Source organism: Mycolicibacterium tusciae (genome assembly GCF_002086795.1).
Taxonomy (GTDB): Bacteria; Actinomycetota; Actinomycetes; order Mycobacteriales; family Mycobacteriaceae; genus Mycobacterium; species Mycobacterium tusciae.
Genome location: NZ_MVIM01000009.1, coordinates 1 through 115343, shown reverse-complemented (window position 1 = coordinate 115343; position 115343 = coordinate 1). Strand labels below are relative to the sequence as shown.

General features: G+C 64.5%; 105 protein-coding genes and 2 pseudogenes (1 of these 107 running past the window's edge). 52 read left to right on the top strand and 55 right to left on the bottom strand.

The window, feature by feature from the left end; translation table 11 throughout:
- The 6 genes in view from BST47_RS18075 to BST47_RS18050 are tightly spaced (at most 52 nt apart) and all read left to right on the top strand, a layout consistent with a single transcriptional unit that may run on beyond the window.
- Nucleotides 1-38 carry the 3' portion of a CDP-alcohol phosphatidyltransferase family protein gene (locus BST47_RS18075; protein WP_083126959.1) on the top strand. Its footprint begins 688 nt before the window's first position, so 38 of the gene's 726 nt are visible here — the last part of the coding sequence; its start codon lies off the left edge, out of view; its stop codon occupies nucleotides 36-38.
- 1 nt (nucleotide 39) lies between these two features.
- A complete protein-coding gene (locus BST47_RS18070) occupies nucleotides 40-960 on the top strand; it encodes a phosphatidate cytidylyltransferase (RefSeq protein WP_083126957.1) in 921 nt (306 codons plus the stop codon).
- 8 nt (nucleotides 961-968) lie between these two features.
- Nucleotides 969-3251, top strand: coding sequence for an ATP-binding cassette domain-containing protein (locus BST47_RS18065; protein ID WP_083127097.1), 2283 nt, complete (start codon nucleotides 969-971; stop codon nucleotides 3249-3251).
- Entirely contained in the window at nucleotides 3248-3910 is a 663-nt protein-coding gene (locus BST47_RS18060; protein ID WP_234809761.1) for a VOC family protein, read from the top strand. Before BST47_RS18065 ends, BST47_RS18060 begins: the two co-directional genes overlap by 4 nt.
- A gap of 2 nt (nucleotides 3911-3912) precedes the next feature.
- Entirely contained in the window at nucleotides 3913-4848 is a 936-nt protein-coding gene (locus BST47_RS18055; protein ID WP_083126955.1) for an acyl-CoA thioesterase, read from the top strand.
- 52 nt (nucleotides 4849-4900) lie between these two features.
- Nucleotides 4901-5746: a mycofactocin-coupled SDR family oxidoreductase gene (locus tag BST47_RS18050; RefSeq protein WP_083127095.1), complete on the top strand. Its 846-nt coding sequence runs from the start codon at nucleotides 4901-4903 to the stop codon at nucleotides 5744-5746.
- A gap of 3 nt (nucleotides 5747-5749) precedes the next feature.
- Here the strand turns inward: BST47_RS18050 and BST47_RS18045 are convergent, their stop codons facing one another.
- Nucleotides 5750-7510 (bottom strand): N-acyl-D-amino-acid deacylase family protein, encoded by a 1761-nt coding sequence (locus BST47_RS18045; protein ID WP_083126954.1) that lies wholly within the window; start codon nucleotides 7508-7510, stop codon nucleotides 5750-5752.
- An 87-nt stretch (nucleotides 7511-7597) separates the two neighbouring features.
- Between BST47_RS18045 and BST47_RS18040 the strand changes: the two genes are divergently transcribed.
- Genes BST47_RS18040 through BST47_RS18025 form a run of 4 tightly spaced genes read left to right on the top strand, consistent with a single transcriptional unit; the run spans nucleotide 7598 to nucleotide 11297 of the window.
- Nucleotides 7598-8959, top strand: a complete 1362-nt coding sequence (locus BST47_RS18040) for an aromatic ring-hydroxylating oxygenase subunit alpha (RefSeq protein ID WP_083126952.1) — start codon at nucleotides 7598-7600, stop codon at nucleotides 8957-8959.
- A complete protein-coding gene (locus tag BST47_RS18035) occupies nucleotides 8931-9587 on the top strand; it encodes a TetR/AcrR family transcriptional regulator (protein WP_234809760.1) in 657 nt (218 codons plus the stop codon). Before BST47_RS18040 ends, BST47_RS18035 begins: the two co-directional genes overlap by 29 nt.
- Nucleotides 9580-10746 (top strand): sulfotransferase family protein, encoded by a 1167-nt coding sequence (locus tag BST47_RS18030; protein ID WP_083126948.1) that lies wholly within the window; start codon nucleotides 9580-9582, stop codon nucleotides 10744-10746. Before BST47_RS18035 ends, BST47_RS18030 begins: the two co-directional genes overlap by 8 nt.
- A 5-nt stretch (nucleotides 10747-10751) precedes the next feature.
- Nucleotides 10752-11297, top strand: coding sequence for a nuclear transport factor 2 family protein (locus BST47_RS18025; protein WP_083127094.1), 546 nt, complete (start codon nucleotides 10752-10754; stop codon nucleotides 11295-11297).
- Nucleotides 11298-11378: 81 nt separating this feature from the next.
- Here BST47_RS18025 and BST47_RS18020 read toward each other — a convergent pair whose 3' ends face one another.
- From BST47_RS18020 to BST47_RS18010, 3 genes are all read right to left on the bottom strand, one after another.
- Entirely contained in the window at nucleotides 11379-14288 is a 2910-nt protein-coding gene (locus BST47_RS18020) for an MMPL/RND family transporter (RefSeq protein WP_083126946.1), read from the bottom strand.
- Nucleotides 14285-14716 carry an MmpS family transport accessory protein gene (locus tag BST47_RS18015; RefSeq protein ID WP_207568637.1) on the bottom strand — a complete coding sequence of 144 codons (432 nt, stop codon included), beginning with the start codon at nucleotides 14714-14716 and terminating at the stop codon, nucleotides 14285-14287. The genes BST47_RS18020 and BST47_RS18015 overlap by 4 nt, the downstream gene beginning before the upstream one ends.
- 149 nt (nucleotides 14717-14865) lie before the next feature.
- A complete protein-coding gene (locus BST47_RS18010) occupies nucleotides 14866-15462 on the bottom strand; it encodes a TetR/AcrR family transcriptional regulator (RefSeq protein ID WP_083126942.1) in 597 nt (198 codons plus the stop codon).
- An 81-nt stretch (nucleotides 15463-15543) separates the two neighbouring features.
- Here BST47_RS18010 and BST47_RS18005 point away from each other — a divergent pair, with 81 nt between their 5' ends.
- Nucleotides 15544-17232: a SulP family inorganic anion transporter gene (locus BST47_RS18005; RefSeq protein WP_083126940.1), complete on the top strand. Its 1689-nt coding sequence runs from the start codon at nucleotides 15544-15546 to the stop codon at nucleotides 17230-17232.
- A 10-nt stretch (nucleotides 17233-17242) separates the two neighbouring features.
- Here the strand turns inward: BST47_RS18005 and BST47_RS18000 are convergent, their stop codons facing one another.
- The 3 genes from BST47_RS18000 to BST47_RS17990 all read right to left on the bottom strand — a co-directional run bounded on the left by BST47_RS18000 (nucleotide 17243) and on the right by BST47_RS17990 (nucleotide 20743).
- Complete coding sequence (locus BST47_RS18000) at nucleotides 17243-18865, bottom strand: GAF domain-containing sensor histidine kinase (protein WP_083127093.1); 1623 nt, start codon at nucleotides 18863-18865, stop codon at nucleotides 17243-17245.
- A gap of 150 nt (nucleotides 18866-19015) precedes the next feature.
- Nucleotides 19016-19726 carry a hypothetical protein gene (locus BST47_RS17995; protein WP_083126939.1) on the bottom strand — a complete coding sequence of 237 codons (711 nt, stop codon included), beginning with the start codon at nucleotides 19724-19726 and terminating at the stop codon, nucleotides 19016-19018.
- Nucleotides 19727-19867: 141 nt separating this feature from the next.
- Nucleotides 19868-20743: a potassium channel family protein gene (locus tag BST47_RS17990; RefSeq protein WP_234809759.1), complete on the bottom strand. Its 876-nt coding sequence runs from the start codon at nucleotides 20741-20743 to the stop codon at nucleotides 19868-19870.
- Nucleotides 20744-20880: 137 nt separating this feature from the next.
- Between BST47_RS17990 and BST47_RS17985 the strand changes: the two genes are divergently transcribed.
- The 3 genes from BST47_RS17985 to BST47_RS17975 all read left to right on the top strand — a co-directional run bounded on the left by BST47_RS17985 (nucleotide 20881) and on the right by BST47_RS17975 (nucleotide 23921).
- Nucleotides 20881-21987: a 3-oxoacyl-ACP synthase III family protein gene (locus BST47_RS17985; protein WP_083126937.1), complete on the top strand. Its 1107-nt coding sequence runs from the start codon at nucleotides 20881-20883 to the stop codon at nucleotides 21985-21987.
- Complete coding sequence (locus tag BST47_RS17980; protein WP_083126935.1) at nucleotides 21971-22840, top strand: 3-oxoacyl-[acyl-carrier-protein] synthase III C-terminal domain-containing protein; 870 nt, start codon at nucleotides 21971-21973, stop codon at nucleotides 22838-22840. The genes BST47_RS17985 and BST47_RS17980 overlap by 17 nt, the downstream gene beginning before the upstream one ends.
- A 91-nt stretch (nucleotides 22841-22931) precedes the next feature.
- Complete coding sequence (locus BST47_RS17975; RefSeq protein WP_083126933.1) at nucleotides 22932-23921, top strand: Acg family FMN-binding oxidoreductase; 990 nt, start codon at nucleotides 22932-22934, stop codon at nucleotides 23919-23921.
- Between the two features lie 32 nt (nucleotides 23922-23953).
- On the opposite strand, the gene BST47_RS17970 is transcribed toward BST47_RS17975, so the two are convergent.
- Together BST47_RS17970 and BST47_RS17965 are read right to left on the bottom strand one after the other, a co-directional pair.
- Nucleotides 23954-25999: an erythromycin esterase family protein gene (locus BST47_RS17970; RefSeq protein ID WP_083126931.1), complete on the bottom strand. Its 2046-nt coding sequence runs from the start codon at nucleotides 25997-25999 to the stop codon at nucleotides 23954-23956.
- Nucleotides 26000-26024: 25 nt separating this feature from the next.
- Nucleotides 26025-26309 (bottom strand): DUF1876 domain-containing protein, encoded by a 285-nt coding sequence (locus tag BST47_RS17965; protein ID WP_083127091.1) that lies wholly within the window; start codon nucleotides 26307-26309, stop codon nucleotides 26025-26027.
- Between the two features lie 244 nt (nucleotides 26310-26553).
- Between BST47_RS17965 and BST47_RS17960 the strand changes: the two genes are divergently transcribed.
- A complete protein-coding gene (locus BST47_RS17960; protein ID WP_083126929.1) occupies nucleotides 26554-27240 on the top strand; it encodes a hypothetical protein in 687 nt (228 codons plus the stop codon).
- 20 nt (nucleotides 27241-27260) lie between these two features.
- On the opposite strand, the gene BST47_RS17955 is transcribed toward BST47_RS17960, so the two are convergent.
- The 6 genes from BST47_RS17955 to gap form a co-directional block, all read right to left on the bottom strand.
- Complete coding sequence (locus BST47_RS17955) at nucleotides 27261-27695, bottom strand: pyridoxamine 5'-phosphate oxidase family protein (protein ID WP_083126927.1); 435 nt, start codon at nucleotides 27693-27695, stop codon at nucleotides 27261-27263.
- A gap of 145 nt (nucleotides 27696-27840) precedes the next feature.
- The gene (locus BST47_RS17950; RefSeq protein ID WP_083126925.1) at nucleotides 27841-28650 is read right to left on the bottom strand and encodes a lysophospholipid acyltransferase family protein; all 810 of its coding nucleotides are present in this window, start codon (nucleotides 28648-28650) and stop codon (nucleotides 27841-27843) included.
- On the bottom strand, nucleotides 28629-29090 hold the full coding sequence (locus BST47_RS17945) for a hypothetical protein (protein WP_083126923.1): 462 nt from the start codon (nucleotides 29088-29090) through the stop codon (nucleotides 28629-28631). Before BST47_RS17945 ends, BST47_RS17950 begins: the two co-directional genes overlap by 22 nt.
- Complete coding sequence (locus BST47_RS17940; protein WP_083126921.1) at nucleotides 29083-30456, bottom strand: wax ester/triacylglycerol synthase domain-containing protein; 1374 nt, start codon at nucleotides 30454-30456, stop codon at nucleotides 29083-29085. The genes BST47_RS17945 and BST47_RS17940 overlap by 8 nt, the downstream gene beginning before the upstream one ends.
- Nucleotides 30453-31850 (bottom strand): WS/DGAT/MGAT family O-acyltransferase, encoded by a 1398-nt coding sequence (locus tag BST47_RS17935; protein WP_083126919.1) that lies wholly within the window; start codon nucleotides 31848-31850, stop codon nucleotides 30453-30455. Before BST47_RS17935 ends, BST47_RS17940 begins: the two co-directional genes overlap by 4 nt.
- A gap of 97 nt (nucleotides 31851-31947) precedes the next feature.
- Nucleotides 31948-32964 (bottom strand): type I glyceraldehyde-3-phosphate dehydrogenase, encoded by a 1017-nt coding sequence (gap, locus tag BST47_RS17930; protein WP_083127090.1) that lies wholly within the window; start codon nucleotides 32962-32964, stop codon nucleotides 31948-31950.
- Nucleotides 32965-33270: 306 nt separating this feature from the next.
- Here gap and ppsA point away from each other — a divergent pair, with 306 nt between their 5' ends.
- Genes ppsA through BST47_RS17905 form a run of 5 tightly spaced genes read left to right on the top strand, consistent with a single transcriptional unit; the run spans nucleotide 33271 to nucleotide 45563 of the window.
- Nucleotides 33271-35667 carry a phosphoenolpyruvate synthase gene (gene ppsA / locus BST47_RS17925; RefSeq protein ID WP_083126918.1) on the top strand — a complete coding sequence of 799 codons (2397 nt, stop codon included), beginning with the start codon at nucleotides 33271-33273 and terminating at the stop codon, nucleotides 35665-35667.
- Nucleotides 35664-39341 (top strand): trehalose-phosphatase, encoded by a 3678-nt coding sequence (gene otsB, locus BST47_RS17920; protein WP_083126917.1) that lies wholly within the window; start codon nucleotides 35664-35666, stop codon nucleotides 39339-39341. Before ppsA ends, otsB begins: the two co-directional genes overlap by 4 nt.
- A complete protein-coding gene (locus tag BST47_RS17915) occupies nucleotides 39341-40972 on the top strand; it encodes an NAD(P)-binding protein (protein WP_083126915.1) in 1632 nt (543 codons plus the stop codon). The genes otsB and BST47_RS17915 overlap by 1 nt, the downstream gene beginning before the upstream one ends.
- Nucleotides 40969-44553 (top strand): pyruvate:ferredoxin (flavodoxin) oxidoreductase, encoded by a 3585-nt coding sequence (gene nifJ / locus BST47_RS17910; protein WP_083126913.1) that lies wholly within the window; start codon nucleotides 40969-40971, stop codon nucleotides 44551-44553. Before BST47_RS17915 ends, nifJ begins: the two co-directional genes overlap by 4 nt.
- Entirely contained in the window at nucleotides 44553-45563 is a 1011-nt protein-coding gene (locus BST47_RS17905; protein WP_083126912.1) for a dihydroorotate dehydrogenase-like protein, read from the top strand. Before nifJ ends, BST47_RS17905 begins: the two co-directional genes overlap by 1 nt.
- A gap of 4 nt (nucleotides 45564-45567) precedes the next feature.
- Here BST47_RS17905 and BST47_RS17900 read toward each other — a convergent pair whose 3' ends face one another.
- From BST47_RS17900 to BST47_RS17875, 6 genes are all read right to left on the bottom strand, one after another.
- On the bottom strand, nucleotides 45568-46029 hold the full coding sequence (locus BST47_RS17900; protein ID WP_083126910.1) for a hydrogenase maturation protease: 462 nt from the start codon (nucleotides 46027-46029) through the stop codon (nucleotides 45568-45570).
- Nucleotides 46026-47507, bottom strand: coding sequence for a Ni/Fe hydrogenase subunit alpha (locus tag BST47_RS17895; RefSeq protein ID WP_083126908.1), 1482 nt, complete (start codon nucleotides 47505-47507; stop codon nucleotides 46026-46028). The genes BST47_RS17900 and BST47_RS17895 overlap by 4 nt, the downstream gene beginning before the upstream one ends.
- A 14-nt stretch (nucleotides 47508-47521) precedes the next feature.
- Nucleotides 47522-48139 carry an NADH-quinone oxidoreductase subunit B family protein gene (locus BST47_RS17890; protein WP_083126907.1) on the bottom strand — a complete coding sequence of 206 codons (618 nt, stop codon included), beginning with the start codon at nucleotides 48137-48139 and terminating at the stop codon, nucleotides 47522-47524.
- The gene (locus BST47_RS17885; RefSeq protein WP_083126905.1) at nucleotides 48136-48852 is read right to left on the bottom strand and encodes a 2Fe-2S iron-sulfur cluster-binding protein; all 717 of its coding nucleotides are present in this window, start codon (nucleotides 48850-48852) and stop codon (nucleotides 48136-48138) included. The genes BST47_RS17890 and BST47_RS17885 overlap by 4 nt, the downstream gene beginning before the upstream one ends.
- Nucleotides 48849-50660: an NAD(P)H-dependent oxidoreductase subunit E gene (locus BST47_RS17880; protein ID WP_083126904.1), complete on the bottom strand. Its 1812-nt coding sequence runs from the start codon at nucleotides 50658-50660 to the stop codon at nucleotides 48849-48851. The genes BST47_RS17885 and BST47_RS17880 overlap by 4 nt, the downstream gene beginning before the upstream one ends.
- Before the next feature lie 235 nt (nucleotides 50661-50895).
- Nucleotides 50896-51186 (bottom strand): hypothetical protein, encoded by a 291-nt coding sequence (locus tag BST47_RS17875; RefSeq protein WP_083126902.1) that lies wholly within the window; start codon nucleotides 51184-51186, stop codon nucleotides 50896-50898.
- 210 nt (nucleotides 51187-51396) lie between these two features.
- Here BST47_RS17875 and BST47_RS17870 point away from each other — a divergent pair, with 210 nt between their 5' ends.
- From BST47_RS17870 to arcC, 5 genes are read left to right on the top strand one after another with little or no spacing between them, the layout of a single operon-like run.
- Entirely contained in the window at nucleotides 51397-52068 is a 672-nt protein-coding gene (locus BST47_RS17870) for a hypothetical protein (RefSeq protein WP_133056225.1), read from the top strand.
- A 55-nt stretch (nucleotides 52069-52123) separates the two neighbouring features.
- Nucleotides 52124-53602: an arginine-ornithine antiporter gene (gene arcD, locus BST47_RS17865; RefSeq protein WP_083126898.1), complete on the top strand. Its 1479-nt coding sequence runs from the start codon at nucleotides 52124-52126 to the stop codon at nucleotides 53600-53602.
- Nucleotides 53599-54858 (top strand): arginine deiminase, encoded by a 1260-nt coding sequence (gene arcA / locus BST47_RS17860; protein WP_083126896.1) that lies wholly within the window; start codon nucleotides 53599-53601, stop codon nucleotides 54856-54858. The genes arcD and arcA overlap by 4 nt, the downstream gene beginning before the upstream one ends.
- 21 nt (nucleotides 54859-54879) lie before the next feature.
- The gene (locus BST47_RS17855) at nucleotides 54880-55884 is read left to right on the top strand and encodes an ornithine carbamoyltransferase (protein WP_083126894.1); all 1005 of its coding nucleotides are present in this window, start codon (nucleotides 54880-54882) and stop codon (nucleotides 55882-55884) included.
- Nucleotides 55885-55901: 17 nt separating this feature from the next.
- Complete coding sequence (gene arcC, locus BST47_RS17850) at nucleotides 55902-56807, top strand: carbamate kinase (protein WP_083126892.1); 906 nt, start codon at nucleotides 55902-55904, stop codon at nucleotides 56805-56807.
- Between the two features lie 262 nt (nucleotides 56808-57069).
- On the opposite strand, the gene BST47_RS17845 is transcribed toward arcC, so the two are convergent.
- Nucleotides 57070-57300 (bottom strand): Rv2628 protein family, encoded by a 231-nt coding sequence (locus tag BST47_RS17845; protein WP_234809758.1) that lies wholly within the window; start codon nucleotides 57298-57300, stop codon nucleotides 57070-57072.
- 187 nt (nucleotides 57301-57487) lie between these two features.
- Here BST47_RS17845 and BST47_RS17840 point away from each other — a divergent pair, with 187 nt between their 5' ends.
- Nucleotides 57488-58369, top strand: coding sequence for a universal stress protein (locus BST47_RS17840; RefSeq protein WP_083126888.1), 882 nt, complete (start codon nucleotides 57488-57490; stop codon nucleotides 58367-58369).
- Between the two features lie 29 nt (nucleotides 58370-58398).
- Here BST47_RS17840 and BST47_RS17835 read toward each other — a convergent pair whose 3' ends face one another.
- Nucleotides 58399-59352, bottom strand: a complete 954-nt coding sequence (locus BST47_RS17835; protein WP_107529011.1) for a 1-phosphofructokinase family hexose kinase — start codon at nucleotides 59350-59352, stop codon at nucleotides 58399-58401.
- Between the two features lie 130 nt (nucleotides 59353-59482).
- A complete protein-coding gene (locus BST47_RS17830; RefSeq protein WP_083126884.1) occupies nucleotides 59483-60466 on the bottom strand; it encodes a magnesium transporter in 984 nt (327 codons plus the stop codon).
- A gap of 149 nt (nucleotides 60467-60615) precedes the next feature.
- Here BST47_RS17830 and BST47_RS17825 point away from each other — a divergent pair, with 149 nt between their 5' ends.
- Nucleotides 60616-61416: a universal stress protein gene (locus BST47_RS17825; protein ID WP_083126882.1), complete on the top strand. Its 801-nt coding sequence runs from the start codon at nucleotides 60616-60618 to the stop codon at nucleotides 61414-61416.
- 12 nt (nucleotides 61417-61428) lie between these two features.
- On the opposite strand, the gene BST47_RS17820 is transcribed toward BST47_RS17825, so the two are convergent.
- Both BST47_RS17820 and BST47_RS17815 read right to left on the bottom strand, forming a co-directional pair.
- A complete protein-coding gene (locus BST47_RS17820; RefSeq protein WP_133056224.1) occupies nucleotides 61429-62031 on the bottom strand; it encodes a zinc ribbon domain-containing protein in 603 nt (200 codons plus the stop codon).
- A 4-nt stretch (nucleotides 62032-62035) separates the two neighbouring features.
- Complete coding sequence (locus BST47_RS17815) at nucleotides 62036-62440, bottom strand: nitroreductase/quinone reductase family protein (protein WP_083127089.1); 405 nt, start codon at nucleotides 62438-62440, stop codon at nucleotides 62036-62038.
- Between the two features lie 206 nt (nucleotides 62441-62646).
- On the opposite strand from BST47_RS17815, the gene BST47_RS17810 reads away from it, so the two are divergent.
- From BST47_RS17810 to BST47_RS17775, 8 genes are all read left to right on the top strand, one after another.
- Nucleotides 62647-62913, top strand: a complete 267-nt coding sequence (locus BST47_RS17810; protein WP_083127088.1) for a hypothetical protein — start codon at nucleotides 62647-62649, stop codon at nucleotides 62911-62913.
- Complete coding sequence (gene acsA, locus BST47_RS17805) at nucleotides 62910-64691, top strand: acetate--CoA ligase (RefSeq protein WP_083126879.1); 1782 nt, start codon at nucleotides 62910-62912, stop codon at nucleotides 64689-64691. Before BST47_RS17810 ends, acsA begins: the two co-directional genes overlap by 4 nt.
- Nucleotides 64688-65668, top strand: coding sequence for a pyruvate dehydrogenase (acetyl-transferring) E1 component subunit alpha (gene pdhA, locus BST47_RS17800; protein WP_083126877.1), 981 nt, complete (start codon nucleotides 64688-64690; stop codon nucleotides 65666-65668). The genes acsA and pdhA overlap by 4 nt, the downstream gene beginning before the upstream one ends.
- Nucleotides 65665-66645 carry an alpha-ketoacid dehydrogenase subunit beta gene (locus BST47_RS17795; protein ID WP_083126876.1) on the top strand — a complete coding sequence of 327 codons (981 nt, stop codon included), beginning with the start codon at nucleotides 65665-65667 and terminating at the stop codon, nucleotides 66643-66645. Before pdhA ends, BST47_RS17795 begins: the two co-directional genes overlap by 4 nt.
- A complete protein-coding gene (locus BST47_RS17790) occupies nucleotides 66642-67898 on the top strand; it encodes a dihydrolipoamide acetyltransferase family protein (protein WP_083126874.1) in 1257 nt (418 codons plus the stop codon). Before BST47_RS17795 ends, BST47_RS17790 begins: the two co-directional genes overlap by 4 nt.
- Before the next feature lie 6 nt (nucleotides 67899-67904).
- Nucleotides 67905-68162, top strand: coding sequence for an acyl carrier protein (locus BST47_RS17785; RefSeq protein WP_083126872.1), 258 nt, complete (start codon nucleotides 67905-67907; stop codon nucleotides 68160-68162).
- Between the two features lie 227 nt (nucleotides 68163-68389).
- Nucleotides 68390-69274: a universal stress protein gene (locus BST47_RS17780; RefSeq protein ID WP_083126870.1), complete on the top strand. Its 885-nt coding sequence runs from the start codon at nucleotides 68390-68392 to the stop codon at nucleotides 69272-69274.
- A gap of 8 nt (nucleotides 69275-69282) precedes the next feature.
- Nucleotides 69283-70176 carry a universal stress protein gene (locus tag BST47_RS17775; protein WP_083127087.1) on the top strand — a complete coding sequence of 298 codons (894 nt, stop codon included), beginning with the start codon at nucleotides 69283-69285 and terminating at the stop codon, nucleotides 70174-70176.
- 66 nt (nucleotides 70177-70242) lie between these two features.
- On the opposite strand, the gene BST47_RS17770 is transcribed toward BST47_RS17775, so the two are convergent.
- The 8 genes from BST47_RS17770 to BST47_RS17735 form a co-directional block, all read right to left on the bottom strand.
- Nucleotides 70243-71142, bottom strand: a complete 900-nt coding sequence (locus tag BST47_RS17770) for a universal stress protein (RefSeq protein ID WP_083126868.1) — start codon at nucleotides 71140-71142, stop codon at nucleotides 70243-70245.
- Between the two features lie 127 nt (nucleotides 71143-71269).
- Nucleotides 71270-72070 carry a ribosome hibernation promotion factor gene (locus BST47_RS17765; protein WP_083127086.1) on the bottom strand — a complete coding sequence of 267 codons (801 nt, stop codon included), beginning with the start codon at nucleotides 72068-72070 and terminating at the stop codon, nucleotides 71270-71272.
- A 106-nt stretch (nucleotides 72071-72176) separates the two neighbouring features.
- Nucleotides 72177-73115, bottom strand: coding sequence for an alpha/beta hydrolase (locus BST47_RS17760; RefSeq protein ID WP_083126867.1), 939 nt, complete (start codon nucleotides 73113-73115; stop codon nucleotides 72177-72179).
- Between the two features lie 76 nt (nucleotides 73116-73191).
- Entirely contained in the window at nucleotides 73192-74046 is an 855-nt protein-coding gene (locus BST47_RS17755) for a universal stress protein (RefSeq protein ID WP_083126865.1), read from the bottom strand.
- On the bottom strand, nucleotides 74046-74315 hold the full coding sequence (locus BST47_RS17750) for a DUF1918 domain-containing protein (RefSeq protein ID WP_083126863.1): 270 nt from the start codon (nucleotides 74313-74315) through the stop codon (nucleotides 74046-74048). The genes BST47_RS17755 and BST47_RS17750 overlap by 1 nt, the downstream gene beginning before the upstream one ends.
- Nucleotides 74316-74447: 132 nt before the next feature.
- A complete protein-coding gene (locus BST47_RS17745; protein ID WP_083126862.1) occupies nucleotides 74448-75269 on the bottom strand; it encodes a universal stress protein in 822 nt (273 codons plus the stop codon).
- Nucleotides 75266-76201 (bottom strand): universal stress protein, encoded by a 936-nt coding sequence (locus BST47_RS17740; RefSeq protein ID WP_083126860.1) that lies wholly within the window; start codon nucleotides 76199-76201, stop codon nucleotides 75266-75268. Before BST47_RS17740 ends, BST47_RS17745 begins: the two co-directional genes overlap by 4 nt.
- 30 nt (nucleotides 76202-76231) lie before the next feature.
- Nucleotides 76232-77734: a bifunctional aminoglycoside phosphotransferase/ATP-binding protein gene (locus BST47_RS17735; protein ID WP_107529016.1), complete on the bottom strand. Its 1503-nt coding sequence runs from the start codon at nucleotides 77732-77734 to the stop codon at nucleotides 76232-76234.
- A 106-nt stretch (nucleotides 77735-77840) separates the two neighbouring features.
- Between BST47_RS17735 and BST47_RS17730 the strand changes: the two genes are divergently transcribed.
- The 3 genes from BST47_RS17730 to dosR are packed head-to-tail and all read left to right on the top strand — an operon-like array spanning nucleotide 77841 to nucleotide 80451.
- Nucleotides 77841-78833: an Acg family FMN-binding oxidoreductase gene (locus BST47_RS17730; RefSeq protein WP_083127084.1), complete on the top strand. Its 993-nt coding sequence runs from the start codon at nucleotides 77841-77843 to the stop codon at nucleotides 78831-78833.
- 58 nt (nucleotides 78834-78891) lie between these two features.
- Nucleotides 78892-79761, top strand: a complete 870-nt coding sequence (locus BST47_RS17725) for a universal stress protein (protein WP_083126858.1) — start codon at nucleotides 78892-78894, stop codon at nucleotides 79759-79761.
- 39 nt (nucleotides 79762-79800) lie between these two features.
- Complete coding sequence (gene dosR, locus BST47_RS17720) at nucleotides 79801-80451, top strand: hypoxia response regulator transcription factor DosR/DevR (RefSeq protein ID WP_083126856.1); 651 nt, start codon at nucleotides 79801-79803, stop codon at nucleotides 80449-80451.
- 18 nt (nucleotides 80452-80469) lie between these two features.
- Here dosR and BST47_RS17715 read toward each other — a convergent pair whose 3' ends face one another.
- From BST47_RS17715 to BST47_RS17690, 6 genes are all read right to left on the bottom strand, one after another.
- Entirely contained in the window at nucleotides 80470-81360 is an 891-nt protein-coding gene (locus BST47_RS17715) for a universal stress protein (RefSeq protein ID WP_083126854.1), read from the bottom strand.
- Between the two features lie 125 nt (nucleotides 81361-81485).
- Nucleotides 81486-82067, bottom strand: coding sequence for an Rv1733c family protein (locus BST47_RS17710; RefSeq protein WP_083126853.1), 582 nt, complete (start codon nucleotides 82065-82067; stop codon nucleotides 81486-81488).
- 32 nt (nucleotides 82068-82099) lie between these two features.
- Nucleotides 82100-83092, bottom strand: a complete 993-nt coding sequence (locus BST47_RS17705) for an Acg family FMN-binding oxidoreductase (protein WP_083126851.1) — start codon at nucleotides 83090-83092, stop codon at nucleotides 82100-82102.
- Between the two features lie 120 nt (nucleotides 83093-83212).
- On the bottom strand, nucleotides 83213-84115 hold the full coding sequence (locus tag BST47_RS17700; RefSeq protein ID WP_083126850.1) for a universal stress protein: 903 nt from the start codon (nucleotides 84113-84115) through the stop codon (nucleotides 83213-83215).
- Nucleotides 84112-84411 carry a three-helix bundle dimerization domain-containing protein gene (locus BST47_RS31655; protein WP_420094043.1) on the bottom strand — a complete coding sequence of 100 codons (300 nt, stop codon included), beginning with the start codon at nucleotides 84409-84411 and terminating at the stop codon, nucleotides 84112-84114. The genes BST47_RS17700 and BST47_RS31655 overlap by 4 nt, the downstream gene beginning before the upstream one ends.
- A 136-nt stretch (nucleotides 84412-84547) precedes the next feature.
- Nucleotides 84548-85009 carry a hypothetical protein gene (locus tag BST47_RS17690; RefSeq protein ID WP_083127083.1) on the bottom strand — a complete coding sequence of 154 codons (462 nt, stop codon included), beginning with the start codon at nucleotides 85007-85009 and terminating at the stop codon, nucleotides 84548-84550.
- Nucleotides 85010-85343: 334 nt separating this feature from the next.
- On the opposite strand from BST47_RS17690, the gene BST47_RS17685 reads away from it, so the two are divergent.
- Nucleotides 85344-86048 carry a response regulator transcription factor gene (locus tag BST47_RS17685; protein ID WP_083126849.1) on the top strand — a complete coding sequence of 235 codons (705 nt, stop codon included), beginning with the start codon at nucleotides 85344-85346 and terminating at the stop codon, nucleotides 86046-86048.
- A complete protein-coding gene (locus tag BST47_RS17680) occupies nucleotides 86045-87556 on the top strand; it encodes a sensor histidine kinase (RefSeq protein WP_083126848.1) in 1512 nt (503 codons plus the stop codon). The genes BST47_RS17685 and BST47_RS17680 overlap by 4 nt, the downstream gene beginning before the upstream one ends.
- On the opposite strand, the gene BST47_RS17675 is transcribed toward BST47_RS17680, so the two are convergent.
- Nucleotides 87535-87831, bottom strand: coding sequence for a hypothetical protein (locus tag BST47_RS17675; RefSeq protein WP_083126847.1), 297 nt, complete (start codon nucleotides 87829-87831; stop codon nucleotides 87535-87537). The two genes, BST47_RS17680 and BST47_RS17675, sit on opposite strands and share 22 nt — an antisense overlap.
- A 219-nt stretch (nucleotides 87832-88050) precedes the next feature.
- Here BST47_RS17675 and BST47_RS17670 point away from each other — a divergent pair, with 219 nt between their 5' ends.
- The gene (locus tag BST47_RS17670; RefSeq protein WP_083126846.1) at nucleotides 88051-88287 is read left to right on the top strand and encodes a DoxX family membrane protein; all 237 of its coding nucleotides are present in this window, start codon (nucleotides 88051-88053) and stop codon (nucleotides 88285-88287) included.
- Nucleotides 88288-88675: 388 nt separating this feature from the next.
- Here the strand turns inward: BST47_RS17670 and BST47_RS17665 are convergent.
- Nucleotides 88676-89699: pseudogene (locus BST47_RS17665) on the bottom strand (alcohol dehydrogenase catalytic domain-containing protein).
- 37 nt (nucleotides 89700-89736) lie between these two features.
- Entirely contained in the window at nucleotides 89737-91098 is a 1362-nt protein-coding gene (locus BST47_RS17660) for a serine hydrolase domain-containing protein (RefSeq protein WP_234809757.1), read from the bottom strand.
- Nucleotides 91099-91298: 200 nt separating this feature from the next.
- On the opposite strand from BST47_RS17660, the gene BST47_RS17655 reads away from it, so the two are divergent.
- On the top strand, nucleotides 91299-92108 hold the full coding sequence (locus BST47_RS17655) for a DUF1906 domain-containing protein (RefSeq protein WP_083126844.1): 810 nt from the start codon (nucleotides 91299-91301) through the stop codon (nucleotides 92106-92108).
- Nucleotides 92109-92224: 116 nt separating this feature from the next.
- On the opposite strand, the gene BST47_RS17650 is transcribed toward BST47_RS17655, so the two are convergent.
- On the bottom strand, nucleotides 92225-92554 hold the full coding sequence (locus BST47_RS17650) for a hemophore-related protein (protein WP_083126843.1): 330 nt from the start codon (nucleotides 92552-92554) through the stop codon (nucleotides 92225-92227).
- A 107-nt stretch (nucleotides 92555-92661) separates the two neighbouring features.
- Here BST47_RS17650 and BST47_RS30465 point away from each other — a divergent pair.
- From BST47_RS30465 to BST47_RS17635, 3 genes and pseudogenes are all read left to right on the top strand, one after another.
- A pseudogene (locus tag BST47_RS30465) lies at nucleotides 92662-92935 on the top strand (sulfatase-like hydrolase/transferase); the annotation flags it as partial.
- Between the two features lie 165 nt (nucleotides 92936-93100).
- On the top strand, nucleotides 93101-95350 hold the full coding sequence (locus tag BST47_RS17640; protein ID WP_272937641.1) for a molybdopterin-dependent oxidoreductase: 2250 nt from the start codon (nucleotides 93101-93103) through the stop codon (nucleotides 95348-95350).
- 9 nt (nucleotides 95351-95359) lie between these two features.
- On the top strand, nucleotides 95360-96601 hold the full coding sequence (locus BST47_RS17635; RefSeq protein WP_083126842.1) for a cytochrome P450: 1242 nt from the start codon (nucleotides 95360-95362) through the stop codon (nucleotides 96599-96601).
- Here BST47_RS17635 and fadD1 read toward each other — a convergent pair.
- The 7 genes from fadD1 to BST47_RS17600 are packed head-to-tail and all read right to left on the bottom strand — an operon-like array spanning nucleotide 96598 to nucleotide 102876.
- Nucleotides 96598-98196, bottom strand: coding sequence for a fatty-acid--CoA ligase FadD1 (gene fadD1 / locus BST47_RS17630; protein WP_083126841.1), 1599 nt, complete (start codon nucleotides 98194-98196; stop codon nucleotides 96598-96600). The genes BST47_RS17635 and fadD1 overlap by 4 nt on opposite strands.
- Nucleotides 98189-98590: a Zn-ribbon domain-containing OB-fold protein gene (locus tag BST47_RS17625; protein WP_083126840.1), complete on the bottom strand. Its 402-nt coding sequence runs from the start codon at nucleotides 98588-98590 to the stop codon at nucleotides 98189-98191. The genes fadD1 and BST47_RS17625 overlap by 8 nt, the downstream gene beginning before the upstream one ends.
- A 1-nt stretch (nucleotide 98591) precedes the next feature.
- Nucleotides 98592-99794 carry a thiolase family protein gene (locus tag BST47_RS17620; RefSeq protein WP_083126839.1) on the bottom strand — a complete coding sequence of 401 codons (1203 nt, stop codon included), beginning with the start codon at nucleotides 99792-99794 and terminating at the stop codon, nucleotides 98592-98594.
- Nucleotides 99791-100213 (bottom strand): MaoC family dehydratase, encoded by a 423-nt coding sequence (locus BST47_RS17615; RefSeq protein ID WP_083126838.1) that lies wholly within the window; start codon nucleotides 100211-100213, stop codon nucleotides 99791-99793. Before BST47_RS17615 ends, BST47_RS17620 begins: the two co-directional genes overlap by 4 nt.
- Complete coding sequence (locus BST47_RS17610) at nucleotides 100210-100704, bottom strand: MaoC family dehydratase (RefSeq protein ID WP_107529008.1); 495 nt, start codon at nucleotides 100702-100704, stop codon at nucleotides 100210-100212. Before BST47_RS17610 ends, BST47_RS17615 begins: the two co-directional genes overlap by 4 nt.
- Nucleotides 100701-101720, bottom strand: a complete 1020-nt coding sequence (locus BST47_RS17605) for an acyl-CoA dehydrogenase family protein (protein WP_083126836.1) — start codon at nucleotides 101718-101720, stop codon at nucleotides 100701-100703. The genes BST47_RS17610 and BST47_RS17605 overlap by 4 nt, the downstream gene beginning before the upstream one ends.
- 4 nt (nucleotides 101721-101724) lie before the next feature.
- Nucleotides 101725-102876, bottom strand: coding sequence for an acyl-CoA dehydrogenase family protein (locus tag BST47_RS17600; RefSeq protein ID WP_083126835.1), 1152 nt, complete (start codon nucleotides 102874-102876; stop codon nucleotides 101725-101727).
- Between the two features lie 131 nt (nucleotides 102877-103007).
- On the opposite strand from BST47_RS17600, the gene BST47_RS17595 reads away from it, so the two are divergent.
- Both BST47_RS17595 and BST47_RS17590 read left to right on the top strand, forming a co-directional pair.
- The gene (locus tag BST47_RS17595) at nucleotides 103008-104774 is read left to right on the top strand and encodes a serine/threonine-protein kinase (RefSeq protein WP_083126834.1); all 1767 of its coding nucleotides are present in this window, start codon (nucleotides 103008-103010) and stop codon (nucleotides 104772-104774) included.
- An 8-nt stretch (nucleotides 104775-104782) separates the two neighbouring features.
- Nucleotides 104783-105535 carry an acyl-[acyl-carrier-protein] thioesterase gene (locus tag BST47_RS17590; protein WP_083126833.1) on the top strand — a complete coding sequence of 251 codons (753 nt, stop codon included), beginning with the start codon at nucleotides 104783-104785 and terminating at the stop codon, nucleotides 105533-105535.
- 5 nt (nucleotides 105536-105540) lie between these two features.
- Here BST47_RS17590 and BST47_RS17585 read toward each other — a convergent pair whose 3' ends face one another.
- Nucleotides 105541-106230, bottom strand: coding sequence for a TetR/AcrR family transcriptional regulator (locus tag BST47_RS17585; protein WP_083126832.1), 690 nt, complete (start codon nucleotides 106228-106230; stop codon nucleotides 105541-105543).
- A gap of 102 nt (nucleotides 106231-106332) precedes the next feature.
- Here BST47_RS17585 and BST47_RS17580 point away from each other — a divergent pair, with 102 nt between their 5' ends.
- From BST47_RS17580 to BST47_RS17565, 4 genes are read left to right on the top strand one after another with little or no spacing between them, the layout of a single operon-like run.
- On the top strand, nucleotides 106333-107034 hold the full coding sequence (locus BST47_RS17580; RefSeq protein WP_083127081.1) for a carboxymuconolactone decarboxylase family protein: 702 nt from the start codon (nucleotides 106333-106335) through the stop codon (nucleotides 107032-107034).
- 3 nt (nucleotides 107035-107037) lie between these two features.
- The gene (locus tag BST47_RS17575; RefSeq protein WP_083126831.1) at nucleotides 107038-107871 is read left to right on the top strand and encodes a mycofactocin-coupled SDR family oxidoreductase; all 834 of its coding nucleotides are present in this window, start codon (nucleotides 107038-107040) and stop codon (nucleotides 107869-107871) included.
- Between the two features lie 2 nt (nucleotides 107872-107873).
- Nucleotides 107874-108692 carry a mycofactocin-coupled SDR family oxidoreductase gene (locus tag BST47_RS17570; RefSeq protein ID WP_083126830.1) on the top strand — a complete coding sequence of 273 codons (819 nt, stop codon included), beginning with the start codon at nucleotides 107874-107876 and terminating at the stop codon, nucleotides 108690-108692.
- Nucleotides 108693-108716: 24 nt separating this feature from the next.
- Nucleotides 108717-110189: an aldehyde dehydrogenase family protein gene (locus BST47_RS17565; protein ID WP_083127080.1), complete on the top strand. Its 1473-nt coding sequence runs from the start codon at nucleotides 108717-108719 to the stop codon at nucleotides 110187-110189.
- Nucleotides 110190-110204: 15 nt separating this feature from the next.
- Here the strand turns inward: BST47_RS17565 and BST47_RS17560 are convergent, their stop codons facing one another.
- On the bottom strand, nucleotides 110205-111623 hold the full coding sequence (locus tag BST47_RS17560) for an SDR family NAD(P)-dependent oxidoreductase (protein ID WP_083126829.1): 1419 nt from the start codon (nucleotides 111621-111623) through the stop codon (nucleotides 110205-110207).
- 373 nt (nucleotides 111624-111996) lie between these two features.
- On the opposite strand from BST47_RS17560, the gene BST47_RS17555 reads away from it, so the two are divergent.
- Nucleotides 111997-112926: a manganese catalase family protein gene (locus BST47_RS17555; protein ID WP_083126828.1), complete on the top strand. Its 930-nt coding sequence runs from the start codon at nucleotides 111997-111999 to the stop codon at nucleotides 112924-112926.
- Nucleotides 112927-112974: 48 nt separating this feature from the next.
- Here BST47_RS17555 and BST47_RS17550 read toward each other — a convergent pair whose 3' ends face one another.
- Together BST47_RS17550 and BST47_RS17545 are read right to left on the bottom strand one after the other, a co-directional pair.
- The gene (locus BST47_RS17550; protein WP_083126827.1) at nucleotides 112975-114456 is read right to left on the bottom strand and encodes an FGGY-family carbohydrate kinase; all 1482 of its coding nucleotides are present in this window, start codon (nucleotides 114454-114456) and stop codon (nucleotides 112975-112977) included.
- A gap of 53 nt (nucleotides 114457-114509) precedes the next feature.
- Entirely contained in the window at nucleotides 114510-115199 is a 690-nt protein-coding gene (locus BST47_RS17545) for a mycothiol-dependent nitroreductase Rv2466c family protein (protein WP_420094042.1), read from the bottom strand.
- Between the last annotated feature and the right edge of the window lie 144 nt (nucleotides 115200-115343).

Genomic DNA, 115343 nt, shown 5'->3' with positions numbered 1-115343 from the left:
TACCGTTCGCTCGCTTGACGCGCGCCGAGGCGGCCTGACATGGCAATCGTCGAGTCGCTCATCGACCGGTACTTGTGGTTCGTTCACCTCGATCGGCGGATGCCGCTCAATTTCGACCTCGGCCCGCTGCACATCCATCTCTATTCCCGCGCCGTGTTTTTCATGTGGGTCACGGCCGCGCTCCTGGCGCTGGCCGGGATCGCGGTGATCATCTCGCGCAAGCCCGAGCTGGTCCAGAAATGGCGCACCTGGGTGCTGATCGCCCCCATCGTCGGCTTTCCCATGTGGATCGGCGAAGGCACCACCGCCGCGCTGGCCGCCGTACTGGCCGTCGTCGCCGTGGTCGAATATTCGCGACTGACGCAACTGGCGAAAGCAGACACCTGCGTCCTGGTGGCACTGGCCGTGATGTATCCGCTGGCGGCCTGGCTGCGCCCATCGCTGCTGCACCTCGCGCCTGTCGTTCTGTTGCTGTGCGCGCTGCCGTCGGTGCTCGGTGGCGACGTCGAGAACGGCGCCAAGCGCAGCGCTTTCACCGCTTTCGGTTCGGTATGGATCTGCTGGTCGTTGTCTCATCTGGTGATGGTCTGGCCCGATTCGTTCCTGCTGTGCTTCGCCGTCGCGGCCACGGACGTCGCCGCGTGGTGCGGCGGAAAGGGCTTGCGCCGCATGGCCTGGGCGCGCCGCCCACTGTCCCCGTTGAGCCCCAACAAGACGATCGGCGGTTTGGTCGGCGCCATCATCGGGGCGTTCATCATCCTCACGCTGCTGGGGACCATCTCAGTCGGCTTGCTGATCGCGGTGTCCGTCGGCGGCGTCTTCGGCGACCTTCTCGAGTCCATGTTGAAGCGGCAGGCGAAGGTCAAGGATGCCGGCGACTGGCTGCCGGGCTTCGGCGGTCTGCTCGATCGAATCGATTCGCTCTTGCTCGTCCTCCCGTTGGCGTACTTCCTAGGATGAGCGTTCAGATGATGTCTCCCCCAGCGCCCGCGATCACCATCCGCTCCGGCGGTTGGCAACGCACGTTCGCCGCGGATCACGACGTGGTCGTCGGGCGGGATATTCACGCGGACGTTCGCATCCCGCTCCCGGCGATCTCCCGCTCGCATGTGATCCTGCGCTACCTCGACGGTCGCTGGGTCGCGTTCGACGACAACAGCTTCAACGGAATGTTCGTCGCGGAGCAACGCGTGCAGTCCGTCGAGATCGACGATCAGCGGACCATCCATCTCGGAGCCCCCGACGGCCCGCCCCTGACGTTCGAGCTCGGCACCGCGCCATCGGCGGACGACAGCCCCACGCAGTCAAGGGATTCCATCACCATCGGACGCTCCGCCGACAACGACATCGTCGTACCGGATGTGCTGGCGTCCCTTCACCACGCCAAGTTGGTCACCACAGGCGTTGCCGTGCAGTTGCAGAACACCGATGGCAGCGGCACATTCGTCAACGGCGAGAACGTCACCGACGCCACACTCGGCGACGACGACGTCGTCACGATCGGCAACGTCGACTTCGTCTACACGGATGGTTCCCTGGTGCGTCGCACCCAGCCGGCGGCAACAACAGGCGGACTCGAGGTCCGCGAGGTGAGCCTCGCCGTCGGGCCCGATGCCCCTCTGCTGGACCGGATTTCGCTGGACGCCCGCCCGGGCACGTTGACGGCGGTGATCGGTCCCTCGGGTTCGGGTAAGTCCACGCTGTCCCGGGTGCTCGTCGGTGCCGCCCGCCCGACCGGCGGCGCGGTCTCATTCGACGGACGCGACCTGCACGACGGATACGCGTCACTGCGCAGTCGGATCGGCATGGTGCCCCAGGACGACGTCGTGCACGGGCGGCTCACCGTCGCACAGGCGTTGGGATTCGCCGCGGAACTGCGGATGCCCGCCGACACGACCGAGGCCGATCGGCGGCGGGTGATCGACCAGATTCTCGAGGAACTCGAGTTGAGTGCCCACGCCGCTACCCGCATCGACAAACTGTCCGGCGGGCAACGCAAACGGGTGTCGGTCGCCTTGGAGCTGTTGACCGGCCCGTCGCTCCTGGTGCTCGACGAGCCCACGACGGGTCTGGATCCGGCACTGGACCGGGCCGTGATGACGATGCTGCGCCGGCTCGCCGATGCGGGACGCGTGGTCGTGGTGGTGACGCATTCGCTGACGTTCCTCGAGGACTGTGACCAGATGCTGCTGCTGGCGCCCGGCGGTAAGACCGCTTTCTGCGGTCCCCCCGCCGAGCTCGCATCGGCCATGGGAACCATCGATTGGGCTGACATCTTCACGATGGTGAGCGCGGATCCCGACGACGCTCAGCGACGGTTCATCGAACGCTCCCGGCCGACGGTCGAGGAGGCACCGCCGGCGACGAGCGACGACGTTTCGCAAGTCGAGGCAGGCGCTGCGGCGCAGGCACCGCAACCGGCGCCTACCAGCGCGTGGCGCCAGTTCGCGACGATCGCCCGCCGCCAGGTGCGGCTCCTGATCGCCGACCGCGGCTACCTCGCGTTCCTCGCGGTGTTGCCGTTCGTCATCGGTCTGCTTCCGCTGACCGTTGTCGGTCACGCGGGTTTCGGACATCCGCCATCAGACGGCTCCGCGCCCTTCGAGCCCAAACACGTCATCGCATTGATCAGCTTCGCCGCCATCTTGATGGGAACGACGCTGACCGTACGAGACCTCGTCGGCGAGCGCGCCATCTTCCGGCGTGAACAGTCGGCCGGGTTGTCGGCCTCGGCGTATCTGCTCGCCAAGATCGCGGTGTTCGGTTCGGTCGCAGTGATCCAGTCCGCCATCCTGGTTTTGGTCGTCACAGCCCCCGGGTTCGGCAAGCCTGGACCGTCGGGGGCGGCCGCACTGGGTATCCCGGCGCTGGAATTGTTCGTCGATGTCGCGGCGACCGCCGTGGCGGCGTCGGTGCTGGGACTTGCGTTGTCGTCGCTGGCGCGAACCAACGATCAGGTCATCGTGCTGCTGGCGGTGGCACTGGTGACACAACTGGTGTTCGCGGGCGGATTCATTCCGGTGACGGGGCGACCGCTGTTGGAGACCATCGCGTGGATCATGCCGGGGCGATGGGGTTTCGCGGCCACTGCCTCGACAGCGGATCTGAGCAACCTCGTGGTCGGGATCGCGCAGGACTCACACTGGCAGCACTCGGCGACGACGTGGCTTTTCGACATCGTCATGCTGGGTGTGCTGGCAGCCGTGTGCGCCGGTGTCGCGCGGTGGAGGCTGCGCCTCCCGACCGGATGACGACTGATATACAGAACGGCGTACCCAACGCCGAGGAGCGCCGCCAGAGCATGAACGCCGATGCAGGGACGCCACCGGCTCACCGATTGTTCGAACAGCCGTGGCCCGACGGCGACTTCCGGTTCTTTCAACTCGGACATGTCGTCGACGATGTACTCGCTGCAGCGTCCAGATGGGCAAGCACGTTCGGTATCGGCCCCTTCCACGTGCTGCCGGTGCTGGAGCAGCAAGCCACCTACGGGGACGAAATGCGCTCGCTCCAAATTCAAGTCGCGGTTGCACAAGCCGGACCCCTACAGATCGAACTGATCCAGCAGCACTGCAGCACGCCGAGCATTTTCCGGGAATGGAGCAACAACGGCACCTCAGCCTTCCACCAGATTGCCACCGTCACAGATCATTACGATGAAAAGAAGGCGCACTTCGAGACGCTCGGCTACCACGTCGTCGCCGAAAGCGACGCGGGCGAGTTCCGTGTCGCGTACGTGGACACGTCGGTGGACTTCGGATTCTACACGGAGGTAGTCGAAAACCATCTCGGATTCCTGACGCGCTTGCAGGCCATCTCCGACACCTGCGCCAGCTGGAACGGCATCGACCCGGTCCGGATCATGACGCGTGACGGCTACCGCGTACCCGACGGGCCGAAGGTCCGGTGACGATGGTCGACACTGACTTGACAGGACCGCTGCGCGGCACCGGCACCCCGATGGAGAAAGCGATCCTCGGAGCTCTCGACAATCTCGAACGCGCTCTGCACCTGGAACCTCTGGGCGACACCCGGTTTCGCGTCGGCAACGAGCCCGGTCGGTTCGGTCGGGTCTTCGGCGGCCAGCTGCTCGCACAGGCCGTGCTGGGCGCCGCCGAGACCGTCAGCGACCACGTACCGCAGTCGCTGCACGCGTACTTCGTCCGATCAGGCGTTTCGGATGCCCCACTGGACATTGCGGTCGACCGGGTGCGCGACGGGCGGTCCATGGCGACCCGGCGGGTCGACGTGCTGCAGGACGGACGCAATGTCCTCACCGCGATCGCTTCGTTCCACACCAATGCCGTCGAACCCGAACTCCCCCAGCCGCCCCTCGACTCACCGCCGCCCGAAGGTCTACCGCTGCTGCAACACTGGGCTCAATACACGCCGCCGGAGATGCGCGAGAACGCATCGACGTGGATCGACGTGCCACCGCCACTGGAGATACGGATCGCGGAACCACCGACCTTTCTGGGTGGCGCCCAGACAGCCGGCCCACGATCGCATTGGATGCGGCTCCCGCGCGACATCGGCGACAGCCCCGCCGTTCATCACGCGATGCTGGCCTACGCGAGCGATTACCTGCTCGTCGACATGGCATTTCGCAACCATCCGCAGCGTGTGGGCTACGGATCTCTTGCGGCGCTGAGTCTGGACCATGCCATCTGGTTTCACCGTCCCGTGCGGTTCGACGAATGGCACCTGCACACGCAGGAGACGGTGTCGCTGACCGGGCATCGGGCGATGGTCCGCGGAACCATTCGCGATGCGGCAGGACGGATGGTCGCCAGCACGGCACAGGAAGTGCTCGTGCGGCCCCATGCCGGGCCGGCCGGCGCCCGTTGACTTCGCGCGTAAGGCAGCGGAATGTGTAGGGGCCGATAAACGAGAGGTGACAATGTCGAAAGCAGTGGGCCGGGTGGCCGGCAAGGTCGCGTTCATCACGGGCGCGGCGCGCGGTCAGGGCCGCGAGCACGCGATCCGACTGGCCGAGGAAGGCGCCGACATCATTGCCGTCGACGCCTGTACCGACATCGACGGCGCCCCTTACCCCTTGGCCACCGAAGCCGACCTGGACGAAACAGCCGCGCTGGTCGAGAAGTTGGACCGCCGCATCGTCACCGCGAAGGCCGATGTCAGGGACGTGGAGGCGCTGGGAACCGCGCTGCAGCAAGGGATCGACGAGCTCGGCCGGCCGGACATCGTCATCGCCAACGCGGGGATCAGCGGCAGCCCCGCACCCGCCGCGATGATCGAGGAAGCCGCCTGGCAGACGATGCTCGACATCAACATCACCGGGGTCTGGCACACGGTCAAGGTGGCGGTCCCGCACATGTCCGACGGTCGCGGCGGATCGATCATCCTGGTGAGTTCGATGCTGGGACTTCGCGGCGGCGGCTACATGGCTCACTACGCGTCGGCCAAGCACGCAGTCGTCGGCTTGATGAATTCGCTCGCCAATGAACTTGCCCCGCAATGGATTCGGGTGAACTCCATCCATCCGGGAAACGTCCGGACACCGATGATCGACAACGAGCAGTTCCATCGCACACTGCGGCCTGACCTCGCCGAGCCGACCATGGCCGACGCGGGCGAGATCATCGGAACTTTCCACATGCTGCCGGTGCCGTACTTCGAGGCACGTGCGGTCAGCAATGCGGTGCTGTTCCTGGCATCGGATGAGGCCAAGTACATCACCGGGGCGGCGCTCCCGATCGACGCGGGAGCGACCGCGAAGTTCTGAGGCTCAGCGCGCCCCGCGCACCAGCCGGCCCGGGCGTGCGCCGGTGTCCACGCTGTCGCGACGGGTGACGACGCCATTGACGATCGTGGCGCTGTATCCGCTGGCGCCCTGAACCAGTCGCTGGCCGCCGGCGGGCAAGTCGTACACCATCTTCGCCGGGTGCAACGCCAGCGCGTTCATGTCGATGACGTTGATGTCGGCCTTCTTGCCCTTCTGGATGACGCCGCGATCGGTCAGTCCGAACAGCTGAGCGGTGTCGTGAGATTGCTTGCGCACCAGATACTCCAGTGGCAGTTTGTCGCCACGATGTCGGTCTCGCGCCCAATGCGTCAGCAGGAACGTGGGATACGACGCGTCGCAGATCATGCCGCAATGCGCGCCGCCGTCGGACAGGCCCATCACCCCCGCCGGGTGGGTCATCATTTCGCGAATCGCATCGCAGTTGCCGTAGGAGTAGTTGAACATCGGCAGCATCAGCATCGACGTCGCATCGGACTCGAGCATCAGGTCGTACAGAGTGGCGAGCGGATCCTCGCCCCTTTCGGCGGCGATCTTCTCCACCGTGCGATCGTCGGTCGGCTCGTAGTCGGGCGGGTCGCCGATGTGATAGATACGACCGAGCGAGTGTTGCACGAGGGCGAACATGGCGTCGAACAGCTTCGTCGGGTCCGGCGCCAAGTCGTCTTCCGCCAGGATGGCCGCCTTCACCGCGGGATCAGCGAGCCGTTGAGCCATCTCTGCGCGGCCGCATTCGGCTTTGAGCTGACGGAACGTCGGACGATGGGTGAATGCGTGATGCCCGGGGAAGCCGAACAGCATGCCGAATGGCCGAGCGGCGACCTGTGGGAACAGTCGACTGCCCGATTGGTAAGCCTCCGCGGAGATGTCCATCAGTTCACGCCACAGGTCTGGAGCGGCATCGACCTGGATCATGGCGAACGACACCGGCCGGTCGATCTCGGCGCTGAGCCGTTTCATCCATTCGAGCTCTTTCTTGGGGGCGACGATGTCCTCGCCCGCCGCACCTTGGGGCGCGAGCTCGAAGACCGCCTGGCCGCCCGCTGCCATCGCACGACCGAGACCGAACAGTTCGTCTTCCGCGGCGAACGTCCCTGGGACCGGCTCACCGTCCATCGCGCGGTGACCCAGCGTCCTCGAGGTCGAAAGGCCAAGTGCGCCGGCCTCGATCGCCTCTTGCACCAGCCGGGCCATCGCGTCGATGTCCTCAGGCGTAGCGGGCTCGTTTTTGGCGCCGCGCTCGCCCATCGCGTAGGCGCGTACCGCGCCATGGGCGACCTGACTTCCGACGTCGATCGCGAGTTCGTGTTTGTCGACCGTGTCGAGGTATTCGGGGTAGCTCTCCCAGCCCCAGGTCAGCCCCTCGGTAAGGGCGGTACCCGGAATGTCCTCGACGCCTTCCATCAGCTCGATCAGCCATTCTTCGGAGCCCGGGCGTACGGGGGCGAAGCCGACGCCGCAGTTCCCCATGACGACGGTCGTCACGCCGTGCCCGCTCGAGGGCTCGAGCGAGCTGTCCCAACTCACCTGGCCGTCGTAATGCGTGTGGATGTCGACGAATCCCGGAGCGACGACCTTGCCCGTCGCGTCGATCGTCTCGGTCGCGTTGCCGTCCAGTGGCGCATCACCGGGACCACGGCGATGAATCTCGATGATCCGACCGTCCTTGATGCCCACATCGGCCTGGAATCGGTCTCCGCCCGTGCCGTCTACCACGGTTCCGCCAGTGATCTTCAGGTCGAACACGATTTACTCCCTCAACGTCCGGGCCGCCGTTATGGTGGCCAATGTAACACCGTTACAGACGGCGGCAGCCGGAATCGGAGGGGAATCATGACGCGAACGGCACCGGCCGGCCGCACCGTCGGCAACCCGGCCTCAACTCGGCGCGAAGATGCCATCGGCACGCCACCGCAGCGCCCCACGCTCGTGCCCGCCGATCGCTATTACTCGGCCGATTTCGCCCGTCTCGAGGTGGAGCGGATGTGGCCCAAGGTGTGGCAGCTCGCCTGCACCGTCGACCACGTCGCCGAACCGGGTGACTATTTCGAGTATCGCTGCGGCCTCAACTCCGTCCTGATCGTGCACGGCGACGACGGCGAACTACGCGCCTTTCAGAACGTATGCCGGCATCGAGGCAATTCGTTGTGCGCCGGATCCGGCTCCGACTTGCGTGAACTGCGATGCGGCTATCACGGGTGGACCTGGGATCTGACCGGCGAACTGCGGCGCGTCCCCAACCGGAAGGGCTTCGGCGCACTCCGTCTGTCCGACTTTCCCCTGCTGCCAGTCCGCATCGACACGTGGGAGCGGCTCGTCTTCGTCAACCTGGACTCCGATGCGAACCCGTTGCGTGACTACCTCGAGGCGATGCCCGAAGACATCGGTTGGAACCGGCTCGGCGACTTCCGGTGCTACGCCACCATGACCATCGAGGTCGAGGCGAACTGGAAGACGATCGCAGACGGGTTCAGCGAGACCTACCACATTCAGACCCTGCATCCGGAACTCCACAGGTGCATGGACGACGTGTATGCGCCACAAGTCATCTGGGGTCACACCGGTAAGTCCGAACAGCTCTACGGTGTACCAAGTCCGGCCATCAAGGAGTCGGTGACCGACGCCGAGGTATGGGACGCCTACGTCACCACGCAGGGCGCGCTCATGGGTGTCGAGGACGGCACCCCCTTCCCCTCCGATCAGCAAGGCCAGTCGGCGGCCGACGTAATCGCGGCGCGAACAAGGGCTTTCGCGGACGGGCGCGGGGTCGACCTGAGTTGGGCGAGCACCGATCACGTGATGCGGCTGCACCAGTACAACGTGTTCCCGAACATGTCGTTGCTGACCAACGCCGATCACCTGACCGTGTTGGTGGCACGCCCCGGACCCGATCCCGATCGCGGTGAACTGGTCATGATCGTGTGGATGCGGATGCCGCCGGACGCGCCACGAATCAAGCCGACCGATGTCCGGATGACGGCAGCCGACGCGCACCCCGGTTTGGTGCTCACACAGGACATCGAGGTGTTGGCGGGCCTGCAGCGCGGCCTTCACCAGCCAGGACTGACCCACGTCGTGCTGTCCAACGAGGAACGCCGCGTGATCAACATGCACCGCAACCTCGAACGCTATCTAGACCTGCCCGAAGCAGATCGCATCACCGGAGGTGAGACGGTTGACGCAGCCAGGCGGTAAGGGCAGCGACCCCGTCACAGCCGACCAGATACTCCAGACCGCGGCGGAGTTGATCGACGTCGACGGTGTGGACGCATTCAGCATGCGTCGGCTAGCAGATCAGCTGGGTGTCGCGGTCACCTCCATTTACTGGCACATCGGCGGCCGGGACAAACTCTTCGACGCTTTGGTCGAACGCCTGCTCGCCCAAATGGCCGATCTGCCGAGCGACGGCGACAATCCGGTCGATCACATTGCCTCCCTTGCGCGTTCGCAACGCAAGATGCTCATCGACAAGCAGCACCTGCTGGCGATCGCCCATGAACGCGACCGTACGCCGCAGCTGTTCCTGCCGATCCAGCAGCGACTGGCGGCGCAGCTCTCCGAACTGGGCATCACCGGAAGCGATGCCGCGCTGGTGTTGCGAGCGGTGCAGGTACACGTGATTTCGTCTGCTGTGATGCAATTCTCGGCGGTACGGGGGGCCAAGCATGACGAAGAGGATCCGACCCTGTGGGCGGACGCCTGGCCCGACCGGGCCCTCGTCGAAGCGCTGCAATCCCCCACCGACTACGACGCCGTCTTCGAGTACGGACTGAACGCGCTGCTGGCACCACTGCGCGACAGCGTGACCGAGTTCCGTGGGTGATATTTCGCCTGCGGCGGTCATCGCCGCGGCGCAGGAAAGCACCGGGCTCTCCGACTTCGGGGGTGACGATTGGCGTATGGCCCTCGACACGCTGACCGACGCATTGGCCGCCGAGGCTGGCCTGACGGAGTTCGGAAACGTCGTCGCACAGGGCGACCTCGTCGGATCCCTCACGAGGCGACTGCAGGTCGTCGATTACCGGCGGGCGCACCCCGAGGTTGCCGAAATGCGGATCGAGCGGCCCATTTTCATCGTCGGTCAAGTGCGCACGGGGACCACGATCCTGTACGAACTATTGGCGCAGGATCCCGACGCCCGCGCACCGTTGACGTGGGAAGTCGACGCGCCCTGTCCGCCACCGGAGGCGGCCACGTACGACATCGATCCGCGCATCGAGGACAGTCGTCAGATTCAGGAGATGATGACGTCGATCATCCCCGACCTCAAGGCAATGCATCCGATCGGACCACTGCTGGCCCAGGAGTGCGTCCGCATCACGGGGATGGATTACAAGAGCTTCATCTTTCCCACGATGTACCGCGTCCCGTCCTACGCGCAGTGGCTGCTGCGCGCCGACATGGCGTCGGCATACCAATGGCACCGTCGCTTCCTGCAACATCTGCAGTCGCGAATCCCGGTGAATCGCTGGGTGGTCAAGTCCCCCGGACATATCTGGGCCCTGGACGCGATGATGAAGGAGTACCCCGACGCCCGGGTGATACAGACACACCGGGATCCGCTGCGGACCATCGCGTCAGTGTCGTCGCTGGCGTGCACGCTGCGCACGTTCGCTGCCGAACCGACGGCCATCGAGGAGGTCGCCCGCGAGTGGGCCGACTACGTCATCGACGGCCTCGACAGATCCATCGACGCGCGGGAGTCCGGAATCATCCCGGCCTCCCAGGTGGTCGACGTGCAGTACCAATCGTTCGCGGCTGACCCGATCGGTGCGGTGGCGGCGGCTTATGACCGACTCGGACTGCCTTTCACCGCCGAAGCCGATACCAGGATGCGCGAGTTCTTGGCTGCCCAACCTGCCCACGAACACGGCGGACATCACTACACGTTCGCTCAAACGGGGTTGGACGAGAACGAGCTTCGCGAGCGGACGGCGCGCTACCAGGAATACTTCGGTGTCCCCGACGAACAACTAGGGTGACCGCGATGGACCCGATAATGCAGGAAATGCTCGACGAGTTCGCGTTGCGCAAGCTCGTCCATGCGTACTGCCGCGCGGTGGACCGAGGTGATATCGACGCGCTTCGGGACCTCTATCATCACGACGCCGTCGATGATCACGGTGCGTTTTCAACTGGGTCGGTCGAGGAGTTCTTCGAGCAGCTCGTCGCCTCCCGTCCCTACCTACGGGCAATGCAGCACCACATCACCACGGCGAACTTCGCCATCCGCGGAGACGAGGCTGAGGGCGAGAGCTACAACATCGCGGTCCACACCTTGGCCGGCAAGGGCCGAGACGTCGATCTCGTGATTGGCGGGCGCTACCTCGACAAGTACGAGAAGCGCGATGGCATTTGGAAGCTACTCGAGCGGACCATCGTCACGGACTGGGCGCGCGTGACGGATCCGTCCTCGATGGACATGAGTCACCCGATCACGGCGGACACCCTCAAGGGCGCCCTCGACGAGACGGACCCCTCGTATCAGTTCTTCTCGCTGCTGGCCGGCCCCCAATCAAAGTCGGACGGCTAGTGTGCACACAGATCGCAAATCGAGCCGATTTCACGGGATTTCGCGATCTGAACGCACACTAGACGGCCGCGCTCGCCGCTTTCAGCTGCGTTTGGGCGAAGCGACCGGGTCGTCGTCGTCCCACAGCAGAAGCTGACGCACCGCTGGGCGGGAACCATAGGGCTGCAGCATGGTGCTGGCCGGCCGCGGACGGACTCGTAGCGGCCACCAGAACCACCGTCCGAGAAGCACGGCGATGGAGGGCGTCATGAACGACCGCACGATCAAGGTGTCGAACAACAGCCCGAGGGCGATGGTTGTGCCGAGCTGCCCCAGCACAAGTAGATCGCTATACACGAAGGACGCCATCGTGAATGCGAACACCAGCCCGGCGGCGGTGACCACACCACCGGTACCCGCCATGGCCCGGATGATGCCGGTGTTCAATCCGGCCCCGATCTCTTCTTTGAAGCGAGAAATCAACAGCAAGTTGTAGTCCGAACCCACGGCGAGCAGCAGGATGACCGCGAGCGGAATGATGACCCAGTACAACTGCAGGCCCAGGATGTGCTGCCATACCAAGATCGACAGCCCCAGCGAGGCCCCGAGTGATAGCGCGACGGTGCCCACGATGACGATCGCGGCCACCAGGCTTCGGGTGATGAACATCATGATGAGCAGAATGAGGCAGAGCGAGGCGATGATGACGATCATCAGGTCGTACTTGGCGCCTTCCTGGATGTCCTTGTATGTCGCTGCCGTGCCGCCGATATAGATATGAGAGCCCGCCAACGGCGTGCCCTTGACGGCCTCCTCCGCTGAGTGCCTGATCGCATCGATATGCGAAATTCCCTGCGGTGTCGCGGGATCGACGTCGTGGGTGATGATCATCCGTGCAGCTTTGCCGTTGGGAGAGAGAAAAAGTTTAAGACCGCGCTGGAACTCGGCATTCTGGAACACCTCCGGCGGCACGTAAAACGAGTCGTCGGTTTTCGATGCGTCGAACGCAGCTCCCATAGCTGTCGAGTTCTCGAGGGCCGCCGCATTCTGGTCGTAGATTCCCGACAGGGTGGCGTAGTTGGTCATGACCAGGTCACGATTGATCTGCTGACTGGCCAGCTGGGGCGGGATGAGCTCGAGCAGCTTTGGCTGGATCGAATCCAGCTTGTCCAGACTCGCGGTGACATTCGCCAGCTGGTCGGTGAGCGCGTTTATGCCGTCGAGCGCATCGAAGAGCGACCGAATCGCAAAACAGATCGGGATGTTGTAACAGTGTGGCTCCCAATAAAAATAGTTGCGCAACGGGCGGAACATGTCGTCGAAGTTCGCGATCTTGTCCCGCAGGTCCTTCGCCACCTCGACGGTTTCGTGGAATGCCGCAACTTGTTCGTGCGTGGCATCGTTGGCCTGCTGCTGCAGCGTGGCCTGTTGTCGCAGGATGCCGATCGTCTTGTCGATTTCATCCACCTGCTTGAGCAGGTCCTTGGCCCGGTCCTGCTGATAGCCGAGGTTCTGTATCTGGCCGGCGCTCTGCGCACTGATCTGGAAAGGAATCGAGGTGTGGTCCAGCGGCGTGCCCAGTGGTCGCGTAATCGATTGCACCTGAGCGATACCCGTCGTGTGGAACACGGCCTTGGCCACGCGCTCCAAAAGAATCATGTCGGTGGGATTGCGCAGGTCGTGATCGGCCTCGATCATCAGGAGTTCGGGGTTGAGCCGAGCCTTCGAGAAATGACGCTCGGCAGCGGCATACCCGATATTGGAGGGTGCGCGGTCGGGCAGGTAGACGCCGGTGTCGTAGCTCGTCTTGTAACCGGGCAGCGCCAGCAGGCCTACGGCGGCCACCGCCATCGTCGCGACCAGGATCGGTCCGGGCCATCGAACGATCGCTGTGCCGATCCGACGCCATCCTCTGGTACGCGCTTTCCGTTTTGGATCCAGCAGCCCGAAGCGGGCGCCGATGACCATCACAGCGGGCGCAAGCGTGAGCGCCGCCGCCAAGGCCACGAAGACACCGAGCGCGGCGGGTACGCCAAGACTCTCGAAATACGGCAGTCGGGTGAAGGTCAGGCATAGAACTGCGCCTGCGACGGTCAGACCTGACCCCAAAATGACATGCGCCGTGCCCCGATACATGTTGTAGTAAGCGGTTTCTCGGTCAATTCCGTTGCTGCGATCCTCGTGGTAGCGGCCCAACAGGAAGATTGCGTAATCCGTGCCGGCCGCGATGACCAGCAGCGTGAGGAGATTGGTCGAGTATGTCGACAGTCCGATGATTCCGGAGTTGCCGAGGAAGGCCACGATGCCACGGGCTGCAGACATTTCGATGAGGACGGTGATCAGCACCAACAGCATGGTGACAATCGACCGATAGACCAACAGCAGCATCACCGCGATCACCAGCACCGTCAGCACGGTGACCTTCGTGGTGCCTTCGTTGCCCACTTCGAACTGGTCGGTGACTTGAGGCGCCGGGCCGGCGACATAGGCCTTGATGCCGGGCGGCGCGGGCGTGCTGTTCACGATGTCGCGGATCGCGTCAACGGACTCGATGGACTCAGGTTCGCCGAGGTTGCCGGTGAGGAACACCTGGACATAGGCAGCCTTGCCGTCGGAGCTCTGAGATCCCGCCGCCGTCAACGGGTCTCCCCAGAAGTCCTGAACGTGCTGAACGTGCTTGCGATCCTGCTCAAAGCGGTCGATCAGGGCGTCGTAGTACCGATGCGCTTCGGCTCCGAGCGGCTCGTCGCCTTCCAGCACAACCATGGCCGCACCGTCGGAATCGAATTCTTGAAAAACGGCGCCGATCTTCTTGAAGGCCTGCTGCGATGGTGAATCGGGTGAGCTCATTGCGACGTTGTGTGCTTCGCCGACAACCTCCAGTTGCGGGACGAGGGCGTTGGTGAGCCCGGCGACAACCAACCAGAACAGCACGATGGGGACCGATAGGACGCGAATCGACTTCGCGATGCGGTCCGTCAGCGGAGTGCGCGATTCCTGATGGGTGGTCATCCCGACTTGTCCAGGCAGAAGGTGTAGGCGTTCATGGTGTCGACCTGTCTCTCGTCCTTGACCACGTCGTCGATGACGATGCGGCAGCCGAGGGAGTCGCTGTTGCCCTGCGCCATGACATTGACAAGCACTGCCGTCTGTGTCGTCGTGATGTCGTACCTCCACGGCAAAGACACATCTTCGGCGCGCTGGGGTTGGGCGTTGACGTCCAGATAATTGATCGTTGCCACGGTGCCCGGCGGCCCGAAGACCTCGAGGACCACATGCTTGGGATTGAACGGGATGATCTCATCTGAGAGGGCTTCGGCTGTCCCGGTGTCGTGGTCTGAGCCGAAGATGCCATGTAGGCGGAATACGGCGTAGCCGGCCACAGCCACAACCACGATGGCGACGATGAACATCCAGCCGCGACCCAGAAGGCGACTCATCGAAAACCCCTGCACCCGCCAGCCTTTCGATCCCGCGACACGAGGCGTGACTGAACCCTATCGCAGTCCGGCGACATATCAACCTCGTTGACAGTACGGTACGGTACCGGACATCACAAGCCGTACGGCTGCGTCGACAACGCAGGCACTTACCTGTTCAGGCGCGTCAGACTTGGAAGCATCACGTCATCGACGAGGGATTGCACCGTGCGGCGACTCGGCGGCCGCAACGAAAAAATGGATCGGAAGATGAGGTAGCCGGGCATCACGTCCCAGAGGTCCTCGGTGATGGCGGCCGGATCGATTTCACCGCGATCAGCGGCCTGCCCCAGTATCTGCTTGAACAAAGCCTTCCGTTGGTCGAGGAACTGGTGCTGCATGACATCGTTGAGCGCGGGATTACGCGATACCTCGACCAACACCGCACGCATCGTGCCGGCGTGCGTCCGTGCCTGATCGCAGATCACCTCGCCCAACTGCACCAGGTCGCCGCGCAAGCTGCCGGTCTCGGGTGCGACGGCGACCTGCCGCACGCCCTCGATGAACGCAGCCAGCACCAACTCCGCCTTGGTCGGCCACCGCCGGTAGACGGTCGCCTTGCTGGCGCGCGCAGTGGCGGCGACCGCGTCCACGGTCAACCCGTCATAACCCTCTTCCTGCAGGAGCTGCAACGTCACGGCAAGGAGTTCGGCCTCCCGCGGCGACCACGGCGAGGACTCTGCAGCGTGAGCGGCACTCCGGGTCATGGCCCCACCATAGATCGGCCACGCATGCGGACCGCCTCGGTATGACGCGTTTCGGCCGTAACAGAGGTCGGGCCATGCAGAATTCTTGCCACGATGACATTGGCCAAATGGGTACCGGGCGTCGCGCAGTTTCGGGGATATCGGCGGGGCTGGTTGCGCGGGGACCTCCTGGCGGGCCTGACTGTTGCGGCCTATTTGGTACCGCAGGTGATGGCCTATGCGACTGTCGCCGGCCTTCCGCCGGTGGCCGGGCTGTGGGCGGCGATCGCGCCACTTGCCCTCTACGCACTACTCGGCTCGTCGCGGCAACTCTCCGTCGGACCTGAATCCACAACCGCTTTGATGACTGCCGTCGTTCTCGCCCCGATCGTCATCGGCGATCCAGCACGCTACGCAGCTCTCGCCGCGGTCCTCGCGTTGCTCGTCGGGGCGATCTGCCTCGTGGGCGGCATCGCACGGCTGGGCTTCCTCGCCAACCTGCTGTCGCGGCCGGTACTCGTCGGATACATGACGGGCATTGCCATCGTCATGATCGCCAGCCAACTGGGCAAGACCACCGGCGTTGCGGTCCAGGGAGACGAGTTCATCGACCAGATAAGGACTTTCGCTGCCGGAATCGGACAGGTGCACTGGCCGACGGTGGCGCTGGCCGCTTTGGTGCTGCTGCTTCTGCTATCTCTCGCGCACTGGCTGCCCCGCGCGCCAGGGCCAGTGATCGCTGTCCTGGTGGCCACGGCATCCGTCGGCGCCCTGTCCTTGGATACGCGCGGAATCGCCGTCGTGGGCGATGTTCCTTCCGGCCTACCGACGCCGGGAGTACCGCCGGTCTCGTTGAGCGATCTGGCAACGCTGGCCGTTCCGGCAATCGGCATCGCGATCGTCGCGTTCTCCGACAACGTGTTGTCCGCGCGCGCGTTCGCCACCCGTAGAAGCGAAGAGATCGACGCGAACGCGGAACTGCGCGCCGTCGGGATGTGCAACCTCGCCGCCGGGGTGACACACGGTTTTCCGGTCAGCTCGAGCGGGAGCCGCACGGCCGTCGGCGACATCGTCGGCAGCCGCACGCAGCTCTACTCACTGATCGCGCTCGGATGTGTCATCGTCGTGCTCCTCTTCGCAGGCGGGGTGCTGGCGATGTTCCCGACTGCGGCGCTTGGGGCGCTGGTGGTATTTGCCGCACTGCACTTGATCGACATCGCGGAGTTTCGTCGCCTGGCGCGGTTTCGCCGCAGCGAACTGGTCCTCGCATTGGCCACGACAGCCGCTGTGTTGGCCTTCGGCGTGCTCTACGGCGTTGTCGTCGCCGTTGTTCTGTCGATTCTGGAATTGCTACGGCGACTGGCACACGCACACGACAGCGTCCTCGGCTTCGTCCCGGGCATCGCCGGCATGCACGATATCGATGATTACCCAGGGGCTACCCGAGTGCCCGGCCTGGTGGTGTACCGCTACGACGCACCGCTGTGCTTCGCCAACGCGGAGGATTTCCGGACGCGCGCACTGGCCGCGGTGGACGACAATCCGGAACCCGTCGAATGGTTTTTGCTCAACGCGGAATCCAACGTGGAGGTCGACTTGACGGCGCTCGATGCCCTGGAGCAACTGCGCGCCGAATTAGCGCGCCGTGGAATCGTTTTCGCGATGGCCCGGGTCAAGCAGGACTTGCGCGAGTCGTTGCACGCTGCCGGGATTCTGGACGAGATCGGCGAAGATCGCGTGTTCATGACGTTGCCCACCGCTGTGGACGAATTCAAGCGCCGCAGGTCCTGATCAACCACTTTCACGGTAAGGGCGCGGACCATCTCAATTTGGTGCCCCCCGCTGGCACCGCCTCGATGGCGAACGACCCGCCGGCCTCGTCGGCGCGCTTGCGCAGATTGGTCAATCCGCTGCCGGTGATGTCACCTTCGATACCGCAGCCGTTGTCGACGACCTCGATGGTCAGCTCGTCCTCGACCACGACGCTGATCGCAAGCGAGGCCGCTTGCGCGTGACGCACGGCGTTGCTCACCGCTTCTCGGACAACAGCTTCGGCGTGGTCGGCGAGCGTCGCATCGACGACCGAGAGCGGTCCCACGTATTGCACGCTGGTGCGCAGATTCGCGTTGGCGAATTGAGCCACGGCCTCGTCGAGGCGCTGGCGTAGCCGGGTCACACCCGAGGACGAACCGTGCAGGTCGAAAATCGCGGTCCGGATCTCCTGAATCACTTGTTGAAGATCGTCGACACAATCGGTCAGCCGTTGTTGCACTTCGGGTACTCGTGCCCTCGGTATCGTTCCCTGCAGGGCAAGACCAACGGCAAACAGCCGCTGGATGACGTGATCATGCAGGTCACGGGCTATGCGATCGCGGTCGGTGAGGATGCTGAGCTCGCGCATCCGCCGCTGCGTGCTGGCCAGCTGCCACGCCAGCCCGGCCTGGTCGGCGAAGGCGGTCATCATGTCCAACTGCTCGGAACTGAACTGCGACGCGCCAACGGGCCGCAATGCGACCAGCACACCGGCGACTTCGTCGCTGGCCCGCAGCGGCAGCACCAGCGCAGGACCAGTTGCCGTCGAGTCCAGTTCGATTTGGGGGAACCGCCCGGGTGTGCGCTCGACGAACGCCTCTCCGATCAGCGTTCCCTCGACCGGGATGCTTCGAAGCGAAGTGACTGGACCGTCACCGGCGGTGGCCGCGACGACGAGATCGGTCGTTTCGCCCACCGGTAGGTCCGCGTCGGGCGGCACGGCCACCAGCGTCAGCTCGGCGCCGCTGAGATGCCGCGACTGGTCGGCGACGAGCCGGAACACCGTGGCGGGATCAGTCCCGGCCAACAGTTCGGTTCCGATATCGCGGGTCGCCTCGATCCACGACTGCCGGGTCCTGGACTGCTCGTACAACCGGGCGTTGTCGATCGCGATACCGGCAGCCGCCGCCAGGGCCTGGACCAGCACCTCGTCGTCCTCGCTGAATCGCTGTCCGCCCGCTTTCTCCGTCAGATACAGATTGCCGAAGACCTCGTCGCGGATGCGCACCGGCACTCCGAGAAACGTCTTCATCGGAGGGTGGTTCGGCGGAAAGCCGACTGATGCTACGTGGTGGGAGATGTTATCCAAGCGAATCGGTTTGGGATCGTCGATCAAGACCCCGAGCACACCGCGTCCCTCCGGGAGATGCCCGATTTTCTCACGCATCTCCTCGTCGATGCCCTCGTAGATGAACTCGACCAGTTCGTGATCGTGGCCACGCACGCCGAGCGCCCCGTAGCCCGCGTCGACCAGTTCGATGGCCGTGTGGACGATCGTCTTGAGCGTCTCATCGAGTTCCAGGCCCGAGGTGACCACCAGCATGGCCTCGACCAGACCGTCGAGACGGTCGCGACCCTCGACGATCTGCTCGACTCGGTCCTGCACTTCCATGAGCAATTCCCGCAGACGCAGCCCCGAAAGGGTCGCGCGCACGTGTGGTGGACCACCGTTCGACCTGTCGGTCACCGCCTTATCGTCTCACCGAGCCCCCCGAATAGTGAAGATTCCGGGACTTAACCGACGAGGCGGACGGTTTCCATGTCAGGCCGAGGGTCGGCTGCCGGCCGCGATTCTGCCTCGGTCGCATCGGTGATGCGTCATATGGTCCACGACGTCGTCTCGACGTTGGCGCTCCGCACGGTCACGTAGTCCGCGCATCATCTTCTGCTCCATGACGAAATGCACGACATCGAAGGCCGCGTGTCCAATGGCTCCCCCAGTGCCCCGAACCAGCAGACGGGTCCATGCATTTTGGCGCCGAAGGCAGAACGCCCAGGCGCCCGAGGCCTTTTCGCCGCGCTGCACGCGCTCGAAGTCGACGGGTGACACCAGTACCAGGTGTGACTCCGACTCGACGGCGGCCACGACTTGGCGGGCGCGTTCGCCGTATCGACGGGCGAGCCAAACGGTGTCGCCGACGTGCAGGTCCTGCCACTCGGGGTGGACGGTATTCGCGTTGTGAATCTGTGCGCCGACCATCCGTTCGAGCAGCGAGTAGCTGTAAAAGCCGCCGCGGCTCTCGCCAATCTGCACAAGCCATGGCCATACAAAGCGAACCGGGGCATCGATGGTCAGTGCGCGGGTCGTCCGCGCCGTTCCGGCCGCAACCAATTCGTCTCCCGGCAGTGTTGCCGTGATTTCACCGTCGTCGGCACCCCAGGCATACATCCAGGGTCGCAGTTCGCGTCGGTACAGTGCGATGACGCCGACGGCGGCCATCGGTCCGGCTAGCCATGGTCGTCGTTTGCCCATGCGCCCAACGCTAAAAACAGCGTCGGCGCACGCTAAGGGCCGAAGGTCCTGAGCATCGATGCCAAAAGCGCTCTACTGGCCACACCAACTCGGAGGCCGAGACAACCCGCGATGCCTGATCAGTCGCCAGGTGGCTGCTGGTCAGCTGTTATGTCGGTGGTCCTCGGCGTAGGCCTTGATGACAGCGTCGGTATCCCCACCGAGCCTCAGGAATTCCTCGTCGAGTAGCCCGGCGAGGCTGTCGACGGAGGCTGAGATCATGGCGCCGGTTAGCCGTGTCTGTGGCTGTTCGCTGGTGGCGGCTTCGTTAGCGAGCTGGGTGGCGTATTCGAGTGAAACCGCCAGCGAAGCGTCCGCTTCCAGGTCGCGGAAGTAGTACGTCGCACCGTACTGCGTGAAGTCGTTTCGCGCCTCGACGACCGCGCCGGCGATTCCAGCGAGAACGTCGGTAGGAATGTCGTCGATGCCCACCTCCGGGTTGGCGCGGCGTGCGTCCCGCAGGGTCGAGAGTTGCAGCGCCAGAACGCGTCTGCGGTGAAGAGCCGGATAAATCTGGAGAACCCAGGAAACGGCTGCAGTGAGCAACATGAATCCGAACAGCGCTTCGAGTGGGACTATCAGACGAAGAGCCGGAGACGTGGGCACAATGTCGCCGAATCCGAGGGTGCCGATCGTCACCAGCGATAGATAGAGCGAATCGAACACTTCGTTGCGGGCGGCGGGATTCAGCTCGGAACTATAGGCGAAGCCGGTTGGCATTTGAGCGAAGTACAGCATCGCCCATCCGAGGATCGCAATCGCTCCCCAGGTCAGGACGACCAATGCGATCCCCAGAGGCCCGGTCAATGATGCGATCCGACGATCGGACAGGAACAACCGAAGTAGCCACCACACGAACTTCATCACTTGCGGGGCAATGCTGCCGTGGCCGATCGGATGGAACAGTGTGTGGAACACGTCGCGAACCACCACTGCGACGAGTAGGGCCCCGACTACCGCGATCACCCAGTCCGTCACGCGTCTCCTCGCTAGCAGGCATCCAGAGCTCGGCTCATGAAATCGGACCACCAGCTTATGGCTTAGGGTCGAAGGTCCTCGGCCACGATGCCCAAAGCGCCCTACCCTCTCATCGTCTGGCGTCACATGATCGATTGATGACACACACGGACTGGCTGGTCAAAGAGCCCTCAGCGGGGACTCCTGACGCGCCGTTCCGAGCACGGTTGGCGGGCGCCGGGCGGCACCTGCCGACGACGCACCTGGGCACCGATGAGCTGATGTCGACGACACGGCATCGCACGCACATCGACCTGGAACGACTGACCGGCATCAGGGAACGCCGCGTCTCGGTAGGAGATGAGGACTCCTACAGCCTCGCCACGGCGGCGGCAATGGACTGCCTGGACAAGGCGCAGGTCGACCCGGCATCAGTCGACGTGGTGATCAGCTGCAGCATCACGAAGTTCCGGGATGGCCTCACGCAGTGGCTCGAGCCGACAATGAGTGCTGGAGTCGCACACGCCATCGGGGCGCCCAATGCCATGACGTTCGATCTATCCAACGCATGCGCAGGAATGCTGAGCGGCGTCACGGTCGCCAACAACTGGATTCGGCAGGGCTCGGTCGAACGGGTGCTGGTGGTCAGCGGCGAATACATTTCGCAGTTGAGCCAGAATGCCGCCAGACACATCCGCACCATCATGAGCAAGGAGCTCGCCTCCTTGACCCTCGGCGACGCAGGTGCCGCGCTTCTACTCGAAAGGGCCGCACCTGGATCCGCGGGGATCGAGCTTGCGGGCTTCACCACCGTCGCCCAATACAGCCGACTCTGTCTGGCGTATCCCAAGGGCGGTGAACCTGCTGCGCGAATGTTCACCGATGCACGCGGAATCCACCAGGCCGCGATGTCGAACACTCCGGTGCTACTGCACGAAGTTCTTGATGCGGTGGGCATCTCGATACACGACATCGATCACGTGATCACCCACCAGACCTCTGCACGCGCTATTCGCAAAGGGATGGCGCGGGTTTCCGCTGCCTTCGGCGACAGTCCTCGACACGATGCGGTGATCACTGTCGACCGCTACGGCAACACCGCATCGACCACCCACACGGTCGCCCTTGTCGAGGAACTCGAGGCGGGAAACATCCGGCCCGGTGAAACGGTCGCATTGATCGCGCTGGCGTCCGGCCTGGAGATCGGAGTCGTCCTCTTGACGCTGGACGAGAAAATGGTGGATCGCTATGGGCACTGTGATTGACGCCGTCGGCTCCGCCGATGGACGCTGGCGCACACGACACAGCGCCCTTCATCTCGCGGTCGAGTCGGCCGAGGATTGCCTGCGTCATGCCGGACGCGCCGCACGGGAGATCGATCTGTTGATCAATGCCGGGATCTATCGCGACCGCAATCTGGCCGAACCGGCGCTGGCCGCACTGATACAGCAGGATGTCGGCGCGAACCCCGAAGAACCACACGAAAACGGCCATGGCACATTCTCGTTCGACGTCGCGAACGGATCTTGCGGTCTCCTCACGGCGCTACAAATCGCCGACGGCTTCCTGAAGTCACGCGTGATCAGGTGTGCCATGGTGGTGACCAGCGATGCCGACCCAGGACACGGAATGAGCGAAAGATTCCCATTCGCGGCGGCCGGCGCATCACTCTTGTGCACGTGGTCGGACGACGACCGCGGTCTCGGACGAACGTACTGGCAGAATCTCCTTGACCAAGGAGAATCCCTCTCCGCCACAGTCGGGCTAGTGGATCACCGAAATGTACTGCGGTTTCACGAATCATCCTCAGTTGACCAGAAATTCGCTGACGCTGCATCACAAGCCGTTGACCGGTGCCTTCGCGATGCATCGCTGACGATCGACGACGTCGACGCAATCGTGGCAACTCCGCCCCGACCCCAGTACCGCGCCGCACTCGCGGTCCACCTCGGTGTGTCACCGGAACGAATCACGATGGCTGAGGACGAAAGGATGCACACCGCCTCCTTGGCCTCTGCATTCCACCGGGCGGCCGCCGCCGTTGGGGCGCCCGGCTTGATTCTCATCGTCGCAGCCGGCGCTGGAGTGACAGCCGGCGCCGCACTGTACCGGTTGTGAGTGTGGTGACCACAGACCAAAGTCCCTCAACGCGAAGCAGTTTGAACGAAATTTGTCAATGTCGGACATCTAGACTGTAGGGGTAGTGTCGATGACACAAGCGATACCGAGTTTCGTGGTGATCCAAGACGCCGTACGGTTAGCCTGCCGTGCGCCGTCGCTGCACAATAGCCAGCCATGGCGCTGGGTGGCTGAAACTTCGACACTCCATCTTTTTGCCGATTTCACGCGAGTGATGAACGCCGCTGACCCCGAAGGCCGCGAGATCTACCTCAGTTGTGGCGCCGCACTCGATCATCTGACGGTCGCGATGGCCGCCTTCGGATGGGAAGCGGCCGTGCAACGTTTTCCCGATCCTGACGATCCTCTTCACGTGGCGGCGATCACCTTCGATTCGGCGCCGCCGGGAATGGCCGCAGACAGTCGAGCGCACGCGCTGGCGATTGGCCGGCGCTACACCGACCGGCGACCCTATGAGGCTCCTGCTGATTGGGCGAGATTCGAAGTGCTGCTTCGTCAGACCGTGATCCCACACCACGTGATGTTTGACACCGTGCTCGACAACGCGCGGTCCACCTTGGCGACCGTCTCCCGACTCACCGCGACGATCCGGACGAATGACCCTTCTTATAAAGCGGAACTGAACTGGTGGACCTCACCTTTCGCATCCGGGGATGGTGTGCCGCAATCGGCGTTGTTGTCAGTCGAAGCAGCTGGACATATCGATGTCGGTCGACGTTTTCCCAGCCCGTACGCCGCTCCCCGCGCTGAAGACGTCGAAGTTGACCGGTCCAAAATCGTGGTCCTGTCCACTCACCACGAAGACGCCCGGCTGGACGTATTGCGTTGCGGAGAGGCGCTATCGGCGGTACTGCTCCGATGCACGGCGAGCGGGCTGGCCACGTGCACTCTCACCCATATGACCGAACTGGCTCAGAGCCGGGAGATTGTCCGTGAATTGACTGGTCAACGCGGGATGCCTCAGTTGCTGATCAGGATCGGATATCCCCGGCATGCGGATGCGGCATTGGCCGCTACACCGCGCAGGCCGCTGGCCGATGTGCTTGAACGACCTGGTTAACCGCAGGGTGCCGAGCACAAGCCCGTTCGGCACTACAACCCCGTAGGATATGTCTCAGGCGTTTCGCCCGCGGTCCACAGACTTGTGACCTCAAGCGGCTCGAGTGCTCGCGTGCTGTCGATGTGGATGATCGCATCGAACTGCTCGCCGGGGCGAACATGGTAATAGTGACTCTGTCGTTCCGTCGCGGGCTGATAGATGACGCCGATAGCACGCCCCAGTCGCACGACATCCAGAGGATCGGCCGCGGCGCGGCTGATGGACGGCGAAACCAAGAATTCAAAACGCTCCGTCTCATGGAACAGTTCCTCGACACTACCGTTCAGGGCAGGTCTGACGAACTTGCGTTCGGCGATGCCACCCCATTCGCTGGCGGCAGTGACGGTGCCCGAATATGTTGTGAACCCGATCAAGCGGGAGTCCTGCCCATATCGCTCACGCACAAGCTGTCCGAGCGTGAGCTGCCCGTCGCTGCCCGCTTCGGTGGCTCTGGCATCGCCGACATGCGAATTATGCGCCCACACGACGATTCGAGTGGGCTGGTGGTCGTGATGGCGGTCCAGATGAGCCACCAGAGCGTTCAGGGTATGGGCCATATGCCGATCCCGAAGATTCCAGGACGTGACTCTGCCGCTGAACATCGCTCGGTAGTAGACCTCTGCGTCCCTCACGGTACGCGCGTTCTGCTGGGCGTAGAACGCCTCATCCTCGGCTACCAGTCCGTCACGTTGTGCATATTCCAACGCGGTCCGCTGCATCTCGACCAGTTGCTCGACCGCTTCGCGCTCACACGACAGACCGGCGCCGAACGCCGCCGCGAATCCATACGCCTGACCGTCATCCGCCGATGTGTGGTCGAAGCAGGCGTACCTGGCCCTCGCTCGCGCCGCTGCCTGCGGGTCAACAGTGTCGAGATAGGCGATCACTTCCTGCATAGACCGATGCAGGCTGTAGAGGTCGAGGCCGTAGAAACCCGCCTCCGGTCCACGGAGAGTCCGAGCTCTCTGGTTGTGGTCGTGCAGCCAATCGACGAAGTCACGCACCACGACATTTCGCCACATCCACGCAGGGAATCGTTCAAACCCGCGCAACGCGTCGTCGGCGGTTCGGTCTTCGCCCGATCCACGTACGTAACGGTTGACTCTGTACGCGTCCGGCCAGTCCGCCTCCGCCGCAACGGCACTGAAGCCCTTCTCTTCGATCAACCACTTGGTGATCTCTGCACGCGCCCGGTAGAACTCGTGTGTGCCGTGCGAGCTTTCACCGATCAGTACGATCCGGGCGTCTCCGATGATTTCGTCGAGCACTTCGAACGGCGGAACGCCGCCGGGCGCGTCAATCGCAACGCGGTCGATCACTTCCGCGGCGGTCTCCTCGATGCGTATACCGACAGTAGCGAAACCCGTTGTCGGAGTGGCGAGCAGGTCACGCACCTCTTGGTCGCTCACCTGCCGGAAATCCCAGAACGACTCCCCGACTGCAAGAAATGGTGTCGGCATCGACGCACAGACAACATCGTCGACGATCGCTGAAAACTCGCGGCAGGTCGATTCGGGGGCCGCCGGAACCGCGATCACGATTTCGGCAGGTTCCATCTCCCGCAGGGCCTGCACGGCGGCTAACATACTGGCGCCGGTCGCAAGACCATCGTCGACGAGAATCACGGTCTTGTTCGCCAGATCCAACGGCGGCCGACCGCCACGGTAGGCGGTCTCACGCCGGATGAGCTCTCGGCCCTCGCGTTCGGCGACGTCCCGCAGCTGTTGCGGCGTGACTCGTAGCGCCCGCAGTACGTCGTCATTGACGACGACACGCCCGCCGCTGGCCAAGGCGCCGACGGCGAACTCCTCATGACCGGGCGCACCGAGCTTCCGCACGACGAAGGCATCAAGGGGCGCAGCCAAAGCGGCCGCCACTTCCCACGCGACGGGAATGCCGCCGCGAGGCAAGCCGAGCACCACGACACCTTCGCGTCCACGGTATGCGCCGAGCATGCCGGCCAGCACACGACCAGCTTCGCGACGATCGCGAAAGACGCGCCTGGCTTTGCTCTTCAACACCCCTGAGGCACGAGTCATTTCGGCCCTCCGTCTTCAATGATTGTCAGTACTGCAATTTCGCCGGTCGATGGGTGACGGACTCGATGTCGTGTGCAGACACCGCCATCAACCGTCTCCCCAGATCCGACAAGGCACGACCGACGGCGAGTTCGTCACCGATCTCCGCGATATCCCGATCATCGGGATTGAGCCTCGCCGTGCCGATACCCACCTCTTCTTTTTCGCGCCAACGCAGCCGCGCCTTGGCTCTGGTGAGTCCCATGTGCTCGTCGATCGACACGTCAACTGTCCAGTTCTTCTCCACGACATCCGATCGTTCGCCAGTCATCGCAGTCATCTCCTTCACGTCGTCACTCCCAACATGCATCCGACCACCCACAGCGGCCGCCCGGTAGGGCCCGAAGACCCCGCCCCGTCGGGCCGTTCGGAGGCCGGTCGGCGGAGTGACCTGCGTGTCTCGACGGCCGGCGCCGTGGTCGCCGCCATGCGAGAAGGCCACGGCGGCGAAACGTCGATCAGATCAGGGACTAGGGACCCTAGCCAGGTGTACCCGGCCAGCGCACTGTTGGTTCATGATCAAGAACGGACTCCGGCTCGCCGGGGCAACGGCGTTCCTGTACGCAGCGCGGCGGTACTACCGCAACTGGGGCACCACAAAGGAAGAGTGCCAGATGTTCCTCGACGGCGATGAGCTCATCGCCGGGCCCGTCGTACGAAGCACCGAAGCGGTGTCAATCGATGGCCCACCCGGCGCGGTCTGGCCATGGCTGATTCAGATGGGCCAAGATCGCGGCGGGCTGTACACCTTTGAGAAGTTGGAGAACTTTGCCGGGTTGCGGTACGTCAACGCGGACCGCATTCATCCCGAATGGCAACACCTCGCGCCGGGTGACACCATCAGGCTTGTTCCCAAGGGCTGGATGGGATTACGTGACGGATTCGTGCTCGAGGTGGAGGAAGTCGTCGATCAGCAATCCATCGTGCTGAGCGCTTCGGTTCGCAAGGAATGGAACCGAGAATGGAACGTAGTGTGGTCGTTCCACGTCATTCCTCACTGGGATGATCGCTGCCGGCTTCTCGTTCGCATTCGGACACCGTTGCGCCGTCCAGGCCAGGCGCTGGTCACCGAGCTCGCGGGACCGGCAACGGCGTTTGTGACGCGGGGGATCTTGCTCGGCATCAAACGCAGGGTGCAACAACAGGTCCAGGCCGAGGCGGCGGCTGCCAAAGCGAGCGACAACCTCCACCGCGTCATCTAGGTAGGCGTCGACGCGCCGACTCACGCGATCGTGAAGTCGCGGTCCGGCTCGGATCCGAAGGTGAAGCGCCGGCCGCTGACGCTCAGCGGGCGGATACGCACGTAGTGCTGCTTGACCGTGGCGGTCCACGGCAGCAGCTGCGCCCGCTCGGCCTCGTCGATCTCGGCATCGGTACGCATCGACCGTGCTATCCCCTTGACGATGACGCTCCAGCCCTCGACCGCATTGTGGTCGTCGACTTCGAACAGCACGTTGTTGTTGATGGCCGAGCTGACCAATTTGGTGCCCTCCGCTGTGCGAAACAACACCGTCTTGTGCTGCACGACGAAGTTGACGGGAAAAATGTCCGGCTGACCGTCGACGCTCGTGACAAGCCGTCCCAGCGAGGCACTAGACATGAGGCTCCAGCATTCCGTCTCCGGCAGGATGGAGATCGGTTGAGTCGGTGTGGTCATGGCCGCAACGCTACCGAACGCCTGTGCCCGAGAATGCGGCCAAAAGTCCCACAAATTCAGGACCCGAAGGACGTGGACATTCTGCCAGCGCCGGAGGGCGGCCGATCCCTCGAGCGTGTGGCAGCTGCGGCAGCAAGGTCTCGAGTCACCCGATGACGGGCAGCCGACGCTTGCGCGCCAATCCGACCAGGGCGTGCTGCATCACCGCGCGCACGTGGGCGTCGACCCTCCGCACATCGGGGTCGTCGCCGAACTCTGCGGCGATGTCGATCGCCGGCAACACTTGCGTGACGATCTTCGTAGGCAGCGGCATGTTGATCGGCAACACCACACTGACGCCGAACGGGAAGCCGATGGTTATCGGAAGGATGTTGGTCCGAAAGAGATTGCGCTCGAGGGCAGTCAGACCCAGCGCCCGCGCCAGCCACGTGCCTCTGGTCAGGTAAAACTGGTTTTCCTGGCCGCCGATCGACACCGCGGGAACGATGGGCACGCCGGCCTCGATCGCCGTCGTCACGTACCCGGTACGCCCGCCGAAATCAATGACGTTCTCCCGCCGGGTGGGCCGGTAGACGTCGTAATCCCCGCCAGGGAAGACGAGCACCAGGCCACCCGTCGCTAGGGCCTCGGCGGCGTGCTCGGGGGTGGCTCGGATGACACCCGTGCGCTCGAGAAACCCGGCCACCGGTCCGCGAAACATGTTGTCGTGGGCCAGCGCGTAGAGCGGCCGCTCGTATCCGAAGGTCTTGTAGTAGTCGACGGCCAGTACCGACATGTCGACGGTGATGAGCCCACCCGAGTGATTTGCCACCATCAGCGCCGGACCATGCGGAATGTTCTCCAAGCCCAGTACCTGAGAACGGAAGTAGCTCTTCACAATCGGGCGGTGCAGGTCCACGACCCGTCGCGTGAGACCCCGATCCCATTTCGCGACTACCGAAGGTTGGTCGGCCATTCGTCCCACTCCGCCGACGGCGCTGATTTCTGTACCGCGTCCGACGGCTCGCCTGGCGCGGACCGCTCTGCAACAACGCGCAACGCCAGCACGCCGAGGCCGAGCACCGACACAGCAGGAGTGAGGAACAGCAGTATCGCCCAGGCGAGCCCGACGCCCGCCCCGCTCAGCGCCCTCACCAACGTGAATACCGCGACGAGCCAGCTGATGCCGCCTGCAAGGACCGAGACGACGGCCGCGACGGCCACCGCGCGTCCAAGCCCATAGTGCCGGAATCCCGTAGCGGCCAACAGCGCCGCCGTGGGAGCGAGAATGACCAAAGCACCCAACCACGGCGCGTCCGCACCGAGGCGCAACCCCGGCACGAGCACGAGCGTCGCGAGGCCGGCCGCGCCGACGATGCCGACGACCGCGATGCCTCGACCATTCGTCCTAGACATGGCCCAAGCCAAGCGCCAACACCTCGTCGAAACCGGCGACGAGGCTGTCCATGAATACGTCGTGGTCGGGAATCGCGCCGGTGTCCACGTCGATGCCGAGCGTGCACACGTCCACGTATGTCAGCAGCGTGACGTTGACCGCCGAGCCGATTGTCGGGCCGAATCCGTACTGCGTCAACACCTTGGCGCCGCCAAGGAACACGGGCACCGGTATTCCCGGCACGTCGCTGCACAGGAAGTCGACATTGCGCAGGATCGAGCCGATGTACCAGCGCGGCATCATGTTCAGAGCGCCGGCGATCCACTGCGTGTACGGCAGCGACTTCTCGTGACGCACCTTGGCGGTCCTGTCGTGGATCTGGCGGATTCGCTCCTCGGGATCGGCGGTGCCGACCGGCACGTCGAACCGCATTATGGTGATGCGGTTGCCGCCCATGTCGTCGCCCTCTTCGCGCAGGCTCATCGGCATCGTCAGGTGAAGGTCGCCGACCGCGACGCCGTGCTTTTCGTGGTAGAGGCGCAGCCCTCCGGCGACGCCGGCGACGAACGCGTCGTTCAACGCACCGCCGCCCTGGTGCGCGGCGGCCCTCAGCTGTCCGAACGGGACTTCGAGCACGCCGAGCCTGCGGACAAGGCTGCGCTTGTTCATCAGCGACGAACCGGTCCGGCTGACCGGGCGCATGGTGCGGTAGACCGAGGCGGCCAACTCGGCTGCCGACGAAGCGGTTTCCACCGGGTTCAGAATGCCGTTGGCAATCAGCTTCGGAACCGTCCTCAGAGCGCCCGTCACCGCGTCCGTCACCAAGCCGGCGCCGTATCGCGCGGTGTCGCGGTAGCCGCGTAGCCAGGGCGGCGGGGGCTCCTCGGGCAGTGCCGCCACCGAACCGTGCTTATCGGGGACCTCGGACAGATCGAAGAGGATCATCCCGATCTGGATGCCTCCGACTCCGTCGGTCAGCGCATGGTGGAATTTGAGAAGCATTGCTGCGCCGTCGTTTTCGAGTCCGTCGATCAGCGTGGCCTCCCACAGGGGGCGGGCCCGGTCGAAGTCCTCCATGGCCGCGACCCGCGCCATCTCCAGCACCGTGTCGATGGTGCCGGGCGAGGGTGCCGTCACTCGGCGCATGTGGAAGTCGAGGTCGAAGTCTGGGGCGTGCTCCCACCTCGGCGGTGCGGGCGGCGGCGAAGGAACGACACGCTGGCGCACCATCGGCACCATGCGCGAAATGACGTCGAAGCGATCGCGCACTTCGTTCCAGTCCGGCGATCGGTCGAGCATGATCACCGTGACCACCGTGGATCGCAACCGAGGATCGCTTTCCATAGCCCAGGTGAAAGCATCACTGCTTCGCATGAATTCGGTCATCTGTGGTCACCTGCCGCTCGTGTCTGTCGTCGCGAGCCGCCGAGGGTCGCCAGGTGTTGTACGGCGTCCTCGATCCCACGGGCGAGCGCGTCGACGTCGGGTGCGTTGTCAAAATCTGCGGTGATGCCGAAGAAGAAGCGGTCGGCGTAGCTGAGCATCGCGATACCGGTGCGCAGGTGAAGGGCGATCGGCGGCACCGGCAGGATCTCCAACACGTCCCGACCCATCAGCCGCTGCCGGGTGCGGGGCCCCGGCACATTCGTCGCCAACGCGGATACCGACTTCTGCGGCAGGCGGGTCAGCAGTCGAATCGCCCACGCCGAGAATGCAAATGGAATGCTGCCTGTCACGGCGAGAACGGCGCTGCCGCCTTCCCGTTGACCGCTTCCCTTGGCCTCGGCCAGTCGCTGGTGGACGATCTCCAACTGCTTGACGGGATCGGGTTCATCGACCGGCAAGAGCGGCAACATCGCCGACACCCGGTTGTCAGTCACATCGAAGTCGTCCACCGAACGCATCGAGACGGGGACCAGCGTGCGCAGTGCATGGGGTCCCGGCGTTTCGCCGCGGTCGAGCAAGATCATCCGGTAACCGCTGGTGATTGCCGCCAACGCCACGTCGTTGAGCGTGACGTCGAAATCCCGGCACACCTGCTTCATCACGGCCAGGTCGACGCGCGCGGCGCTGTAGCGACGCATCTTGGTGATGGGTCCGTTCAGTGAAGACTCCTGCGCGGTGGTGAGCACACGAGCCGTCAGTTCGGCGGCCCCGACCACGGCGTGTTCGGCGGCGCTGGTCGCAGCGAGCGTCGCCTGCCAAATGCCGCCCATCCAGTTCAGCGGGTTCAGCCTGGGCCGCAGCAGATCGAGGATAGATTCGCCGGACTCCCGCGCAGCGCGGATACTGGTCGCGAAAGTCTCCTGAGCGCCGCCGTCGCTGAGCTTTGCCAGCATCTGCGTGGTGGCGATGCCGTCGGCTATGCAGTGGTGGATTTTCATCAACAGCGCCCACCTATCGTCGGTGAGTCCCTCGATGATCCAGCACTCCCACAGCGGGCGATCGCGGTCCAGCCGTTGTTCCATGATGCCGGCGATCGCCCCGAACAGCGCGGAGTCGTCTCCCGGATGAGGCAACGCGATGCGGTGGAGGTGGTGCGCAACATCGAAGTTGGGGTCGTGCACCCATTCCGGTGCGCCGAGGTCGAACGGGTGCGTGCGCAGCACCTGGGTGCAGCGCGGGATGGCCTGCGCTCGGTCGGCGAACGCCGACACCAGATCGCCGTAATCGGGCGTCGGTCCTGCCACGATCGACACGCCGCCGACCGCCAGGCTCACGTGGGAATCGGAATCCTCGGCCTGCAGGAAGCTCGCATCGAGCGTCGTGAGGTGCTCCATGCAATGACCTTGCGCGGTGCGACGGTTGTCGCGGCAGGGTCGCAAGTCCTCAACCCGTGGGGACAACGTCGTTCCGACTCGCGGTCCTCAAAGATCCTCAGAGAGTTGAGGCGACCAGGTCGGTCAGATCGACGAGGCGGTTCGAGTAGCCCCACTCGTTGTCATACCAGCCGACAATCTTCACCAGGTCACCGCTGACCTTCGTGAGCCCGGAGTCGAAGATGCACGACGACGGGTCGGTCACGATGTCGGAGGAGACGATGGGGTCATCGGTGTAGGTGAGGTAGCGCCCGAGTTCGCCTGCGGCCGCGGCCGCGAAGGCGGCGTTGACGGTTTCAACCGTCGCCGGTTCGCGGACCGTTACGGTGAGGTCGGTCGCCGAGCCGGTGGGCACCGGCACACGAAGTGCGTAACCGTCGAGGCGGCCCTCGAGTTGCGGCAGCACCACGCTGATCGCCCGAGCGGCACCAGTGGACGTCGGCACCACGTTGAGAGCCGCGGCCCTGGCGCGGCGCAGGTCCCGGTGCGGGGCGTCCTGCAGGTTCTGATCCGGGGTGTAGGCGTGAATGGTGGTCATCAGTCCGCGTTCGATGCCGAACACCTCGTCGAGCACCTTCGCCATCGGCGCCAGGCAATTGGTGGTGCAGGACGCGTTCGACACCACGGTCTGGGTACCGTCGTAGTCGCGGTGGTTGACGCCCATCACGACCGTGAGGTCGGCACCCTTCGAGGTGGCGGACACCACCACCTTCTTCGCACCTCCGTGGAGGTGACCCCTGGCCTGCTCGGCGGCGGTGTACCGGCCGGTCGACTCGATGACGACGTCGACACCAAGGTCTCCCCACGGCACTGCCGCAGGCCCGTCGGCGACCGACCAAACCTTGATCCGTCGACTTCCCACTAGCAGGTCATCGCCATCCGCCGACACCTCGTGCGGTAGCCGTCCCAGGACGGAGTCGTACTTGAGGAGATGCGCCAGCGTCGTGATGTCGGTGAGGTCGTTGACCGCCACGATCTCGATGTCGGTGCTGCCGACGGCCCTTTGCACGTCGACCGCACGGAAGAAGTTCCGGCCCACTCGGCCGAAGCCGTTGACGCCAACCCTGATTGCCATGATTGAGTCTCCCTTTTGCATCAGTCGTCCCGGTGCCGCATCAGGCGCCGTGCCGAGTCTGACGACACCCGCCGCCGCGCAATAGAGCACGAGGTCACCGGTTCGTGGATCACGCGATACCGGTCGCAACGCGCTCTGTGACAATCGGACTCGATCCAGACCGCTGATCGGCGGTCGGACCTTTGGGGGTCGCGTGACGTCGTAGCGTCACCCATTCGAGTGACCTTCGGCCCTGTGTACCCACCTACCGAAGTGGGAGGTTGGGCACGTGGGCGGCAGTGGTGCCGTGCGACGAGAGGACACGTCATGGGTACACCTGAATACGTTCGCTTCTTCGAAGACATGGCCATCGATGATGTGCCGCTCGTTGGCGGTAAGAACGCCTCACTCGGCGAGATGTTCCAGAAGCTCTCCGCGCAGGGCGTGCGCGTTCCGCACGGATTCGCCATCACCGCTGCCGCCTATCGCCACATGCTGGACGAGGCCGGGGCGTGGGGCCGCCTGCACGCCGAACTAGACGACATCGACCCTGCCGACGTCGCCGCGCTGGCGCGTAAAGCCAAGCGCGCCCGCGAGATCGTCTACGGCGCCGGACTACCCGACGATCTGGCCGCCGCGATTCTTGACGGATACCGCGCTCTGCAGCGGGAATACGGCGAAGAGGTCAGCCTTGCGGTGCGCAGTTCGGCGACTGCCGAGGACCTGCCGACCGCCAGCTTCGCTGGACAGCAGGATTCGTATCTCAACATCAAGGGCGAACAAAGTCTCCTTGACACCTGCCGACGGTGCTTCGCCAGCCTGTTCACCGACCGGGCGATTCACTACCGAATCGACCAGGGCTTTGACCATTTCAAGGTTTCGCTGTCGATCGGCGTGATGAAGATGGTGCGCTCCGACATCGCGTCATCCGGTGTGATGTTCTCGCTGGACACCGAATCGGGCTTCCGCGACACCGTCTTCATCACCGGCGCCTACGGCCTCGGCGAGAACGTGGTTCAGGGCGCCGTCGACCCGGACGAGTTCTACGTTCACAAGCCGACGTATCTCGCCGGCTGCCGCACCGTCCTCCGGCGCCTGCGCGGCGATAAGGCCGTGAAGATGATCCTCGTCGATGGCGAGACCAAGAACACCACGAGGAACATCCCGACCCCGAAGGCCGACCGCACCCGGTTCTGCCTCACCGATACCGACGTGTTGGAGCTGGCCGGCTATGCCTGCTCGATCGAGGCGCACTACGGCAGGCCGATGGACATCGAGTGGGCCAAGGACGGTCTCGACGGAAAGCTCTACATCGTCCAGGCCCGACCTGAGACGGTGGCCTCCCAGCACAGCGTGACCGCACTGGAAACCTATGTGCTCGAGGGCAAGGGCGAGATCATCACCGAGGGCCGCTCGGTGGGTGAAAGGATCGCCTCGGGTGCGGCAAGAAGGGTCGAGAACCTAACGCAGCTAGCGGCGTTCAAGCCCGGCGAGGTGCTGATTGCCGACACCACCACACCCGATTGGGAGCCGGTCATGAAGACCGCCGCGGCGATCGTCACCAACCGCGGCGGCCGCACCTGCCACGCATCGATCATCGCCCGCGAACTCGGCATCCCCGCTGTGGTGGGCACCGGTGACGCGACCACCTCCGTACCCGACGGCCAGGTGGTGACGGTGTCCTGCGCGGAGGGCGATACCGGCCGGGTATACGAGGGCGCTGTGGGTTTCCACGTGGACCACACCGAAGTCGGCGACCTGGCGCGGCCCCGGACGCAGATCATGCTCAACCTCGGCAACCCCGACCTCGCGTTCAAAACGTCGTTCCTACCGAACGACGGCGTGGGACTGGCCCGCATGGAATTCATCATCAGCGAGTACATCCGGGTGCACCCGCTCGCCCTACTGCACCCGGAGAAGGTGGACGACCCGGACGCACGCCAGACCATCGATCAACTCACTCAGGGTTACACCAATGGCAGTGCGTTCTTCGTCGAGCGGCTCTCCGAGGGAATCGGCACCATCGCCGCCGCCTTCTGGCCCAAGCCCGTCGTGGTGCGGATGTCGGACTTCAAGTCCAACGAGTACGCCAGCCTGATCGGCGGGCAGAGCTTCGAGCCGTCCGAAAGTAACCCGATGATCGGATTCCGCGGCGCCTCCCGCTATGCGCATCCGGCCTACGCCGAGGGCTTCGCGCTGGAATGCCGTGCAATGCAACGGGTTCGCGATGACATGGGCTTGACCAATGTCATCCTCATGCTCCCGTTTGTCCGTCGCATCGCCGAGGCCGACCTGGTCCTGCAGACGATGGCGGAACTGGGCCTGCGGCGAGGCGAGAACGGGCTCAAGGTGTACGCGATGTGCGAGATCCCGAACAACGTGATCCTGATCGACGAATTCGCCAAGCGCTTCGACGGCTTCTCCATCGGCTCCAACGACCTGACCCAGTTGACGCTCGGCGTCGACCGGGACAGCGAGATCGTCGCCTTCGACTACGACGAACGCGACGAGGGCGTCAAGGAGATGATCCGGTTGGCCGTCGATGGTTGCCGCCGCAACGGGATTCACTCCGGGCTGTGCGGACAGGCCCCGTCAGACTATCCGGACATGGCCGATTTCCTGGTCCGGATCGGCATCGACTCGATGAGCCTTAATCCCGACACCGTGGTGAAGACCACCCGCCAGGTCCTGGAGTTGGAACGGCAGCTGGTCCCCGCGCCATGAAGCTGCCGATCACCATCGACCCGCGTCGTCACGACGCGGTGCTCTTCGACCTCGACGGTGCGCTGACCACCGACTCGCCGCTCTACGGGGCGACGGTGGACCTGGCGCGCAAATTGCAGGGCATCGGCATGGCCGCGGCGGCCTATTCGTCGAGCCCGCAATGCCAGCAGGCCCTGAAGGCCGCCGGGATCGACGATCTGTTCCAGGTCTGCGTCGACGGCGTCGCAGGCGAACGCGGGACGGCGGAGAACCCCGATCCCACGGTTCTTTTGGAGTCTGCGCGTCGACTCGGTGTGCGACCTCAGCGGTGTGTCGTCGTCGAGAGTTCCGCCGAAGGCGTGGCCGCAGGACGCGACGGGGGCTTCGGGCTCGTCATCGGTATCCACGGCACCGGACGCGCCGACGAATTGTCCCGCCGCGGCGCCGACGTCGTGCTCGCCGACCTCGACGACGTCGCCGTACGAACCGGCGACAAGCGGATCTCCGAACTCCCGAATGCGCTGGCGTCCTACGGTCAGTTGATCGGCATCACCAGCGCACGCGAGTCGATGCTGTTCCTGGACTACGACGGCACGCTGTCCCCCATCGTCTCGGATCCCGCTGCGGCCAGGCTCGTCGACGGCGCCGCCGAGGCCTTGGAGCTCGTCGCCAAGGTGTGTCCCGTGGCCATCCTGAGCGGTCGCGACCTCGCGGACGTCCGCAGCCGGGTAGGCGTTCCCGGCGTCTGGTACGCAGGCAGCCACGGCTTCGAGTTGACGTCGCCCGACGGCGCCTACCATTGCAACGAGGCTGCTGCCGAGTTCGTCCCTCTCCTCGAGCGCGCCGCCGCGGAACTGAGCCAGAACCTGGAAAAGATTCCGGGAGTACGCGTCGAGCACAAGCGTTTTGCCGTCGCGGTGCACTACCGGGAGGTGGAGCAGGATCGAGTCGGTGAGATCGTCTCTGCCGCACATCAAGTCGGGGCAAAGGCGGGCCTGCGGGTGACCGGTGGGCGGATGCTCGTGGAGTTGCGGCCCGACCTCGACTGGGACAAGGGCACCACCTTGGCGTGGATCCGCGACCAGATCGACGCCGCCGGCTCGCTGCTGCCGATCTACATCGGCGATGACCTGACCGACGAGGACGCCTTCGACGCGGTCAAGTTCGACGGCATCGGGATCGTCGTCGGACACGATGAGGACGGCGACCGCAAGACGGCTGCCCACTTCACCCTGCAGAGTCCGGATCAGGTGCGCGAGTTCATGCAGCGCGGGTCGCAGTGGCTGGCCTACAAGCACCAGGTCTCAGGTGAGGCGTGGGATTACGTCTTCGACGGCTACGACCCGACGAACGAAAAGCTCCGTGAGGCGTTGTGCACGTTGGGAAACGGCTACTTCGCCACCCGGGGAGCAGCGCCCGAGTCGAAGGCCGGGCAGGTGCACTACCCGGGCACCTACGCGGCCGGGGTGTTCAACCGGCTCGTCGACAACGTGGCGGGAACCGAGATCGACAACGAGAGCCTGGTCAATCTTCCCAACTGGCTGTCGTTGACCTTCCGCATCGACGGCGGCAGTTGGTTCGACATCGATGCGGTCACCGTGCTGTCGTACCGGCAGAGGCTGGATCTTCGCGGGGCGGTGCTGCATCGGGAGGTACGCTTCCGCGACGACGCAGGCCGGACGAGCTCCCTGAGGCAACGACGGTTCGTGGCGATGCACCTGCCCCACGTCGGCGCCCTCGAGACGAGGATCTTCGCCGAGGACTGGTCGGGGACAATCGAATTCCGGTCGACGGTGGACGGCAATGTGACGAACTCCCTCGTCGAGCGTTATCGGGACCTGGCCAGCGAGCATCTCGGGTCGCCGGTCACCCGCGAAATCTCGAACAACTCAGTCCTGCTGACCGTCCAGACCAACCAGTCCCACATCCCCGTCGCCATGGCCGCGCGTAACGCCGCGCTGCGCGACGGTGAACCCGTCCCCGCGACATTTCAGCTGTTCAATCTCGACGCCGAGATCGGTCACGACATCGCTGTTCAGCTGTCGGCCGGAGAGTCGGTGACGATCGAGAAGGTCGTGACCGTCTACACAGGCCGGGACGTGGCTACCTCCGAACCCGGCGTCGACGCGCAGCGTTGGGTCGGCAGGCTCGCCGGGTTCGCCGAACTGCTCGACGGGCATCGAACCGCCTGGACGCATCTGTGGGAGCGGTTGTCCATCGAGTTCGACGACTTCACCGACGAAGTGCGGATTCTGCGGTTGCATCTGCTGCACCTGCTGCAGACGGTCTCACCGAACACCGCCGACCTCGACGCCGGGGTGCCGGCCCGCGGACTGCATGGTGAGGCGTATCGCGGCCACATCTTCTGGGACGAGTTGTTCATCTTCCCGGTACTCAACCTGCGAATTCCGACGGTCACCCGGTCCCTGCTCGGCTACCGCTACCGGCGCTTGCCGGAAGCCAGGAACGCCGCCCGCGCGGCAGGCCATACCGGGGCGATGTTTCCCTGGCAGTCCGGCAGCGACGGTCGCGAGGAAAGTCAACGGCTGCACCTGAATCCACGCAGCGGCCACTGGAACCCGGATGCCAGCGCTCGCGCGCACCACATCGGTATCGCGGTCGCCTACAACGCGTGGAAGTTCTATCAGGTCACCGGTGACCTCGCCTACCTGATCGACTACGGTGCCGAACTGCTGACCGAGATCGCGCGGTTCTTCGTCAGCTTGGCCACCTACGACGACGAGCGCGCACGCTTCAGCATCAAGGGCGTCATCGGCCCCGACGAGTTCCATTCCGGCTATCCCGACGCTCCCTACGACGGCATCGACAACAACGCGTACACCAACGTCATGGCGGTCTGGGTCATCATGCGCGCCATCGACGCACTGAACCTGCTGCCGCTGCCGAACCGCCTGGATCTGATGGAGACCCTAGGCCTCAGCAGTGCCGAGCTCGCGCACTGGAACGACGTCAGCCGACGGATGTTCGTCCCGTTTCACGACGGTGTGATCAGCCAATTCGAGGGCTATGGCGACTTGGCGGATCTGGATTGGGACCGCCTGCGCAGCCAATACGGCAACATCCAACGGCTGGACCGCATCCTGGAGGCCGAGCACGACGACGTGAACCGCTATAAAGCGTCCAAACAAGCCGACGCGCTGATGTTGCTGTACCTGCTGTCGGCGGACGAGCTGCGTGAGCTGCTCACCCGGCTCGGTTATCGCTTCACCCCGGAACAGGTACCGAAGATGGTGGACTACTACCTGGCCCGCACCTCGCACGGATCGACGCTCAGTGGTGTCGTGCACACTTGGGTGCTGGCCAGAGCCAACCGCGACCGGGCCATGGAGTTCTTCACCCAGGCGTTGAAGGCCGACGTCTCCGACATCCAGGGCGGCACCACATCCGAAGGCATTCATCTGGCGGCCATGGCTGGAACCGTCGACCTGATGCAGCGGTGTTTCACCGGGCTGGAAACCCGGTCCAACCGCATCATCCTCTCGCCACACTGGCCGGAAAGCCTCGGCGTGCTGGCGATACCGATCCTCTACCGCGGCCTGCACCTGCACCTGCGGGTCAGCGGGAAGGGCGTGATCATCAGCGTTGATCCGCGCAACGCCGCCGGGGTCGAAGTGGAGTGCCACGGCAAGGTCGTCGAGCTGATGCCCGGCACCACCGTCCGATTCCCCGGCTGATGGCTGATTTCAGAGACTTAACCCCGCTCCCTGACCTCAGCCAGGGGCATGCCCGGGCAGGTCCCGTGCGCGAACACCGGCCCGTCTACCTCGATCTGATGCCGCCGTGCAATGCCGGTTGCCCGGCCGGCGAGAACATCCAGGCCTGGCTGGCGCATGCCACTGCCGGTCGGCACGAAGCCGCGTGGCGTCAACTCGTCACCGACAACCCGTTCGCCGCAATCCACGGTCGGGTGTGCTACCACCCGTGTGAAACCGTCTGCAACCGTGCCTATCTCGACACCTCGGTGTCGATCCATTCGGTGGAACGATTCCTCGGCGACCTGGCCTGGGAGCGGGGCTGGATGTTCGAACCACCGCCCACCCGAACCGGTAAGCGGGTCCTGGTCATCGGCGCGGGGCCGAGCGGTCTGTCCGCCGCCTACCAATTGGCGCGCATGGGCCACGAAGTCGAGATCCGCGATGCAGGTGCCGCGCCCGGCGGGATGATGCGGTACGGCATCCCGAGCTACCGACTCCCCCGGGACGTGCTGGACGACGAACTGAACCGGGTCGCGGAGATGGGCGTGCGGCTGACCTGTAACCATCGGGTCGATGACCTCGCGGCCGAGCGAGACGAGGGCGGCTTCGATGCGGTGTTCGTAGCCATCGGCGCACATCTGGCCAAACGAGTCGACATCCCGGCCCGCGATGCAGGCACGATGGTCGATGCGGTGTCATTCCTACGCACCGTCGCCTCAGGCCAGAAGCCGGCCATCGGACGGCATGTCGCGGTCTACGGCGGCGGCAACACCGCGATGGACGCAGCCCGCGTGGCCCGGCGCCTCGGTGCCGAGGACGCGGTGATCGTCTACCGACGCACCCGCGACCAGATGCCCGCCCACCCCGAGGAAGCCGAGGATGCCGAACGCGAGGGCATCCGGATCAACTGGCTGCGGACGATAACGGCATTCGACGGCCCCGAATTGCAGGTTGAGGTCATGGAACTCGACGATTCGGGCCACCCGCGGCCGACCGGGCGTTTCGAGACACTGTCCGCCGACACGCTGATCATGGCGATCGGCCAGGAAACGGAATCGGCCTTTATGCGGACCCTTCCCGGCGTGGAGTTCGAGACCGACGGCAGCGTGCGTGTCTCGCCGTCATTGATGACCGGTTGTCCCGGCGTGTTCGCCGGTGGCGACATGGTGCCCAGTGAGCGCACCGTCACTGTCGGTGTCGGTCACGGCAAGAAGGCGGCCCATCACATCGACGCCTGGCTGCGGGGGACGCAGGTCGAAAGACCCCCGAAACACCCGACCGCCACCTTCGACACGCTGAACCTGTGGTACTTCGGGGACACCGCTCAACGTCAGCAGCCCGAACTCGAACCGCTTGTGCGCATCGAGAATTTCGACGAAGTCGTCGGCGGGCTGTCCCCCGACGAGGCGGTCTACGAGGCGGGGCGATGTCTGTCGTGCGGGAACTGCTTCGAATGCGACGGCTGCCTGGGCGCCTGCCCCGAAGACGCGGTGATCAAACTCGGAGTCGGACACCGCTATGAGTTCGACTACGACAAGTGCACGGGGTGTGGCATCTGCTTCGATCAGTGCCCCGTACACGCCATCGAGATGTTCCCGGAGCCAACATGACCCGCGCAACGGTGGACGGCAACGAGGCAACCGTCTCGGTCGCCTACCGGCTCAACGAAGTGTGCTGCATCTACCCGATCACACCGTCGTCACCGATGGCCGAATTCGCCGACGAATGGTCCAGCGCACAGCGAGCCAACGTGTGGGGGAACGTCCCCACCGTGGTCGAAATGCAAAGCGAGGGCGGTGCGGCGGGCGCCCTGCACGGGTCGCTGCAGAGCGGTGCGTTGACGACGACATTCACCTCGTCACAAGGCCTGCTGCTGATGATTCCGAACATGTACAAAATCGCCGGCGAACTGACCTCGGCCGTCATCAATGTGGCCGCGCGATCCATTGCAGCCCAGGGCTTGTCGATCTTCGGCGACCATTCCGACGTGATGGCGGTGCGCCAGACGGGATTCGCGTTGCTAGGTTCGGCATCAGTTCAGGAAGCTCACGACCTGGCACTCGTCGCGCAGGCGGCGACGCTGACGACACGGATACCCTTCGTCCACTTCTTCGACGGATTCCGAACCTCCCACGAGATCAACACCATTGAGACGCTGACCGACGACGATCTGCGGGCGTTGGTACCCGAAGAACTGGTGCACGCGCATCGCGGACGGGCGCTGACCCCCGACCGGCCCTTCATCCGCGGAACCGCCCAGAACCCGGACGTCTACTTCCAGGCCCGCGAAACGGTAAACCCGTTCTACGCGCGGGTCCCGGATGTGGTCGAGAGCCTGATGGCCCGCCTCGGCGAGCGCACCGGCCGGACGATGCACATCGTCGACTACGAGGGCCACCCCGAGGCGGAACGCGTTCTGGTGCTGATGGGTTCGGGTGCCGAGACAGTCAAGCAGACCGTGGGTGCACTCGTCGAACGCGGCGAACGGGTCGGCGTGGTACAGGTGCGGTTGTACCGGCCGTTCCCCACGCGAGCACTCCTAGACACATTGCCGACGTCGGTGCGCACTATTGGGGTGCTGGACCGCACCAAGGAGCCCGGCTCGATCGGCGAGCCCTTGTATCTGGACGTCGTCGCGGCGCTCGCGGAGGAATGCGCCGACGGCGAACGACCGGTGATGCCACGGGTGACGGGGGGACGTTACGGCCTGTCCTCCAAGGAGTTCACCCCCGCCATGGTTGCCGGCGTGTTCGCCGAACTCGCCCGCGAGCAGCCGCGGCGGCGGTTCACCATCGGCATCGACGACGACGTCTCCGGGTCCAGCATCGATTACGACCCGTCGTTCGATATCGAGTCGCCGGATACCGTCGGCGCGATCTTCTTCGGGCTGGGTTCGGACGGTACCGTCAGCGCGAACAAGAACACCATCAAGATCCTCGGAGCCGAAGATGATCTGCACGCGCAGGCCTACTTCGTCTACGACTCCAAGAAGTCGGGATCGCAGACCGAATCGCACCTGCGCTTCGGGCCGCATCCCATCCGGGCCCCCTACCTGGTGACCGCGGCCAATTTCGTCGGCTGCCATCAATTCCGGTTCCTCGACAAGGTCGATGTGCTGGGTCGGGCCGCCCCCGGCGCGACGCTGCTGCTCAACTGCAGGCTGCGTGCTACCAAGGTCTGGGACGCGCTGCCGCGGCGATTACAGGAACAGATCCTGGACAAGCGGATCACGCTCTACACCGTCGACGCCGACCGGATCGCGCGCGAGGCCGGGCTGGCCGGCCGCATCAACATCGTGCTGCAAACCTGTTTCTTCGCGATCTCGGAGGTGCTGCCGCGCGAGCGGGCCATCGCGAGGATCAAGGAATCGGTTGAGAAGACGTACGGTAACCGCGGCGCCGACGTGGTGGCCAAGGAGCTGGCGGCGATGGACGGCGCCGTGGCCGGGTTGCAGCGGATCGAGATACCCGCCTTCGTCACCTCCACCCGCATACCGGCACCGTTGGTGCCCGAGTCGGCGCCGGAGTTCGTCCGCACCGTTACCGCGGAGATGATGGCCGGACGCGGAAATCTACTGCCGGTCAGCGCACTTCCGGTGGACGGCACCTACCCGAGCGGCACGACGGCCTACGAGAAGCGCAATATCTCCGACCTGGTGGCGGTGTGGGATCCAGACAGCTGCATCCAGTGCGGCAACTGCGCGTTCGTGTGCCCGCACAGTGTGATCCGGTCCAAGTTCTATGACAAGTCACAACTGACCGGGGCGCCGGAGGAGTTCGACTCCGCGCCGCTGGACGCCGTCGGCCTGCCCAACGCCCGGTTCTCGCTGCAGGTGTACGTCGAGGACTGTACGGGCTGCGGCTTGTGCGTCGAGGCCTGCCCGGTCGTCATTCCCGGCCCCGCCGTCACCAAGGCGATCAACCTCGGTCCCGCCGAGCCGCGGGTGGCCGCCGAGCGCAAGAACATCGATTTCTTCGAATCGCTGCCGACCAACGACCGCTCGCGGGTGGACTTCGGCACCGTGCGTGGAACGCAATTCCTCGAGCCGCTTTTCGAGTTCTCAGGTGCATGCGCGGGTTGCGGCGAGACTCCGTACCTCAAACTGCTCTCCCAGCTGTTCGGAGACCGGCTCATGGTCGCCAACGCGACCGGCTGCTCGTCCATCTACGGCGGCAGCCTGCCCACCACTCCCTGGACCACCGACGCCGACGGGCGGGGCCCAGCCTGGTCGAACTCACTGTTCGAGGACAACGCTGAGTTCGGGCTCGGACTGCGCTTGGCCAGCGACGCACATGTCCAGCTGGCCCGGCGACGGCTGGCCGAACTGCGCGACCCGCTCGGCGCCGATCTCGTCGACGACATCCTGGCGGCGCCCCAGCTGCGGGAGTCGGAGTTGGCTGCGCAACGAGAGCGGGTGACCGAGCTGAAACACCGCCTCGGGGGCCTTGATCCGGCTGTCACCGCTGACCTGCTCAGCGTGGTGGACCAGCTCGTCCGGCGCAGCGTGTGGATCGTGGGCGGCGACGGGTGGGCGTACGACATCGGTTCCGGCGGGCTCGACCACGTGTTGGCGACCGGGCACAACGTCAACGTGTTGGTTCTCGACACCGAGGTCTACTCGAACACCGGCGGCCAGATGTCCAAAGCGACGCCACTCGGTGCGGTTGCCAAGTTTGCTTCCGCGGGCAAGACGGTGCCGACGAAAGACCTTGCGCTGCAGGCGATCGCCTACGGACACGTCTACGTCGCCAAGGTCGCCATGGGCGCCGACCCGCAGCACACGCTGCAGGCCTTCCGTGAGGCGGAGGCGTACGACGGACCGTCGCTGGTCATCGCCTACAGCCAGTGCATCGCGCATGGCATCGACATGCGTCTCGGGATGGACCAGCAGTACCGCGCGGTCGCCAGCGGGCATTGGCCGTTGCTGCGCTATGACCCGGTGCTGCATGGCGCAGGAAGGAACCCTTTTTTGCTCGACTCCCACCGTCCGCGAATTTCACTCGACGATTACCGCAAGCGGGAATTGCGATACCGCTCACTCGCGAACGCCGATCCGGTCGAGTACGAACGGTTGCTCGGTATGGCCGAGCAGGCGAACGCACAGCGCTGGAATGTCTACGAGGAGATGGCTTCCCAGCCCGACGAACCGGGTCCTGAACACTTCCACCCCGACGCCCGAAGGGAGCCCTGATGGAACTGACGACCCGCTACCTGGGCCTGGACTTGCGTAACCCCCTGGTCGCGTCGGCGTCTCCGCTGTCGAACACCGTCGACGGCGTCAGGCGCCTTGCCGACGCGGGAGTCGGTGCGGTGGTGCTCTATTCATTGTTCGAGGAGCAACTACGCCGCCAGGCCGACGAGAATACGCGCCTCACCGTCGCAGGCACGGAGAGCTTCGCCGAATCGCTGTCTTACTTCCCGGAAGCCGCAGGAGCGGACCACGGCGAACGTCCATATCTGAGCCTGCTCGAACGCTCAGCGGCAGCCGTCTCGATTCCCGTGATCGGCAGCATCAACGGAAGCACCGCCGGCAGTTGGGCCGCCTACGCCCGGTCGATGCAAGAATGTGGCGCGGCCGCCATCGAATTGAACATCTACACCCTGCCTGGCGATGCGCACATCTCCGGCACTGAAGTCGAACAGCGTCACCTCGACATCCTGGCACGGGTCAAGGACGTGGTGACCGTGCCGGTGGCGGTGAAACTCAGCCCGTACTTCAGCGCGACCGCCGACATGGCCCGGCGCCTGGACCTCGCCGGCGCGGACGGGTTGGTGCTGTTCAACCGATTCCTGCAGCCCGACATCGATCCCGAAACCCTGGCGGTGGCGCCCGGGATCTCGTTGTCACGAGCGTCGGAGACTCTCCTACCCTTGACGTGGATTGCCCTGCTGCACGGCCGGATCGATGCTTCGCTGGCCGCGACCACCGGCGTCGAGGGTTCGGAGGAGCTGATCAAGTACCTCTTGGCCGGCGCGGATGTGGTGATGACCGCGTCAGCACTGCTGCGGCACGGTCCCGACTACGCCGCCGTGATGCTCGACGGGTTGTCCCGCTGGATGGGGCGCAAGGAATACACCGCGGTGGACGACTTCCGCGGCCTGCTGGCCGTCCCCGTCGGTGCCGACGAAGTCGCGCGTGAACGCGGGGACTACGTCAGCGCGCTGCGGCGGGCCAACGGTGCCGACTCCGGGCCCTGGTGACCGGTCACAACCGATGCTCCCCACGAAGATGGGCTTTCGCACCGTCCAAGTTGCGCTGCGCCGCGGGAGTCAACCCCATTGCGAGTTCGAACTCGTATCCCCTGATCGCGAGGACGTACACCTCCGGCAGGCGCTGAAAACACTGCTGGCAGGTCGCCATGATGGCGGGGATCGAGATGGCGTGCGACGTGAAGCTGAAGTCCATGCGGGGCATTGGGCGACCCAAGGTGAATGATTCCACCGAAGCCTCTTTGGTGGCATCGACGAACAACACCCGTTTCTTGTTGCTGATCAGTTCGGCGTCCTCCAGCAGAAGCTGATAGCCCCGCTGCATCTCCGCGCTCGAGCAAAGACCCTGCGCCTGAAGCCAATCGACGAACGCCCAGCCCAAGCCGTCATCCTGGCGACCTACGTTGCCAATACCATAGATCAGACAGGAGTCGTTGTCGAAATCGTCGAGTCTCATGAACCTGATGCCGAGCGGACACGTTCGTTGATCACTAATCCCGCCGGATCGCGGACAGTCACGATCAGCGGCATCTGGCCGAAGGCGTGCGTCGCACAACTCAGGCAGGGATCGAAGGCACGGATTCCGACTTCGATCGCGTTCATCATCCCTTCGGTGATCTCGGCGCGACCCACCAGGTAGTCCTCGGCCACCGAGCGCACCGTACGGTTTAGAACCTGATTGTTGTGTGTCGTGGCCACAATGAGATTGGCGAAGGTGATGTCCCCGTCCGGACCGGCGCGGTAGTGATGAAGCAACGTGCCGCGAGGCGCTTCGACGACACCGACACCCTCGCCGACCCAAGCGCCCGCCGCGGGCGTGACGATGAGGTCCTCGTTCTGCAGATCGGGGTCGCGCAGCAATTGTTCGATCAGTTCCGCGGCGTGGAGCACCTCGATGGTCCTCGCCCAGTTGGTGTGCAGCGTCATGTTGTTGGGTGCGCCGCCGGTGTAGGCGTGGAACCGCTCCAGCGCGTCCTGAGCGCGCGGAGTCGACAGCGTCTTGGTCACGTTCATCCGCGCGAGCGGGCCCACCCGGACCGAGCCCTTCTCCCTGCCGAGCTCCTTGAGGAAGGGGAACTTCATGTAGCTCCACTCTTCGACGGCTTCCGAAAAGTGATCGAGGTAGTCGTGATAATCGAATTCACTGACGATGCGCTTGTTCTCGTCGACGATGCGCAGGGCCCCGTGGTAGTAGTCCACGTTGCCGTCGGCGTCGACCAGGGACATGTTGAGCGCGGGAACGGTGGCGAACCCGTCCACCGCGCTTCGGTTCTTTTCATGGAAGTCGTAGAACAGGCGAAGCCCGTCCTGTGCGTAGTCGATGATCTCGTCGACCGACGGGAGTCCCTCCTCACCGTTGAGCAGACGGTCGCATTCGGCGCGGCTCAAGTTCTTGTCGACGCCTCCGGGCACCGAGTTGATGCCGTGCATCCTTCTGCCGAAGACGGTCTTGATGACCTCCTGGCCCCACTTGCGCAGCATGATCACTCTTCGCATCAGCGCCGGGTCGGCCTCGATGAGGCCGAGAAGATTGCGCTGCTCGGGCGCGGCATCCATCCCGAACATCATCTCGGGGACCACTAAGTAGAAGTATGCGGTCGCATGAGACTGCAGCATCTGCGCGTAATGGCCGAGCCGACGGATCTTCTCCGCTGTCCGTGTTATTGCGACTTCTGAGTTCACGCCGGCGCCGATCATGTCGTCGAGCACTTTGGCGCCAGACAGGTGGTGACTGACGAAGCAGATTCCGCAGATGCGCTGCATCAGCATCGGCGCCTCCCAGAACGGGTGGCCCTGAACGAACTTTTCGAATCCGCGGAACTCGACGACATGCAGCCTGGCGTCGACGACGTTGCCGTCGTCGTCGAGGTTCACGGTTACCTTGCCGTGGCCCTCGATGCGGGTAACGGGGTCGATGACGAGCTTTCTGCTCACGCGAAGCCTCCGAGTCAGTCGTAGTGATTGAGCGAGCGGGGCAGCGCAACTGGACGACCATGTATCAGATCCTCGAGCACGGTGAAGATGGCATCGGCATCCGGTGGACAGCCGGGGATGAAGTAGTCCATCTTGACCACTTCGTGGCAGGGGTGGACCTTGGTGGTGATTCGGGGGATGTCCGGGTGGCAGGGGATGACGGGTTCGGCACCGGGAACGGCGGTCGGCGAGTTGACATACGCCTCAGCCAAGCAATCCTTCAGCTCGAAGACATTACGCATCGCCGGGACGCCGCCCCAGACGGCGCAGGCTCCGACGGAGATCAGGATGTCGCAGTTGTTCCGGAAATGTCGCAGCGTTTCGATGTTCTCCTCATTCGCGACACCACCTTCGATGAAGCCGATTGCGCAACGCTCGGTGATTCTCTTGATATCAGTGAGCGAGGACCGGTGGATGGTGACCTTCGTCAAGAGTGGAACGATCCGCTCATCCATGTCCAGAAAGGACAACGTGCATCCCCAGCAGCCGCACAAGCCGATCATTGCCACGTTGATCTTGCCCTCGCGAGCCGCCGATAACGCCGGATCTGCTGGCGCCGAGGGGAGTTCGTCCGATCTGGTCTCGTCCGTCACGGCGCGTCCGATCCGTCTGCCTGGTCGAGTGCCCGATCGCGGACGGATTTCACTTCGTACTTGCGTCGGCCGATCGGGACGTCGAATCCGACCCGTTTCTCGAGGATGGCGCCGACGGGACAAATCTCGACGGCATAGCGGACCTGCTCGGCCGGCATCGCGTTGGCACGGTCGGCATCGACTTCGATCCGGGACTCGGCGCCGCGGTGGCTGATGCTGAAGATCTTCTGGCCGGTTGCTTCGTCGCGGACGAATTCGACGCAGCGCTGGCAGAAGATGCAACGGTCGCGCTCCAGCCAGATCCGTTCGGCCGCGTGTTCGCGCTCTCGGACCGGGAACCGGTACGGGAAGCGTGACACCAGCATGTCCAGCTCGTAACCGACCGCCTGCAGCGTGCAGCGCCCGCTCTTCTCACAACTGGGACAGTTGTGGTTGCCTTCGGTGAACAGCAGTTCTACCAGAGCTTTTCGCATATCGGCTGTTTCCGGTTCGTCGACCTCGACCGTCATCCCGTCCGAGACGGCGACCGTACACGCCGTGACCACAGCGCCGTTCACCTTCACCGAGCACACCCGGCATGTCCCAAGGCACGGCTTGTCTCTGAGATAGCACAGTGTCGGGATGTACACACCGGCGTCGGCGGCGACATCGACCAGGGTTGCGCCCTCCTCGGTCGACACCGATACTCCATCGATCTCGATTCGGATGGTCATGTCGTCTCACCCGACTGCAGTTCGATCCGTGCCTTCTCGTGCCCGGCCAGCGCGGCATCGAGGTCGAACGATGCCAGCAGGGTGTGTTCCTTGGTGCGCAACCTTTGCCGATAGATCTCGGGGAACTTCTCGAGTGTGGTCAGGATGGGATTGGCCGCAGTCGCCCCGAGGCCGCACCGACTGGTCGCCTGCACCAGGGCACCCCACCGGGCCACCTCGTCGAGATCCTTTGGTACCGCGTCTCCTGCGATGACGAGTTCGACCTTGTCGTGCAGATCCACGGTGCCCGCCCGGCAGGGCACACAGATGCCGCAGGATTCGTCGGCGAAGAACTTGGAGTAGTCCTTGACGCAGTCCAGCAGGTCACGGGTCGAATTGAAGATGGTGACCGCCCCGTTGCACGGGATGTCCTCGTACGCAATGCGGCGTCGGCCGTCAGCCGCTACCGACACGCACTCCCCCGATGGCCCGCTGATCTGGACCGCGCGGGCGTCGGCCGCACCGACCATGGTCAGCACCTCATCGAGGGTGATGCCCCACTCGACCTCATACACTCCCGGACGATTGCAGTCCCCGGCGACGCTCAACAGGCGGGCGCCCGCGGAGTCGGGGGTACCCATGCGGCGGAACCATTCGGCGCCTTCTTCCATGACGCGGGTTGCGGCAGCCAAGGTCTCGACGTTGTTGACGCTGGTCGGTTTGCCGAGGTAGCCCTCTCGAACGGGGAAGGGCGGTTTCAGCCGGGGGGTGCCCCGATTGCCTTCGCAGGACTCGATCAGCGCAGACTCTTCACCACAGACGTAGGAACCGGCACCCATCTGGATGCGGATGTCGAAGTCGAATCCCGATCGCCCGCCGACGCTGTGTCCGAGTAACCCGTCGTCCCGAAGTTGCTGAAGCTGGCCTTCCAAATAGCGCCTCAGATAGACGTATTCAGCACGGAGATAGACGATTCCGCGAGAACTGCCGATCGCGTAGGCCGCGATGACCATCCCCATGAAGACGTCTTTCGGCGATCGGGTCAGGAGCGCGCGGTCTTTGAACGTGCCCGGTTCCCCCTCATCTGCGTTGCAGATGATGTACTTCTCGTCGCCAGGCGCGTCCCTGCACAACTGCCACTTCAATCCCGTTCGAAACCCTGCACCGCCGTAGCCCCGCAGCCCGGACTCGGTGACAACGCCGATGGCCTGCTCGGGCGTACCGGCGAGGCAGTTCTTGAGCAACGTTTGGTAATCCGGCTCGCCGCGGAAGAACACGGGGCCCCGCGTGTGGACATTGGACTCCACCAGAGCCTCGACGTAGGCGATGCCATCGTCGGGCAGCCCCTCAGGGTTGGCGATATCGGCGGCGGCTTTACCCGTTTTCAACTGCGCGATGATGTCTGCGACGGTGTCGGGCGTCAGTCGGGTGAACACCACGCTGTCGACCATCATCGCCGGTTCCTGATCGCTGAGCCCGATACACGGCGTTTCGAACAGACCGAATATCCCATCCGCGTCGGTCTCCCCGAAGCGCGCCCCGGTCTGGCGCTCGAGCGCATCGTAGACCGCTTGAAATCCGTTCATCTTGGCAATCACGGTGTTGCTCAAGTAAATCCGGTGGCGTCCGGCCGGCGTGCTGTGGAAGAAGTGATAGAAGGAAGCCGTCTCCACGATGTCCAACGGAGTCCGATTCAACGCAACCGCCATCTGCGGCAGATGCTCGGCGGGGATGTAGCCGTACAAGTGCTGGACATCCCACAGGATATCGATCAGCCGCGTTCCGTCGTAGCGGTAGCGCCGCAGGACGGTGTCGATATCTGCGTTCATCTAGCAGCGTTCGCCCGTGCGGATCCGATTGACGCGATCGCCATCTGAAACTCCTCTCGGCCATCGACCGATGTCCCGGGGCGGACCCGCCGCGCTACGTCAGCCGTCAGCTTGGCTACACCAAAGAAACAGCGGTGCCGCTGATATCGGCGCCAATCCGCTGTCCCGACTGCCGGCGCAGCGTCCACCATTCACGATAGTGGCCACGGCGCGGAGCGGCGGGCTTGCGAGCGATCTACTTCTTGTCGCCGTCGGACTTGGTCAGGGCCCGTTCGGCGCTGTGGATCAGGTCGCGGTTGAGTTGAAACTGGGCGGCGACGAGCTTGTCAGCCAGTTCGACCGCGGCATCAACGATCTTCGTGCGTAGCGGTTCGACGGCCTGCGGTACCGCCTCGTCGACCGTTTGACGGAATGCCCGCAAGGCCTCGGCCGCAGCGTGCTGGCCGACCTTGGCCGCATCGCGAACATCGTCGAGCAAGTCGATCGAATGGGATGTCGCTTGCTGCGACTCAACTGCCTGAACCATGTGGAACCTCTCATCGTGGGATCGTTACCGCTGTCGACGCTATTGATCGCCGAGGCCGGCCACTACCGACGAAGGTCCCCCCGCGAGTGACGATGGTCCCTTCGTGGCTGTCCGGCTCCACGTGCGTTTTCGGCACCAACGTCACGTTGCCTGCTGGGCGGGGACCATGGACCCTAGGTCTGTCCGGCCTGCCCGTCGACCATGGACCTCATGACCACCTCTGATTACGGGCCACTTCTCATCGACTCGGCGATGCCCGCCTACGACGCCGTGATTGCCGAGCACATGGTGGTAGCGGCCGGTCCGGCTGCAACATTCGCCGCGGCACGCGAACTCGACCTACTCACCGTTCACTCGCCGCTGCTGGACGCGTCGATGTGGATACGAGGGCTGCCGGCCCGACTCACGGGCCACGCTGTGCCGACCGCGCCCAAGATCATCATCGCCACGGACATGGGACTGCCGGGCTGGACGTTCCTCGGCGAACGCTCGAACCGCGAGATCGCCTTCGGCGCCATCGGCAGATTCTGGAAGCCCACCATCGAGTGGCTCGATGTGCCGGTCGCTGACTTCCGTGGTTTCAACGAACCTGGTTGGGGAAAGATCGCCGCGAACTTCTCCGTGCTGCCCTACGGCACCTCTGCGACGCTGCTCACTTACGAATGTCGCACGGTGACAACAGATCCCGACTCCCGTCGCCGGTTTCTGCGCTACTGGCGCCTGATCCGGCCGTTCGTCGGCCACGTCCTGCGGGCCACCCTTCGACAGATCGCGGCCAATGCCGAAGGGTCCTCAGCACCCGACACCTCCGCGTTGGGCGTGGGACTTAAGGCTGATGATCAGGGACCAAAGCCTCCTCAGCGCCGTGAGTCACATCCATAGCCTCAGTCACGAGAGGCGATTTCACGCCCCCGGTACCCGGCGCTTGGAGCGAAAAATGTCAGAAGACCTCATGCACAAGGCCCCCGAGGCCGATCCGGGTGGCGTCAAACCCGGTCTGAGCATGGCTGCGCTGACGGCCATTGTGGTCGGATCCATGATCGGGAGCGGCATCTTTGCGCTGCCATCGCAGATGGCGGGCAGCGCCGCACCTGGTCCGCTACTCATCGGGTGGGTGATCACGGGCGTCGGGATGCTGATGCTCGCATTCGTCTTCCAGACTTTGGCCGCCCGCAAGCCGGAGGTCGACGGCGGCGTCTACGGCTACGCCCGTGCGGGTTTCGGCAACTACATCGGCTTCACGTCGGCGTTCGGATACTGGGTCTCGGCGTGGGTGGGCAACGTCGCTTACCTCGTGCTGCTGTTCTCGACGCTGGGCTACTTCTTCCCGGCGTTCGAAGGTGGCGCAACGCTGCCCGCGATCATCGGCGCGTCGATCCTGCTCTGGATCGTGCACGCCATGACGCTGCGCGGCATCCAGACCGCAGCGTTTGTCAACGTCGTGGTGACCATCGCCAAGGTGATCCCGATTCTGACTTTCATCGCGATCGCGGCTGTCGGGTTCAAGGCTGGACTTTTCACTGCGGACTTCTGGGGTCGCACCACGGACATCGACGGTGTGCCGCTGGGCGACACGATGTCTCAGGTCAAGAACATGATGCTGGTGACCGTCTGGGTGTTCATCGGCATCGAAGGTGCCGCCGTCTACTCGCAGCGGGCCGCCAAGCGCCGCGACGTCGGCCGCGCCACAGTGCTCGGATTCGCCGGCGTGCTCGCGCTGCTGCTTCTGGTCAACCTGCTCTCGTACGGCCTGATGACCCAGGCGGAGCTCGCCGGTGTGCCCGACCCGTCGATGGCGGGTCTGCTCGAACAACAGGTCGGCGGCTGGGGGGCGGCCTTCATCTCCATCGGACTGATCGTCTCGCTCCTCGGCGCGCTGATCGCGTGGGTGATGCTGTGCGTCGAAATCCTGCGCCTGCCCGCCATCGAAAACGTGATGCCCAAAGCCCTGGCCAAAGAGAACGCGCACGGTGCTCCCGCCAACGCGTTGTGGCTGACCAATCTGTGCGTCCAGGCAATGCTGCTGTGGACGCTGGCGAACGAGAGCACCTATCTCAACCTGATCCTGCTCGCGACATCGCTGATCCTGCTCCCCTACCTGTGGTCTGCCGCGTATCAGCTCTTGTTGGCCGTGCGCGGTGAGACGTACGAATCGGGACAGGGGCGGACCCGCGACCTTGTCGTCGGGCTGATCGGGTTGGTGTACGCCGTCTGGTTGGTCTACGCAGGCGGCCTCGAGTACCTGCTGATCGCGGCATTGTTCTACCTCGTCGGCACCGCGCTGTTCGTCTGGGCCCGCAGGGAGGACCGCCTGCAGGTCTTCACGAAGCCTGAACGAATTGTCGTCGGCGTGGTGGCGCTGACGTCGGTTGCGGCCGTCGTGATGATGGCCACCGGCAACCTCGCGGTCCTGTGAGCACCAACGGGTCCCGGCTGGGCGTGTGGTCGGAAGCGGGCCGGCTACGGCGAGTGATGGTGTGTGCACCCGGCCTTGCTCATCAGCGGCTTACCCCCGACAACTGCCACGAGTTGCTGTTCGACGACGTCATTTGGCTGCAGCAGGCCCGCCGCGACCACTTCGACTTCGTCGCCAAGATGGTCGACCGCGGCGTCGAGGTCCTGGAATTGCAGGACTTGCTCGCCGAGGTGGTGGCGAAACCCGATGCCCGCGACTGGGTGTTGGATCGAAAGCTCACCGACGACCTGGTGGGCCCGGGACTCACTCACGACATCCGGGACTGGCTCACGGCACTGGCCCCGGATCGGCTGGCGGAGTTGCTGATTGGCGGAGTCGCCTATCAAGACGTTGTCGACGAGTTGGACTGCGGGTTCCTCTCGTTGTTCAACGAGTTGGACCCCGCGGGCTTCGTCATCCGGCCACTGCCCAACACACAGTTCATGCGTGACAACTCGGCGTGGATATTCGGCGGCGTGACACTGAACCCGATGTACTGGCCGGCGCGACGTCAGGAGACGCTGCTGACCACCGCGGTCTACAAGTTCCATCCGGCGTTCGCGGGCGAGGAGTATGACGTGTGGCTGGGCGATCCCGACGGATTACCCACCGACCACGGCATGGCAAGCCTCGAGGGCGGCGACGTGATGCCGATCGGCAAGGGACTCGTGGTGATCGGCATGGGCGAGCGATCATCGCATCAGGCGATCACCCAGGTGGCGCGCAACCTCTTCGCGGCCGGGGCGGCGGAACGAGTGATCATCGCCAGCCTGCCGAAGACCCGCTCGGCGATGCACCTGGACACGGTCTTCACGTTCTGCGACCGTGACCTGGTGACGGCCTACGCGCCGGTCGTCGACGGCATCGTACCGATCAGCCTACGGCCCGACGAGAAGTCGCCATCGGGCCTGGATGTCCGTCGCGAACCGAAAGACCTGATCGCCACCATCGGCGAAGCGGTCGGAGTGGACTTCCGAGTCGTCACGACTGCCGGCGACGTCTACGGCATCCAGCGTGAGCAGTGGGACGACGGCAACAACGTGGTGGCACTCGAGCCCGGTGTCGTCATCGGCTACGACCGCAACACGCTGACCAACACAGCGCTGCGCAAGGCGGGCGTGGAGGTCGTCACCATCGACGCCAGCGAGTTGGGCCGCGGCCGCGGCGGTGGTCGATGCATGACCTGCCCGATCCTGCGCGACCCCCTGTATACGTGACCGCACCCGGAGGAACCCACCATGGCTTTCAACACCCGCAACCGCAGTCTGCTCAGCCTCGTCCATCACACCGAACGCGATCTACTCTATCTGCTGGACCTGTCCCGAGATCTCAAGCGAGCCAAGTACTCCGGTGCCCGTCGGACCAGCCTGGCAGGTAAGAACATCGCCTTGATCTTCGAGAAGAGTTCGACGCGGACTCGGTGCGCGTTCGAGGTGGCGGCATACGACGAGGGCGCCCACGTGACGTACATCGACCCCGCATCGTCGCAGATCGGGCACAAGGAGTCGATGAAGGACACTGCCCGCGTACTGGGACGGATGTACGACGCGATCGAGTACCGGGGCGCGGGACAGAAGATCGTCGAGGAGCTGGCGGAGTACGCGGGGGTGCCGGTGTTCAACGGGCTCACCGATGAGTTCCATCCCACCCAGATGCTCGCCGACGTCCTCACGATGACCGAGCACTGCCCAAAACCGTTGACCGACATCGCTTTCGCGTTCGTCGGAGACGGTCGCAACAACGTCGCCAATTCGTTGCTGCTGGTGGCAGCCAAGCTCGGTATGGACGTGCGCATCGGTGCGCCACAGGACCTGTGGCCGAACGATGACCTGGTAACGCAGTGTCGGGAGTTCGGCGCCGCATCCGGCGCTCGGATCATGGTCACCGACGATCCGTTCAAGGCGGTGAGCGGTGTGGACTTCATCTACACAGATGTGTGGGTGTCCATGGGCGAGCCGGTGGAGACGTGGGGAGATCGGATAGAGCTACTGCTGCCCTTCCAGGTCAACGCGAAGTTGATGACTGCGGCGGCCAATCCGCGGGTGAAGTTCATGCACTGCCTGCCCGCCTTCCATAACTCGGAGACCACGGTAGGTGCGCAAATCGCTTCGCAGTATCCGCATCTGGCCGACGGCATCGAGGTGACCGAGGACGTCTTCGAGTCTGCGGCGAACATCGCCTTCGAGCAGGCCGAAAACCGGATGCACACGATCAAGGCGGTCCTCGTGTCCGCGCTGGCCTGAGCGAAAAGGGAGCCGCAGTGCGAATCGTGATCGCCCTGGGTGGCAACGCGCTGCTGCGACGGGGACAGCCGATGACCGCGGAGAATCAGCGTGCCAACATCCGTGTCGCGGCGGAGTCGATCGCCAAAGTGGTGCCGGGGAACGAGATCGTCGTCGCGCATGGCAACGGCCCGCAGGTGGGGTTGCTGGCGCTGCAGGCGGCGGCCTATCACGAGGTCGCGCCGTATCCCCTCGATGTGCTCGGGGCGCAGACCGAGGCGATGATCGGCTACGTCATCGAACAGGAACTGGGCAACCTACTGCCGGCCGACCAGTCGCTCGCCACGCTGTTGACGATGATCGAGGTCGACCGCAACGATCCGGCGTTCGCCCATCCCACCAAACCAATCGGCCCGATCTATGACCAGGAGACAGCAAAGCGCCTCGAAGCCGCCAGCGGCTGGGCCATCGCAGCCGATGGCGACAACTTCCGGAGAGTCGTCGCGAGCCCAAAACCAAAGAGAATCTTCGAGATTCGGGCGATCCGCAGCCTGGTGGAGCAGGGCACCATCGTCATCTGTGCCGGCGGGGGTGGAATTCCGACGATGTACGACGAAGCCGGCTTACTGCACGGCGTCGAGGCGGTCATCGACAAGGACCTCGCCTCGGCCCTGCTGGCCGAACAACTCGACGCCAACCTGCTCGTGATCGCCACCGACGTGGACGGTGTCTACACCGACTGGGGGACACCGCGACAGGGGCGCCTCGGGCGAGTAACCCCCGAAGAGCTCGCCGTTCTCGACCTCCCGCCGGGATCGATGGGCCCCAAGGTTCACGCTGCGTGCGGCTTCGCGCAATCCACCGGCAATGAGGCGGTCATCGGGTCGCTGACCGACATCGCCGAAATAGTCGCCGGGGACGCCGGCACCCGCGTGAGGTCCTGACCACCGGTACCGCATGATATGACCTTCGACCGTCGACAGGGGCCCTTAGGCCCTCCGATCGGATACGCCGACGGTGCGATAGTTGGTGGTGCCGGGCAAACCGGCGATCTGCCCGAAGGACGGAAGCCGTGGCTGAGTGGGGGACTCAGGACCTGGCCTCCGCCTTCGGGCAGTTCTGTGAGAACGCAGGCTAATTCGCGACTGCGAGCACGTCGTCGAAGCCGGCGCCAGCGCGGCATCAGATTGAGGAATTCGGCGATGGCTACGCGGTGCCGGTCACGTCGACAGACAGGATTTCAGCGATGGCGTGGGCAGCAGTCCAATCGCCTGTGCGCAGCGTAGTGGCAAGGTCGTCGACCAACGGGCTGCTGGTGTCCAACTCGGCCAACCACGCCGATACTGTGGGCACGATGTCATCAGCGGTTACGCGGGCAGTCCGACCCGCGTGCAGACGGTCGGTGAGCTGATAGGTTTTCACCCTCTCTGGGTTCACGGGTGGCCTCCTCGTTGGCTGCGACCTTCTGATCAGACCACCCGGCGAGTTTGCTGGCAGAGGGGCAAAGGCACAGTCCCCGCGGTGCTTTGGGCCTGGGCTCCTGGCGTGGGGCGGGGCCCTTTGGCCGAACGGGTGGGGACTAAAGACTCACGCCTGGACCGGTACTGCTGCCTTAACGTGCCGTATGTCTTCGATTGCACCTCCGGAAATCGTGGTTGGCGTCGACGGGTCACCCGCGGCGAAGGTTGCCGTCGATTGGGCGGCACGCGACGCCGTGCAACGCGGCGCGACCCTCACCCTGGTCCATGTCGTCAGCAGTGTTCTCGGCTCCTTGTCCCACGCTCCCCTGCCGGCCGGCATCGGCACATGGCAACAGCGCAGGGCCCACGAAGCCGTTGACGAGGCAATGGGTGTCGTCGCGTCGGTACAGCGGGACGCCGGCCCGCTGGAAGTACGCACCGAGATCTACTACTCGTCCGCTGTTCCCACGCTGGTCGACATGTCGAAGGGAGCGGGCATGGTCGTAGTGGGTAGTCGCGGCCACGGTGCAATCGGCAATCTGCTTGGTTCGGTCAGCGCGGGCGTCGTACAGCACGCACACTGCCCGGTGGCGGTCATTCACGACGAAGATCCGTTGATGCCACATCCGGCGCAAGCACCGGTCCTGGTCGGGATCGACGGCTCCCCCGCGTCCGAGCTGGCCACCGCGATCGCGTTCGATGAGGCGTCACGCAGAGGCGTTGACCTCATCGCCCTGCACGCATGGACCGAATTCGGCGTGGGCGATTTTCTCGGCATGAACTGGCTGGAGATGAAGTCGTCGGAGGATGCAGCGCTCGCTGAGCGACTGGCTGGATGGCAGGAGAGCTACCCGGACGTGACTGTCCGACGGGTTGTGGTCTGCGATCACCCCGCTCGTACCCTCGTCGAGCACTCGGAACAGGCCCAGCTGGTTGTCGTCGGAAGCCACGGCCGTGGCGGCTTTGCCGGCATGCTCCTCGGCTCGGTCAGCGCCGCGGTGGTTCAGTCAGCGCGCATGCCGGTGATCGTCGCGCGGCAACCGTAGCCCGCAGTCGTTCTCAAGGATCGACAGATTCATCCGCAAACGACAGCGACGTCTACCGGCTCTTCAGCGATTTCGAAGAGCCGCTCGGTGTCGGCGCGCGTGCACGGGGCGGTACCGGGGGTCATCAGCATCGCGGCGCCGGCGGCCATGCCGAAACGAACCGCCGTGCTCAACGGCCATCCGCGAGTCAGACCCACGGTGATGCCGGCGACCATCGCGTCCCCCGCGCCAACGCCGCTTACCGCGCGCATCGGAATGGCGGTGAATCGGCAGCTTTCGGTCCGGGTAGCGAGCAATGCGCCCTGAGCTCCTAGCGACACCACAACGGCCTCGGCGCGGCCGGAATCGACAAGTTCGTGCGCGGCGTCCAGCTGTTCGGCTTCCGTCGTCAAGTCACGTCCCACGCATTCACGGAGTTCGCGCTCGCTTGCCTTGAGCACAGACACACCACGATTGACGTGTTGTAGACCAGCGCCCGAGGTGTCCAATACGAATCTGACCCCGACCTCACCGCACACGTCCGCGATTCGCTGGTAGAAGTCCGTGGGCACACCCGGCGGCAAACTCCCGCTGGCGACAACGAATTGTGCCGACGCCGCCTCAACACGAAGCTGATTCACGCACGCAGCCTGTTCGGCCGTGGTCAGCCGAGGGCCCGGAAGCACGAACCGGTACTGCAGACCAGTGGCGGTCTCATCGACGGTGAGGCTCTCCCGCGTGGGCTCGGCGATGTCGATCCGTCGAAATGGCACACCCGCATCGGCGACGAGCTGGCTGACGAGGTCGCCGCTGGCACCTCCCGCAGGGAAAACGGCCGATACCGGCGCGCCCAGGACGTGTGCGGTCTTTGCCACGTTGATCCCCCCACCGCCGGCGTCGTAGCGCGCGCGTGAGCAGCGGATCTTGCTGGTGGGACGCACGGCCTCGGCGGCCACGGTGATGTCGAGCGCCGGGTTCATCGTCAGAGTGACGATCGAATCCATGGCACAGCCTCCTCGCTTCATGAGCCGACTCTGATCCGACTACATCGCGGATCATGACGGTAGGGACCGAAGTCCCGCGGCGGGGAGGCGTTGGCCTCTGACGCGATGCCAATGCCGACTCCAGATATGGTCAACCGAGCAAAACGGTGACCGCACCGAGATAGATCGCGATCGACAACAGATCCTGGATCACGGTCGCCAGCGGACCCGAACCGAACGCGGGATCTTTGTCCAGCGCCTGGAGCAACCAAGGCAGTATCAAGGCCACCACCGTGGCGATCGTGCTCGCCGCCAGCACCGCGATCGCGACCGCCGCCGCGAGCCTCCAGTCGTTCGTCATGAGTGCCACCACCGGCAACATGAGCAGGCCGAGCAATATGCCGACGATCAGCCCCGTCAGACTTTCCGAGGCCAGGATTCGGCGAATGCCGACACCGACCGACAGACCGCGGATCGCGACCGTTTCCGTTTGCGTACCAACGGCATCAGCCAGATAGACGATCCCGGGCACGAAATACGCAACCGCCAGCACGGCGTTGAGTTGGTCTTCGAAGGCCGCCATCATGCCCGCCGACAACATTGCACCGATCAACCCGACCACCAGCCATGGCAGACGGTGCCACAGCCGCCTGGTGACAGTTTCGAGTGTCGTCCTTCTGGTCGACTCGACCGTGTGCAGAAACCCGCCCAGTCGCGCCATGTCTTCGTCGTGTTCATGTAGTAGGACAGCGAGCAGCTGCTGCGGGGCGATCAGCCCGTAGAACCGTCCCTGCTCGTCGACAACCGCGAGACCGGGCTCGTTATCCTGCACCACCCGCCAGGCGGCGCGCTCCTGGTCGGTGTCCGGCGTCACCACGGGTGGCTGCCGGTCCATGACATCGCGCATGACCGCGTCGCTGTCCGCCGCAAACATCTGCTCAATGGTCGCGACACCCACGAGACGATCCCCGTCAAGAACCGCCACGGCGGCAGCACTGTCGAAGCGCCTGCCCCGCATTCGTTCCAGGGTCGTGCCGACCAGATCGTCCGGCGACGCCTTCGGTATCTCCGTATAGGCGTGCGACAACGCCGTCTCCGGCGGACCGCCGAAATGGGTTGTGACATCAGTGACCATGGCCAGTGACGCTACAGACCTGTTCTGGCGACGGCCGGCCCGAGAGCCGTGTTGAGGACCAATGTCCAACACTGAGGGACCTAGTGCCCCACCGGTCGGGTGACCGAACTCAATAGCGTCGACATATCGACTGCAAATAGGAGTGCACGATGACTGAAAGCGACTCCCCCAAGCCGGTTGTCGCCGCGATCGACGGCTCGGGCACAGCGATCAACGCCGCGCTGTGGGCGGTTGACGAAGCGATCGACCGAAGTGTGCCATTGCGCCTCGTGTGCGTGATGAAGGCTAAGCACCCGTCTGCGGACGATTACTACGCGGACAAGCACCATGCCGAAGCCTCGATTCGTGCGGCGCAGGATGCCGTCGAGGCCACGGGTCGGCCCGTCAAGATAGAGACCGCAATCCTCTCAGGGTTAACGACTTTCAACCTGATCGAGGAGTCACAGTCTGCTGACATGGTCTGTGTCGGCTCGGTCGGCATCGGCCGGTCGGCGCGGGCGATACTAGGGTCAATCGCCGCAGAACTCGCCGAGAAGGCGCACTGCCCGGTCGCGATCATCCGTCCTCAGGACGAGATACCGCGCGACGAGGTCGACATTCGCTGGATAGTCGTCGCGGTGACCGACGAGATCGACAACGAGTCGGTGATCGAGAGTGCGATGAACGAAGCGCGGCTGCGTCAGACGCCGGTTCTGATGCTCGGTGGTCGGGACGGTCTGGACGGCTTGGACGACATTGTCAAGCAGTGGAAGGGACGCTATCCCGACGTCCACGTCTACCCCGTATCCGACGGGGCCGATGTCGCGCGGTTCATCAAGAAGCATGACGAATGGGTTCAACTCGCCGTGATCGGCGGTTCACGCGCGGATGAGGTGACGCAGATTCTCGGTCCCCGGGGGCATCCTCTGCTTCACCGGAGGGCCGCTTCGGTGCTGATTGTGCGGCACTGACGATCGCGGCGGCTACGGTGCTCCGACCAGCGCCTGGCGCACCAGCTCCTGCGCTGCTAGGAGGTGCTCCTCTGCCTGCTCGACGTCGACGGGGAACTCGCCGTCATAACTGTTCGTAGATCTGGCCAACACCGACAGGCACATGTGGGCGGCCGCATGGGCGTCCTCGGTCGCGGCCTCCAGTTCGCTGGCCAGGTCTGGGGTTGGCGCCGGCAGATGTGCCCGAAGGTCGACCGCCGCAGTGTCATGCATCTGCCGACATGCCTCATCCATCGCCGTGCGGTCGACAGTAGCCAGCGCACGTCGCGCATCGGTAAGCGACCGCTGTAGATCGGCGAAGGGTGCACGTGCCTGCGACCACCATTCCAGAATGGTCGCCTTATCGGCTGATGCCTCAGCTGGAGGACCGGCTTGCCGATCGCCACCCGTGGCCATGAAAGCGATGATCGCAGCCGAGATCGCAATGACTGCAAGAACACTGGCTCCTGCGATCGCCCATTTGGCCCGATACCAGACGTCACGGGAAGGATCCGGCGTCACCTCGATCGGGCTACCGCATTCTCCGCACAACTGCCACCCGGCCGGGTTGGGGTGACCCTGAGGACATTCGACCACGATGTCAGCTCCTGTCGGTTTTCAGTTTGACGAATTTCTTGACGCCGAAGGCCTGGAAGACTCGTTGACGGCCCGGCGACAGTTGAGGACATGCCGTTGCCGAGTCGATGATTTCGGGTTCGACGACGTCATAGGTGTGGCCGCCTACTGAGACGGCGGCCGCCCCGGAGGCCTGCACATTGCGCAACCAGTCGACATCTGTTCCGTATGGCAGAGGCACGATGAATCCATTCGCCACCCGGTCGGCCACCACCGGTGTCGCGTAGTGCCGCCCCGACCGACGCCCGGTGTGCCGCATGACCGCGGCATACCAATGCCTGCGGCCTGCCAGGTACATCATCGCTGGATTCAGCACGTGCTTGTTGAAGCGGCGCACTACGCCCCTGATGGCCGGCGTTTCGGTAAGCATGTCTCGATATTCGTCTCCCACCTCACCTGGCTGAAAGGGCCGATCGGACCAATAGCGCGAGGACTTATGACATATGAACTGCCGCTCGCGCGTGCGGAACGGTCCGTCGGCAGGCGAAACCGACGCGGCGTTGGTGACTTTCGTCTCTAGTGCCGCCAAGGCGGCTCGAAAAAGATGAGGACGCGCAACATGACCGGAGGATGCACATGACGCCGACCGAGCCCGCCGAGCGGACTTCCGAGAATCTCGACGCCGTCGCTCGTCGGTTCCTGCGATCCGAGTTCGCCAGTCAGATCTATTCCGACTGGCCGATCGACCGACGGATCGAAGCCTATCTTCGGCATTACGAGGCCTCTGCGTTCCTCACCGACGGCTACTCCTACAACCTCCTGCTGGAACGCGTGATGGCCAACATCGGACCGGCCGTCCGCGACGGTGTCCTTCCGGCACCGGGCTCATCGGACCTGCCGTGACGATCATTCGCAAGGCTGCCGAGGACTGGAAAGTCGCCCCGAACTTCGCCGACTACGCGCAGACGCGCGCGACGTTCGATTGGTCGATGGTCCCGGACCCGTGCGCCGGTATGCCCTCCGGCGGCTGCAACATCGCGTATGCGGCGGTGGACCGGCACGCCGACGGTCCCGACGCGGATCGCACCGCGCTGCGGTTCATCACCGACACCGGGTCGGATGGCGAGTTGGTCACCAATGACCTGAGCTACGCCGAACTGGGCCGCCGCACCCGCCGCTTCACCAATGTGCTGCGCGGGCTTGGCGTGGGCAAGGGCGACCGGGTCTTTCTGATCATGGGACGTATCCCCGAGCTGTATGTCGCGATGCTGGGTGCGCTGCGCAACGGCAGTGTGGTGTCGCCGCTGTTTTCGGCGTTCGGTCCCGAACCCATCGCCACCCGCGTCGCCATCGGCGAGGCGACCGTACTGGTGACGACGAAGGCGCTGTACAAGCGCAAGATCGCCAAGGTGCGCGACGAGCTGACATCGGTACGCCACGTGTTACTTGTCGATGGCGACGAGCCCGGCACGCTGAACCTGGCGCAGCTGATGGCCGAGGCCTCCGAAGACGCTCCGATCGAGGCGACCACCGCTGATGACCCGTCGCTGCTGCACTTCACCAGCGGCACCACCGGCACGCCCAAGGGCGCACGGCACGTGCACGGCGCAGTCACCATGCATTACCTCACCGGCCTCTACGCGTTGGATATTCATCCCAACGACATCTACTGGTGTACCGCCGATCCCGGCTGGGTCACCGGCACGTCCTACGGCATCATCGCCCCACTTCTGCACGGGATCACCTCGATCATCGACGAAGCCGAGTTCGACGCCGAACGCTGGTACCGGATCCTGCAGGACGAAGGCGTCACGGTGTGGTACACCGCCCCCACCGCGATCAGGATGCTGATCAAGGCTGGGCCGGAAGTGGCGCAACGGTACCGCTTTCCGCACCTGCGGTTCATCGCCAGCGTCGGCGAGCCGCTCAACGCCGAGGCGGTCTGGTGGGGAAAACGCGTACTGGGCTTACCGATTCACGACAACTGGTGGCAGACCGAGACGGGCGGCATCATGATCGCCAACACCCCGGCCTTCGACATCAAACCGGGCTCGATGGGGCGGCCATTGCCAGGCGTCGACGCATACGTGGTCAGTCACGACGACGACGGCACTGTCTCGGTGATCGAGGAGCCCGACGTCGAGGGCGAGTTAGCGCTCAAACCGGGATGGCCTTCGATGTTCCGTGCCTACCTCAATCAGGAAGAGCGCTACCGCAAGTGCTTTGTCGGTGACCTTTACCTGAGCGGGGATCTGGTCAAGCGCGACGCCGACGGCTACTTCTGGTTCGTGGGCCGCGCCGACGACGTGATCAAGTCCGCCGGACACCTGATCGGGCCGTTCGAGGTGGAGAACGCGCTGACCGATCACCCCGCGGTGGCCGAGGCCGCTGTGATCGGGAAGCCCGACCCGACAGTCGGCGAGCTGGTGAAGGCGTTCGTCACCCTCAAGGACGGGTTCACCGCAGACGAGACGCTACGGCTCGAAGTGTTGGGCCACGCGCGCAAGCGGCTGGGAGCAGCGGTGGCGCCCAAGGAGATTGAGTTCGTCGACGCATTGCCGCATACCCGTAGCGGCAAGATCATGCGGCGCCTACTCAAAGCCCGCGAACTCGGGCTGCCCGAAGGTGACACATCGACCGTCGAAGCACCGGTCGTACAACGTCAGGAGGTGTCATCGTGATCGACCATGACACGGCGACAGCGCTGCTGTCGGACATGGTGCGGGTGCGCCTGATGGAAGAGAAGTGCGCTGAGCTCTACAGCGCGGCCAAGATCCGCGGATTCCTCCACCTTTACGTCGGTGAGGAGGCAGTGGCCGCCGGGTCGCTGCGGATGCTGGAAGCCGAGGATGCGGTGGTGGCCACCTACCGCGATCATGCGCACGCCCTGCTCCGGGGGGTCCCGATGACCAGAATCATGGCCGAGATGTTCGGCAAGCAGGAGGGATGCTCCCGCGGTCGCGGCGGCTCGATGCACCTGTTCGACGCGCGTACCCGCTTCTACGGCGGCAACGCGATTGTCGGCAGCGGCCTCCCGCTGGCGGTAGGTCTCGCGCTGGCCGATAAGCAGCTGGGCAAGCCACGGGTTACCGCCTGCTACTTCGGCGAAGGTGCGGTCGCCGAAGGCGCCTTTCACGAGTCGCTGAACCTCGCCGAACTCTGGCAGTTGCCGGTGCTGTTCTGCTGCGAGAACAACTTCTATGCGATGGGGACGGCCATCGCGGTGGAGCAGTCGCAGACGGACATGACCGCGAAGGCGTCGTCCTACCGGATACCGGCGCTGGCGGTCGACGGCATGGACGTGCTGGCTTGCCATACCGCCGCCCAGGAGGCCGTGTACCACGTCCGCAACGGTGGCGGTCCGTTCTTCCTGGAGTTCCGCACCTATCGGTTCCGCCCGCATTCGATGTTCGACCCCGAGTTGTACCGGGGCAAGGCCGAAGTCGAACACTGGAAGGAGCGTGACCCGATCCGCACCTTCACCGAGCGGTGCCTGGCCGACGGTGCGCTCACCGACGATGACATCGCCGCGATCCGCCGCTCCGCCGAAGAGGAAGTGGGCGAGGCGGTGGCCTACGCCGAGGCCGGAACCTGGGAGCCCGTGAAGGATCTCAGCCGTGACGTGATGACACCTGCGACGGCGGAGGCGCTCCGATGAGCAAAACGGCATACCGCACCGCTGTGCACGATTCGATTCGTGACGCGATGCTCGCCGATCCGCGGGTGGTGCTGATGGGCGAGGATGTCGGCGCCTACGGAGGCACCTACGCGGTGTCCAAGGGCCTGTTGGAGGAGTTCGGGCCGGAGCGGGTGCGAGACACCCCGCTGTCGGAGCTCGGCTTCGTGGGTATCGGAATCGGTGCCGCACTGGGCGGATTGCGCCCGATCGTCGAGGTGATGACGGTCAACTTCAGTCTGCTGGCCCTGGATCAGATCGTGAATACCGCTGCGGCGCTGCGGCATATGTCCGGCGGCCAGTTCTCGGTACCGCTGGTGGTCCGGATGGCGACAGGAGCGGGACGCCAGCTGGCCGCGCAGCACTCCCACAGCCTGGAGGGCTGGTACGCCCACATCCCCGGAATCAAGGTGGTAGCCCCGGCGACGGTGGCCGACGCGTACGGAATGCTGCCCACCGCGCTGGCCGACCCCGACCCCGTGATCATCTTCGAGCACGTGCAGTTGTACAACACCTCGATAGACATCGACGCCCTTACGCCGACCGACATCGACCGGGCCGTGGTTCGGCGGGCCGGTAAAGACGTCACGGTGATCGCGTACGGCGGCTGCCTGCCGAAGGCGCTCGACGCCGCCGACGAACTGTCCCTCGCCGGAATCGACTGTGAAGTGATCGATTTGCGGGTGCTGCGCCCGCTCGACGACGACACCATCCTCACCTCGGTACGCGGGACTCACAAAGTCGTCGTGGTCGACGAAGCGTGGCGCACCGGGAGCCTGGCCGGTGAGATCAGCGCACGCATCGTGGAGAACGCGTTCTACGACCTCGACGCGCCGATCACTCGCGTATGTACCGAGGAAGTGCCCATTCCCTACCCCAAGCATCTCGAAGAGGCAGCGTTGCCGCAGAAGGACAAGATCGTCTCGGCAGTGAAATCTCTGTTCGGCCAGTCCTCATGATCGAGTTCACGATGCCGGCCCTCGGCTCGGACATGGACGAGGGGACTCTCAACGAGTGGCTCGTCAAACCGGGCGACTCCATCACCCGTGGCCAGGTGGTCGCAGTGGTCGAGACCACCAAAGCCGCGGTCGAGGTGGAGTGCTGGCAGGAGGGCACCGTCGCAGAGCTGCTGGTGCCCATCGGCCAAACCGTCCAGGTCGGAACACCGTTGGCGCGGTTGGTGGCCCCTGGCGATTCCGTGGAACAGACACCGCCCCCTGCTGTGACAACGGTTGCCGAACCAGTCACGCCGACAGCGCCCGTCGAACCCATCCTCGAGCCGGTCGCCCCGGTGGCTCCCGTGCCCTCGCCGGCGCCACCCTTCGAGCATCGTCGCCGCTGGGTCTCGCCCGCGGCCCATCGCCTCGCGGCATCGCTAGGCGTCGACGTCGATCACGTAACCGGCACCGGCCCGCAAGGGGCCGTCACCATCAACGACGTCGAACACGCCGCAGCCCACATCGAGTCAGCCAGACCCGAAGCGCCGAAGCCCGTCGTGACACCGACGGCATCGCTGTCGCCGAAAGAGCTTGCAGCCAAACGCGGCACCGAGATGCGCAGGTCCATCGCGGCGGCGATGAGCCGGTCTAAACGGGAGATTCCGCATTATTACCTTGCCGACGAAATCCTGATGGACCCGGCGTTGGACTGGCTGGCTGACCGAAACGCGCAGCGCCCCATCACCGAGCGGGTGCTGCCTGCCGTGCTGCAGCTCAAGGCAGTCGCGCTGGCAGCGCAACGGTTCGGCGAATTCAGCGGATTCTGGCGAGATGAGACTTTCGAATCCGCGCCGAATGTTCATGTCGGTGTGGCGATTTCGCTGCGGGGCGGTGGTCTGGTGGCCCCGGCGATCCACGACGTCGCCGACCGTAAGGTCGACGAGCTGATGGCCGACCTCACAGATCTGGTGGCCCGCGCCAGGACGTTCTCGTTGCGCAGTTCGGAGATGTCCGATCCGACCATCACCGTGACCAACCTCGGCGACCAGGGAGTCGCGGCGGTATTCGGGGTGATCTACCCGCCGCAGGTCGCGCTGGTGGGATTCGGCAAGCCGGCGCAACGGGTGGTGGCGATCGACGGCGGCATCCGCATCGCCACGACCGTGCACGTCACCTTGGCGGCTGATCACCGAGCCAGTGATGGGCACCGCGGGGCGCTGTTCCTCGCCGCGATCAACGAATTACTGCAACAGCCGGACTTATTGGAGAGGTGAGCACCCATGACTATCGACAATGATGTTCGCGGGGAGATCCTGTCGGTGTTGACGACGATCGCCCCCGAGGTCGAGGCCGACGACATCACGGACGATGCGCTGCTGCGCGACCAGGTCGATCTCGACTCGATGGACTGGCTGAACTTCCTTGTCGGCGTGCACAAACGACTGAATGTAGACGTCGCGGAGAGTGACTATGCGTCACTTCGCACCCTGTCAGACGTGGTGCGTTACGTCGAAGCCCGCACGTTCCAGCAGAGCTGAACGCGGGCCGTGTCGCGGAGGCACTCCGGCACTCGGCGAGGGGACCAACGACCCTGCTGACGCGAGCACGCCGGACGTAGCGTCAAGCACTACACGTCCGAACATTGAGGAGGGATCACATGGACTGGCCGACCGCACTGGTCCTGATCGCCGTCATCATCGCCGTGATGGCGATCGTGACCACATACATCACCAGTCGCTCCTCCAAGAAATAGACGGGACTTCAAATGTCGCAGGGCAAAGCGAAATACGGGATCTTGGTAGGCGTTGACGGATCGCCGGAGTCCGAGGCCGCCATACGCTGGGCCACCGAAGAAGCCGTCTTGCACGACCAACCTCTCACCCTGATGCATGCCATCCCGCCCGTGCGCGTCAGCTGGCCGGTGGCTTATCTGGAGACGAGTTTCGTCGAATCTCAAGAGGCAAGCGCCCGTGAGGTGATTGAGAAGGCGCAGAAGATTGTTCAGGCGAGCGCGCGCGAGTCGCAGCCACCACCTGTCCTCACCGAGACGAGACATACGGACGCCCCTTCGGCACTTGTCATCGGGTCGCGCGACGCATACATGACCGTCGTCGGCAGCCGGGGTATGGGCGCTCTCGGCCGCGCCTTCCTGGGTTCAGTCAGCAGCGGTCTGGTTCACCACGGGCATGGTCCGGTCGCGATCATCCATGCCGACGACGGCAAGGGGTCCGACGGCAACTCGCCTGTCTTGCTCGGCATCGACGGATCGCCCAGTTCGGAAGATGCCACGGCACTGGCATTCGACGAGGCATCACGGCGAGGCGTGGATCTTGTGGCGCTGCACGCATGGAGTGACGTGGGTGTGCTTCCCATCCTCGGAATGGACTGGCGCCGGTACGAAGATGAAGGACACGAGATACTGGGCGAACGCCTCGCCGGTTGGCAGGAGCAGTATCCAGACGTCCGTATCCAGCGCCGAATCGTTTGCGATCAACCTGCGCGTTGGCTGGTAGACGAATCGCAGAAGGCTCAGCTCGTCGTGATCGGTAGCCACGGGCGCGGTGGCTTCAGCGGCATGATGCTGGGCTCCGTCGGCGCGAAGGTGGCCCAGGCCTCCCACGCTCCGGTGATCGTCGTCCGGTCCCGGTGACGTCCGAGATGCCCACCGACACAGAGTCCGTCGTCGTCGGTGTGGACGGCACGACTGCATCGAGAGGGGCAGCGCGCTGGGCAGCCGCGGTGGCCGAGAAGTTCGGCGCGCCTCTCGAGATCGTCAACGGGCGCCACGCCACGGGCCGTCCACTGACCGACGCCGCGGCAGCGCTGTTGGCAGCGGCGGTCACCGCCCAGCGCGAGTCCGCTGAAACAATGCTCAAATCCGTCGAGGAGGAGATTCGCGGCGAATTCAATTCGCTCAACATCACCACGATTCTTTCCGACGAACCCACGGACGTTCTCCTGACGGAGCGGAGCCATCACGCGCGGTTGGTGGTTCTCGGGTCCGAGGATGTGACTCCAGCGGCGGCACTCATGATCGGATCGACAACGCTGGCCGTCTCGGCACATTCAGCCTGTCCTGTGATCGCGTGGCGCGGGAGCAATGCGGTGCCAACCGACCAGCCCATCGTGCTCGGCGTCGACTGTGAGCACACCGGGGCGAACGCATTCAGGGCCGCCTTCGAGTTCGCAGACCGATTCGGGTTGGGGCTCAACGCCGTCCACGCATGGTCCACGTTCCGCCCCCCGGTGGACGCTATCACCCCGTACGGTGTCGACTGGGATGCTCTGGAAGCCCTACGGTGGCAGAGCCTCTTGAACGTGCTCGACCCATGGACCGAGCTGTATCCGAACGTCGTGGTGACCCTCAACGTCGAGACCGAGAGTGCCGGCAAGGCCCTGATGCACCACGTGCAGGATTCACAACTCGTCGTGGTCGGCAACCGAGGTCGCAATGCCCTGGCGGGTGCACTCCTTGGCTCCACCAGCCTCAACCTGCTGCACCACTGTCCGGTACCGGTGATGGTGTGCCACAACGCACCTGAGGAACACTGACATCGTGGCAGCAGTCGGGTTGTGTGGGTGTCCGCACCACAACGGTGTGCCGGACATATCTTCGCCTCAGCGCTGACGGGCGACCAGGACCGGGGTCGGTGCATCCTTCGCCAAGGCGGAGCTGACCGAACCGAGCAACATCTCGGCGATCGCACCACGCCCGCGGTTGCCGACCACGGCAAGTTGCGCTGTTTCAGACTGCTCGAGCAGACGGCGCGCCGGGTCCTCGAATTCGACCACTACGCGCACGTTGACCTCCGGGTACCGGCATTTCCATGCGGCAAGGGTTTCGGCGAGGGTCTTCTCAGCCACACGTCGGAGATCCGACCGTTCCATCCTCAATGGGGAAACGTCGGCATTCCACAGGACGCGCAGTGCGACCAGATCCACTGCCCTCCAGGAAGCTTCGTCGAACGCAATCGCCAAGGCCGACTCCGAAGCCTGCGAACCGTCGACGCCCACCAGAACCGGTAGTCGGGCCGAGGACGGTGACAACGACGAACCCTCGTCGTTGATGACCGCGACGGGACAGTGGGCGTGGTGGATCAACCCAGAACTGACCGACCCGAGCAGGCGCTGATGTCGTCCGGTGCGTCCGCGGCGGCCGACCACCACCATCTGGGCGTCCTTCGAGAGATCGACGAGAGACGGCACAGGCTTTCCGAAAAGCAGCTCGCTGTCAATGTCGGGACGTTCGCCGGGAGCGGCACCCTGCGCGGCGCAGATTGCTTCTGCGATGACGTTTCGGGCGTCGCTCTCCTGAATCTCGAGCACTTCGTCAGGGACGCGGCCGCCTGGCCACGCCAACGTCGATGCCGGGACCGAGATGGAGTCGGCGATATGAACGATCGTCAGGCAGGTATGGCGCATCACTGCCTCACGCGCGGCCCAGCGGACCGCCCCCTGGGAGGACCCAGACCCGTCAGCGCCTACGACCACACCGTGATGCACGATCCGCGTGGACATTCGTCCTCCCTAGCGATCGGCGAACATAGATGACGCTACGAACATCGCGTGCCCCCGGCAGGAGGCGTTGGTCCCGGAGAATCGGCCATTTGGCCCTCGAAGCAGGAATCGGATCCCCACCCAGGCGCTAACCGGCCGGAGTGATCAACCCGTAATGCCCGTCGCAGCGGACGTAGAGCACGGCCGCACGGCCTTGGCGAGCCTCGATGAAGAACAGAAATGGCAGTCCGAGGAGTCCGAGACGCTCGGCGGCCTGCTCGACGGTGATGCACGGAGCCGGATGCGGACTGATCGTCAGAGGCAGCTCGTAAGGGGTCAGTCCGTCTGGTGAGGCTGGCGCCACCTGCGCCAGGCGATACCCGGTCGGGCCAGCGCGGTAGAGGACACCGGCGATCCCGGAACCCTTCTCGTTGAACAGATGAAAGTCGTAGTCCAGCAGGTCCATTTCAAGGGCCGCCTCGTCTACCGTGCAAGGCGCCATGGCGAATGACTTGCGTCGGATGACGCGACGTTCGTCCGCCGGGCGGGGAAAGTGGCTCGGCCGACGAGTCGGCCGTGAGCCGTGCTGCCATGGATAGGCGGCCGTCGGCCGAATCGCGCCCCGAGTCGCTTTCCAGTGTTCGGCGGCGTGCCCGAGTTGGTGACGCAGCCTCGCCGCCAGTCGATCGATCGCTTCACGCGCGGTGACCCCCTCGGCCTGCGCGCGGACGAGCCGACCCTGCACGTCGAGATTCGCCTGCGCGACAACCGGGCGGAAGATCGCAGGATCGCGGTGCCGTGTCAGCTTCACGTGGGCGTGCAACACGGGTTGATGCGCGAACTTGCCCAGCCCTCCGATCTTGCTCCGCGCGTAATCGGCTGCGCCTGGAAGCAGGCCGTGCGTCGTCACGTCGACGTCGACAGATGGCGAATCAACTTCGTGCGTCATGTCCTCGTTGATACGCCGCAAGCCGGTGCGGATACGAGGGTCTTCGGTCACGCATAAGGCGACGTTGGTCCCGCTGTCGACAGAGTCTCCTCGCGCAGTCTGGTTGTCACACAAGCTGGCTTCCCAAGTGGTATTGGAGGAACGCCAGCTGGTCGGCGGCCACCTGGTCCCGTACAGAGCCGTGGTACATGTCGAAATGCGTCACCGGATATTCACGGATCTCATGGCGCCGGGCCCTCGAAGCCTTCTCCACGACGAAGGCAGTCGAAATCACTTCGTCATCGCGGGCCACCGTGACCATCAGGGGCGCGGTGATGCGCTCGATTGTGCCGTCCCGGTAGCGGGGTGCATGGAAGAAGAACCGCGGCGTCACCTCGTTGCGCCACGACGGCGCGTTCAGTTCGACGTCTCGGAAGAGTGGGGCCAAGGCCGGATTGCTGAAAACCGCTCGTCCGGCGCGTCCATAGACGGCGATGTAGTGGGGTGCCCGTCCGACAGCGCCGCGGACCGCATCGAGGATGGCTGCCGCCAGCAAGCTTCCTGTGGCTAGCACGATCTGCCACGGGCTCGATCGCGCATCCGGGCGAATATGGCGCCCGCGGAGTCCGGTGAACAGGTCCAAACCCGGCACATTCGCGACGACAGCCGCAATTCGCGAGTCCTCCGCAGCCACTTGAACCACATGACCCCCACCAAGCGATGTTCCCCACAATGCAATTCGGTTTGCATCGATGTCCCTGTGTGAGCGCACGAACTCGAGGGCGTGTCGCAGGTCGTCCCGTTGGCGACCGACGTCGATCCACTGTCGTGGTTCTCCTTCACTCTCGCCCAAGCATCGGTAGTCAAAGATCAAGACCGCCAATCCGCCTTCAGCGAACCTGTCGGCGAATTCAGGCACAATCCAATCCATGGTTCCAGAAAATCCGTGTGCCATCACCACACACGGCCATTTCGCGGTATCCCCGTCTGGCAGGTACAGCACACCCGCAATGGCAGACCCATCCGAATCGAACGAGACTCGTTGCTTGACGAAACTTTTCGTCATAAATCACCTTCTTGGCCGAACGTCAGCGCAACGCGGCATCTGAATCGTGACCTGCAAGTAGGACGTCCAAACTGAGCTACGACCGCGCGACGATCACCGGGATCTGGGCTGCTTGCACCACCGCGGTGCTCACCGATCCCAGAAGGGTGCTGGCGAAACCTCCTGTACCGCGGCTGCCGACCACGATCAACTGGGCGGAGCTCGAGTGGTCGACGAGTCGGTGTGCCGGCTGATCCCGGACGACAATTTGTCGGACAGGTACGTGTGGATAGCGTTCTTGCCATCCCGCCAACTGCTTCGCCACGGATTCCTCCACTTCGGAGCGCAGATCATCCCAGTCCAGCGAGAATTCGAACGCCCCCGAACCCCACCAGGCATGCAGCGCCACCAGCTCGACACCACGTCGGGAGGCTTCGTCGAAGGCGAGCGCGGTCGCTGATTCCGTAGCGCGAGAGCCGTCGAATCCCAACAGAATTGGCTGATCGCCAGCGGGTTGCTCTGTGCCGTGGATGACCGCTACGGGGCTGCGGGCATGATGCACCAACCCCATGCTCACGGAGCCGAGCACGGTTCGTGCGAGCATGCCTTTTCCTCGACTGCCCACGACCACCAGCTGTGCATCTCGTGACAGCTGGACCAGCGCCGGAACTACCCCGGAGACCAATACTTCCGTCGATACCGAGAGGCTGTCGCCCGCAGCCGCTTTCGCCGTAGCCGTTGCCTCGTCGAGGAGTTGTCGACCGCTCTCATGCTCCCACTCCAAGACACCCGGCGGCACCGGCGTGGCGAGCCACGTTCCTACGACAGGGGGCATCGCATGGACGATGGTCAGGTGAGCGTTGCGGATCGCGGCATCCTCGGCGGCCCAGCGGATTGCCGCGTCTGCCGTCGGTGACCCGTCGGTGCCGACGACGATCCCCGAATCGGTCACTATTCGCTCTCGGCGTGGCGATCGATGCCGGCCTGAACCGCCGTGATGCGCCGCTCGGCGCGCTCGTCGGCCGCCCGCTGCTCCGCGGCCGTCACCACCAACGCGTCAGGGCCCGGAAACACGGTCGCCACATGGTCGTTATCCAGCCAATGGACCACGTAAGGGGGTGAGCCGTCAGTGGAATGCACCTCCGTGATCAGTCCGCGCTGTTCGTGTTGGTCGATGGTGAGGCCTTTCATCACCAACCAATCGCCGACCTCTGCCTTCATCACACCGTCTCCTTTCGTACATCACCACCAAATCGTGCATCGGCAACGAGCCTCAGCACAGCGTCATCAACTCGGCGACCGCCCGCTCGGTACCTCTGGTCATCTCGTCCACGTCCGGATTCGCCTCGCCGGTCAGCGCAGAACCAGTACAGAACAGTTGGTGTGCCGAAGCGCTTTTCGCGCCTCGGCACCCACGGCTTCGGATGTCAGTACAGAATCGTTCGCATCCACGATGACCAGTTGGTCGATGTTGGCGCTCTGCGCCAGCACACCTGCGATGTGATCCGAGATCGGCAGCGCATGAATTTGGACGTCTGCGTCGTCGTCTTCCCTCGCCTCAGCGAGGTACTGGGCAAGCCGCGTACGCACGTCGCGCTTGTCGTCAGGCTCGGTTGTCACCGCCGATCTCCATCGCGTCAGCGCCAACACCGGTGCTTTTCGCAGAGTCGCTTCGTTTATCGCCGTTTGCAGCACCGCGCTGCCTCCCGGTGATTCGTCCACCGCGGCGACAATCCAGAGAGGGTCGGTCAACGGTTTGTGGGGGTGGCGGCGGCGGACAATCGCCACGGGGGTGGAGGCGACCTGCGCCAGTGCCGCCGCGGTCGATCCGCGCGCATCGTGTGATGAGTCGTCCGTCCCTCGCGACCCGACACAGATTAGCTGTCCCAATCGCGATGCCTCCCTGAGTTGTTCGACCGCATCGCCCTGCAATATCGTCGACTCGAGTTTGACAGGCTCCCCGGTGGCCTCAACGGCGATCCACGCCTCGTGTATGGCGTGCCTGGCATAGGCGTATTCGCGCTCGACGTCTTTGGCGTCTGGGTTCACCACGCAGGCCAGCAGCATCGGTACTTCGCGGTCAACCGCTTCGTCGACAGCCCAGAGTGCCGCGTGGACAGCATGTTTCGAGCCATCGATCCCGACAACCACCGGTAATTTCGCCGCATTGTTCATCCTTGAGCTCTTTCTCTGGATTGACGCTCGAATGGGATGTCACCGCGTGCGCGCATTGATTGACAGATCATCGTCGGGATCGAGGAGTGGTGGAGGAGGTTGAGCCCGGTCGAACCCAACACCGCACCCGCCAACGGACCGCGCCCACGGCTGCCGATGACCACCAGTTGCGCCCCTTCGGAGTGATGCAGCAGAGCACGACTCGGCTTGTCCTGATCAACTACGTACTGCACGTCGACTTCTGGGTATTGCAGTGTCCACGGCGCCAATGCGTTCACGAGGTGCTCGCGCTGGTCAGCGTGGACCGCATTCCAGTCGATCATGAAAGGCAGAGTGACATCGCCGACCGATCGGCGCGTCGACCACGCATGGACGGCGACGATGTTCACCGCGAATCGGTCGGCGAGCTCGAAGGCTGACGTGATCGCCACCCGGCTCGGGTCGTCATCGTTGACGCCTACGACGATCGGCTGCCCAGTGGGCGCCGTCGCCTCTCCACGCCAGGCGACCACCGGGCACATCGAGTTCGCCGCCACCGCAACGGTGGTCGAGCCGATCAGGACAGCCTCGGCGACCGAGAGATCGTCACAGCCCAAGACGACCAACCTCGCATGCTGGCTCAAATCGACCAGCAATCGATCGACAGCTTCAGACACATGCGCGGTGGTGATACGCAGGTCGGGGTGATCATCGTGGACGGCTCGGCCGGCAGCGTCGAGAATGGCCGAGGCCCTTTCCTGTTGTGCGGACATCTCGCAGGCCCGCACAGCGGCAATGACATCTGACGGATTGTGACCCGGGAAAGGCCTGGCATGCACGATGTGCAGTGGGGCTCCCAGTTTGTGCGCGACGCCCGCCGCCCAACGGGCCGCGCGCATCGCATTGTCCGTGCCGTCGACTCCGACGACGACAGGATTCACACTGTCTTCCATAGAATCTCCGCCTCTCTCCGGTCAGCGTCGTCAAATCGCGAGACAGCAGATTTGGCGGGCCTCGGCGACCGAGTCGGCGAGCGGACGTGAGGTGTCGATGGGATGTCCGTCGCTCGAAGCGCCGGTGAGCTCTGCCATCGCGGTGGCGATCTCCGGCGTTGCATCGGAGGACGTCACAGCCCTGTTCTCGATTCTCTCCGAGGCCTCGTCGAGGGGTACGGTGCAGGTGAGTTCCACGATCGGCGATTGCGTCTGGCGGGCTAATCGGCGGGCCCGGGCACGATGCACGGGATCGCGCCAAGTCCCGTCCAAGATCACGGACACGCCACGGCCCAACAACATTCGCGTCCGCCGAAGAACCTCGTCGTACACGACATTCACGTTTTCGGGTGTGTACAGACCGGAGTCCAGAACACCGATCGCTCCGGCGATGACGCCGGTCTGCTCGAGCTCACGGCGCACCTCATCGGTCGAAATAACCTCTGCCCCACACTGTTCAGCCAGGCCACGTGACAGAGTTGTCTTCCCGGTACCGGGACCTCCCCCAACGACGATGAGTTGAACCGTACCGGCCCGCAGATGGTGTAGTGCGATGTCGATATGCCGACGCGCATCGGTGGAAGCCTCCGCATGCCCCTGGGCAAAGCGAACACAATCGACCTTGGCGCGGACCAGTGCGCGGTATGCGATATAGACGTGCTTGAGTGCCTCCGGCGCGGGGTCGCGAGCAGATCGACAGTACGCTTCGAGAAAGAATTCGCCGAGGTCATGGCGACCGAGAAATTCAAGGTCCATCGCGAGAAACGCTGCGTCGTCGATGGAATCCACATATCGCAGTTTGTCGTCGAACTCGAGGCAGTCGAGGATGGCCGTTTCTCCTGGTGTGCAGAAGATGTCGTCGGCCAACAGATCCGCGTGCCCGTCGACGATTCGGCGGCTGCTGAGGCGCTCGGCGAACAGGTCGCCGCGGCCCGCGATGAATTGCGCTGACAACCGTTCGACCTCGTTGAGCGACTCGCCTGGAATCACGGCGTCCGCATACCGCTGCAGTTCGACCAGATTTTGCCGCCATCGCGCTGAGACTGCGCCGGCTGTCCCGCAGCTGTCGATCGCGGCGCTTCTCAGCGCCTCGGCGTGGAAACGCGCCAGCTTGTCCGCGATCTCTTCGAGGTGATCGTGGACCGGGCGACCATTCCTGGCCAGCGATGCCAGGCGCGTCGAGTCGGCGTAGCGCCGCATCACGACCACCGGTTCCGCAGGGCCACCACCCGGGCCGGCGAAGTGCGCAACCCCCAGGTAGCTGTCCGGGGCGAGCCTGCTGTTGAGTGTGACCTCGTGCGCGCAGGCGACCTCCCGCTGTTTCGCGGTGGTGAAGTCGAGGAAGTCGGTGGCGATCGGCTTCTTCGCCTTGTACGCCTTGTCACCAAGAAGGACGACCACGCCCGTATGCGTCTCGCGCACCTGGGCGTCCAGATTGCCCGCGATCGTCCACGGAGCTTCGACGCTGCTCATTTCGGCAGTCATGCCATCCATACCCAGATGGTTCATCCCGCTGTGGCCAGTCAGCCAGGGTCCTAAGGCCCGGGCTTGAGGACCATTGACCCTGGTTGTGGGCGGAACCAAATCCAAAGCTGAGAGCATGCGTGACACCATGGTCGACACCCAAGTGATCAAGGATGCAGTGCAATTGGCATGCCGCGCCCCATCGCTGCACAACAGCCAACCGTGGCATTGGGTCGCTGCAGGCAAAGCGGTCCATCTGTTCCTCGACCAGAAACGCGTCCTGCACTCGACCGACCACACCGGCCGTGATGCCGTCATCGGCTGTGGCGCCGTACTCGACCATTTTCGCGTCGCCATGGCTGCGGCGGGGTGGGCTTCCCACGTCGACCGATATCCCAATCCCAACAACTCTTTGCATTTGGCGTCGATCGATTTCAGCCCGATCGAGTTCGTCACCGAGGGGCACATCCGCCGTGCCGACGCGATACTGCTGCGACGGTCGGATCGCCTCCCCTACGCCGAGCCGCCAGACTGGGCCACGGCCGAACCACAGTTGCGCCGTAGCGTCACCTCCGATGCCGTCCGCCTCGATGTGATCGCCGACGAATCACGCGCCGAGCTGGCGAACGCGGCTCGGCTCACCGAATCGCTGCGTCTCTACGATTCGTCCTACCACTCTGAATTATCCTGGTGGACAGGACCATTTGAAGCGACCGACGGGATACCCCACAGCTCGCTGGTGTCGCCTTCTGAGGGCGACCGGGTCGGTGTCGGACGCACCTTCCCAGCCACCCACGACACAGCTCGCCGCGTCGAGGTCGGCCGGGACCGTGCCAAGATTCTCGTGCTATCGACCTACGACGTTGACCGCACGTCGGTACTCCAGTGCGGCGAAATGCTCTCCGCCGTATTGCTGGAGGCCACGATGGCTGCTCTCGCCACGTGCACGCTGACAAATATCACCGAGCTCTATCCGGGCCGGGACATAGTCGCATCGTTGATCGACCAGCCGACCACCCCCCAGGTGTTGATCCGTGTGGGATCAGCTCCGGAGATCGACGACAAGCCACCGCCGACGCCGCGGCGTCCGATCGACGAGGTCTTCGACGTTCAAGCGAAGGATCTGTGACCCGATAGCGGCTTCTGCCTCTGAATCTCCCGCCGTACGCCAAGCGAAAGGAGCCACCATGCGAGACCTGACTCTTTCGCCTGCCTCGGTCGTAGTCGGCCTGGACGGTTCGCGCTCAGCACTCGATGCCGCCCTGTGGGCCGTTGACGAAGCCGTGAGTCGCGATATCCCGTTACGCCTCGTCTATGCGATCGACCCCGACCAATCCTCCGCCTCTGAGCCGAATGATGCGGCGGGGGACCTTGCCGCCGCAGAGACAGCGGTTCGCGATGCGGTCGCAGCCGTCGAATCGACCGAGAAGCCCGTCAAGATCGAGATGGAGATCCTGCGGGCCCGGCCGGCCCGGGCGCTGATCGATGCGTCCGCGTCGGCCGCAATGCTGTGCCTGGGAGACACGGGCTCGAGGCACCGCGCACAGGGCCGAATCGGTTCCACGGCCGCGGAAGTCACGGCCTCCGCCCATTGCCCCGTAGCCATTGTCCGCGACCATGACGCGCGCCCCCGGCGAGGCGACTGGGTGGTTGCCGAGATCGAGGGGTCACCCGTCGGCAACCGCATCCTGCAGCATGCGTCCGAGGAAGCACGGCTACGCGAGGCGCCGCTGCGGGTGTTGACCAGCTGGCAGACTCGGTTCACCGACGTCTACAACAATCGCCCCGTGGCCGAGGGCAACAGGAGCGCCAAGGCGCAGCTCGACCGTCAACTGGCGAAGTGGAAGAAGCGCTACCCCGACCTCGACGTCGAGCCCATCGTGGTGCACGGGAACACCCTCAACTACCTGACGGAACATGCCGACTCAGTCCGGTTACTGGTCGTCGGTCGTGAGCGCGCACGCGGAATCAGGGATCTGGTCGGGCCACCCGGCTACGCGTCATTGCACGAAGCAGGCTGTTCGGTCCTGATCTGTCAACCACACGCCGTATTGTGATTCTTTCGTCGTGCTGCCATTCCGGAGAGGGGACTTCACATGGTGAAAGTCTTTCTCGTCGATGACCACGAAGTCGTCCGGCGCGGCCTGATCGACCTGTTGAGCGCCGATCCGGAGCTGGAGGTGATCGGTGAAGCCGGATCTGCGGCCCAGGCACTGGCACGTATTCCCGCCCTCCAGCCTGATGTCGCAGTCCTCGACGTGCGGCTCCCCGATGGCAACGGCATCGAACTGTGCCGCGATCTGCTGTCTCGGCTACCGGATCTACGCTGTCTGATGCTCACGTCGTTCACGTCTGACGAGGCGATGTTGGACGCGATATTGGCCGGTGCGAGCGGGTACGTCGTCAAGGACATCAAGGGCATGGAGCTCGCTCAGGCGATCAAAGAGGTCGGGGCCGGCCGTTCACTTCTGGACAACCGGGCTGCGGCAGCGCTGATGGCCAAACTTCGTGGAGCTGCGGAGAAGTCCGATCCGTTGGCGGGCCTCAGCGACCAAGAGCGGGTGCTGCTCGATTTGCTCGGCGAAGGTCTGACCAACAAGCAGATCGCTGCCCGGATGTTCCTGGCGGAGAAGACGGTCAAGAACTACGTATCGCGGCTACTGGCCAAGCTGGGCATGGAACGCCGCACCCAGGCGGCGGTGTTCGTGTCCAAACTCGATCAATCCCAACGCCGCCCCGAGGAATAGGCCACCGCCTCAACGATCTCAGGTCGGGCGTACCACCAGAACCGGCATACGCGCCGACTCCGCAACGGCCAGACTGACAGAACCCAGCAGCATGCCTGCGAACCCACCTCGGCCGTGGCTGCCGACGACGGTCAGCTGCGCTGCCTCGGACCTCTCGAGCAACTGGTGCACGGGACGGTTGAGGGCGACGACGGGCCGCACGTGCACGTCGGGATAACGCTCCCGCCAGCCGGCCAGGCGCTCAGAGAGTGTCTCCTCCGCGCGCCGCTGCAGAGCCGGCAACTCGGTTTCGGGCACGTCGTACAGCGCGAAGTCGCTCCAAACGTGCAAGGCAATGAGGTCGACGCCACGGCGAGAGGCTTCTTCGAGTGCGACCGCGGTAGCCGCCTCGGATACCGGCGAACCGTCGATGCCGACAAGGACAGGCGCCTTGGCGGGGGACGCCATCAACGGGTCCTCATCATGAATGACCGCGACTGGGGCATGAGCGTGCTGAATGAGACCTCTGCTGACCGACCCGAGCAGTCGCCGGTTGATCGGCCCGGTACCGCGGCAACCCGCGACGATCATTTCCGCATCCTTGGACAGATCGATCAGTGTGGGCAGGACACCGCCCGCGATGGTTTCCGTCTCGATATGGATCTGACGCGTTTCCGCGGTCGCCTCTTTGGCGATTCTGCTTGCGTCACTGAGTATCTCTTCGCTGTCTCTCTCCATGCGCGCGAGGACATCGCGGGGCATGGGGACCTCGGGCCACATTCGGACAGCGGGTGACTGAATGACGTGGATGATCGACAGCGGCACCCCGCGCATCGCGGCTTCCCGCGCTGCCCAGTCAACGGCCACCTTCGACGGGGGCGAACCGTCAACGCCGACCAGGATGCCGTGATGTGTTGGGGAGGTTGACATTTGCAGACTCCTTCTATCCACGGCCTGACGTCGTCGGCCACGATATGTGCGACGCTACGTTCATCGATGGGTCCAGTCGGGGGGCAACGGTCACCAACTTGGTAGGTCAAAGGTCCTCTGTTCAATCAGGATTGGTACTTGAGCGCCTCCAGCTCGCGATCCCACTGGATGCCTCGGCGGTGAATTATTCGCAGCCGGGTCAGATAAGCCGTACTGGCGGCGATTGCCATCACGGCGAACCAAACGGACAACGCAACGCCCACGGCATCGCCGACTGCACGACTCGGCTTTGCAGGCGCGTCGACGGGTTCGCCGGTGAAGTCGTCAACCCAGATTTCGGCTTGATCTCCGACCGTCGCCTCGTCAGCCCACTTGACGACGTCGATGTGATCGCCACCCGCAGCAGTCCAGGAGGCCCGGACAAAGAAGGAGACATCTGCGGGGCCTGGTCCCACCTCGACGGTGCTGTTCTCGAGCGCAGTGGCGGTCACCGCGGGTCGGTGCTTGGCCTCTTCCGCATACGACCGGCTACGGGCGTCGTATACGGCCGTCCCGATGGCAGCAGCGACAGGCAATACCAGAACTGTGACGAGGGCAGCGAGAAGGATAAGCCAAGCTTGAATTCGGTCGTCGCCCCGGACCAGTGGATTGCGCCCCGCGATCCTGCTGAACCAGTACCTACCCCACGTGATCGTGAACTGTTGCATGACGTATCTCCTTCAGGCTCACGGCACACTGCTCAGTCGGGTCGTGAATTGTGCAACCTGGCAACCACTTCTGCCAGTTCGCGGCGCGGTGTGGCGGGCAACGGATCACTGTTGACCGGAGCCCAGCCGACGCGCAACAGCATCTGCGGATAGCCCTCCTCGCCGAACACGTCCGCCCTGACCGCTTCCCGGGTCTCGGGGATCTCGAGCGGCTCGGTGATCGGGCAAGTGGCGAGGCCCAGCGCAGTCGCCGTGAGGAGTACCACGCTCGTCGCTTCACCGGCGCGCAACCTCGACAGGTCGTCGTCACTCGACGTGCCTAGGGCGACGACCGTGGCGTTGTCCTCGGCTGCATCCAGGTCGGGTGGTTGAGCGAGCGCTGGACCAGCGAACCACCGCGCAGGAATCATCGCCGCCGAATCCGGCACCGGCGTGCTCCGAGCAGGAACTCCGGCCTCCGCCGCGTACCTGCCGCTCCACGCTGCCAATTCCGTCGTATATGCGAAGTCGGTCGAATGGCGCGAAACAGCCTCGGCCACGATCAGCTTCAGCTGTGAGAGGTCGTCGATTCGGCGCATGGTCACGCCCGCGCGTGCAGCACGAGCGCCCACCAAAGCAAGATCGCCTTTCGCGACCGGCCAGTGACTGTAATTTCGGCGGTCGGTGCGTCGGCGTGGAATCGCCGCCGCCAGGGCGATGTCAAGATCGGCCGGCGTCTGCCGGCGAAGCTCAATCGAAGCCAGGTGGTCAGCATCGGCGGGGTCGGGGAACCGGTGGATCCTGGCCGCCCACCCTAGTGCAGCAAAGGCTGTCGCGCAGTGATTAAGCGCGGCACCACAACTCAGCAACAGGTCCCGGCCGTCGGGGTCGGTGTTGGGCAGTTGCCGACCGCGGTCCGCGTAGAGATGCAGACTTCGATCGCCGATCGCCCAACGCCACGGCTGCGAATTGTGCACTGACGGCGCCCGAAGAGCCAGCAGCAACGCCGACCTGATGGTCTCGGCATCTGGAAAATGCGCGCTCATCTCGTCCCCATCTCGATAGGAGAAGTTCTTGTCTTCTTTCCAGAGTGCCGCTGTCTGGGTCAAAATCGAGAGGGTCTAAAGACCCGGACACATATGACTTGCGGAGTCGAAATCCTAGTCTTAGGACCGGCGTGCCACGATGACCGGGATGCGTGCGGCCTGCGCGACAGCCGAACTCACCGAACCCAGGAGAAGACCCGCGAATCCTCCGTGTCCATGGCTGCCTACCACCAGTAGTTGTGCACGTTCGGACTCCTTGAGCAGACGGTGGACCGGGTTGTCCTGACCGATGACGCGCCGGACGGCGACATCCGGATAACGCTCGCCCCAGCCTGCAAGCCGTTGCGCGAGTTCCTCATCGGCTTGCTCGGCCACACCTTCGGGGGGCACATCGAGGGGGAAATCCGCGTTGTTCATCCAAGTGTGGACCGCCACCAGTCCTACGCCACGCCGCGACGCCTCGTCGAAGGCGATGCCCGTCGCCTCCTCGGAGGCCGGCGACCCGTCGATACCGACGAGCACAGGCGCCGCGACGGAGTAGTCAGTGACCGGCTCCTCGTCGTGGATCACCGCTACCGGACAGTGCGCATGGTGCAGCAGACCCGAGCTGACCGAGCCCAGCAGAAGCCTCTCCACGCCGCCGAGACCGCGGCGCCCGACCACTACCATCTCCGCGTCTTTCGACATGTCCACGAGAGTCGGCACCGCAGATCCGGAAACCACGCGACGCGCCGTGGCGAGGTCCGGTGCGCCGGAGGTGGCCTCGGCGACCACCTGCATCGCGTCATCAATTATCTGGTCGGCACGTCGGTCGCACTGGGACCAATAGTCCGCCGATATGGGCATGTCCACCCACGGCCCGACAGACGTCGCCGGAAGGATGTGAACGATCGTCAACGGCACGTTGCGAAGTGCCGCGTCCCGAGCGGCCCACTCCGTCGCCACGTCTGAGGCAGGCGAGCCGTCAACACCGACGATGATGCCGTGATATTTCGCCTCTGAAGAACCTGCGGCAGAGTTCATTTCGCGTTCCTTTCATTTGCCGGAAGGGTTCTTCCGGTGTTCGCCTCGATCAACATCGGTTCAGACGAATCCAGATCCGAAGTCTCTCTTGGCCCGGAGCTCAAGAGGCGTCGACTTCGATTGAGTGTCAACGGGATCAAATGGGCGGTGACAGTCGCTCCGGCGGCCAACTCGGCGTACACCGCTGCCACCACCGCCTCGACTTCGCTTCGCGTACGGCCGGGGAGTCGAGTGCACAGTGTCGACACGACGCTGTCAAGTTCGTCGCGCACCAACGGTGCCGCGAAAGTGGTCATTGCCAGAGTCTGCGTCGACGGAGGGCCAAGCATCTACGGACCAAAGTCCCGAAACCGGCGGCTAGGGTCACTTCGATGCTTGCCCGAACGAATGCACGACGAGGTTGCGCAATGCTGTGCACCACCGGTCAGCGCCTCAGGCAGCGCTGGGAGAATCGATACTGATGTGGAGATTCGAATCCTGCTGATCTCTTCGGACTGGTTTCCACCCCACATACGTCAGATACAGACCGATCGCCGCAAACCCAAGGTATGCCACCTGCCACACGACGGCCGCCCCGATGACACGATTGGCCACCCAGGCGAAAGTGTCGGGGAAGGCGAGAAGAAAAACTCCGCGCGCCACGAGCAGCCATCCGAGGACGGACACGATGATCGCGGCCGGGCCGCGCCAGAGTTGATGAAACGCAACGATCGCGACGCCACCCATGAGGATGAAGGCCCCTGTCACCCAGGGCCACACATCACTCGCGGTGAACTCGGACAGTAGCTGCCGCATGTCCGGGGCGCGCACCGCGACGATGATGACAATGATCGTAAAGAATGGACCCAGCACGCGGGCGAACATCCGGGTGCGGTGTTGCACTTGCACACTCATGATCTCCTCGATTCGACGATGATTCACCAGATCTGTCGATCTCGAAGCCAATCCCACCCCTCACGTAATCCACCTCCCAGGGCCGAAGGTCCCATTTGGAGGCGGTTTATGTCACTGACTCTCACCGCGGACCGTCGACGCCGGCGTCACTGCAGGTCATGGCGTCACTCTCGATCGATTCACCTCCCATCGGCCATGGCCCGTGCGACCGCACATGTGAAATTCCTATGAGGACGGTGACGGCCGGCTGTGAGACCGCGAGAATGGTCGGGTGACGTCTGCGCCAGTCGGAAAGCGGGAGCCTCGTCGCGCTGTCCTCGGCCAACTGCCCCGGATGTACCGCGCCGACGGGTCAGCTATTCGTGTGCTCCTGGTCGACGATGAATGTGCGCTGACCAACCTTGTGCGGATGGCCCTGCAATACGAGGGCTGGGCGATCGACGTCGCACACAATGCCGCCGAAGCGGTCGACAAGTATCACACCAACACGCCAGACGTGATCGTCCTCGACATCATGTTGCCGGACATGGACGGCCTAGGTGTGCTGGCGCAGATACGTGACTCCGACACCTACACACCCATCCTGTTCCTGACCGCACGCGATTCGGTCGCCGACCGCGTCAGCGGTTTGACCGCCGGCGGCGACGACTACATGACCAAGCCGTTCTCACTCGAGGAACTCGTCGCGCGGCTGCGCGGACTAGTGCGCCGATCTGCCTATCTCACCCCCACCGATGACGAGACGCTGACGGTGGGCGACCTCAAACTCGACGTAGCCAGCCGCGACGTGACCCGCGGCGGACGGCCGATCTCCCTGACCTCGACCGAGTTCGAGCTGTTGCGGTTCCTCATGCGAAATCCGCGACGAGCGGTGACTCGTCAAGAGATTCTGCGACGAGTGTGGAACTACGACTTCGGCGGGCGATCGAGCATCGTCGATCTGTACGTGTCGTATCTGAGAAAGAAGATCGACGCTGCCCACGAACCCATGCTGCACACCGTACGCGGCGTGGGATACATGCTGCGGCAACCGGAATGAAGCAAGCGTGGCGGCAGTGGAGCCTGCTGCGACAACTGGTCATCGGTGTTTCCGCGGTGGTCGTGATCGTACTGGTGACCGTGGGAACCATGTCGGTGGTGACGCTGCGATCCTCGGTACTGGGCATCATCGACAGCCAACTATCCGGCGCCGCAGACGGTTTCAGCCAATCGGTCACGAAATACCGCGTTACGCCGCTGCAAACAGGTGATGTTCCACCGCCAGGGGCGATGAAGCCGCTCACGCAACTCATCGGGCAGGCGGAGGGCAATGTCGTCGCTTTGATTCAGGATGGCAAGGTCGTCGATTCGGCTTACTTCGTCGACGGCGAGGGACGACCCGCACCGGAGATAGCCATCGGGGCGATCGCCGAGACATCCGCGGCCGGACTGGGACCACACACCGTCCAACTGCCCGGGCTGGGTTGGTACCGGATGGTCAGCCGCCCCGGTGACGGCGACGAGATCCTGGTGACCGGAGTATCGCGCACGCCGGCGTGGAACGCGATGGTGCGTGAGACCGTGACCGTGTCCGCGATGACCGCACTCGCGTTGCTGGTCACGGCGCTGAGCACGGTGGCCATCGTGCGGTACGCGCTGCGCCCATTGCGGCGTGTGTCGTCGACAGCAGCCGAAGTGGCGACCCTTCCGCTCGACCGCGACAACTACGCCATCACACCGCGCGTTCCAACCCGTGACACGGATCCCCGCACCGAGGTCGGGCTCGTCGGCGACACGCTCAACCGTCTGCTCGATCATGTCGAACGCGCCCTCGCCGATGTCGCCGCGTCGGATCGGCGCATGCGTCAGTTCATCACCGACGCCAGTCACGAACTGCGCACGCCGCTAGCTGCGATCCATGGCTATGCCGAGTTGACCCGGCAGGACAGTTCGGTATTGCCCGAGACCACTGAGTATTCGCTGGCACGAATCGAGGCCGAAGCGAATCGAATGAGTTCCTTGGTTTCCGACCTACTGCTATTGGCACGTCTGGACGAGGGCCACGATCTTGACAACGCCGACGTGGATCTCAGCGAGTTGGTGACTGACGCAGTCAACGATGCGAGGGTTTCGGCACCGACCCACCAGTGGCGGATCAAGGTCCCCGACGGTGCGGTGTGGGTTCGTGGCGACCGAGCCCGACTGCATCAGATGCTGGCAGCGCTGTTGTCCAACGCGCGGGTGCACACGCCCGAAGGAACGACGGTGATAACCATCGTCGCGACCGGTCGAGCCGATGACGGCAAGGCCTACGCCGGAGTCGCAGTGTCAGACGACGGGCCGGGGATTGATTCCGAACTCCTCCCCCATCTGTTCGAGCGGTTCGTGCGCGCCGACAAGTCGAGATCCTGGGAAGGCGGCAGTTTCGGATTGGGCCTGTCGATCGCCGCCTCGATCGTGGAGGCACATGGCGGGACGATACAGGCCCAATCCGATTCAGGAACAACCACTTTCAGCGTGCGGATGCCGGCCGTCGCGGCGTTGGCTCAGCACGTCACATCGACATAGACCGTATCCGAGATGATCAGCGGCTCGATGTCGCTGCCTCGGACGTCAGTCGTCTGGTGAAGAACCCCGGGACGGACTGATGTGACAGAGCACCCCGACAGCGGCGCGGCGCCGGTCCGATTGATGATCACCGTGTAACCACTTGCCTCGAGCGACCGTACGGTCTCGTCGACATCGGACGGACCTGTCGGCGCGGCCGAGGCAGCGCCGACGACGGCGAGCGCCGAAGTCGCTAGAGCACTAGCTGTAATGCCGATCAAGATGACATGCTTCATGGCACAACCTCCAAAGTTGTTGTTCTGCTTGTGCATCCAATGTTAGTTCGCAACGGAACGGCACCAGATGCTCATACCGAACACACAAGTTTTGAATCGTCTATGAGTGCAGTGACATCGGTGTGCGCCTCACGCACGATGACGTCATGATCTCGACGTCAACCCGCAATACCAAGGTGAAATCACTTCAAGTCCCCAGCCGCGCTGGGCGCCTGGCCGATGTGGTGGGCAGCCGCGCTCGAGGTCGTGCTCGGAGGACTCATCGCGCTGGGCCTTTTCACCCGGGCCGCAGCTTTCGTCGGATCTGGCATGATGGCGGTCGCCTATTTCTGGATGCACTTCCCAGATAGCTTCTGGCCCATCATCAACGGCGGTGAGACCGCGGTCCTGTACTGCTTCGTCTTCCTACTTCTGACGTTCATCGGACCGGGAGCACTCGCGGTCTCACGCCGCTAGCGGGAAACGTACTTGTTGATGGCTGGCCGTGAGCACAATGCCACTGCCAATGAGGGCCAATCGGCCCTACAGGACAGCGTTGTCGGCGCACATTCTGACGGTAATCAATCGTTGAGGAGCGCACGATCATGACAGACAGCATGAAATCGCAAGACGTCGTTGAACCACTGACGGAATACTGCCGTACCTGTGGCCACGCGAAAGAGAGTCACAACCTCGACTTTCGGGGCGCTCCGGAAGAGGCTCACCAACTCTACGGTGAAGGCAAATACGTGTGCCAACACATGACCGGCCTCAATTCGGCCGTTCACTGCATCTGCGTGGGGTGGAATAGTTGGGTCTAAGGACTCTCGCAACTTCGTCGGCAGTCGACCGACGTCGTCTCGGCTCAAATCGACAAGGCGACCTTGACGCAGTCGGCGGTCCGTGCCGCCACTGCGGCATATGCCGCCGACGCGTCGGACAGCGGCATGGTGTCGGTGAAGATGCCGCTGACGTCCAGACGTCCCGACTGGAGCAGCGGAACCAGTTCGGGCCAGGTGCGCTGGACGGGCGCGGTCGTCATCCTCAGCGTGATGCTGCGAATGAGGCTGATCGTGGCGGGGAACGGGAACGGATCGAGGTTGTGCACGCCGACCACCGAGACAGTGCCGCCGGCGCGGACCAAGTTGAGCGCGTCTGACATCGATCCGTCACTGCCGACAGCGTCGATGACGGCGGCCGCGCCACGTCCGCCGGTTGCCTCCAGCACTGCCTGTAGCAGGTGGTTCCAGCGGGGTGGCGCCGAGCCGTTCGGCACGAAGTCGTCGGCCTTCGACCGGGTCGACGGCGAAGACGGTGCCCGCGCCGAGGGTAAGCGCGCTCAGCACCGCGCACAGGCCGACAGCACCGAGTCCGAGAACGACGATCGTTCCGCCGGGCGGGAAGTCGGCGCGCTGTGCGCCCGCCCACCCGGTGGCGAGGTTGTCCGTCAGAAGGAGCGCCTCCTCGGTGTCGATGTCGTGGGGCAGGCGCATTAGCTGGAAGTCCGCTGCGGGCACCGCCAACAGCTCCGATTGAGCCCCGCCGAGTGCGCCGGCGCCGAAGATTCGTGGACCCCCAACGCACGTCACCGGATCACGGGTTTCGCATCCCGCGCAGGATCCGCAGCCGGCGACAGACGAGACGAGCACGTCATCACCGATCGCGAACGTGCGCACATCGGGGCCGATCTCGACGATCGTGCCGACAGCCTCGTGCCCAAGTGCAACCGGTTCGCCCAACGGGTAATCGCCTTCGTAGAAATGGAGATCTGAGCCGCAGATGGCGGCAGATCTCACCTCGATGACGGCACCGTCGGGGCCGGGTAGAGCTGGGTCGGGCAGCGTCTCCACCCGCACTTGTCCCGGCGTATCGATCACGACGCTCTTCACCGATGTTCGACCTTTCGGTAGCTTGGCCAGCACCCGTTTACAGACGCAGGGCCCGGGCGGCCAGCGTAGCGAGTTCGCCCTGCAGGTTCGTGAGGGGCGCGCTGCCGCGCAGATGGATCACGTTCGTCAGAAGAACGACGTAGGTGTCTGAGGCCGGATCGATCCACAGCGAGGTTCCGGTGAACCCCACATGACCGAAGCTGCCGATGGGAAACACCATTCCCCGTGGCTTGGAATGGCCGGTATCGATATCCCAGCCGAAACCGCGCAGATTCTGGCCCGGGATCGCCGGATAGTGCGGCGCGAGCAACGGATGTTCGGTGTTCGGCTTTGTCGCGATGGCTTCCTGAGTCGCGGCGTTCGCCGCCTCGAGTTGTTCGGGCGTGTGCCCTGGCTGCTCGGGACTCGTCATCAGTTGCAAAGTCGCCTGTGTGAGCGGGAACTTGCTCGGCCGGCCTGCCAACCGATCCAGCAGCGCCTGCGCATAGATGCTGACGTCGTGCGCCGTCGAGAACACCCCGGCGCTGCCGGCTACTCCACCCATACGGCGCGCGGTCGGATCGTGCACGGTGCCTCGCAGCAGAAAGTCGAGATCGGGGTTGGCGCCCGGATCCACGCGACCTTCCTCATCGCGTGCGGTCGGCGCTACCCGCGGCAGGACCCCTGCACTCCATTCCCCCGCAGCACACGTCTCCGGCGGTCCAGGAACCCACACGATCGCAGATCCCCTGATCTGGTGCGGCCCACACGCTTTGGCAGGCGGGAGAAAGCGGGTGTCCCCCATACCAAGCGGCCCGAAGACGTGCTGCTGAACATAAGCGTCTTCCGGCTGGCCGGTGATCGTCTCGACCATCAACCCGAGCAGGATGAAGTTGACGTCGGAGTAGCGGAAGCTTGCGCCGGGCGCCCCCTCCAGCGGCTTGGTGAGTGCACGGCGGATGCCCTCCCCCTTGTCTGGACCATTCAGCCCCCACGGATCGCGCAGATCCAGTTCGCCCACCAAACCCGAAGTGTGCGTGAGCAACATCCGGACCGTCACTTCCGCACGCTGAGGATCATGCGCGGGGTTGAAGTCGGGCAGATACTTTTCGACGGCGTCGTCGAACTGGACCTTGCCTTGTTCGTGGAGCTGCATGACGGCGGTCGCCGTGGCGAGCGACTTCGTCAACGACGCCAAATCGAAGATCGTGTCTTCGGTCATCGGCTCTTCGGGCGTTGGCGCACCATCCGGCCCCGGTTCGCCAGCGAGTTTGCGCAGGCCGAACGCCTTCTCGAAGACGGTCGCGCCGCCGTGCCCCACCACGACCACGGCCCCCGGCAACTCGTGTGCCGCAATCGCGTCGCTGATGAGCGTGGAGACGGTGTCGAATTCTCTGTCAGGGAGCGGTTTTGGCGGCATCGACGATGTAGCGGACCCGGTGGTCTGCGAAGTCTGCCTACTGTCAGCAACTTCCGGCCTGGACGTTTCGCTGCACGATGTCGTCGCAGTCAGCGCCAGCAGGACAGCAGCGACAGCGCGGGCCGTACCTGAAGCCGTCATCGCCACCTCGTCGGGTCAACCCTCAGCATATGTAGACAGCACCTTGTTACCATCGCGGCGTGGTCGACTCGAGTGCGCCACCACCCGATCGCGGCGGAGCGCCGACACGTCGCGAGGTACTGAAATATGCCCTCTCGGCATCTGGTCTCCTGGTTGTCGGGTCCGCCGCGGCCACCACGGGCGCCCCAAGCGCCTCAGCCGCCCCGGCAAAGCTCATCGATTTCACGCACCGGCAGGTCGCGCCAGATCTGATCAAGTCGGCGGGCTTCGACGGCGCACTTGTCTATGTGTCCGAGTTACGGCCGGGCGCAGACTTCGACTTCAAACCCGTCTCCCGCGAATACGCGGACGGCCTACAAGCGGCGGGCCTCGAGGTCGTCAGCTGCTATCAGTACGGAAAACCAAATTGGCCGAATGCGCCGTCGGATTACACCCGGGGGTTCGACGGCGGCGTGGCCGACGCGCAGACGGCCATGCGGCTGCACACCGCGGCAGGTGGACCCGATGGCGCGCCGATCTTCTTCAGCGTCGACGAGGACATCGACCTTGATACCTGGAACAGCGTTGCGGTGCAATGGTATCGAGGAATCAACTCGGTACTGGGCCTGAACCGCACCGGCATGTACGGCCACGCGAACGCGTGTGCGTGGGCGATCCAAGACGGTGTCATCGGACCTTCGACCAGTCCTGGCCACGCGTGGGCATGGCAGACGAGAGCGTGGTCCGACGGTGCGCGCGAGCCGGCGGCAGTGCTGTATCAGGACGTCATCGTCACACCCACCGACCCGGGCGTCATCCTGGGCGGGACCAGCGTGGACGTGGACCTTGTCCTCGCGCCGGACTTCGGGCAGTGGTCACTGGCGCGGTAGACGTTCTCGCGACCGATCCAAGAAACCCCCAAGTCCTCTGCACCACTCTGCTGTTAGCAAGTGCGGGGGCCCCACCCGACGAGGTCCCCGCACTTGCCGTATTCAGCAAGTTCGGGTCAGTAGTTGTTGCAGGTGTTGGCGATCGACGCCATGGCGCCGAAGTACTTCTGTCCCCACGGCGTGGCCTGGTATTCCTGAACGAGCTGCACCCGTTCACCGGGGGGCGCGGACAAGAAAGTACTCAGCATGACGCCCGCAAGCGGGTTCGCGTTGAACTTCTCTGCCAGCGCGGGATTCTCGCTACTCAGCGCGGCCATGACCTGCGGGTAGCTGCAGGTCGTATCGATGATGGGGTCGGCGGAAGCCACCCCGAGTCCAGCGGTCAATGACAGGGCAGCACCACCGATAGCGGTGATCACCAGGGTTTTCAACGGAGATGTGAGCATGATCCGGGGACCTTCCAACTTATGCAGTGGCCCCCGACTGGCCCTGACTTCAACAGTGTCACCATCGTAGCTTGCGTTTGCCGAAGAGTCACTAAAGCGGCGAAACCTTGCCATTCGCACCTACGCCCTCGGCGAGCATCGCGGGCCGCACGCTGGAGGAATCCACGCCCAACGAGTTGTGCCACGACGTTTGCCCGAAGACGCCGGGTTGGCCCGCCCACCACGTTCGGTGGCGAGGTGTACGGACCGACACCATGGACCGGATGTGTGTGAAGGCTTGTCCTACAACAGGTTTCACACCACTGCGATGTGCTCACCCACCCGCGCTTCGCTGTTGACCGGCCGCAACCACCACGAGTCGGCAACGGGCAGATCGCCGAATCGGGACACCGGACTGAGTCGGGGCAGGTGACAACATCGCTGTGTGTCCCCGTCGATTCCGGACAGCTGTCCGGCATCGAGGGAAGCGAAAACAAGCTATGGCGCAACATCCTTGATCTGGATCAATCGGCGGACAGACATGACGCCCATCCCTAGACTGGACAGGTGTCCAGCCTCGCTGTGGTGACGTGCCCCCTCTGCGAGGCGATGTGCGGGCTCCAGGTGCGCATCGACGGCGACGCCGTCACCGATATCCGCGGCAACCGCGACGACGTGTGGTCGCGCGGACACATCTGCCCGAAGGGCACCTCGCTGGCCCAGCTGCACACCGACCCCGATCGACTGCGCGAACCTTTGGTGCGGACACCGAGCGGTCATGTCCCGGTGTCATGGGACGACGCCTATGCCGAAGTCGAACGCGTGCTACGACCGGTGCTCGACCGTCACGGCGCGTCCGCGGTCACCGTCTATGTGGGCAACCCGGTCGCCCACAACCTCGGATTGAGCACCCACATCGGCGCGCTCATCGGTATGGCTCAAGCCGCGGGAATGTCGGCGTATTACTCGCCAGGCACTGTCGACCAGTGGCCGCTGAACCTCGTCAGCGCGCTGCTGTTCGGCCACATGTGGAACGCCCCCATACCCGACGTCGATCGCTCCGATCATCTGATGATGTTCGGCGCGAATCCCGCTGCGTCGCAGGGCTCGATGTTGTCCGCCCCTGACCTGATGGGCCGACTCGCTGCGATCCGCCGTCGCGGCGGCACCGTGACCGTCGTCGATCCGCGCCGCACGCTGACCGCGCAACGCGCCTCGCAGTGGGTGCCGATCCGGCCCGGCACCGATGCGCTGCTCCTGTTCGCGATCCTGCGCACGCTCGAGGAGAACAACTGGGTGCGGCGCCCCGCTCATCTCGACGGCCGTATCACCGGGCTGGACGAGGTCATCGCATTGGCCAGCGACTTCGCCCCGGAGACCGTCGCTGCGGCGTGCGGTATCGAGGCGTCGACCATCCGCCGACTCGCGCACGACCTCGCCCACGCCGAAACTCCGGTGCTGTACAGCCGCATCGGCGCATGCACTCAGGAGTTCGGCACGTTGGCGACCTGGTTGGTGTTCGTCGTCAACGTCGCGCTCGGCTCACTGGATCGCGCGGGCGGCGCGGTGTTCCCCAAGCCGGCCGTGTGGTCCCCGATGTTCATGAAGCCGCCGGACCACACCGGTCCGGGCTGGCAGTTCGGTCGGTTCCACAGCAGGGTGCGGGGTGCGCCGGAAGTGTTCAACCAGTTTCCGGTCAGCTGCCTCGCCGAGGAGATCGATACTCCCGGCGACGGTCAGCTGCGCGGATTGATCACCGTCGCGGGAAACCCGGTGGTGTCGGCTCCGGGTGCGCGCCGGCTCGACGCGGCGCTGGCGACGCTCGACGCGATGATCTCGGTGGACAACTACCTCAACGAGACGACCCGGCACGCCCACGTCATCCTGCCGGGGCTCTCGCCGCTGGAGCGGCCGCACGCCGACGACCTCTACTGGATCTACGCGGTGTCGTCCTGCCTGAAATGGTCGGACCCGGTGTTCAAGCCCCCGTCGGGCCAACCACCGGAGTGGGAGATCCTGCTGCGGCTCGCCGGTGCGATGCTCGGCATGTCCGTGTCCGGCGTGGACCTCTACGCGATGGACGACCTTTATGTGGCCGGCTTGGTCGCCACCGCATGCGCGACGCCGGGGACGCCGTTAAGTGGACGGGATCCGCAGGAGGCGACGGCGGCGCTGGTCGGACGCGGCCCGGAACGCCTCGTGGACATGGGGATTCGACTCGGTCCGTGGGGTGACGACCTCGGCGGGCGGCCCGGCGGGCTCACGCTGGCGCAGGTGCGCAAACACATCAACGGCCTGCACCTCGAGGACCTGGACGGCGGCCGCCTGGATGACGTGGTGTGCACACCGTCGGGCACCGTCGAGCTGGTCCATCAGCGGTTGGTCGACGACGTGCCCCGGCTGCGCGCGCGACTGCAGCGGACCGACGGTGAGCTGCTCCTCACCAGCCGTCGGCACCTGCGTTCGAACAACTCGTGGATGCACAACGTGCCCGCAGTGATGCGCGGCAAGGACCGCTGCACGCTGCTGATCCATCCCGACGATGCGCATCGGGCGGGCCTCGGGTCCGGTGACATTGCCGAGATATCCACCGACGAAGGCTCACTGACGGTGCCCGTCGAAGTGTCCGACGAGATGATGCCCGGTGTGGTGTCGTTGCCGCACGGCTGGGGCCACGGGCTCGACCGCACCCAGCTGCGGGTTGCCAACGGCCACCCCGGAGTCAACTCGAATCTGCTGAACCCCGCCCACCTGATCGACGTGCCCAGCAATACTCAGGTGGTCAATGGTGTGCCGTGCCGAGTCCGAACATCTTGAGGAGTACTCATGGCCGCTCCGAATCTGCCTGCCGGTTTCGATTTCACCGATCCCGACATCTACGCCGCCCGCCTGCCGACGGAGGAGCTCGCCGAGGTTCGTCGCGCAGCGCCGATCTGGTGGAACGAACAGGCACCCGACGTCGGGGGTTACCGCGACGGCGGCTTCTGGGTGGTCAGCAAGCACCGCGACGTCCGCGAAGTGTCGCTGCGCAGCGACGTGTTCTCGGCGGCCGCGAAGACCGTCGTCCCGCACTTCAAGCCGTCGGTCGACGTCGAAGGACAGATTGCGGCATCCAAGCTGTCGATGCTCATGATGGATGACCCGGAGCATGCCCGTCTGCGCAAGATCGTCTCCCGCGGTTTCACACCGCGCGCCGTCGAGCGGCTGCGAGCGGAACTCAACGAGCGGGCGCAGCGCATCGCGGCCGACGCCGCGACTCAGTCCTCGGGTGACTTTGTTCTTCAGGTCGCGCGTGAGCTACCGCTGCAGGCGATCGCGGGCCTGCTCGGTGTCCCGCTGGAGGACCGCGAGAAGTTGTTCGACTGGTCCAACCAGATGATCGGCGGAGACGACCCCGAGTTCGAGGAACACAACTCGCTGGCGGCGGTCGTCGAATTGATCGGCTACGCCATGGAACTGGCGAAGCTGAGGGAGAAGGAGCCGGGGGACGACATCGTCAGCACGCTGATCGACTCCGAGGCCGACGGGCAGCTCACCGAGGCGGAGTTCGGAATGTTCGTCGTCACGCTCGCGGTGGCCGGTAACGAGACCAGCCGCAACTCGATCACCCAGGGCATGATGGCGTTCACCGAGTTCCCCGACCAATGGGAGTTGTTCAAACGCGAGCGGCCGAAGACCGCGGCCGACGAGATCATCCGCTGGGCGACGCCCATCACAGCTTTTCAGCGGACCGCGCTCGCCGACACCGAACTGTCGGGCGTACCGATCAAGAAAGGCCAACGGCTGGTGCTGTTCTACCGGTCGGCGAACTTCGACGAGGACGTGTTCGACGACCCGTACACGTTCAACATTCTGCGAGACCCCAACCCGCATCAGGGATTCGGCGGCACCGGCGCGCACTACTGCGTCGGCGCCAACCTCGCTCGCATGACGATCGATCTGATGTTCAACGCGATCGCCGACCATCTGCCCGATCTTCAGCCGGTGTCGACGCCGGAGCGGCTACGGTCGAGCTTCATCAACGGCATCAAGCACTGGCAGGTGGAATATGTGAATCCGGCGCGCTAATCGACCGCCGCGGTTGATATGCGCGCCGAATTCGCAGAGTAACGCCGCCCGCGGGCCTCGCGCTCCCACAGCACACCGTCACCGGCGGTGACACCTTCCTGGATCAACGCCCGCTTGAGGATCTTGTTGGTCGCGGTCTGCGGCAGCTCGTCGTTGATCCGCACGTAACGCGGCCACGCCTTCGGTGACAGATCCTGCTGTGCGGCAAGGAAATCCTCGAAGCGCTGCGGTGTGAGCTCTTGGTTGCAGACGACGGCGGCCATCACCTGATCACCGACGTGCTCATCGGGCACGGCGTACACCGCGACCAGGCTGACCTCCGGCATGCGTTGCAAAATCCGCTCGATGGGGCCCGCCGCGAGATTCTCACCGTCTACCCGCATCCAGTCCGCGGTGCGGCCCGCCAGAAAGATCCAGCCATCGGCATCGCGGTAAGCGAGATCGCCCGACCAGTACATGCCGTGCCGCATCCGGTCATCGGTGGCCGACTGGTCGTTGTAGTAGCCGGTGAACCCACCCGAACCATAGGTGTTCACCAGCTCCCCCACGGCGTCGTCGAAATTGATCAGCGCGCCGTGCTCGTCGAATTCCGCAGTCGCACATTCGGTCACGGTATCGGCGTGATAGACGCTGACTCCCGGATATCCCTTGCCGATCGACCCCGGTGGGCACCCGTCCTCGCGCATCACCACGACCGCGAACTCGCTGGACCCGAAGCTGTCCACGACCCGGCATCCGAAACGTTTGGCGAACAACTCGATATCGCGTTCGGTCGCTTCGTTGCCGAACGCTGCGCGCAGTGTGTTGTCGGCGTCGTCGGCGTGCTCCGGCGTCGCCAGTATCAGTGCGAGCGGCTTGCCGACGTAGTTCATGTACGTCGCGCCGTACTGCCTTATGTCGGACAGAAACCGCGACGGCGAGAACTTCGCAGGCACCATCGTCGCTCCACACGCGATCGCCACCGCCCACCCCGCCGCCACGCCGTTCGAGTGGAACAGCGGCATCGACAGGTAGGCCACGTCGTCGGCGGTCAGCTCGAAGCGGTCCACCAGGCTCGCGCCGCACAACACCGCCATCGCGTGCGCGAACCGCACCGCCTTCGGGTCACCACTCGTTCCCGAGGTGAAGATCATCAGCGCAGTGTCCTGGCCCGAGACCTCACGATGCGGGACAAGCGGTTTCGCGGCCTGTGTGGCCGCGCGGTAGCCGGCACTGTCGACGTCGACGACGGTGGCGCCGCCCAGATCCAGGCCGTCGAGCAGCGGCAGGTGGTCGGTGTCGACGAGCACCAGCCGGCAGTCGGCGCGTCGGATGTCCGTCGCCAACCCCCCGCCGCGCCGTGTCGTGTTGATCCCGCACAGCACATAGCCGCCGAGCGCCGCCGCGGCCATCGACCGCAGCATCGCCGGCGTATTCCCCAGCAGCGCGCCGACATGCAGCGGCTCATCCGTCCCGGCCATGTCAATCAGAGCGGCAGCTTCGGCGGACGCCTCGGCGAGGTGCTCGCGCCACGTCCACGTCCGGTCGCCGTGCGCCATCGCGAGGCCCTGGTCGTCCATGCGGGTGCGCAGCAGCTGCTGCACCGTCTCAACCACCGGCGGGCCGATAGCGGAGCAGTGTCATCCCGTCCTCGTCGCAGAACACCGGCACGACGCGCATGCCGATCCGGATGTCCTCGGGCGCCACGTCGACCAGTTCCGTGCTCACGCGGGGGCCGGCATCCCATTCGACGACGGCCAGCAGCTGTGGCTGCTTCTCGGCCCACGGCGGCCCGGTGGGTCGGCGCGCGACGGTGTAGGTGTACAGCGTTCCCGCGCCGTCGATCTCACGCCATTCGAGATCGTCGGCAAGAGTGCCGGGCGCCAGGGTGCGCGGGTAGAACACGTACCGATCCGAAGACGGTGAGTACTGGATCAGTATTCGGTGTTCGCGCAACCCATCCCAGTACAGCTGGGACACCGGAGTCGGTTTAGGCACAGGTGCGGTCATGTCAGTCACCGCCCAGGATCAAGGCGACCTGCTCGCTCATGATGCCGCCGGTGCCGTTGACGAACGCCGTGTTGCAGTCGGCAACCTGGGCGTCGGCCGCACGGCCCATCACCTGCCGGGCACCGTCGACGACGTGGTGCATGCCGCCCGCCATCCCGGGCTGCCCGTAGGACAGTTGCCCGCCCGCGGTGTTGAGCGGAAAGTCGCCGCGGAAGGTCAGATCGCGGTCCGTCAGCCACGTCATCCCCTCACCCTTGCCGCAGAAGCCCGCGTCCTCGAGCGTCATCAGCACGGTGATCGTGTAGCAGTCGTACACCGAGGCCAGGTCGATGTCGGACCGCTGCAACCCCGCCATACTGAAGGCCTGTTCCGCGGAGCGTGCGATCGGCGTGGTGAGCAGATCGTCGGCGTAGGTCGGTGTCTTGAAGCGGATGTGTTCCCCGAATCCCTTGAGCCACACCGGGCGATGGCGGCCTTGGCGCGCCACATCGGCGTTGGCGATCAACACACCCGAGCCGCCCTGTACGCGCATCACGGTCTCGAGCATGTGGATCGGGTCGGCGATCACCGGGCTGTTCAGCACGTCGTCGACGGTGATCGGCCGGCCGTGGAAGACCGCGCCGGGGTGGGCGCACGCGTTGGTCCGCTGATCCACCGCGATCTTCGCCAACGCCGCGGCGTCGTAACCGAATTCATGCGCATAACGTTGTGCGACCTGAGCGTAAGGACCATTCTGGCCGACGTTGCCGTACGGAATCTCGTATTCGGCCTGCGGTGAGCCGTAGTTGTTGCTCGACGCGCCGTACCAGCTGAGCGTGCGCGCGGGCTTGGACTCCGAGCGTGGCACCTCGGTCGACCCCGGTACGACAGCGAGCACGGCATCACACAGACCGAGTTCGACGGCGGCGGCGGCACGCCACACCATGCCCGCCGCCGTCGCCCCACCGAGGTCGACGCGGTCACCAAAGTTCAGTGGCAGACCCAGGTACTCCGACAGCGTGGCCGGGGCGAACATATCGGACTCCGCGATGCCGTGTGTCGAAAGACCGTTCACCACAGCGGGATCCACCCCGGCATCCTCGATCACCATTTTGGCGAGCCGCGCGTACTGATCCAGGGTGAAGGACGGTGGGGCGCTCTGACGCTTCTCGGCGGGCAACTCCGCGATTCCGACGATCGCCGCCTCGCCCCGCAGACCCGTCACGGCCCGACCTTCGACGGCAGCGCGACGGTCGCGGTTCCCGGCATCAGCACCTCGTCACCACGTTTGCAGTAGATGTCAAGGTCGACAAGTCCACCCTCCCGTTTCCCGGTGATCACCCCGCCGAACGTCAACTGCTGCCCCGGATATGCGATCGCCCGGTTCTGGACCGAGAACGCCACCAGCCGGCCGGCGCCACCGATCCAGTCCGTCAGCGCCCGCGACAGCAGGGCCGCCTGCAGCGGACCTTGAACGAGAACGTTGTCATAGCCTTCGGTGTCGCGAGCCCAGTCCTTGTCGTAGTGGATGCGATGGCCGTTGTATGTCGCGGCGCTGAAGAAGAACATCTGCGTCTCGTCGACGGTTACCGTCAGAGCCGGGATCTCGTCACCGCTGTCGACGTCCTCGTACAACGGGCTCATGCGGGGCGCGCGATCATCGATGTGGACGCCTCGGCGAGAAGCTCACGATGCTGGTTGCGGTATTCGGCGCGCCAGGTCACCACAACGAATCTGCCTGACCTGCCTTCCTTCTCGACGATCGATTCGACGGTGCGCACCATCTCGATCTCGTCGCCGTGGTAGGCGGGCAGATGGAAGGTCGTGCTCTCACCCCCTGCCATTCGTCGCGGGGCCTTCGGGAAGGCCATACTGCCCGTCACCGCGCCTGACGACCCATCGAGCCGTAACTCACCGAGTGCGGCGACCCCGAGAATCGCGTACTGGAGATACAGCGGCGGACAGGTGATGTCGCGATAGCCGTGCCGACGCGCGTAGTCCGCGTCGAACCACAGCGGGTTGTGGTCACCGACCGCGGCGGCCCATCGCTGCCAGTCCCGTCGGTACACCTCGCCGGTGGCGACAGCGACAACGGTGCCGACCTTGGCGGCCGACTCCGAGTCGACGAGGCTCACCGCGCACCTGCCCAGGTCGACTTGCCGTCAAGCCATTTCGCCGCGACGTCCGCGCCGCCACCCAATGTCGAAAGCACTCGAGCGCGTTCGGAGAACAGGTGCAGACCGGTGTCGACGACATACCCCATCCCACCGTGCAGTTGGTGCGCGTCGAGGGTGATCTTCTTGACGTCGGCGGCCCGCATCCGCGCGATCGCGGTTTCGCGGGTCGCCGTGCTGCCGCGCCCGATCCAGAACGTCGCCGACAGCGCCGCCAGTCGTGCCGCGGACAGCGCGATGTGCATATCTGCGACTACGTGTTGCGCGGCCTGAAAGGAGGCGATCGGCCTGCCGAACTGCTCGCGCATCGTCGTGTAGGCGACGGTGCGGTCGATCACCGCATCGCCGACTCCGACGAGATCCAGACAGTCCAGCGCCACCATGGCATTGACCGTCCGCCGCAGCGCATCTGCGTCGACCGGTGTGGGTTCGTTGACCAGGACGTCGTTGAGCCGGACTGTGAACACTCCGAAGCCGCCCATGATGGGCAGCGGCTCGACCTCGACCCCGTTCGCCGTCGCGTCGACGGCAACGATGCCTGCATCCGTGCTCGCGACGATCACATCGGCCCGGTCCGCATCCGCGACGTAGTCCGCGCTGCCGTTCACCCGCCACGCGTCACCATCTCGCCGCACATTCAGTCTCGGCGTCACGTCGGAGGCGTCGCGCGGATTGAACAACACATACGTGCCACGCGCCTCACCCGACGTCAGCCTGGGCAGCCAGGCGGAGCCGACGCCGAGCCAGTCGACCGCCAGCGCAGCGTACAGCGTGCTCTGAACGCCCCTGGGGCACAGCGCTCGCCCCGCCTCGACGCAGAAGACACCGATGTCGTTGAGGCTGCCGTCGACCACCAAGCCGAGGACACCCGCCGACGCCAGCGCCTTCCACTTCCCGTCCGGCTCGAGGTCGGCCGCCAGCACGCTGCGGCACATCGCTGCCAGATCGCGTTCGTCCTGCGAAGAGATCACCCGCATCCCATCACCTCCCGTACGACGGCATCTTGTGACCGCGCTGGGCGATCACGTCGCGAAGGACCTCGTTGGTGCCGCCGCCGAACCGCATGAGAGGCGACACCCGGTAGAGGCGCTCGAAGAAGCCGTCCGCGGGTGCGCCCGCGCTGCGATGGGCGCGCAGGCCTTCGGGGCCGAGCAGGTCGAGCGCGAGGTCGGCGATCCGCTGCCGGAGCTCGCTCGTGAAGATCTTCTCGACGCTGACCTCCACGGACGGGATGCGGCCACTGTCGAGCATCGATGCGGCTTCCAGACCCATCAATCTGGCGACCTCGACGTCGGCCTCGGCCTGCGCGAGCCGACGCCGGAACGCTGGATCGGGATCCCCGGCCAGCGCGGTCAGCTCGTCGAGCGCGCGACGTAGGTCGCCCACGTTGATCAGGGCGCCACGCTCTAGATCCAGCGCGCCGGTGATGTAGGTCCAGCCCATGTTTAGCTCACCGATCAGGTTGGTGACAGGCACCCGGACATCGCGGAAGAAGGTCTCGTTGGTGCGGTAACCCGACCACGCATACAGCGGGTGGATCTCGATGCCGGGGGTGTCGATCGGGACAGCGATCACCGAGATTCCGCGGTGCCGCGGCGCGTCGGGATCGGTGCGCACGCACAGCCACTCGTGGGTGGACCGCTGAGCGCCGCTATTCCAGATCTTCGAGCCGTTGATCACCCATTCATCGCCGTCGCGTACAGCGCGGGTGCGCAGGCTGGCCAGGTCGGTGCCTGCGTTGGGTTCGGAGTAGCCCAGCGCGAAGACGATCTCGCCCCTGGCGACTCCGGGGAGGAACTCCTTCTTGTTCTGCTCGGTGCCGTGCCGCATGATCATCGGCGCCACCGAGGTCACAGTGAGATCGGGCCCGGGCACGCCGACGTACTCGAACTCGCTCATCAGCAGGTGCTGGTGCATGGCGGTGAGGCCGAGCCCCCCGTACTCCTTGGGCCAGTTCAGGCCGAACCAGCCCTTCTCGCCGATCTTGCGGCGAAACGCTGTCAGCTCACCGCCCTGGTGTTCGAGTCCGTGCTCGGCCATCTCCGCCCGCAGCGCGGCGGTGACGTGCTCGTCGAGGAACTGCCGCACTTCGGCCACCCAGGCTCGCTGCTCGTCGTCGAGCTCGAAGTCCACGCAGGCGACACTATCGAGAAAGTGTTCACAGGGCGGGCGAACGCCGGAGTGTGGCGCGCTTTGTCCGGTCCGAAAATGCTTGTCATCGGCATAGTTCGTCGCCCGGGCATGCGGGTTTGTAGTCTTCGGGGATGCCGTTCGACAACGGCGAGGTCTTCGCCGGCTACGTGATCCAGCGATTGCTGGGCACCGGTGGCTCGGGAGAGGTCTACCTTGCCCAGCACCCGCGCCTGCCTCGTCAGGACGCACTGAAGGTGCTGTCGCTGGACTCGACGGCCGATGACGAGTTTCGGGCGCGATTCAACCGCGAGGCCGAATTGGCGGCGACGTTGTGGCACCCCCACATCGTCGGTGTGCTCGATCGTGGTGAATTCAACGATCGGCTCTGGATCTCGATGGACTACGTGGACGGCACCGACGCGGGCCGACTGCTTCGAGAGAACTACGTCGGCGGTATGCCGGAACACGACGTCTTCGAGATCGTGACGGCAGTGGCCGATGCGCTCGACTTCGGTCACGAACGCCGTCTGCTTCATCGCGACGTCAAACCGGAGAACATCCTCGTGACGGCATCCGATGGTCACCGGCGACGGGTGCTGCTGACGGACTTCGGGATCGCCCGCAGGATCGACGACGCCAGCAACCTCACCAACACCAACATCGCGTTGGGGACGATCAACTATGTGGCGCCCGAACAGCTACTCGGCAAGCCGCTCGACGGCCGGGCGGATCAGTACGCGTTGGCCGCCACGACCTTTCATCTCTTGACGGGCTCACCGGTCTTTGAGGACCCGAACCCCGCCGTCATCATCAGCCACCATCTGGGCACGACGGCGCCGCGAATTTCGGAGCGTCGACCCGATCTCGCGCACTTCGACGACGTGCTCGCGCGGGCGCTGTCCAAAGATCCCAACCAGCGCTACGCGACGTGTATGGAGTTCGCCCGCGCGCTGACTCGACAAGGTCGAGGCTCCCACACCGCCCCGCGGGCCACCGAGACTTCGGATGAGCGTCCCACCACGCAACGTCTCGAGCGTCTCGTCATTCATGGCACCGCGCGAGGGGTGCAGCGCCGCGCGATCGGCGCCCAGGCCGAAATCGGCCTGCTGTCTTTTCATTTGGTGCCATTCGAACCCGTTGCCGGTCGTCAGGCTCCGGTCCCAGTGGAGATACAAACGGCGCTCGTCCCCGATCAGCTCACCGACGGAGACGAGGTCGAGGTCAGCGGAATATGGGACGGCGATGGACTCGATGCGGACACGATCGTCAACATCTCCGCCGGCCCCAAGCGGCGGCGGCCGCAGGTCCCGGCCAAACCAGCCGGCGGCAAACCACCGACCAAGGTGCGCAAACGCAGATGGATCCCGATCGCGGCACTTCTCGCAGTGATCGTGGTGGTCGCGGGGGCGGTGCTGTACTTCACCACCGCCAGGTCGAGCGGACCCGGGCCGATCGTCAAGCCGGAGAGCGCGACCGTCTTCGCCCCCGGCGGCTCACCCGACAACCCCCAAGACGCGGGCAAGGCGATCGACGGCGATCCCGACACCGCGTGGAAAACGGTCACCTATCGCGACGCCGTACCCTTCCCGACCTTTATCGAGGGTCAGGGATTGATGCTGCACCTGTCCGAACCGACTGCACTGAGCGCGGTCACCATCGACATCTCCAGCACTGGAACCGAAGTGCAGATCCGCTCGTCGCCGACCGAGAAGCCCGCCGCGTTGTCCGACACCACCGAGCTGACCCCCACTACGACTCTGCAGCCGGGGCAGAACCGCATCGAAGTGCGCGACGAAACGAAGACATCCAATGTGCTCGTATGGATCTCCAAACTGGGCACGACGGACGGCCAGAGTCGCACGGAAATCTCGGAGGTCACGCTGCAGGCCGCAGGTTGAGTCACGCGATGCCGAACGATGATGTCGACCGCAGACTGAGTCCGCTGCCGTCAGCCGGCTACATCTACCGCACGTCGTGGCCGGTGCCGACCGGAGACATCGGCAGTCAGCTGCAGCTGCGCCTGGACGGGGTGGCTCGGTACATCCAGGAAGTCGGTGCGGAGAATCTGCTCGATGCGGGCGAAGCCGAGGAACATCCGCACTGGCTGGTGCAACGCACGGTGATCGACGTCATCGAGCCGATCGAATGGCCCAACGAGGTGTCCTTCAGCCGCTGGTGCTCTGCGCTGTCGACACGGTGGTGCACCATGCGCGTCGACCTGGTCGGGGGCGAAGGCGGCCGCATCGAGACCGAGGGGTTCTGGATCGCGATCAACGAGCGCACCCTCACACCGCAGCGGGTTTCCGACAGCTTGATCGAGAAGTTCGCGAGCACCACGCAGGAGCACCGCCTCAAGTGGCGACCGTGGTTGACCAACCCCGACGATGTCGACGTCGTCGCACCGTTCGCGTTGCGTCGCACCGACATCGACGTCTTCGAGCACGTCACCAACACCGCGTACTGGCACGCCATTCATGAAGTGATGGCCGAAGTGCCCGACGTGTGTCGCGCCCCGTACCGCGCCGTGATCGAGTATCGCCGGCCGATCCAGTACGGCGAAGACGTCAGCCTGCGCTGGGCCCGTCGCGATGACGACGTGAACATCGCGATCGCCGTGGACGACGAGGTGCGCGCCGCGGCACTGCTGCGCCGCCTCTGAGCGGGTTACGGCAGCGCACGCAGGGTCGGCCGTTTGGAGCTCGCACCCTTCAGCGCGACGAGGGTCTCCTCGGAGGGCGTCGCCCCGAGCAGGGCGACGAAGCCGTCGAGAAGTGAACTGACATGCACGGCGTACGAGGGCACGGGCGAACCGACCAGACGCGCGCGATGGCGGTCGGCACAGGCGTGTACGCACATCGAGGAGACATCGTGAATGCGATTGTCGCGCAGCGGTTGCGGCACGTGCTCGATCAGTGCGCCGACTCTGTCGACGTAGTTCTGGTGTGAGTTCCGATGCGTATCAGGCAACGACGTCAGTGGATTGACCGAATAGTCGTAGCGCAGGAGCTGCTCGAGGAACGGTAGATAGAAACATGTTTCGTCCTCGGCCAGCTCGATCAACGGGAGTTGGTGCGCCTCGACGATGGCCCGCAGATCATCAGATGGCGTACGGGCTTCCAAGAGCTGTCGACGACGGGTCAGGTGCTCGAGTCGGTTGAGCAGGATCGCCTGGACGAGGCCTTCCTTGGACCCGAAGTGATACTGCACGGCCGACTTGTTCGCCATGCCCGCCTCGGTGCCGATCTGGCGGAGCGGAACACCGTCGAGACCGCGCTGTGCAAACAACCGCTCCGCGGTGAGCACGAGCTGCTGTTTGGCCGACGGCTCCACCGGCACGGGTACGGACGTGGACATGGGCCCAGAATTTCACACTGGACGGATTAAGTCCAACGCCTTAGAGTTCAGGCCACAGACTTGCAACAGAGAGTGGGGCACGTGGAGACCTATCAAGACGTGATGGTCGCCGACCCGGTCTTCGGGCCGGTGTGGGCGCGGCCCGGTCTGAGCAGGCGCGACCGCCGATTCGTGACGCTGACGTGCGTGTGCGCGTCGGAGAGTGTGGCTGACATGAACGACCACGCATACGCCGCGTTGGCGAGCGGTGACATCACCTATGACGAGCTACTGGAGTTCGTCCTGCACTTCGCGGTGTACTGCGGGTGGCCACGCGGGTCGGAGGCAGAGGGGGCGGTGCGGTCGCAGTTCGCCCGACTCGCGGCCGAACGGGGCGAGGACGTCCCACCGCGTTCGGATCTCCCGCCGGAATCCTTGGGACCGACGGATCACGGGCGTCGTCTCGACGAAGGCGAGAAGTGCTTCGTGGACGTGAATCTGCTACCTGCACCGCCGCGGGATTCGCCGTACTTCCAGGCAGGCATTCTGGCGTTCGTTTTCGGCCACCTCTGGCAGCGCCCCGACCTCGGCCGCCGAGAGCGCCGATTGATCACGGTGGCCGCCGTCGGCGTGTCCGGGGCACTCGGTCCGATCTATTCGCATGTGGGATCGGCACTGGAGTCGGGTGACATCAGTCGGTCGGAGATGGACGAGGTGATCTTGCAATTCTCCGCGTACGCGGGGTTCCCCAAAGGCCGTGTTCTGCAAAAGGCTGCCAGCGATTCGTGGCGGCGGATATCAGCGTCCAACCAAGAAGGGCAGTGAGCAGTGTCGAGATCACTCGAGCAGAAAGTCGCTTTCATCACCGGGGTAGCGCGCGGCCAGGGTCGCAGCCACGCAGTGCGACTGGCGCGGGAGGGCGCCAACATCATTGGCATCGACATATGCGGCGACATCGCCGCCAACCACTACCCGATGGCATCGCGCGAAGAACTGGACGCGGCGGTGGATCTCGTCGAGCAAGCCGGTGGGAAAATGCTCGGGACAGTGGCAGACGTGCGCGATTTCCACGCCGTCAAGGCAGCCGTCGACGCGGGAGTGGAGTTCTTCGGACGCCTCGACATCGTGTTGGCCAACGCGGGCATTTCTCCCCTGGCGTTCCGCGAGCTGAGCATCGAAGAAGAACTCGAGCAGTGGCGAGCGGTGACCGCCGTCAATCTGGACGGTTCCTACCACGCCGCGTTCGCATGTATCCCGCACCTCATCGCCGGTAACCGGGGTGGCGTGATCATCTTCACCAGTTCCACCGCCGGACTGAGGGGTTTCGGCGGCGTCCAGGGGGGTGGTCTCGGTTATGCAGCATCCAAGCACGGAATCGTCGGACTCATGCGCACACTCGCCAACGGATTGGCGCCGTTGAGCATTCGTGTGAACACTGTGCATCCGACTGCGGTCAACACGATGATGGCGACAAACCCGGTGATGACCGAGTTCTTGGAGAACTATCCAGGCGGCGGTCCACACCTGCAAAACCCGATGCCTGTCGAGATGCTCGAGCCTGAAGACATCAGCGCCGCTATCGCCTATCTGGTATCCGACGAAGCCAAATACGTGACCGGGGTGACCTTCCCGGTTGACGCCGGCTTCTGCAACAAGCTCTGACCATGGCGGGCGATGAACCGGCCGGACGCGTGGCCGGCAAACGGATCGTGGTCACCGGCGCGGCCCGCGGTATGGGCCGCAGCCATGCCGTTCGGCTCGCCGAAGAAGGCGCGGACCTCGTACTGGTCGACATCTGTGCTCCCATAGACGAATTGGACTATCCGCTGTCGAACGAGGCCGATTTGGAGGAGACGGCGCGCCTGGTTCGTGAACACGGCCGCACAGCGATCGCATGCGTGGCGGATGTGCGTGACGAGGCGGCGACGAAAGCCGCCGTCGACGCGGCGGCCGAAGAACTTGGCGGTCTGGACGCCGCCGTCGCCAACGCCGGCGTCCTCACGGTCGGCACCTGGGATGTCACGACGGCAGAACAGTGGCGCGTCGTGGTCGACGTGAACCTCATCGGGGTCTGGAACACCTGCGCCGCGGTGATCCCGTATCTGGTCGAACAGGGCGGCGGCAGTCTGGTGAACATCAGCTCGTCAGCGGGCGTCAAGGGCACACCGTTACATGTGCCCTACACAGCCTCCAAACACGGCATCGTGGGCATGTCCCGCGCCTTGGCCAATGAGCTTGCCGCGCAGAGCATTCGGGTCAACACAGTTCATCCGACCGGGGTGATGACCGGGATGGCTCCGCCATCGATGCACGACCAGATGACCGCACGGACCGACCTTGTCCCCCTCTTCCTCAACGCGCTGCCCGCCGCACTCATCGAAGCCGCCGATGTGAGCAACGCGGTGCTGTTCCTCGTCTCCGATGAGTCTCGCTACGTGACCGGTTTGGAGTTCAAGGTCGACGCAGGCGTGTCAATCAGATAGGTACACATGGACTTGAATCAACACATGACCGCCGACGACACCGCGATACCGGACCGACTTCGTAGCGGACCGCTATTGATCGGCGGAGACCACGTCACCAACGCCTCGGGCGGCACCTACCAACACGTCTATCCCGGCACCGGACAGGTGAACTTCAGCACCGAGATAGCCGGGGAGCAAGAAATCGAGCTCGCGGTGAGCATTGGCGTTGAAGCACAACGCGCATGGGCATCTTTGACGGTCGATAAACGCCGCGCCATCCTGATGGATCTGGCCGACGCCATTGGTGATCACCAGGACGAACTCAGCCTGCTGAATGTGCACGACTACGGCGTCCCGCGCCTGATGTCCGCCAACGGGGTTCTGACTGAGCGGTTCTTGCGCTACTACGCCGGCTATATCGACAAGCCACTAGGCACCACCTCCCACGTCGAAGCCAGCTCGGCGCTGAACATCACTGAGCACGAGCCCTTCGGCGTGGTGGGCGTGATCACGCCGTGGAATGGCCCGCTGGTGGTGATCGGCCTGGCCGTCGCTCCTGCTTTGGCGGCTGGTAATGCCGTGGTGCTCAAACCATCCGAACTGGCACCGCTGGCACCCCTGCGCTTCGGCGAGATTTGTCTGGAGGCCGGCCTGCCTGCCGGTCTGGTCAACGTCGTCACTGCCGGCGCTGCCGGCGGTCAAGCGTTGGTCCGTCACCCCGGGGTGCGCAAGATTCACTTCACCGGCGGCGAGAAGACCGCGCGTTCAGTCATCGGTGCGGCGTCGCAGAATCTGACCCCGGTCACCGCTGAGCTCGGAGGCAACGCCGCCATGGTGGTGTTTGACGATGCGGACATCGATTCTGCCGCCTCGATTGCTGCGTTCCAGGGCCCCCTTGGGCAGTCGGGTCAGAGTTGCGCGTGCGCGAGCCGGATTCTGATCCAAGACGACGTATACGAAGAATTCGTCGAGAAGTTCCTCGCCACGATCAGCTCGGTGACCATCGGTGACCCGCTGCGACCGGACGTGATGTTCGGGCCGGTTGTCAGTCAATCTGCTGCTGAACGAATAATCGGCGTCATCGACGATGCTGTAAATCACGGATGGGGCAAGCTGTTATCCGGTGGGCACCGGATGGAAGGTGAACTCGCCGAGGGGTTTTTCGTAGCACCGACCGTGTTCTCCGACGTAGACGACCTATCCCCCTTGGCGCAGCAGGAGACGTTCGGTCCGGTCGTCTCGCTGTCGCGCTTCACCCACGAAGCGGAGGCGGTCCGAACGGCCAATGACACCGTTTACGGACTGAACGCTTACGTATTCACGTCAAATCTCAATCGTGCCCACCGCGTGGCACGCCAGCTGGAAGCGGGTTCTGTATGGGTCAACTCGCACAGCGATATCGAGCCGCAAAGTCCCTACGGTGGATACAAGCGGAGCGGATTCGGCCGCTCCGGCGGGATTGAAGGTCTTCACGAGTTCCTCCAGGTGAAGAACATTCGCATCGCCGCGAACTGAGGCTGACGCTGCCCGCTACCAATTGCTCGGCGAGTAGTCCTTGAGGAAACAGCCGTTCAGGTCGTGGCCGAGTTCCCCGCGCACGATGGGGTCGTATACGCGGGCGGCCCCGTCGACGAGGTCGAGCGGGGCGTGGAAACCCTCGTCGGCGAGCCGCAGCTTGGTCGGATGCGGCCGTTCGTCGGTGATCCAGCCCGTATCGACCGCGGTCATGAGAATGCCGTCACGCTCGAGCATTTCGGCGGCGCTGGTGCGGGTGAGCATGTTCAGTGCGGCCTTGGCCATGTTGGTGTGCGGGTGTCCTGGGCCTTTGTACGCGCGGCTGAACTGCCCCTCCATCGCCGACACGTTCACGACGTACTTGCGTCGGGCCGGCGACGCGGCCATCGCCGGGCGTAGGCGACTCACCAGAATGAACGGCGCGGTCTGGTTGCACAGCTGAACTTCGAGCAGTTCCATCGCGTCCACCTCGTCCACGCGTTGGGTCCAGCTGTTGATCGACGCGGTGTCGGGCAGCAGTCCACCCGCGTCGATGGCGGTGCCGGCGGCGATCCGCGCCGGGGATGCACTGCGCGCAGTCAGCGCCAGTTCGGTTATCGCGTGCGGTGTCTGATGCTCGGCGAGGCTTCCCGCGAGTGCGGCCGGGTGGGCATCACTGACGTGGTCGAACGTGATGACGTCGACGAGCTGCGGCGGCGGGGTCCGCTCGCCCTCGACGAGGGCCGAATACGACCCCGGTGAGCGTCGGACGGTCTGGGCCGCGTTGTTGATCAGGATGTCCAACGGACCACGCTCGGCGACGGTGTCCGCAAGCGCGACCACCTGAGCGGGATCGCGCAGATCGATGCCGACGATGCGCAGCCGGTGCAGCCAGTCGGAACTGTCGGGCATCGACGCGAAACGTCGCACGGCGTCGTTGGGAAAGCGCGTGGTGATCGTCGTGTGGGCCCCGTCGCGGAGCAGTCGCAGCGCGATGTACATGCCGATCTTGGCCCGGCCGCCGGTGAGCAGGGCGCTGCGGCCTTCGAGATCGGTGCGGGCATCGCGCTTGGCGCGATTGAACGCGGCGCACTCCGGGCAGAGCTGGTGGTAGAAGGCGTCCACGACCGTGTAGCGGTTCTTGCACATGTAGCACGCGCGTGGCCGCCGCAACGTGCCCGCAGTGGCGCCCACCGCGGCGGACACCAACGGAAGACCCTGGGTCTCGTCGTCGATGCGGCCGGGTGCGCCGGTCGCGGTAGCGGCGGTGACGGCGTGGTCGGCGGCGGCCACTGCCTCGCGCTTCGCGTCCCGGCGGGCCTTCTTCACCGCCTTGAACACCTTGGCTGTGGCCAGGCGTACCGCGACGGCATCCGGGTGCTCAGGCGGCAAGGACTCGACGTCGGCCAGCACCTGGAGGCAGACGTTGAGCTTGTCGGGGTCGATCGCGTTCACGCAGGAAGACTAGGCCAAATACCGTCGAATCCCGAATACACCGGCCCGCAGGTTCGATCTCTACAGGACCGGCCTGCCGCCCGGATGTAGGACGGTCGGCGATTCACGTTTGTGTGGCATCGCCACGGGTATGACTGATGCGCCGCTCGCTTCCAGCCTCGTGGAGCACCGTTCGGTGGAGCAAATCAAAGGCAACTCAATGCCAGCACCGCATCCTGCAAACACACCCTAAGCAAGCATGTTCAGCACGCGTGCCCAGAAGGCAGGGCTTTCGCGTCGGTGGTGAAACCGCCGGGGAGCCCTGGCCGCTGACTCCTTCGATACACGTCCATCAGCCGGTTTTCGGCACACCCATCAGCGATTCGAGGAAAACATGTATCTACACACCCAACAACTGATCAACGAGATCGTCGTCGACGAGCCGGATCCCGCTGCGGCCAATGCACTCCAAGAAGGCCTCGGCGGCCAGTTCGGCGAAATGCGCACGATGATGCAGTACCTGTTCCAGAGCATCAACTTTCGAGGAGACGCGGCTTCCAAGCCCTACAAGGATCTCCTGCAGGGAGTCGGCACCGAAGAGATCAGCCATGTCGAATTGATTGGAACGACCATCAGCCGTCTCCTCGACGGATCCCCCGAGTACCGAGGCAAGAAAACCGACCCAGTCGATCAGCCGGGCGCCAAAGGCGCGACACCCCTGAAGATCGCGTTGGACACCAGCAACATTCATCACTATCTGGTGGGAGCTCAGGGCGCTCTTCCTGTCGATGCGGCAGGCAACCCGTGGAGTGGCTCTTACGTCTACAACAGCGGGAACCTTGTACTCGACCTGCTGTACAACCTGATGCTGGAGTCGACAGGACGGCTGCAGAAATGCCGGATCTACGAGATGACAGAAAACAAGACAGCACGTTCCACGATCGCTTACCTCATCGTTCGCGATCAGGCTCATGAGAATGCCTTCGCCAAGGCGTTGGAGAGCCTGGGCGTCAATTGGGGTGCGGCGCTGCCTATTCCGAAGACCAATGCCGAGCAGTTCCCCGAGGTGAAAAAGCTGATCGACCTGGGACTCCAGAGCATCCAGTACACCTTCAGCGCCGACGACGAAAGCCAAGCGGCGAAGCTGTACCGGGGCGCATCACCTTCCAACGACGGGACCGAGCTCAGTACCGCCGTAATGCCAGAAGGGTTCCCCATGACAATTGCGCCCGAACGACGGGAAGAGTTCGCCCCCGGTCTGGACAAGGAACTGTTGGCGTTGATCCAAGCCACAGCGGAGGTCGAGATTGCACACCAAGGGTGAGCAAGCAGGGTGGGCGCCAAGGCCGGGATCACGACGGGCTGACCGGGTTCAGTCCGCGTCCGGCCCCGCCAACCGGTGGATCTGATCGCGGGTCGCCGGGTACAGCTCTCGCCACGTCGCGTAGAGCTCGTCGTAGCGCTCCCGGTGATCGGGATTGGGAGTGATTTCGCGCTGGATCTTGGCCCAGTCGGTCTCGGCGGGCACGAGCCCGACACCGATCGCGGCGAGCATCGCGTCTCCGTAGCTCGCACCGATCGCCTCCTCGGGAACCAACTGAGTACGCCCGGTGATGTCGCTCAACGCCTGCGCCCACACCGGACTGCGCAACCCACCGCCGACCGCGACGGTCCTTGATCCGGCATGCGCATCGTCGAAGAGTTCGAGGATCTGCCGGATACCAAACGAAATTCCTTCGTAGGCCGCGCGAAACAGGTGTCCGCGACCGTGGCGCAAAGTCAGGCCCGCCACCACACCGCGGGCCTGCGGATCGAACACCGGCGTTCGCTCCCCGGCGAGGTACGGCAGCACCAGAAGCCCCTCGCTTCCCGCAGGCACCGCCGCGGCCTCGGCCATCAGTTCGTCGAACGGGGCACCCCCGGTGACAGCCTGTAGCCAATTGATGAGGCTGCCCGCGGTCGACGTCCCCGCGGCGAGCGCCAGGCTGTCCTTTTCCACGCCGGCGGTCGTCCACAGTGTGGGGTCGCTGTAGTACTCGTCGATGATCTGTACCAGAAACATCGTCGAGCCGTACATCAACATCTGATCACCGGGATGGCGCACACCGACCGAGAAGGCTTCGGAGTAGGCGTCCACCGTGCCCGCCACGACGGGCGTACCTGCCGGCACCCCTGTTTTTTCGGCGGCCGCGGCCGTCACCTCACCGACGACGTCACAGGGCCAGACCAGCCGTGGCAAAGGCAGGTGTCGGCAGATGCGTTGCGCCCAAGCATGATTCCAGTCGAACTCGCGGGTGGCGTAGAGCGGATCGCACTGACTTGCGGTGTGATGATCCATCACGTATTCGCCGGTGAGCTTCGCGCTGATATAGGAGTTGGACCCGTACCAGCCGGCCGCTTTGGCGAACACCTCCGGCTCGTGCCGGTACACCCACTCCAGCTTGGGGCCCACGGCCTGGCTCGACAAGGTCGTGCCCGCCTGGTCGAGGATCGCGTCGGACCCCAATTCCTCGGTCAGCAGTTCGATTTCGGCCGTTGCCCGCGTATCGATGCCGTACAGGATGGCGGGCCGCAACGGGTTCAGATCGGTGTCGCACAGCACCAGGCACGGCCCGACGCCGCTGACGCACATCGCGCCGACCCTGCCTCCGCTCGGGATGCGAGCGGTGAGTGTGCGGCTGACTTCGCACACCTCGCGCCACCACAACCCCTCGGCATCCACCTCGACCCATCCGGGGCGAGGAAGGTTCACGTCATGGGAGACGGTCTCGGTGGCGAGCACCGAGCCGGCGGCGTCGACGAGGACGCCCTTGGTGCTACCTGTGCCCATGTCGATGCCGAGCAGCAGATCCACGTCGCCAACCCTACGGCTCGCGAGGTCATGGAATGCGGGCGATCGCTGAGACGTCACCTGTCGAAGTTGATGACTTCTCCCCGATTGATCGACACCCAATCGCGAGCCTCGAGATACGGGCGGAAGGTGTCGACGATCAACTTCTCGTCGTCGGCGGTCTTGGGCCGCTGAAGCTCATAGAGATGAGGGAACTCGGTCCAGGCGACGACGGCATCCCAAAGCCGCAGCGCCGCCTCGCCGGTGGGCGGATCGACGAGAACGGGTCCGAAAAGGCACTGCCCGTCTCCGAAGAACATCGTCGGCACCCCGTATCCGCCGGCATCGACCACCCGCTGATGCTCGGCCAGCACCTCGTCGCCGGTCGTCGGGTCCGCGATCGCCTGGTCGACCAGTTCCGGATCGAGACCGATCTCTGCGACCAGGTGACGTGCGACGGCCTTCTCGTGCGGCTTGTGCCCGTCGACGTGCAGCGCCCGGCCTGCCCGTGCGTACCACGCGTCGAGGTCCGCCATCGACCGACGTCTCAGCAACGCACCGATGCGCATCATCGACCAGCCGTAGGACCACTCGCGTTCCCACGGGTGCTTCTTGCCTTCTTGGCGGTTGATCTCCTCAAGGCTGAAAAAGCGCCAGTTCACTTCGAGGCCGGTGCGGTCTCGTACCTCGCGGATCCACAGCGACGTCTGGTACGCGTAGGGACACATGACGTCGAAGTGGAAGTCGACGGAGGCCGGACGACTCATCACAACTGCACCCTAGGTTGCGGTAGCGAGCATCTCAACGGTGGAATCGGAGACTGGCGATCGTCACGAAAGGACTCTCAATGAAGAAGTCAAGCAGCCGTCGTCGTGGTGACGGGGGGTGAATCAGGTTGCCAGGTGCGGTTG

Excerpts from the sequence above, each read along its gene's own strand:
- BST47_RS17940 (WP_083126921.1), bottom strand. The coding sequence starts at position 30,456 with ATGACCGAATTCATGCGAAGCAGTGATGCTTTCACCTGGGCTATGGAA.
- BST47_RS17935 (WP_083126919.1), bottom strand. The coding sequence starts at position 31,850 with ATGGAGCACCTCACGACGCTCGATGCGAGCTTCCTGCAGGCCGAGGAT.
- BST47_RS17950 (WP_083126925.1), bottom strand. The coding sequence starts at position 28,650 with ATGGCCGACCAACCTTCGGTAGTCGCGAAATGGGATCGGGGTCTCACG.
- BST47_RS17745 (WP_083126862.1), bottom strand. The coding sequence starts at position 75,269 with ATGAACAATGCGGCGAAATTACCGGTGGTTGTCGGGATCGATGGCTCG.
- BST47_RS17715 (WP_083126854.1), bottom strand. The coding sequence starts at position 81,360 with ATGTCAACCTCCCCAACACATCACGGCATCCTGGTCGGCGTTGACGGT.
- BST47_RS17700 (WP_083126850.1), bottom strand. The coding sequence starts at position 84,115 with ATGAACTCTGCCGCAGGTTCTTCAGAGGCGAAATATCACGGCATCATC.
- BST47_RS17900 (WP_083126910.1), bottom strand. The coding sequence starts at position 46,029 with ATGAGACTCGACGATTTCGACAACGACTCCTGTCTGATCTATGGTATT.
- BST47_RS17815 (WP_083127089.1), bottom strand. The coding sequence starts at position 62,440 with ATGCTTACCGAAACGCCGGCCATCAGGGGCGTAGTGCGCCGCTTCAAC.
- BST47_RS18065 (WP_083127097.1), top strand. The coding sequence starts at position 969 with ATGATGTCTCCCCCAGCGCCCGCGATCACCATCCGCTCCGGCGGTTGG.
- BST47_RS17605 (WP_083126836.1), bottom strand. The coding sequence starts at position 101,720 with ATGCGGGTGATCTCTTCGCAGGACGAACGCGATCTGGCAGCGATGTGC.
- BST47_RS17790 (WP_083126874.1), top strand. The coding sequence starts at position 66,642 with ATGATCGAGTTCACGATGCCGGCCCTCGGCTCGGACATGGACGAGGGG.
- BST47_RS17880 (WP_083126904.1), bottom strand. The coding sequence starts at position 50,660 with ATGAACGCAGATATCGACACCGTCCTGCGGCGCTACCGCTACGACGGA.
- BST47_RS17770 (WP_083126868.1), bottom strand. The coding sequence starts at position 71,142 with ATGTCCACGCGGATCGTGCATCACGGTGTGGTCGTAGGCGCTGACGGG.
- BST47_RS17735 (WP_107529016.1), bottom strand. The coding sequence starts at position 77,734 with ATGGATGGCATGACTGCCGAAATGAGCAGCGTCGAAGCTCCGTGGACG.
- BST47_RS17965 (WP_083127091.1), bottom strand. The coding sequence starts at position 26,309 with ATGACTGGCGAACGATCGGATGTCGTGGAGAAGAACTGGACAGTTGAC.
- BST47_RS17955 (WP_083126927.1), bottom strand. The coding sequence starts at position 27,695 with ATGACCACACCGACTCAACCGATCTCCATCCTGCCGGAGACGGAATGC.
- BST47_RS17840 (WP_083126888.1), top strand. The coding sequence starts at position 57,488 with ATGTCTTCGATTGCACCTCCGGAAATCGTGGTTGGCGTCGACGGGTCA.
- BST47_RS17615 (WP_083126838.1), bottom strand. The coding sequence starts at position 100,213 with ATGAGCCCGTTGTACGAGGACGTCGACAGCGGTGACGAGATCCCGGCT.
- BST47_RS17915 (WP_083126915.1), top strand. The coding sequence starts at position 39,341 with ATGGCTGATTTCAGAGACTTAACCCCGCTCCCTGACCTCAGCCAGGGG.
- BST47_RS17885 (WP_083126905.1), bottom strand. The coding sequence starts at position 48,852 with ATGACCATCCGAATCGAGATCGATGGAGTATCGGTGTCGACCGAGGAG.
- BST47_RS17595 (WP_083126834.1), top strand. The coding sequence starts at position 103,008 with ATGCCGTTCGACAACGGCGAGGTCTTCGCCGGCTACGTGATCCAGCGA.
- BST47_RS17580 (WP_083127081.1), top strand. The coding sequence starts at position 106,333 with ATGGTCGCCGACCCGGTCTTCGGGCCGGTGTGGGCGCGGCCCGGTCTG.
- BST47_RS17555 (WP_083126828.1), top strand. The coding sequence starts at position 111,997 with ATGTATCTACACACCCAACAACTGATCAACGAGATCGTCGTCGACGAG.
- BST47_RS18060 (WP_234809761.1), top strand. The coding sequence starts at position 3,248 with ATGACGACTGATATACAGAACGGCGTACCCAACGCCGAGGAGCGCCGC.
- BST47_RS17960 (WP_083126929.1), top strand. The coding sequence starts at position 26,554 with ATGATCAAGAACGGACTCCGGCTCGCCGGGGCAACGGCGTTCCTGTAC.
- BST47_RS17650 (WP_083126843.1), bottom strand. The coding sequence starts at position 92,554 with ATGCTCACATCTCCGTTGAAAACCCTGGTGATCACCGCTATCGGTGGT.
- BST47_RS17675 (WP_083126847.1), bottom strand. The coding sequence starts at position 87,831 with ATGAAGCATGTCATCTTGATCGGCATTACAGCTAGTGCTCTAGCGACT.
- BST47_RS17565 (WP_083127080.1), top strand. The coding sequence starts at position 108,717 with ATGACCGCCGACGACACCGCGATACCGGACCGACTTCGTAGCGGACCG.
- BST47_RS17780 (WP_083126870.1), top strand. The coding sequence starts at position 68,390 with ATGTCGCAGGGCAAAGCGAAATACGGGATCTTGGTAGGCGTTGACGGA.
- BST47_RS17830 (WP_083126884.1), bottom strand. The coding sequence starts at position 60,466 with ATGGTCACTGATGTCACAACCCATTTCGGCGGTCCGCCGGAGACGGCG.
- BST47_RS18000 (WP_083127093.1), bottom strand. The coding sequence starts at position 18,865 with ATGGAAGTGCAGGACCGAGTCGAGCAGATCGTCGAGGGTCGCGACCGT.
- BST47_RS17730 (WP_083127084.1), top strand. The coding sequence starts at position 77,841 with ATGCGTGACACCATGGTCGACACCCAAGTGATCAAGGATGCAGTGCAA.
- BST47_RS18040 (WP_083126952.1), top strand. The coding sequence starts at position 7,598 with ATGACGCGAACGGCACCGGCCGGCCGCACCGTCGGCAACCCGGCCTCA.
- BST47_RS17870 (WP_133056225.1), top strand. The coding sequence starts at position 51,397 with ATGACCACCTCTGATTACGGGCCACTTCTCATCGACTCGGCGATGCCC.
- BST47_RS18025 (WP_083127094.1), top strand. The coding sequence starts at position 10,752 with ATGGACCCGATAATGCAGGAAATGCTCGACGAGTTCGCGTTGCGCAAG.
- BST47_RS17545 (WP_420094042.1), bottom strand. The coding sequence starts at position 115,199 with ATGAGTCGTCCGGCCTCCGTCGACTTCCACTTCGACGTCATGTGTCCC.
- BST47_RS17680 (WP_083126848.1), top strand. The coding sequence starts at position 86,045 with ATGAAGCAAGCGTGGCGGCAGTGGAGCCTGCTGCGACAACTGGTCATC.
- BST47_RS17785 (WP_083126872.1), top strand. The coding sequence starts at position 67,905 with ATGACTATCGACAATGATGTTCGCGGGGAGATCCTGTCGGTGTTGACG.
- BST47_RS18020 (WP_083126946.1), bottom strand. The coding sequence starts at position 14,288 with ATGACCACCCATCAGGAATCGCGCACTCCGCTGACGGACCGCATCGCG.
- BST47_RS17945 (WP_083126923.1), bottom strand. The coding sequence starts at position 29,090 with ATGTCTAGGACGAATGGTCGAGGCATCGCGGTCGTCGGCATCGTCGGC.
- BST47_RS17760 (WP_083126867.1), bottom strand. The coding sequence starts at position 73,115 with ATGACGAAAAGTTTCGTCAAGCAACGAGTCTCGTTCGATTCGGATGGG.
- BST47_RS17710 (WP_083126853.1), bottom strand. The coding sequence starts at position 82,067 with ATGCAACAGTTCACGATCACGTGGGGTAGGTACTGGTTCAGCAGGATC.
- BST47_RS17980 (WP_083126935.1), top strand. The coding sequence starts at position 21,971 with ATGGGCACTGTGATTGACGCCGTCGGCTCCGCCGATGGACGCTGGCGC.
- BST47_RS17635 (WP_083126842.1), top strand. The coding sequence starts at position 95,360 with ATGGCCGCTCCGAATCTGCCTGCCGGTTTCGATTTCACCGATCCCGAC.
- BST47_RS17985 (WP_083126937.1), top strand. The coding sequence starts at position 20,881 with ATGACACACACGGACTGGCTGGTCAAAGAGCCCTCAGCGGGGACTCCT.
- BST47_RS17855 (WP_083126894.1), top strand. The coding sequence starts at position 54,880 with ATGGCTTTCAACACCCGCAACCGCAGTCTGCTCAGCCTCGTCCATCAC.
- BST47_RS17725 (WP_083126858.1), top strand. The coding sequence starts at position 78,892 with ATGCGAGACCTGACTCTTTCGCCTGCCTCGGTCGTAGTCGGCCTGGAC.
- BST47_RS17825 (WP_083126882.1), top strand. The coding sequence starts at position 60,616 with ATGACTGAAAGCGACTCCCCCAAGCCGGTTGTCGCCGCGATCGACGGC.
- BST47_RS17875 (WP_083126902.1), bottom strand. The coding sequence starts at position 51,186 with ATGGTTCAGGCAGTTGAGTCGCAGCAAGCGACATCCCATTCGATCGAC.
- BST47_RS17975 (WP_083126933.1), top strand. The coding sequence starts at position 22,932 with ATGACACAAGCGATACCGAGTTTCGTGGTGATCCAAGACGCCGTACGG.
- BST47_RS18015 (WP_207568637.1), bottom strand. The coding sequence starts at position 14,716 with ATGAGTCGCCTTCTGGGTCGCGGCTGGATGTTCATCGTCGCCATCGTG.
- BST47_RS17585 (WP_083126832.1), bottom strand. The coding sequence starts at position 106,230 with ATGTCCACGTCCGTACCCGTGCCGGTGGAGCCGTCGGCCAAACAGCAG.
- BST47_RS17570 (WP_083126830.1), top strand. The coding sequence starts at position 107,874 with ATGGCGGGCGATGAACCGGCCGGACGCGTGGCCGGCAAACGGATCGTG.
- BST47_RS18050 (WP_083127095.1), top strand. The coding sequence starts at position 4,901 with ATGTCGAAAGCAGTGGGCCGGGTGGCCGGCAAGGTCGCGTTCATCACG.
- ppsA (WP_083126918.1), top strand. The coding sequence starts at position 33,271 with ATGGGTACACCTGAATACGTTCGCTTCTTCGAAGACATGGCCATCGAT.
- BST47_RS17685 (WP_083126849.1), top strand. The coding sequence starts at position 85,344 with ATGTACCGCGCCGACGGGTCAGCTATTCGTGTGCTCCTGGTCGACGAT.
- arcD (WP_083126898.1), top strand. The coding sequence starts at position 52,124 with ATGTCAGAAGACCTCATGCACAAGGCCCCCGAGGCCGATCCGGGTGGC.
- BST47_RS17775 (WP_083127087.1), top strand. The coding sequence starts at position 69,283 with ATGCCCACCGACACAGAGTCCGTCGTCGTCGGTGTGGACGGCACGACT.
- BST47_RS17660 (WP_234809757.1), bottom strand. The coding sequence starts at position 91,098 with ATGCCGCCAAAACCGCTCCCTGACAGAGAATTCGACACCGTCTCCACG.
- BST47_RS17835 (WP_107529011.1), bottom strand. The coding sequence starts at position 59,352 with ATGGATTCGATCGTCACTCTGACGATGAACCCGGCGCTCGACATCACC.
- BST47_RS31655 (WP_420094043.1), bottom strand. The coding sequence starts at position 84,411 with ATGACCACTTTCGCGGCACCGTTGGTGCGCGACGAACTTGACAGCGTC.
- nifJ (WP_083126913.1), top strand. The coding sequence starts at position 40,969 with ATGACCCGCGCAACGGTGGACGGCAACGAGGCAACCGTCTCGGTCGCC.
- BST47_RS18055 (WP_083126955.1), top strand. The coding sequence starts at position 3,913 with ATGGTCGACACTGACTTGACAGGACCGCTGCGCGGCACCGGCACCCCG.
- BST47_RS17690 (WP_083127083.1), bottom strand. The coding sequence starts at position 85,009 with ATGAGTGTGCAAGTGCAACACCGCACCCGGATGTTCGCCCGCGTGCTG.
- BST47_RS17765 (WP_083127086.1), bottom strand. The coding sequence starts at position 72,070 with ATGACGCACGAAGTTGATTCGCCATCTGTCGACGTCGACGTGACGACG.
- BST47_RS18070 (WP_083126957.1), top strand. The coding sequence starts at position 40 with ATGGCAATCGTCGAGTCGCTCATCGACCGGTACTTGTGGTTCGTTCAC.
- BST47_RS17590 (WP_083126833.1), top strand. The coding sequence starts at position 104,783 with ATGCCGAACGATGATGTCGACCGCAGACTGAGTCCGCTGCCGTCAGCC.
- otsB (WP_083126917.1), top strand. The coding sequence starts at position 35,664 with ATGAAGCTGCCGATCACCATCGACCCGCGTCGTCACGACGCGGTGCTC.
- dosR (WP_083126856.1), top strand. The coding sequence starts at position 79,801 with ATGGTGAAAGTCTTTCTCGTCGATGACCACGAAGTCGTCCGGCGCGGC.
- gap (WP_083127090.1), bottom strand. The coding sequence starts at position 32,964 with ATGGCAATCAGGGTTGGCGTCAACGGCTTCGGCCGAGTGGGCCGGAAC.
- BST47_RS17625 (WP_083126840.1), bottom strand. The coding sequence starts at position 98,590 with ATGACCGCACCTGTGCCTAAACCGACTCCGGTGTCCCAGCTGTACTGG.
- BST47_RS18010 (WP_083126942.1), bottom strand. The coding sequence starts at position 15,462 with ATGACCCGGAGTGCCGCTCACGCTGCAGAGTCCTCGCCGTGGTCGCCG.
- BST47_RS17795 (WP_083126876.1), top strand. The coding sequence starts at position 65,665 with ATGAGCAAAACGGCATACCGCACCGCTGTGCACGATTCGATTCGTGAC.
- BST47_RS17995 (WP_083126939.1), bottom strand. The coding sequence starts at position 19,726 with ATGGGCAAACGACGACCATGGCTAGCCGGACCGATGGCCGCCGTCGGC.
- BST47_RS17670 (WP_083126846.1), top strand. The coding sequence starts at position 88,051 with ATGTGGTGGGCAGCCGCGCTCGAGGTCGTGCTCGGAGGACTCATCGCG.
- BST47_RS17905 (WP_083126912.1), top strand. The coding sequence starts at position 44,553 with ATGGAACTGACGACCCGCTACCTGGGCCTGGACTTGCGTAACCCCCTG.
- BST47_RS17750 (WP_083126863.1), bottom strand. The coding sequence starts at position 74,315 with ATGAAGGCAGAGGTCGGCGATTGGTTGGTGATGAAAGGCCTCACCATC.
- BST47_RS17810 (WP_083127088.1), top strand. The coding sequence starts at position 62,647 with ATGACGCCGACCGAGCCCGCCGAGCGGACTTCCGAGAATCTCGACGCC.
- BST47_RS17970 (WP_083126931.1), bottom strand. The coding sequence starts at position 25,999 with ATGACTCGTGCCTCAGGGGTGTTGAAGAGCAAAGCCAGGCGCGTCTTT.
- BST47_RS17705 (WP_083126851.1), bottom strand. The coding sequence starts at position 83,092 with ATGAGCGCGCATTTTCCAGATGCCGAGACCATCAGGTCGGCGTTGCTG.
- BST47_RS17740 (WP_083126860.1), bottom strand. The coding sequence starts at position 76,201 with ATGGAAGACAGTGTGAATCCTGTCGTCGTCGGAGTCGACGGCACGGAC.